The following is a 109,949-nucleotide window of genomic DNA, read 5'->3' on the forward strand; positions in this document are numbered from 1 at the left end:
GTTCGCGGTGTTAACCGTGACGGCGTCGAGCGTGGTCAGATCCTGTGCAAGCCGGGTTCGGTAAAGCCGCACAAGAAGTTCAAGGCAGAAGCCTACATCCTGACGAAGGAAGAAGGCGGCCGTCATACGCCGTTCTTCACGAACTACCGTCCGCAGTTCTACTTCCGTACGACTGACGTGACCGGCATCGTTACGCTTCCGGAAGGCACGGAAATGGTTATGCCTGGCGACAACGTCACGGTTGACGTCGAGCTGATCGTTCCGATCGCGATGGAAGAAAAGCTGCGCTTCGCTATCCGCGAAGGCGGCCGTACCGTCGGCGCCGGCATCGTCGCCTCGATCGTCGAGTAATCTCGACCGTTGAAATTCAGGCTGGCGGCGGTGTGAACAGCACCGCCGCCGGACTTTTGGTAAAAAGCCTGGCGGCGTTGCATTTTTAGTGCTTGAAAAATTCGGTGAAAGCGCGTAAACGCGCACTCACATTCACCGCTGGATTCGCAAGCGATTGCGGAACGCGGTGTTTTTAGCAATACAGACTACTGAAATGATTGGGGTGCGACGCGCATTCCTCTCGATTTTTGAAAATCTGCGGCGCCACGATCAATAGAAGTTCATGTGTTTCCGCGTGCGGAAACGAATAACAAAGAACAAGGACAAGACGAATGAACGGCCAGAATATCCGTATCCGCCTCAAGGCGTTCGATCACCGGATCCTCGATGCCTCTACCCGTGAAATCGTGTCGACCGCAAAGCGCACCGGCGCCAGCGTTCGCGGCCCGGTTCCGCTCCCCACCCGCATCGAAAAGTTTACTGTCAACCGCTCTCCCCACGTTGACAAGAAGAGCCGTGAACAGTTCGAAATGCGGACGCACAAGCGTCTTCTCGATATCGTTGACCCCACCCCGCAGACTGTCGATGCCCTTATGAAGCTCGACCTCGCTGCTGGCGTTGACGTGGAAATCAAGCTCTAAGACCCGGCCCGAACCATTCAAGGTAAGGGCTGAAATAACAAGGAAGGTACGTGGAGCAATCCAACGACTTCCAAACCGGAGACCGGAAACATCGTGAGATGTCGAAGGGCACTCCTTAACAAAGGCCAGAGAGGGTTTTCCCTTCAAGGCTCGCAAGAGGATGAACCAATGCGTTCAGGTGTGATTGCACAGAAAGTGGGTATGACACGCGTCTATAACGACGCAGGTGAACATATCCCTGTAACAGTATTGCGACTGGATAACGTACAAGTCGTTGCCCAGCGCACGGAAGACAAGAATGGCTACACCGCAGTTCAGCTCGGTGCCGGCCAGTCCAAGGTCAAGAACACGACGAAGGCGCTTCGCGGTCACTTTGCCGCTGCCAATGTCGAACCGAAGGCAAAGCTCGTCGAGTTCCGGGTTTCCCCCGAGAACCTGATCGACATCGGTGCAACACTGACCGCAAATCATTTTCAGACCGGCCAGCTGGTCGATGTCACCGGAACCACGATCGGTAAGGGTTTCGCCGGTGCTATGAAGCGTCACAACTTCGGTGGTGGCCGCGCTTCGCACGGTAACTCGATCTCGCACCGTGCACACGGTTCGACTGGTTCCAACCAGGATCCGGGTCGCGTCTGGAAGGGCAAGCGCATGGCTGGTCATATGGGCCAGACCCGCGTTACGACCCAGAACCTCGAAGTCGTTTCGACTGATGAAGACCGTGGCCTCATCCTCGTGAAGGGTGCAGTTCCCGGCTCGAAGGGTTCCTGGATCATCGTCCGCGACGCCGTCAAGTCGGCTGCGAAGTAAGGGAGCCTTATCATGGAATTGAACGTCAAGACCCTCGAGGGAAAAGACGCCGGCAAGGTTTCTCTGTCGGATAAGATCTTCGGCCTCGACCCCCGCCAGGACATTCTGGCCCGCATGGTTCGCTGGCAGCTTGCAAAGAAGCAGCAGGGAACCCACAAGTCCAAGAACCGGTCGGAAGTTTCCCGCACCGGCGCGAAGATGTACAAGCAGAAGGGTACGGGCCGCGCTCGTCACCATTCGGCTCGCGCACCGCAGTTCCGCGGCGGCGGCAAGGCCCACGGCCCGGTCGTTCGCAGCCACGCCCATGACCTTCCCAAGAAGGTTCGTGCGCTCGCCCTGCGTCACGCCCTGTCTGCAAAGCTGAAGGCTGAGGAACTGATCATCGTCGATCAGCTCGTCGCGTCCGAAGCAAAGACCAAGGCTCTGCTGGGCAGCTTCGCTTCGCTTGGCCTGACCAACGCTCTCGTTATCGGCGGCGCCGAACTTGATGGCAACTTCAAGCTCGCTGCTCAGAACATCCCGAACGTGGACGTTCTGCCGGTACAGGGCATCAATGTTTACGACATCCTGCGCCGTGGCAAGCTGGTGCTTTCCAAGGCTGCTGTAGAGGCTCTGGAGGAGCGGTTCAAATGACGGATCTTCGCCACTACGACGTGATCGTATCTCCTTCGATCACGGAAAAGTCGACGCTGGTATCCGAACAGAACCAGGTCGTATTCAACGTCGCCAAGAATGCTTCCAAGCCTGAAATCAAGGCTGCCGTGGAAGCGCTCTTCGGCGTCAAAGTCACGGCTGTGAACACGCTTATCCGCAAGGGTAAGACCCGTCGTTTCCGTGGGTTCGCCGGTAAGCTGAAGGACGTCAAGAAAGCCGTCGTCACGCTCGCCGAAGGTCAATCCATCGACGTGTCCACCGGACTCTAAAGGTTAGGCCCAAGCGGGCAAAGACCCAAAAGGGAACAATAAAATGGCATTGAAAAGTTTCAATCCGACCACGCCGAGCCAGCGCCAGCTGGTTATCGTGGACCGCGCTTCGCTCTACAAGGGCAAGCCGGTAAAGGCTCTCACCCAGGGCCTCAGCTCCAAGGGTGGCCGTAACAACCAGGGCCGGATCACCGTCCGTTTCCAGGGTGGCGGTCACAAGCGGACCTACCGTCTGGTTGACTTCAAGCGTCGCAAGTTCGACGTTGAAGGCACCGTTGAACGTCTGGAATACGACCCCAACCGCACCGCGTTCATCGCGCTGGTTACGTATACCGACGGCGAACAGGCTTACATTCTCGCGCCACAGCGTCTCGCTGCTGGTGACAAGGTGATCGCCTCCGACAAGGCAGTGGACGTGAAGCCCGGCAACACCATGCCGCTTCAGTACATTCCGGTTGGTTCGATCATCCACAACGTCGAGATGAAGCCGGGCAAGGGCGGTCAGATCGCTCGCTCCGCCGGTACGTATGTCCAGCTCGTCGGCCGCGATGCCGGCATGGCCATCCTGCGTCTCAACTCGGGCGAACAGCGTCTGGTGCACGGCTCCTGCCTCGCATCGATCGGCGCTGTTTCGAACTCTGACCACGCCAACATCAACGACGGTAAGGCCGGTCGTTCCCGTTGGCGCGGCAAGCGTCCGCACGTTCGCGGCGTCGTCATGAACCCGGTCGACCACCCGCACGGTGGTGGTGAAGGTCGCACGTCGGGTGGTCGCCACCCGGTTACTCCGTGGGGCAAGCCCACGAAGGGCAAGCGCACCCGTTCGAACAAGTCGACCGACAAGTTCATCATGCGCTCGCGCCATCAGCGTAAGAAGTAAGAGAGGTAGTCACTAATGGCTCGTTCAGTATGGAAAGGTCCGTTTGTTGACGGCTATCTTCTCACCAAGGCTGAGAAGGTGCGCGAGAGCGGACGTAACGAAGTAATCAAGATTTGGAGCCGTCGCTCCACGATCCTGCCGCAGTTCGTTGGTCTGACCTTCGGCGTCTACAACGGCAGCAAGCATGTGCCCGTCTCCGTTAACGAAGACATGGTCGGACACAAGTTCGGTGAATTCTCTCCGACCCGTACCTATTACGGTCACGGCGCGGACAAGAAGGCAAAGAGGAAGTAATCATGGCGAAGGCTAAGACCGAACGCCGGCTGAAGGACAACGAGGCTCAGGCCGTTGCCCGTACGCTCCGCGTCAGCCCCCAGAAACTGAACCTGGTTGCCGCTCTTATCCGTGGCAAGAAGGTTGATCGCGCTCTCGCCGAGCTCGAATTCTCCCGCAAGCGCATTGCAGGCACCGTCAAGAAGACGCTGGAATCTGCAATTGCCAATGCGGAAAACAACCACGACCTCGACGTCGACGCTCTCGTCGTCGCCGAGGCCTATGTTGGCAAGTCCATCACCATGAAGCGTTTCCACGCTCGTGGCCGTGGTCGTGCTTCCCGCATTGAAAAGCCGTTCGCTCACCTCACGATCGTTGTTCGTGAAGTCGAGGAAAAAGGGGAGGCCGCATAATGGGTCAGAAAATCAATCCGATCGGCTTCCGCCTCGGCATCAACCGTACCTGGGATAGCCGCTGGTACGCTGACACCGCAGAATACGGCAAGCTGCTGCATGAAGACCTGAAGATCCGGGCTTACCTGATCAAGGAACTCAAGCAGGCAGGTATCGCAAAGGTCGTCATCGAGCGTCCGCACAAGAAGTGCCGCGTCACGATCCACTCGGCTCGTCCGGGTCTGATCATCGGCAAGAAGGGTGCAGACATCGAGAAGCTTCGCAAGAAGCTTTCCGAGATGACCAACTCCGAAACGCACCTCAACATCGTTGAAGTGCGCAAGCCGGAAATTGACGCGACGCTGGTTGCCCAGTCGATCGCTCAGCAGCTCGAGCGCCGCGTGGCTTTCCGCCGTGCGATGAAGCGTGCTGTTCAGTCCGCAATGCGTCTTGGCGCCGAAGGCATCAAGATCACCTGCGGCGGCCGTCTTGGCGGTGCTGAAATCGCTCGTACCGAATGGTACCGCGAAGGTCGCGTTCCGTTGCACACGCTGCGTGCGGACATCGACTACGGCACGGCTGAAGCTGAAACCGCATTCGGCATCTGCGGCATCAAGGTCTGGATCTTCAAGGGCGAAATCCTTGAGCACGATCCGATGGCTTCTGAGCGTCGCGGTCTCGAAGGCGACGCACAGGGCCCTGCAAGCCGTGAGCGTGGCGATCGTGGCGATCGTCGTCGCGAAAACGCTTGATTGACGCTGGCGAAAGATAAGCTCGGAGAAGTAAGAAAATGTTGCAGCCAAAGCGTACTAAGTACCGTAAGCAGTTCAAGGGACGCATCAAGGGCGTCGCCAAGGGCGGCTTTGACCTGGCATTCGGTGAATTCGGCTTGAAGTCGCAGGAACCGAACCGCGTGAATGCACGCGAGATCGAAGCGGCCCGCCGCGCGATCACGCGTTACATGAAGCGCGCAGGTCGCGTGTGGATCCGCGTATTCCCCGACGTTCCGGTTACGGCAAAGCCGACCGAAGTTCGTATGGGTAAGGGCAAGGGTTCGGTCGATTACTGGGCATGCAAGGTCAAGCCCGGTCGTATGATGTTCGAGATCGACGGTGTGTCCGAGGAGATCGCCCGTGAGGCGCTTCGTCTCGGCGCTGCCAAGCTCTCGGTCAAGACGCGCTTCGTACAGCGCATCGCAGAGTAAGGAGCAAGGCACATGAAAGCCGATGAAGTTCGCGGCCTCAGCGCCGACCAGCTCAAGGACAAGCTCGCCGATCTGAAGAAGGAGCAGTTCAACCTGCGCTTCCAGAAGGCAACTGGTCAGCTGGAGAAGTCCTCGCGCATCAACGAAGTCCGCAAGGATATCGCCCGCGTTAAAACCATTGCCCGCCAGAAGGCGGCAGAAGCCAAGGCCTAAGGAAGAATAATATGCCGAAACGCATTCTGCAGGGCGTCGTTGTGTCCGACAAGAACGAGAAGACTGTCGTAGTTCGTGTTGAGCGTCGATTCGCTCACCCGCTGCTTCAGAAGACCGTTCGTCGTTCGAAGAAGTACAAGGCACACGACGAAAACAATCAGTATAAGGTCGGCGATGTCGTTTCCATCGAGGAATGCGCACCGATCTCCAAGGACAAGCGCTGGACGGTCGTTTCCGCCCAGGCTTAATTTCATCAGAATCGCGCCAGGTGTCTTGCACTTGGCGCGAATTCCTGTATGAAGCAGCGCAAGGACGCTCGTGACCCGAGCGTCTTTTGCTTTGATGCGCACGGAAGGTCCTTCGGGAAACCACCCTGTCACGATTTTTCCGCGCAAAAAAAGAGATATTCATAAGCTGGAGCAGGGGGCTCGCTCGGGAGAGTTTGCCCAACCGTTCCGGTAACAACAAGAAGGCGACCTGACATGATTCAGATGCAAACAAACCTCGACGTGGCGGATAATTCCGGCGCACGTCGTGTCATGTGCATCAAGGTGCTGGGCGGCTCGAAGCGCAAATATGCTTCTGTTGGCGACATTATTGTCGTTTCCATCAAGGAAGCTATTCCGCGCGGCCGCGTCAAGAAGGGCGACGTGATGAAGGCGGTTGTCGTGCGCACCGCCAAGGACATCCGCCGCGCTGACGGCAGCGTCATCCGTTTCGATAACAACGCAGCCGTTCTTATCGACAACAAGAAAGAGCCCATCGGCACCCGTATCTTCGGACCGGTTCCGCGCGAACTTCGCGCCAAGAACCACATGAAGATCATCTCGCTGGCTCCGGAAGTACTGTAAGGAGCGTATGCGATGCAGAAAATTCGTAAAGGCGACAAGGTTGTCGTATTGACCGGTAAGGACAAGGGCCGTACCGGCGAAGTAATCCAGGTTTTGCCGAAGGAAGACCGGGCCGTTGTGCGTGGCGTAAACATGGTGAAGCGTCACCAGCGCCAGACCCAGGCCCAGGAAGCCGGCATCATCAACAAGGAAGCATCCTTGCACATCTCCAACATCGCCATCGTCGACAAGGATGGCAAGCCGACCCGCGTTGGCTTCTCGGTTGTGGATGGCAAGAAGGTCCGCGTGGCCAAGCGTTCGGGAGAAGTGATCGATGGCTGATAAGTACGAGCCGCGTCTCAAGACGGAATACGTTTCCCGTATCCGTGGCGCCATGCAGGAGAAGTTCTCCTACGCAAACGTCATGATGATCCCGAAGCTTGAAAAGATCGTGATCAACATGGGCGTTGGCGAAGCGACTGCCGACTCCAAGAAGCCCACGATCGCTGCCGGTGACCTGGCTGCGATTGCCGGCCAGAAGCCGGTCGTTACCCGCGCTCGCAACTCGATCGCTGGTTTCAAGGTTCGCGAAGGCATGCCGATCGGTGCGAAGGTTACCCTTCGTGGCGCCCGCATGTACGAATTCCTTGATCGTCTGGTCAACATCGCGCTGCCGCGCGTTCGCGACTTCCGGGGCCTGAACCCGAAGAGCTTTGACGGCCGTGGCAACTTCGCCATGGGCATCAAGGAACACATTGTGTTCCCTGAGATCAACTACGATAAGGTTGATCAGATGTGGGGCATGGACATCATCGTTTGCACGACGGCGACGTCGGACGACGAAGCTCGGGCTCTGCTGACAGAGTTCAACTTCCCGTTCCGTCACTAACCGTAACGACGAGCGTAGAAAAGGAACTCCGATATGGCGAAAACAAGCGCAGTTGAAAAGAACAAGCGCCGCCGCAAGTCGGTCGCCCAGCAGGCCAGCAAGCGCGCGGCCCTCAAGGCGATCGTGATGAACCAGTCCCTTCCGATCGAAGAGCGGTTCAAGGCCACCCTGAAGCTCGCTTCGCTGCCGCGTGACGGCTCGAAGACGCGTATCCGCAACCGCTGCGAAGTAACGGGCCGTCCGCGCGCGTTCTATCGCAAGCTCAAGATGTCGCGTATAGCGCTTCGTGAGCTGGGCAATTCCGGCAAGGTGCCGGGCATTGTCAAGTCGAGCTGGTAAGGAGACGGGCACATGACCATGACTGATCCTTTGGGTGATATGCTCACCCGCATCCGCAATGGTGCTGCTCGCCGTAAGTCTTCGGTAAGCACGCCTGCTTCCAGCCTCCGCGCACGCGTTCTCGACGTGCTGCAGTCTGAAGGCTACATTCGCGGTTATTCCAAGGTCGATTTCGAAAACGGCAAGTCCGAATTCACCATCGAGCTGAAGTACTACGAAGGCGCGTCCGTGATCCGTGAGATCGGCCGCGTTTCCAAGCCGGGCCGCCGAGTTTATGTCTCGGTAAAGTCCATTCCGCAGGTCGCGAACGGCCTCGGCATCACCATCCTTTCGACCCCGAAGGGCGTGATGGCCGATCACCAGGCTCGCGAACAGAACGTTGGTGGCGAGGTTCTTTGCTCGGTCTTCTAAGACCCGAGCAAGGATCTCCATAACGAACAGACAGGATTGAATAATGTCTCGTATCGGTAAAAAGCCCGTTCCGGTTCCCGCAGGTGTGACGGCCAATGTCGACGGCCAGAAGGTTACTGCTAAGGGCCCGAAGGGTGAACTGTTTTTCGTCGCTAACGACGACATTCAGCTGAAGCTCGAAGATAACGGCGTTTCCGTAACGCCGGCGAACGGCACCAAGGAAGCTCGTTCGAAGTGGGGCATGTCCCGCACGATGATCGAGAACATCTTCAAGGGTGTTAAGGACGGCTATGAGCGCAAGCTCGAAATCAACGGCGTTGGTTACCGTGCCGCCATGCAGGGCAAGAACCTGCAGCTGGCTCTCGGTTTCAGCCACGACGTTGTTTACGAGCCTCCGGTCGGCATCACCATTGCCGTTCCGAAGCCGACGGAAATCATCGTTTCCGGCATCAACAAGCAGCAGGTTGGCCAGGTTGCCGCGGAAATCCGCGAATACCGCGGTCCCGAGCCCTACAAGGGCAAGGGCGTAAAGTACGCTGAAGAGCGTATCGTACGCAAAGAAGGCAAGAAGAAGTAAGGATCACGCGAAATGGCTAGCAGGAAAGAAGCACTTGCACGTCGCGCGAGCCGTGTGCGCCGCCAGATCAAGGCGGTTGCCAACGGCCGCCCGCGCCTGTCGGTTCATCGCTCGTCGAAGAACATCTACGCCCAGATCATCGATGACGTTGCTGGCAAGACGCTTGCGTCTGCCTCCACGCTCGAAGCCGATCTGCGCGGCTCGCTCAAGACCGGCGCCGACGTTGCAGCAGCAGCTGTTGTCGGCAAGCTGGTTGCCGAGCGCGGCGTCAAGGCTGGCGTGAAGGATGTTGTATTCGACCGTGGCGCGTTCATCTATCACGGCCGTATCAAGGCTCTGGCAGATGCAGCCCGCGAAAGCGGCCTGAACTTCTGATTTTTTTCCGCCCGGACATCGATCCGGGCGGAATTTCACCGGACCATGCGGATCTCGTCTTCGGGGCCGCTGGTCTTTTCGTTTGCCGTTCCACCCGTAAAAGAAAAAGGACAAGGACAATGGCACAGGATAAAAGAGGTTCCCGCGAAGAGCGTCAGAACCGCGAAGAGCGCGATAGCGAATTCGTCGACAAGCTGGTCGCGATCAACCGCGTTGCAAAGGTTGTTAAGGGTGGCCGTCGTTTCGGTTTCGCCGCTCTCGTCGTCGTTGGCGACCAGAAGGGCCGCGTTGGTTTCGGTCACGGCAAGGCTCGTGAAGTTCCGGAAGCGATCCGCAAGGCAACTGAAAGCGCAAAGCGCGATCTGATCTTCGTTCCGCTGCGCGATGGTCGCACGCTGCATCACGACGTCAATGGCCGTCACGGCGCAGGCAAGGTTCTGCTGCGTTCGGCCAAGGCCGGTACCGGTATCATCGCCGGTGGTCCGATGCGCGCCGTTTTCGAAACGCTCGGCGTTCATGACGTTGTTGCAAAGTCGACCGGTTCTTCGAACCCGTACAACATGGTTCGCGCGACGTTCGACGCTCTGAAGCATCAGGTTCATCCGAAGGACATCGCTGCACAGCGCGGTCTGAAGTATGCGACCCTTCAGGCTCGTCGTGCCGCCTCCGGCAACGCTTCTGAAGAATAAGGAGCTGGATCATGGCCAAGAAAACTACTGAAGCCAAGAAGACTGTTACGGTCGAACAGATCGGCAGCCCTATTCGCCGCCCGGCAATCCAGCGTCAGACGCTGGTGGGTCTGGGTCTCAACAAGATGCATCGTCAGCGTACCCTGGAAGACACTCCGGCGGTTCGCGGCATGATCCGTGCGGTCCAGCATCTCGTTCGCGTCGTTGACGAGAAGTGAGACGGAGTAACCTATCATGAAACTCAATGAAATCAGAGACAACGAAGGCGCCTCCAAGGATCGTATCCGCGTAGGTCGCGGTATCGGTTCCGGCAAGGGCAAGACCGGTGGTCGCGGTGTGAAGGGTCAGAAGGCTCGTTCGGGCGTCGCCATCAACGGCTTCGAAGGCGGTCAGATGCCCATCTACCGTCGTCTGCCAAAGCGCGGTTTCAACAACATCTTCGCTTCCGAATATGTTGTCGTATCGCTCGGCCGCATTCAGACCGCCATCGACGCCAAGAAGCTTGACGCTTCCGCAACGATCGATGCTGCTGCTCTCAAGGCTGCCGGCGTTATCCGCCGCGCCAAGGACGGCGTTCGTATTCTCGCCGACGGCGAGCTGAAGGCTAAGGTCGCTTTCGAAGTGGCCGGTGCTTCCAAGCCCGCAATCGAAAAGATCGAAAAGGCTGGCGGCTCGATCAAGCTTCTCGCAGTTGCAGCAGAAGCCGCCGAGTAATATATAGACTTCAGGCGCCCGGGGCTTGTCGCTCCGGGCGTTTGCGCTCCCTGGCCACTGTTGCTTTCGATCTAAATCGATTTATAGAGCATCAGGGAAATCTCTTCGCGGTGTGCTTCCTTGGCCCCGCTTGCGGCAGAAAGTGCTGCAGGGAGAGCCTCACAGTTCTTGAACTTCCATAGGGGAGGGGATAGGACATAAAAAACAGGGTGAGGCATGATGGCGGCGCAGAGCCGCGTTTGTCCGAAGCCCGGTTTTGACCAGTATCTTTTAGACCTTTCCGCATCGGCCGGTTGCGCTGGCTGGCAAGGGTCATTCGGAGAAATTTATGGCTTCAGCAGCGGAACAACTGGCTTCGAACCTGAATTTTTCGACCTTCGCTAAGGCGGAGGATCTGAAAAAGCGTCTCTGGTTTACTCTTGCCGCACTTCTCGTCTACCGTCTCGGCACCCATATCCCGCTTCCGGGCCTGAACCCTGAAGCCTATGCGCAGGCCTTCCGTGGCCAGGCCAACGGTATTCTCGGTCTTTTCAACATGTTTGCGGGTGGCGCTGTCGAGCGCATGGCGATTTTCGCCCTCGGCATCATGCCTTACATCTCCGCTTCGATCATCGTGCAGCTCATGACCTCGGTCGTGCCTTCGCTCGAAGCGTTGAAGAAGGAAGGCGAAGCCGGCCGCAAGATCATCAACCAGTACACCCGTTACGGCACGGTGCTCCTCGGCACGCTGCAGGCCTATGGTATTGCGGTCGGCCTCGAAAGCGGTAACGGCCTTGTCGTTGATCCGGGCTGGTTCTTCCGCATTTCCACCGTCATCACGCTGCTTGGCGGCACGATGTTCCTGATGTGGCTCGGCGAACAGATCACCTCGCGCGGTATCGGCAACGGTATTTCGCTGATCATCTTCGCGGGCATTGCCGCCGGTCTGCCCAAGGCCCTGGCCGGCACGCTGGAACTCGGCCGCACCGGTGCGCTTTCGACCCCGCTCATCCTGACGGTCGTCGTCGTTGCAATCGGCGTCATTGCCCTTATCGTCTTCGTGGAGCGTGCGCAGCGCCGTCTGTTGATCCAATATCCGAAGCGACAGGTCGGGAACCGCATGTTCCAGGGCGATACCTCGCACCTGCCGCTGAAGCTTAACACGGCCGGCGTCATTCCTGCGATCTTCGCATCGTCGCTGCTGCTTCTGCCGGCAACGGCTGCAGGCTTTGCGGGTAACACTAACCTGCCAACCTGGGCGACCTCTATCATCGCCTCGCTGCAACACGGCCAGCCGCTGTTTATGGCGCTTTATGGCCTGCTGATTGCTTTCTTCGCCTTCTTCTACACGGCGATCGTATTCAATCCGAAGGATACGGCTGACAATCTCAAGAAGCATGGCGGCTTCATTCCGGGCATCCGTCCGGGCGAGCGCACTGCGGAGTACATTGATTACGTTCTGACCCGCATCACTGTGGTCGGCGCGATTTATCTGGTCTTTGTCTGTATCCTTCCTGAGACACTTATCGCACGTACGGGCATTCCATTAGCCCTTGGTGGTACTTCGCTTTTGATCGTTGTCAGTGTAACTCTGGATACGGTTGCGCAGATTCAGGGTCACCTGATCGCCCAGCAGTATGAAGGTCTGATCAAGAAGTCGAAGTTGCGTGGAGGAAAGAGGGGACGATGAGACTGATATTTTTGGGTCCGCCGGGTGCGGGCAAGGGAACCCAGGCCAAGCGGCTCACTGACAAGTACGGGATCCCCCAGCTTTCAACCGGTGACATGCTGCGCGCTGCGGTCAGCGCGGGCACCGAAATCGGCAAGCGCGCCAAGGCCGTCATGGACGCCGGCGGGCTGGTATCCGACGATATCGTCAATCAGATCGTTTCCGAGCGTATCGAAGCTCCCGACTGTGCCAAGGGCTTCATTCTCGACGGTTATCCGCGCACCGTTCCGCAGGCGAAGGCGCTTGCCGACAACATGCGCAAGAAGAACCTGGTGCTCGACGCCGTCATCGAACTCAAGGTGGACGAAGAGGCTCTGATTCGCCGAATCGAAAATCGCGTGGCTGAAACCATTGCCGCCGGCGGTACTGTTCGCTCTGACGATAATCCGGAAGCTTTCCGCAAGCGCCTGACGGAATATCGCGAAAAGACTGCGCCGCTGTCCGCTTATTACAGCGAGCAGGGCGAGCTGGTGACGCTGGATGGCATGGCAGATGTCGATGCCGTCACCGAGGCCATCGAGCGCGTTCTCGAGAAAGCCTCTGCCTGATCGAAGGAATGAATGGGTGAGGACTGCGTTCTTGCCCATCTTCCTTTTCGAAAGGCGGCTGATCCCTTGGATCGCAAAAGAATCTTGGCGGAGCCGGTTGCTTTTTTGCGCTGATTCCGTTAAACACCGCGCCAACTCGCGACATCCCAAGCGACTGGCGCGGATTTCCCTTAGGGAAGGGAGATCCGGGTTCGGTCGTTTTGACTTGTCACGGACATCAATTTGAACTGGCGGTCTTGTCGGCCGCTCGAATGGAATCACCACTTGCCGGATGGCAACTGGAACCAAGGAGAAAAGACGTGGCACGTATCGCTGGCGTCAACATCCCGACTGCGAAGCGCGTTGTTATTGCGCTGACCTACATTCACGGGATTGGTCCGAAATTCGCGCAGGAAATCATGGACAAGGTCGGTCTTCCGGCTGACAAGCGCGTTCATCAGCTGACGGATGCTGAAGTTCTTCAGATCCGCGAAGCCATCGACCGCGACTACCAGGTCGAAGGCGACCTGCGTCGCGAAACGTCGATGAACATCAAGCGTCTGATGGACCTCGGTTGCTACCGCGGCCTGCGTCACCGTCGTGGCCTTCCGGTCCGCGGTCAGCGCACACACACCAACGCCCGCACCCGCAAGGGTCCGGCGAAGGCTATCGCTGGTAAGAAGAAGTAATTTTCCGGTTCTCCGGAAAGGGGAGGCTGGTGCAGTCCGCGCCAGCCTTTCTGAGTTTGGCGAAAAGCTCGGTTACGGGCTGATTGCCGGTGTAGCCGCTGGTGTTACGGCGGTGAAGAGATCAATGAAAGGTATAAAATGGCCAAGGAAGCCGCACGCGTCCGTCGTCGCGAACGCAAAAATATCACGTCTGGCGTCGCGCACGTCAATTCGACCTTCAACAACACGATGATCACCATCACCGACGCGCAGGGCAATGCTATTGCCTGGTCGTCCGCTGGTGCCAAGGGCTTCAAGGGTTCGCGTAAGTCGACCCCGTTCGCTGCCCAGATCGCTGCTGAAGATTGCGCGAAGAAGGCTCAGGAACACGGCATGAAGTCGCTTGAAGTTGAAGTTTGCGGTCCGGGTTCCGGCCGTGAATCGGCACTTCGCGCCCTGCAGGCTGCCGGTTTCATGATCACTTCCATTCGCGACGTGACGCCGATCCCGCACAACGGTTGCCGTCCGCGCAAGAAGCGCCGCGTCTGACGCGACCGTGGTTCGGAAATTCCGCCTTACCTCAGGTCTGGCGGAATTTTCGTGTATCTGGCGTGTGCGCGTCGATTTCGATCGGCGGACTTGCGCTCAAGAACCCACCGATGAACCGCTGAATTTGGTTCCTCTCGGTGTTTTCATGCTCGGTCCGTCACGATTGGATGGTGGCGGCGAACGGAAGGTTTAAAGATGATTCAGAAGAACTGGCAGGAACTTATCAAGCCGAACAAGGTCGAGTTCACCTCGTCCAGCCGCACCAAGGCAACGCTCGTTGCCGAGCCGCTGGAGCGTGGTTTCGGTCTTACCCTCGGCAACGCGCTGCGTCGCGTTCTGTTGTCTTCTCTGCGCGGCGCCGCTGTTACGGCCGTGCAGATCGACGGTGTCCTGCACGAATTCTCCTCCATCCCCGGCGTTCGGGAAGATGTGACGGATATCGTGCTCAACATCAAGGAAATCGCCATCAAGATGGATGGCGACGATTCCAAGCGCATGGTCGTGCGCAAGCAGGGCCCGGGTGCCGTGACCGCTGGTGACATCCAGACGGTTGGTGACATCGAGATCCTGAACCCCGACCACGTGATCTGCACGCTCGACGATGGCGCTGAAATCCGCATGGAATTCACCGTCAACAACGGCAAGGGTTACGTACCGGCTGAGCGCAACCGCGCGGAAGATGCCCCGATTGGCCTCATTCCGGTGGACAGCCTCTATTCTCCGGTCAAGAAAGTGTCCTACAAGGTTGAAAACACCCGTGAAGGCCAGGTTCTCGACTATGACAAGCTGATCATGACGATCGAGACCAACGGTTCGGTTTCCGGCGAAGACGCCGTTGCCTTCGCCGCTCGCATTCTTCAGGACCAGCTGGGCGTCTTCGTCAACTTCGACGAGCCGCAGAAGGAAGCAGAAGAAGAATCGGTTACGGAACTCGCGTTCAACCCGGCGCTTCTCAAGAAGGTCGACGAGCTCGAGCTGTCGGTTCGTTCGGCAAACTGCCTGAAGAACGACAACATCGTTTACATCGGCGACCTGATCCAGAAGACCGAAGCCGAAATGCTCCGCACGCCGAACTTTGGTCGCAAGTCGCTGAACGAAATCAAGGAAGTTCTCGCTTCCATGGGTCTGCACCTCGGCATGGAAGTGCCGGCATGGCCGCCTGAGAACATCGAAGATCTCGCAAAGCGTTACGAAGACCAGTACTAACAAACAAGAAGGCAGACCTCAAAGACTGCCTTTCCCCGTCAAACAGCAGGTAAGTCACCTGCATGTGCCAGGAAACGGCAGGCCTTAAAGAAGGAACCTGCGTAGAAGGAGAATAGCAATGCGCCACGGTAATTCAGGCCGCAAGCTCAATAGAACCGCCAGCCACCGCAAGGCAATGTTTGCCAACATGGCTGCTTCGCTCATCACCCATGAGCAGATCGTCACCACGCTTCCGAAGGCGAAGGAAATTCGCCCGATCGTTGAGAAGCTCGTCACTCTCGGCAAGCGCGGCGACCTGCACGCTCGTCGTCAGGCGATTTCGCAGATCAAGGATCAGGACGCTGTTCGCAAGCTGTTCGACGCGATCGCAGCACGTTACGCAAACCGTAACGGCGGCTACCTGCGTATCATGAAGGCCGGCTTCCGCCAGGGCGACAATGCCGCTCTCGCCGTCATCGAATTCGTCGAGCGCGACGTTGACGCCAAGGGCGCAGCCGACAAGGCTCGCGTTGCTGCAGAAGCTGCTGCTGCCGAAGCTGCATAAGGTTTGACGCCGTTCAGGCGTCGAGAGTTGAAAAGCCGGGTGAGAGATCACCCGGCTTTTTTGCGTTCTTTTGTTGGAAGTCGAGGAAGCGAGGGCGTTACCTCTTCAGATTTTTGTCGTGCCCGCCAGATGCCTCGTCCGAAGATATACCTCGCTCACTCCGGAACGTGGATGCGGGCCTTGATGTGCTTGAGATGCGCGACAATGGTGAAGGTCATGATCACCAGAAGCGACCACGAACTCCATTTGCCGATATGAACGACGGACCATGCGCCGATCTGATCGGGATATTTCCAGATGCCGAAGAAGGTGGAGATGTTCTCCGCCAGCCAGACGAAAAAGCCGATCAGGATGAAGGAGAGGAGAAGCGGCATCTTTCGATCCCGATCATAGGGGCGATAGACCACCGTCGACCGGGAATAGAGGCCGATGGCGCAGGCGGCGATGTACCAGCGATAGTCGCCGATGAAGTGATGGGTGAAGAAGTTGGCGTAGATGGCGATACCGATCAGTGTCGCCATCCAGTAGGTGGGATAGTGGCGAATGCGCACATCCAGCAGGCGCCATGCCTGAATGATGTAGCTGCCGACGGCGGCGTACATGAAGCCGGAGAAGAGCGGCACGCCGAGAACCTTGCTATAGGCGAAGTCGGGATAGGACCAGGACTGTATGGCGCTTGACGTCTTGAATACCTCCAGCGCGAAACCGACGATATGGAACAGCAGGATGGCCTTGGCTTCGTCAAGCGTTTCCAGCCTGCTCCAGATCATGAAGAACTGAATGCCGAGCGCAATGATCAGTAGCACGTCATAACGGGGGATGCCCAGCACTCCGCCATGCGGTACCACGAAGATGGAGACGAAAAACAATCCCGCAAACAGGCAGGCGCGGGCCTCCTTGATGCCGAAATACAGAAACTCGACGATAAAACGCCTGATGCCCTTGAGTTCGCCCCAGGGACAGGTATCGCAGAGCAGATTGTCCAAGACGGAGAGGCGGCTTGCGGCCGGGCTGGTTGCTGTGCTCATTTCCGTCCCCGATCTCAGTTCGTCACCTTTCATACGAAAACCCGAAGGAACCCGTATGGGCATGCCGCACGTATCCCCATCTTATTTCGCCCGCATCCGACTTCTGGCGGGGGCGATGGCGGTGATCGTGTGCGGCCTTTGCCTGCGGACCTTTGGTTACGATGTGGGACTACCGTTCGTGGTGGTAAAATATGGCGGATCCGTGCTCTGGGGTGCGATGATCTATCTGTTGCTGGCGGCCTTCTTTCCATCCCGCTGGCATGGCTATGAGGGTCACATCGCCATTGTTGCCGTCGTTCTCGTGGAACTCATCCGGCTTGTTCATTTTCCGGCACTGGACGCGTTTCGCGCTACGACGGCCGGCACTTTGCTGCTCGGCCGCATTTTTTCGCTGTGGAATATAGCCTGTTATATCGCCGGCATTGGGGCCGCTGCCATCATGGCCGGACGGGTCGGGCGCGTTTGGCTCTCTTCATCGACATGATCGAGGGCCGCACCAGCCGATAACCCAGCAGCACAATCATAGTGCTGATATAAAACACCGGTTCCAGCGTGATCGACTTCCGTGCCAGCACGAAATGCAGCACGCCGACGATGAGCACGAGGTAGACGAGTTTGTGCAGCGTGTTCCAGCGGCTGCCGAGTTTGCGGATCGACCAGCGGTTCGAGGTAAACGCCAGCGGCAGGAGCATGATGAGCCCCGCCATGCCGAACATGATATAGGGGCGCTTCAGGATGTCGCCGGCAATGGAACTGAAGACGAGGCCACGGTCCAGCACCAGATAGACGGTAAAGTGCGCCAATACGTAATAAAAGGCAATCAGGCCCAGCGCCCGACGATAGGCGATGAGGTTGATGTTGAAGAGATCGCGTAGCGGCGTCACCAGCAGGCCTAGACAGAGGAAGCGAAGCGCCCAGATGCCAAGGAGGTGTTCGAAATCCTTGACCGGGTTGAAGCCGAGGCCTCCGGTTGCGGCGAGGTAGAAATACCAGACGCCGGGAGCAAGGCCGATGACATACAGCGACCAGATGGCCGCCGGTTGGTAACGCTTCGGCAGAGAGGGTAAGGTGAAGGCGAAAGCCATGGTCAATAATTCGCCTTCAGGTCCATGCCGGCGTAGAGGCTCGCTACTTCATCGTAGCCATTGAACATCAGGGTAGGGCGGTTCTGGGTGCCAAAGAAGCCGCCTTCGCCGATGCGCTGCTCCGTCGCCTGGCTCCAGCGGGGATGGTCCACATGTGGATTGACGTTGGAATAGAAGCCGTATTCGCGGGCGTTGGAATTTTTCCAGGTCGTTTCCGGCTGTTTCTCGACAAGCGAAATGCGGACGATGGATTTGATGCCCTTGAAGCCGTACTTCCACGGCACGACAAGCCGGATCGGTGCGCCGTTCTGGTTCGGCAACGTCTCGCCATAAAGGCCGACGGCAAGGATGGTCAGGGGATGGCGGGCTTCATCGAGGCGCAAACCTTCGACATAGGGCCATGACAGGGGCTGGAACAGGCCGCTCTGTCCGGGCATTTCCTCTGGCCGCACCACGGTCTCGAAGGAAACATATTTCGCGCTGCCCAGCGGTTCGACCTTGTCGAGCAGGCTTGTAAGTGGGAAGCCGATCCATGGAATGACCATCGACCAGCCTTCGACGCAGCGCATGCGGTAGGTGCGTTCCTCAAGCTGATATTTCATCAGCTCTTCGATGCCGAATTCCTGTGGCTTGGAAACGAGGCCATCCACTTTCACGGTCCAGGGTGTGGGTTTGAACTTGCCGGAATTTTCCTTGGGGTCGGATTTGCCGACGCCGAATTCGTAGAAGTTGTTGTAGCTGGTGACGGCATCAAGCGGCGTGAGTTTTTCATCCAGCTTGTAAGCGCCGGGTTTCGCCGCGAGCGGAGCGGCAACCGCCTCACGGCCCGCAAGCCCTATTGCCGCAAGGCCCGCCGCTGTGCCGAGGAAGCCGCGTCTGGAAAGGTAGATGTTTTTCGGCGTGATTTCGCTTGCCGAAATATGGGGCGGACGATAGGCGGGCATTGGAACCTCCACAAAAGCCGGGTGCATCGGCGATAAATCGATTATGATAGCCAATACGGCCGCTGCACAGATATGTTTCAGTCTGCTGCGGAAAAACAGCGCCGGGCAGACGGAAATCGCGCATTTGTGATAGGCCGTCGTCCGCTCGCCCGCGTTAAGGGAAAGGCGTACCGTACCGAACCGTACTGTTTTGCCCTAAGGTGACAGTGACAGCGCTTGCGGTTTGCGTTAGAAACACCGCAAAATAGGGCAGAGGCAGCTTCCACCGCGTTGCGGGCAGGCGCGCTTCGCCCCGAGATTGAGGAAAACACCATGCCAGCCTATCGCTCAAGAACGACAACCCACGGCCGCAACATGGCGGGCGCGCGCGGCCTTTGGCGCGCCACCGGCATGAAGGATAGCGATTTCGGCAAGCCGATCATCGCTGTCGTCAATTCCTTCACGCAGTTCGTGCCCGGCCACGTCCACCTCAAGGATCTCGGCCAGCTGGTTGCCCGGGAAATCGAGGCGGCCGGCGGTGTTGCCAAGGAATTCAACACCATCGCGGTCGATGACGGCATCGCCATGGGCCATGACGGCATGCTTTATTCGCTGCCCTCGCGCGAGATCATCGCTGACTCGGTCGAATATATGGTCAATGCCCATTGCGCCGATGCCATGGTGTGCATTTCCAACTGCGACAAGATCACCCCCGGCATGTTGAATGCTGCCATGCGCCTCAACATCCCCGCCGTCTTCGTGTCCGGTGGTCCGATGGAAGCGGGCAAGGTTGTCCTGCATGGCAAAACCGTCGCGCTCGATCTGGTCGACGCCATGGTGGCTGCCGCCGATGACAAGATTTCTGACGAGGACGTCAAGGTTATCGAGCGATCTGCCTGCCCGACCTGCGGTTCCTGTTCCGGCATGTTCACCGCCAATTCAATGAACTGTCTGACCGAGGCGCTGGGCCTGTCTCTGCCCGGTAACGGCTCGACGCTTGCCACCCATTCGGATCGCAAGCGACTGTTCGTCGAGGCCGGTCACCTCATCGTCGATCTTGCCCGCCGTTATTACGAGCAGGAAGACGAAACCGTTCTGCCGCGGACCATCGCCAACAAGGCGGCGTTTGAAAACGCCATGTCGCTGGATATCGCCATGGGCGGCTCCACCAATACGGTGCTGCATATTCTGGCTGCCGCGCACGAGGGCGGGGTGGATTTCACCATGGAAGACATCGACCGTCTTTCCCGCAAGGTTCCGTGCCTTTCGAAGGTCGCGCCCGCCAAGCAGGACGTTCACATGGAAGACGTTCACCGCGCGGGTGGCATCATGCGCATTCTTGGCGAGTTGGAGCGCGGCGGTCTGATCAACCGCGATACCTATACGGTGCATGAAGCGACGCTGGGTGACGCCATCGACCGTTGGGACATCACCCGCACCAACAGCGAGACGGTGCGTGAATTCTTCAAGGCGGCCCCCGGCGGCGTGCCGACGCAGGTTGCCTTCAGCCAGTCCTCGCGCTGGGACGACCTGGATACCGACAGCGACAATGGCGTCATTCGCTCGGTCGAGAAACCATTCTCCAAGGATGGTGGTCTTGCCGTGCTTTACGGCAACATCGCGCTCGACGGCTGTATCGTGAAGACGGCAGGTGTTGATGAGTCCATCCTGAAATTCAACGGCCCGGCGGTCGTTTACGAAAGCCAGGACGCGGCGGTTAAGGGCATTCTCGGCAACGAGGTCAAGGCGGGCGACGTCGTCGTCATCCGTTATGAAGGTCCTAAGGGCGGCCCGGGCATGCAGGAAATGCTCTATCCGACCAGCTACCTGAAATCCAAGGGCCTCGGCAAAGCCTGCGCGCTGATCACCGACGGTCGCTTTTCTGGTGGCACGTCAGGCCTTTCCATCGGCCACGCCTCGCCGGAAGCGGCACAGGGCGGCGCCATCGGCCTCGTGCGTCAGGGTGACCTGATCGAGATCGACATTCCGAACCGCACGATCAACCTGAAGGTTTCCGACGCGGAACTGGCCTCGCGCCGGGCCGAGCAGGAAGAGAAGGGCTGGAAGCCGGAAGCACCGCGCAAGCGCAATGTCACGACGGCGCTGAAGGCCTATGCGGCCTTTGCGTCGAGCGCAGACAAGGGTGCTGTGCGGATATTGCCGGAGTAATCCTGTCGCAGAGTGGGTTGGAAGGTTACGCCTGATGCGTCGCTTTCTTCCCGGAGTGCTCGAAGAGCAATACAAGCACGCTTCGTCACCCCGGAACCGATCCGGGGTCCAGCGCGATCAAGTCCTCGATCGCAAGAGACTCTTCTTACGGCGCAGACGCGCCGTGCCTGATGCCGGATCAAGTCCGGCAGGACGGAGGAGAAAGCTCTCCACCTCCATTTAAATTGAGCCGCTCTCTGAGCGGCTTTTTGCTGTCTGAATTTGGAGTGAATTCGGCTCACAAACAGATTCAATTACTTCGCGGGATGATTCCTGGTATCCTTTCAACGTTTTGTTTTTCCATCGTAAATGTGGAGCTGACTGCAGATTGTTTCTGGCGTGGCAGTCACATTGGAGTGCTGTTCGTCCAGCGACCCTTTTCCAGAAAGCAGCGATGCCTAACTTCATTACCATGAAAAGACGAACCGCACTCGCCCTCATGGCATCGCTACCCTTCGCCTCATTTGCCCGTGCCCAGAGCGCCGGGAACAACGTCCGTTTCGGTCCGTTGCTGCGGGAGGCGGATGGGCTTTCCAGTCTCAAGACCGTCATCGTGAGCATCGATGGCGAGGAGATCGCTAGCCGTGCCTATCATGGTGCCGGTTTGAACGGCTCCACCAATATCAAATCGGCCTCAAAATCGATCATCTCCGCGTTGGTCGGCATGGCGATCGACCGCAAGATTCTCCAAGGTGCGGACCAGCCGATCGCGACCATTCTGCGCGGTGAATTTCCTCAAAATCCTGATCCCCGGCTGGAGCGGATCACCGTTGGTAACCTCCTGTCAATGCAATCCGGTCTGGAGCGCATGTCCGGGCCGAATTACGGCCGTTGGGTCGCCAGCCGCAACTGGGTGCGGATGGCCTTGGGGTCGGGTTTCGCCGGAGAGCCGGGTGGCGGCATGCTTTATTCCACGGCGTCGACACATCTGCTGTCGGCGATATTGACGAAGGCATCCGGCCGTTCGACGCTTTCTCTCGCCCGAGACTGGTTTCGGCCCCTGGAAGGGTTTTCCATCGGCGGCTGGGAGCGCGATCCGCAGGGCATCTATCTCGGCGGCAACCAGATGGCGATGACCGCGCGGTCGCTGCTGGTCTTCGGTGAGCTTTACCGCAGAGGCGGCGTGACACCCGGTGGTGAGCGGTTGATTTCGCAGGACTGGATCGAGCAATCATGGCGACAGCGCACCAATTCGGTCTTCAACGGCGACGGTTACGGTTATTGCTGGTTCATCAGGGAGATGGCGGGCGAGACGGTCTATTATGCCTGGGGTTATGGCGGGCAGATGCTGTACATCGCGCCGGCAAAACGACTGTCCGTCGTGATGACCTCCCGTGAAGACGCGCCATCGGCCCAAACCGGTTATCGCGACCAGCTGCATGGCCTCATGGAGAACGTCATCCGCGCGGTGTGATCGGGTCAGAGCGGCCGGTTGATGCTCTGAAACGCCTCTCCGAGACGTTTCATGCGCTCCTCATAGGCGCCGGTAAGGCAGGCAACGTCGGCTGCACATTCCTGGCGCTTCTTCAGCCACTGGCTCTGCTCGTCGCGCAACGTGTCGCGGGCACCCATGGCCATCAGCTGGGTTAGGATATCGAAGGTGGTGGCCATCTTCACGTCCTGATCGTTCAGGGCGCGGTTGTCGCAGATGGCCTTTTCATCCGCTGCGAGATCGGATTTCGTGCAGTCGAAACTTGCAGCACCGGCCGTTGAGAGGAGCGAGGAAGCAAAAAGGATGCCGCAGGCGAGAAGGGGCTTTTTCAAATGCATGGCTTGTCTCTGTTGAGGACTGCTGGTGCGGATGAAACCAAAATACGCCTTTGCTGGTTCCATCAGCGGAAGCCGCCGTGCCTGAAACCCACGGTCATCATCTTGCCGCTCTTTGCTTTACAGGCTTTGACGTTATAACTCCATCATACTGATGACGATGAGGAATCACATGCGAAGCGTGTTGAAGTATCTGTCCACCGGCTTTCTCGCCGCGCTCATTCTCCTGCCAGCGGGTGCCCGGGCGCAGGACAACAGGACCGTGCCGTCCAGCCACACGGAAATGCAGCTTTCCTTCGCGCCGCTGGTCAAGCGCACCGCCGGCGCGGTGGTGAATGTCTATGCCGAACGCATCGTGCAGCGGCGGTTGTCGCCCTTCGCCGGTGATCCCTTCTTCGAACAGTTTTTCGGGCAGCAAATGCCGAACCGCACGGAAAAGCAGTCGTCGCTCGGTTCAGGCGTCATCGTCACAGCCGGCGGTCTCGTGGTGACCAACAATCATGTCATTGACGGTGCTGACGACATCAAGGTGGCGCTTGCGGATGGGCGCGAATTTTCCTCCAAGGTTCTCATGAAAGATGACCGGGTCGATCTTGCCGTGCTGCAGATCGATGCCAAGGAGCAGTTCCCGGTGCTGCCGCTCGGCAATTCGGACAAGATCGAAGTCGGCGATCTGGTGCTGGCGATCGGTAACCCCTTCGGCGTCGGTCAGACGGTGACGAGCGGCATCGTCTCGGGCCTTGCCCGCAACCAGGTGACGCAGGGCGATTTCGGCTTCTTCATCCAGACCGACGCCTCCATCAACCCGGGCAACTCCGGCGGCGCGCTGATGAATATGGCTGGCGAGCTGATCGGCATCAACACTGCCATCTTCTCCAAGGGCGGCGGCTCGAACGGCATCGGTTTCGCTATTCCGGCCAATCTGGTCCGGGTTTTTGTGGCTGCTGCTGAACGGGGCGATGCGAACTTCCAGCGGCCCTACATTGGCGCGACCTTCGATCCCGTCACTTCGGATGTCGCGGAGGCCCTTGGCCTGCATCGCGCCCGGGGAGCGCTGGTCGTCAGCGTTGTCAAAGGCAGCCCCGCGGAAAAGGCCGGCATAGAGCCGGGCCAGGTGGTGACTGCGGTCAACGGATTGGAGGTGGAGCATCCCGATGCGCTCGGTTACCGCCTGACCACGGCCGGCATAGGCAAATCTGCTGAACTGACCGTCATGGACAAGGGCAAGGAAAAGAAGCTGACGATTGCACTTGATATCGCGCCCGAAACCGCTCCCCGCGACGAACGGCTGATCGAAGGCCGCAATCCCTTCGCCGGCGCGACCGTCGCCAATCTTTCGCCGAAGCTTGCTGACGAATTGCGCATGCCCTCGCAGGTCACGGGTGTCGTCATCACGGATGTGAAGCGTGGCTCGCCGGCTTATCGTGTCGGTTTTCTGCCGAAAGATGTGATCCTTTCATTGAACGGCGCAGATATCGGCTCCACGGCCGCTGTCGAAAAGGCGCTGGATGACAATCCTGGTTTCTGGCGGGTGGAAATCCTGCGTGACGGGCAGCGTATCCGGCAGTTCCTCCGATGAGTGACGATCTCTTCGCCCCGCAAGTGCCGGTGGAGGTCGCCAACCGGCGGCCTCTCGCCGATCGCCTGCGCCCGAAGACGCTGGCGGAAGTAAGCGGGCAGCCGCATCTGACGGGCGAGGAGGGCGTTCTGCGCCGCATGATCGATAGCGGCTCGCTGGGGTCGATGATCTTCTGGGGGCCGCCCGGCACCGGCAAGACGACGGTCGCCCGCCTGCTTTCCGGCGAGGCGGGGCTGGCTTTCGAACAGATATCAGCGATCTTTTCCGGCGTCGCCGATCTCAAGAAGGTTTTCGAAGCGGCGCGTGCAAGGCGCATGAACGGTCGCCAGACCCTGCTTTTCGTCGACGAAATTCACCGTTTCAACCGTGCGCAACAGGACAGTTTTCTGCCTGTCATGGAGGACGGCACCATTATTCTGGTGGGGGCGACCACCGAAAATCCCTCGTTTGAACTGAATGCCGCTCTGTTGTCGCGGGCCCGTGTCCTGACATTTCGGTCGCATGACGAGGACAGTCTCAGCGAGCTTCTGAAGCGCGCGGAGGAGGCGGAGCAGAAGCCCCTGCCACTGACGGAGGATGCACGCGCAAGCCTGATCCGCATGGCCGATGGCGACGGTCGCGCGGTGTTGACGCTTGCCGAAGAAGTCTGGCGCGCGGCGCGGAAAGATGAAACCTTCGACACGGAAGGGCTCACGCGCATCGTGCAGCGCCGTGCGCCCGTCTACGACAAGAGCCAGGACGGCCACTACAATCTCATTTCCGCGCTGCATAAGTCGGTGCGTGGATCGGACCCGGATGCCGCACTTTATTATCTCGCCCGCATGTTCGATGCCGGCGAGGACCCGCTCTATATCGGCCGGCGGCTAGTGCGCATGGCGGTGGAAGATATCGGACTTGCAGATCCGCAGGCGCTCGCCGTCTGCAATGCTGCCAAGGATGCCTATGATTATCTTGGTTCGCCGGAGGGTGAACTTGCGCTGGCACAGGCCTGCGTCTACCTCGCCACCGCTCCGAAATCGAATGCCGTCTATACGGCCTTCAAGGCTGCGATGCGCGCCGCGAAGGAAAATGGCTCGCTTGTTCCTCCCAAACACATCCTGAATGCACCGACCAAGCTGATGAAGGGCGAGGGATATGGTGACGGCTATCGTTACGATCATGACGAGCCGGACGCTTTTTCGGGGCAAGATTACTTCCCGGAAAAAATGGGGCGGACCACCTTTTACGATCCACCGGACAGAGGTTTCGAACGCGAAATCCGCAAACGTCTCGACTGGTGGGCGAAACTGCGTCGCGAGCGGGAATCGCGTTAGCCCTCATCTTCACAAAATGATTCAGGCGCTTGCCAAAAAGAGTCGCGAAACTGCGCTATCGCATTGTTTTTTCAAATAAGTCAGGATGCCTTGCGCTGAGGCGCGGCCTGCGGCTGCGCCGGCAGCATTTTGACCGATGATTCCGCCAGGCCGTTATGCCCGTCGGCATCGATCACCAGATGCCAGTGCATCGTTTCGGGGATGGCGATCCGGATTGGCGACTTTTTCGCGACGCCGCCAAGATATTTGAAATCGAGCAGTTCGGTGAAGCGCTGGAAATTCGCGCCCGTCATCAACCGGACATTGTTGATGGCCGAGAGAGATACTTCAATGATCGTGCCCGCCCGCAATTCCTTCAGGTCATAATGCGTGTAGCGGAAATTCGGCCGTGCCATCGCGCGCCTCCAAGTACCGGTATTGTGGCAAAAGAGGATAGGGAGGCAGGGTTAACGCTGCCTTTAAATTCGTGCGGTTTTCATCGAATTACTGGCTGTCCCGCCGGCGGCCAATGGCGATGGTGAGTATTTCAGGCCGTGTTCGACGCCCGTGAAGATAATACCAACGTATAATGGGCGTATTTAATCATAATAAATTTTTTCCCCTTAGCATCGGCTGGTCGAAGTGCACTCATCGGCGTTGGGGGGAATATGAAAAACGTCACTATATCTATGCGCCTATATGCGCTCGTCGCATTGTTTCTGGCAATCCTGACCGCAGCGCTGACATTCAGCCTGTTCGAAACCTTTGGCGAGATGGAACGCGAGCGCAAAGCCGGGCTTGCGGCGATGAACGAAACGGCCGTCGCTATTCTCGATCAATATTATCGCCTGGAACAAAGCGGCAGCTTGACGCGGGAGGCGGCACAGCAGCAGGCCAAGGTCACAATCGCGGCCATGCGGTATGGCAACGGCAGCGGTTATTTCTGGATCAACGATATGCACCCCAAAATGGTGATGCATCCGATCAAGCCGGAAATGAACGGAACCGATCTCACCGCCAACAAGGACCCGAACGGCAAGGCGCTGTTCGTTGAGTTCGTGAATACGGTCAAGGCGGGCGGTCAGGGTTTTGTCGATTATTACTGGCCGAAACCGGGTGCCCCGGAGCCGGTGGAGAAATTCTCCCATGTCGCCGGTTTCGCACCCTGGGGCTGGATCGTGGGTACGGGCGTTTACGTCGACGACCTCGAAGCGGTGTTCTGGAGCGACGCGTATTTCAACATCGGCCTGTGCATCTTGTCCGGCCTTGTCGTCATTGCCGTGGCCGCCGCCGTCGTGCGTGGCGTCACTCGACCGATCGATCTCATCCGGCAGAGCATGAAGCAGATCGCCGACGGCGACGGCACGGCCGAAATCCGCTTCGCCGATCGCCGGAACGAAATCGGCGCGATTGCCAAGACGTTGCTGGTGCTGCGTGACAGCGTCAATGAGCGCAGCGCCCTGCAGGCGCGTGAGGCCGACCAGCAGCGGGCGCTGGAGGAAGCGCGTCGCGGCAACGAGATGGTCCTTCGTTCCGCATCCGAGCGGCAGGCCCATGCCATGGAGCGTCTGGGGGAGGCGCTCGAGGCGCTTGCCAATGGGGATCTGACTGTTTCGCTGACAGATATCGGCGACGACTACGAAAAGCTGCGCACGGACTTCAATCGGGCCGTGGGTGCGCTCCATGGCGCCATCGAAGCGATTTCCCGGACCGGTCATGTCGTCAATGACAGCGCTGCGGATATCAGCGGCGCGACCGGCAATCTCTCGCGCCGGACCGAACAGCAGGCGGCGGCGCTGGAGGAAACGGCCGCAGCGCTTGACGAGATTACCGCCACGGTGCGCACCGCATCCGAACGGGCCAATGAGGCGCGGCAGATGGTGCAGGACACGAAAAGCAGCGCCGGCCGCTCAGGCGAGATCGTGCGCAACGCGGTCGATGCCATGGGCCGCATCGAGGAATCGTCAAAGCGGATCGGACAGATCATTTCCGTCATCGACGAGATCGCCTTCCAGACCAACCTGCTGGCGCTGAATGCCGGCGTGGAAGCGGCGCGGGCCGGCGAGGCCGGACGTGGTTTCGCCGTGGTGGCGCAGGAGGTGCGCGAACTGGCGCAACGCTCCGCCAATGCCGCCAAGGAGATCAAGACCCTTATCAATCGCTCGGCGGAGGAGGTCGGCGGCGGCGTCGCACTCGTCCGCTCCACGGGCGATGCACTGGAAGAAATCGTGGCGCTCGTAAACCGGGTCGAAGGTCACGTGAATTCCATCGCCACTGCGGCGCGGGAGCAGGCCACCGGCCTCCAGGAGATCAACACCTCCGTTAATCACATGGACCAGATGACACAGCAAAACGCGGCCATGGTGGAAGAAACGACCGCCGCCAGCCAGACGCTCGCCGAGGAAAGCCGCCAGTTGCGCTCGCTTCTGTCGCGCTTCGAACTTGGACATGATGCCGAGCGCGAGGTTTCGCGGGCGGCCTGACTTCAGGCGTCTCGATCTGATGAAGGGCGCGGTTCCGGCTGCGCCCTTTGTCTTGGGCTATCAGAACCAGCCATTCGTTATTTCCCGCAACCAATAAGGTTTCGTTTACCTCATTTCTTTAAAATTTGACCTGTATTGCCGCGGATTGCGGCCGCTGAAGGTACAGGTTCTCGTATGGCGTATGTTTCCCTTCCGCGTCGTCTTGTGACGTTGCTGATGATTTCCACGGTCATGGTGTCGTGTTCGGCGGAGGGCCTCGTGCCACCGGCGGAGGTGGACGGCACCACACGCGTGAGCGCAATCCGTTCCTCGCGGCAACAGGGCTACAGCGCGCCGGCAGGTGCCTTCCATCAGGTTGAGCGGGCCGGACAGAGCAACGATTATCCCACGGCAATATCGCAGCCGATGCCGGAGCCTTATGCTTCGCAGGATCCGCTGCTGCAATCGCGCCAGGCAGGCCAGGGTTATTCCACCCTCGACGCACAGCATCAGGCACGCATGGCGGCTGGCGGTCATGGCAATCTGCCGGTGCAGGCGACGCAAAGCCAGGAGATGCCCCCGCAGCAAATGGCCAGCAGCCAGATTGCCGAGGGCGAAGGCGGCGTGAACATGGATTCCATGCTCGGCGTGGAGCCGGTGCGGGGACTGGCAGAGGAGCAGGATGCCGAGATTGCCGAAGGGGCTTCGGCCCAGCCGGTGGTGGACGGCATCGGCACCGACAATCCGGTTGCGGTTTCTCCGGCGCGGCGCCAGTCCGGGCTCATTCCGCCGCCGCCACCCGGATCGTCCTCCCGCCGCCAGCCGGTGGAAGAGGTGGCCATGCTCATGCCGAATGATCCGACCGTTCGCGGCGGACTTCAGAGCGACCGGTCCATGCCGCCCGGCATCATGCCGTCTTCGGAGGTTGCCTGCCGCGCCGAGCTTCGCCGTCTGGGTGTCGCTTTTCGCGATGTCGCCCGTATTGCCGACGGGCCGACCTGCGGCATCGATTACCCGATCGAACTCAGCGGTCTCGCCAGCGGCGTCGCAGTTCGTCCGGCGGTGAAGCTCAATTGCCAGGTTACGCTTGCCTTTGCGAAATGGGTGAAGTTCGAACTCGTACCGTCCTCGCGTTTCCGCTATCTCTCCGGCGTCGGCCGCATAACGCCGATGGGTGGTTATTCCTGCCGCAAGATGAATTCCCGTTCCAGCAATCCGTGGTCGGAACATGCGCGGGGCAACGCCATCGATATCGGCACCATCACGCTGAAGAACGGCAAGGAAATCGATGTCCGCAAGAAGAGTTTCTTCGCTTTCCGCGAAAAGGCACTGCTGAAGGCGGTCAGATCGGATAGCTGCAAATATTTCTCCACCGTTCTCGGGCCGGGCAGTGATCCCAACCACTGGAACCATTTTCACTTCGACCTGCGTACCCGCAAGTCAGGTTACAGGCATTGCGATTAAGTCGCGCCGTTGGAGGTTGGCGGCTGAGTTTGAAAGCGTCTCCTCCGTCATGCTCGGGCCTGTCCCGAGCATCTGCAACGCCGCTATTGGCGATACGTCGGCAGATCCTTGGCACAAGGCCGAGGATGACGTCGAACACGGAGTGTGGCTTGTCATAGGGCTGCCGCCGATGACATAGGCGACGGATCTTTGGATATGGTCGGAATGACGAAGCTTGAGGATGTTTCGCTGCCGCTAGCTCGATAATCGCCCGCCACATTCCCACAAAAAAAGACCGGCCCGAAGGCCGGTTGAAGAAGACAGCCTTATCGGGGGGATATCGGCGTCTTTGCAAGGGCATGAAATGGGAAGCGATCCCACAGAACGGTCCATCCGGCGCGGATTTGCGGCAAAAGGCGTCGCGCCGTACTGACCTGCGGCCAACATGGCTTGCCGCCCTTTTCTGATACGCTATGAGCGTCACATGTTTGTGACAACGGCCTTCGGGAGCCTGCCTTCATGCCCCCAGTTTCAGAGATAATGATCTTCGCTGCGGCACTTGCTGCTGCGGGTGTGGTTGCGGGCCTTCTGGCCGGCCTGTTCGGTATCGGCGGCGGTGCGGTGCTGGTGCCGGTTTTTTACCAGGTCTTCGGACTTCTGGATGTCCCTGAGGCCGTGCGCATGCATCTTTCTCTCGGAACGTCTCTCGCCATTATCGTGCCGACGTCCATCCGCTCGTTCCTGACGCATCGCCAGAAGGGCGCCGTCGATATCGAGCTTCTGAAAGGCTGGGTCGTCGCCGTGCCGCTTGGCACCGTTCTCGCCTCTATCGTTGCAGCCTATGCCTCGAGTGTGGCGCTGCGCCTGATCTTTGCCTTCATCGCGCTCGCGCTTGCCTTCCGGATGATCTTCAACCGGGCGAGCTGGCATCTCGGTTCCGATCTGCCGCCAAACCCGGCCCGTTTTCTGGTGGGCACCGGCATCGGGCTGTTTTCCGGGCTGATGGGCGTGGGCGGCGGGGTGATGAACAACACCTTCATGACGCTTTACGGACGCAGCATTCATCAGGCGGTTGCCACCTCTTCCGGTGTCGGCGTGTTGATTTCGCTGCCGGGGCTTGCGGGTTACATCTGGGCCGGCTGGGGCGATGCGGGGCTGCCGCCATTTTCCACCGGCTTCATCAACTGGATCGCCGTGGTGCTCCTGATCCCCATTACCCTTGTCGTCGCGCCCTATGGTGCACGGCTGGCGCATGCGCTCAGCAAGAAGCAGCTGGAGCGGGCCTTCGGCGTGTTTCTGGTTTTCGTCGCAGCGCAGTTTTTCTATAGCGTCTACGGCTGATTTTCCGCTCCCGCCGAACGCAGTGTTCAGTCCGCCGGGCTGGCATTTGCAACCTCTGCGGTCTATATGGCGTTCATCTTACTCGGTTTTTCGAAAGAATTCGCCATGAATGCCATTGTTTCGATACGGAATCTGACCAAATCCTACGCAAATGGCTTCCAGGCGCTCAAAGGTGTCAGCCTCGATATCCGGGAGGGGGAGATACTCGCTCTTCTCGGTCCCAATGGCGCCGGCAAGACGACACTGATCTCGATCATCTGCGGTCTCGTCAATCCGGGTGACGGTTCGGTGCTGGTTGGCGGGCACGATGTGGTGAAGGATTTTCGCCAGACCCGCGCCCTCATCGGCCTCGTGCCGCAGGAACTGACGACCGACCAGTTCGAGACGGTTTGGAACACCGTCAGCTTTTCGCGCGGACTACACGGACAGAAGAAGAATCCGGAGCTGATCGAAAGCATCCTCAAATCCCTGTCGCTCTGGAACAAGAAGGACAACATGCTGCGGGAGCTTTCCGGCGGCATGAAGCGGCGTGTGCTGATTGCCAAGGCGCTGGCGCACGAGCCGAAGGTCCTGTTTCTCGATGAGCCGACGGCGGGCGTGGATGTGACCCTGCGCCGCGACATGTGGAATGTGGTCTCCGAGCTGCGCGCCAAGGGTGTCACCATCATTCTCACCACGCATTACATTGAGGAGGCGGAAGAAATCGCCGACCGGGTGGGTGTCATCAATGGTGGCGAATTGCTGCTGGTGGAAGAAAAGACGGCATTGATGAAGAAACTCGGCCGCAAGCAGCTTTTTCTTGAGCTTTCCCAGCCGGTGGAGACTTTGCCGGAAAGTCTCGCGCCCTTCGGCCTCACGCTTTCCGAAGATGGCTGCACCATCACCTATGAAATCGAGGATAATGGCGAGCAGGGCCGCATTGCCGATGTCCTGAGCGCGCTTTTCGCCGCCAACATCCATTTTAAGGATATTTCCACGCGGCAGAGTTCGCTCGAAGATATCTTCGTTTCGCTGGTGGGAGGCCAGAAATGAATTTCGAAGCCATCAAGTCCATCTACCTGTTCGAAATGGCGCGCACCCGCCGCACACTGCTGCAAAGCGTGGTCTCTCCGGTCATTTCCACCTCGCTCTATTTTATCGTGTTCGGCACAGCGATCGGTTCGCGGATTCAGGAGGTTGGTGGGGTTTCCTATGGCGCTTTCATAACGCCCGGCCTCATCATGCTGACGCTTCTGACGCAGTGCATCGGCAACGGCTCCTTCGGCATCTACTTCCCGAAATTCACCGGCACGATCTATGAAATCCTCTCCGCACCGGTGGCGATGACGGAAATCCTTGTCGGCTATGTCGGAGCGGCGGCGACAAAGGGGCTGATGATCGGTACGATCATCCTGATAACCGCGTCGTTCTTCGTGGATATCAGCATCGCCCATCCGTTCATGATGATCCTGTTTTTTGTGCTGACGGCTGTGAGTTTCAGCCTGTTCGGCTTCATCATCGGCATCTGGGCAACGAATTTCGAGCAGTTGAACCTCATTCCCATGCTGGTGGTGCCGCCGCTGACCTTCCTCGGCGGCAGCTTTTATTCCATCGACATGCTGCCGCCCTTCTGGCAGACGGTCAGCCACTTCAATCCCGTGCTTTATCTCATCAGCGGCTTCCGCTGGAGTTTCTACGAGATCGCTGACGTCAATCCCGTCATCAGTCTGGCTATGATCACGCTGTTTCTGGCGCTATGCCTCGGTGTTGTCGGCTGGATGTTCAAGACAGGGTATCGGTTGCGCAACTGATCAGAAACGTTTTCCCGAAAATTCGACGCCCGGTCTGCGCCGGGCGTTCTCGTATTCAAAGCACAACGCGAGCGCAGGTCAGGCGACCTGCTTCTGCGCCACTTCCTCGACAACCTCACCCTCGAGATAGGAAACGAGGTCCTTGATCGTCACGACCAGCAGGCCGTGGCGCTCGGCGAAGACCTCGAGCTGGGGCAGGCGGGCCATGGTGCCGTCGTCATTGGCGATTTCGCATATCGTGCCGGAGGGGAACTTCCCGGCGAGACGGCAGAGATCAACGGCAGCTTCGGTATGGCCCGTGCGTCCGAGAACGCCCTGCGGGTTGGCGCGCAGCGGGAAGATATGGCCCGGGCGAGCGAAATCTTCGGGGCGCGAGCCTTCCGATACCAGCGCGCGCACGGTCTTTGCGCGGTCGGCGGCGGAAATGCCCGTCGTGGTGCCGGGAATGTAATCCACCGACACGGTGAAGGCCGTCTTGAGGGATTCGGTATTTCGCGACACCATCAGCGGAATGTCTAGCGCGTCGAGGCGCTCTCCGGGCATGGCCACGCAGATCAGCCCGCGTGCATGGTTCATCATGAAGGCGATCTGCTGGGGGGTGATGCTGTCGGAGGCGGCGATGATATCGCCTTCGTTTTCGCGGTCTTCGTCGTCAACCACAATCACCATCTCGCCGCGGGAAATGGCGTTAATGGCGTCTTCAATTCTGGCAACTGTCATTCTATTTCAAGCCTTTCAAGGGTTATGCCGTTTTGCGGCATTTTCGCGCTTCGAGAAGCGCCAAATATCCCTTGGGCGAACAATGCAATACGAAGCCCGCTAACGCGCAGGCGTCCCATGCCTTGTCCTCTTCCATCCGGACTATACCGTCGGCTCCGGCCTCTCACCGGATCTGCTGACCTTCCGGCTTTGGAAACCGGAAGCGCTCGCGGGCTCCGGGAAAGTCCCGATACCGCCGGTGGGGAATTGCGCCCCGCCCTGAGAACAGCAACAACTTAAATTATCAAATGCGAGGGAATCAAGGGGCAATGGCCCGCCGCAGCCCTTGCGCGTGAAAAGAATATCCCGATTGCAGACGCGACGAGGAATTTCCTTTCCGGTACCAAGACGTGAGAAAACTCCCCGAAATGAATCTCGAGGCGGCAGTGCTCACCGATCCCGCAACCGCAATTCGTCGGTCTGCATCTGCAGCGAACCAAGCGTCGACAAAAAGCTCATGCCAAGCAGGCTCTGGCCCAATTGGCCATCCTGGGCGATGAGGGCGGGGATGTTGCGCCGCACGATCGGGCCAATGCTGATTTCCGACAGCGTGACGGGTGCTGCTGCCGTGCGGCCATTGGCGGTCATTACCGGTACGGTATAGCGAAGATTTGTGGTGTCGATGCCGATTGCGGTCGCATCCGCATTTGCGAGCACCACGGAGCTGGCGCCTGTATCGACCAGCATGTGGATCGTCCTGCCCTCAATCCCGACATTCGCTTCGAAGTGGCCGCTCATGGATTTGTGCAGCACGATTTCCTGCTCGCCTGCCGATGTTGTCACCACGACGGCGCGGCTGGGCATCAGACCGCCGAGCAGCCGGTCGCCGAAGGATTGCAGGTCATAGCGATAGAGATAGAGCGAGACGAGGCCGAGGATGATGACGAGCCAGACGGCGAGCTGCCGGATGACGGTGCCGAAGTTGCCGCGTCTTCCCGCCAGAATGCCGGCCGACAGCAGCCCTGCGATGGGCAGAAGATAAAGGACCTGGGCAAACTGATCATTATCGATGCCGAGCGTTCGGCCACCATTATGATTAACGACGAGCAGGCCAAGGCCGACGGCCAGCAGAAGGAGAACGATGGTCAGTCTGTTCATGCGGTATGTGTCTCCTTGGCGGACTCGGACAGATTTGCCAATCTTTGCGGCAGCGCGCGCATGATCAAGCGGCGCGTCTCGTCGCTATAACCCGTCCAGCCGCCGATTTCATCCAGCGTGCGGCCGCAGCCGATGCAGAGAGTGTGGGTCGTGTCGAGGCGACAGATCTGGACGCAGGGTGTTTCCATGGTGATCTATATCAGGCCCTCATGCCGCAAGGGCAAGTGCGACGAGAATCACGATCTCCGTGATCTGCTGGCAAGCCCCAATGGTATCCCCGGTATGGCCGCCGATCTTCCTCTCGCACAGCCTGCCGAACAGCATGGCCGCGATGACCGCCACCGCCAACACAAGCACGATCTCAAACAGTGGCAGCGCGTGCAGCGTGAACAATATGAAGAGAAAAAGCCCGGCGGCCAGCGCGATGTTGCGTTCGCTTTCTCCGGGCTGGCCGGCATTGACGGCGATGCCGGAGGTCTTGGCGGCGGGCAGGGACTGCCAGTGCCACACCATCAGCGCGCGGCTCGTGACAAGCGCTGCAATCAGACAGGCGGCAGCGGTTTTGCCCGGCAGGGTTTCGATCAGCGAGGCGAGTGCAGTGGCGCGGAGCGCGAAGGAAAGAACCATGGCAATGGTGCCATAACTGCCGATACGGCTGTCCTTCATGATTTCAAGCATACGAGACTTGTCCCTGCCGCTGCCGAAGCCATCGGCCATGTCGGCAAGCCCGTCCTCATGCAGCGCGCCTGTCATGAGCGCCGTCAGGCCGATGGCGAGCCACCCGGTGAGCTGCGGAGAGGCATCGAAGCGAGCAAACACGACAACCAGGAAAGCGGCGGGCAGGGCGATCAGCAGTCCCGCGGCGGGGAAGGCACGGGCGGCCCGGCCCATCGGCACGCCCGAGTAGCCTTCGAAGAATCGCGAAGGGACGGGCAGGCGGCTCAGAAAGGCGAGGGAATGCATGACATCTGTTATAAAATCCCGGGCCTTCATGCTCTCTCCGTTGCAGTCGCTGCATTTCCGGTTGTTCCGCGGCGCATCCGCTATTATGAGAGGCGCAACAAAGACCGATTTGCCGGAAAACACAAGTTTCCGGACGCATGAGCCGATGCGAAAGCCAAACCGGCTATGAGAGAGACTGATATCATGAGCATGAGCGGATTGCCCTTCGATGATTTCCGCGCGCTGCTGCGCGATCTTCCCGGCCCGGACACGCACGCGCTTGTTGCGGCGAAGGAGCGCAATGCGCAGCTGACGAAACCTGCCGGTTCGCTCGGCCGTCTCGAAGAAATCGCCATGTGGCTTGCCGCCTGGTCCGGCCGTTCGCCTGCCGTCAACCGTCCGCTGGTGGCAATCTTCGCCGGCAATCACGGCGTGACCCGCCACGGCATCACGCCCTATCCGACGTCTGTGACCCAGCAGATGGTGGAAAATTTTGCCGCCGGTGGCGCGGCGATCAACCAGATCTGCGTGGCCAATGATCTCGGCCTGAAGATTTTCGATCTGGCGCTGGATTACCCGACCGGCGATATCACCTGTGAACCGGCGCTTTCGGAGCGTGACTGCGCCGCCACCATGGCCTTCGGCATGGAGGCGATTGCCGGCGGCACCGATCTTCTCTGCGTCGGTGAAATGGGCATCGGCAATACCACGATAGCGGCTGCGATCAATCTTGCGCTTTATGGCGGTACGGCGGAAGAGTGGACCGGTCCGGGCACCGGTTCGGAAGGTGACGTCATGGCCCGCAAGATTGCGGCGGTGAAGGCGGCGGTAGAGTTCCACAAGGACCACCTGTCCGATCCGCTGGAAATCATGCGCCGTCTCGGCGGACGCGAAATCGCGGCGATTGCAGGTGCCATTCTTGCTGCGCGCGTGCAGCGCATTCCCGTGCTGATAGATGGTTATGTGGCAACGGCCGCCGCAGCGCTGCTGAAGGCTGCCAATTCCTTTGCGCTCGATCATTGCCTTATCGGCCATGTCTCGGGTGAGCCCGGCCATCTGGCAGCCATCGAAAAGCTTGGCAAGACGCCGCTTCTGGCGCTTGGAATGCGTCTTGGCGAAGGCACCGGTGCGGCCCTTGCCGCCGGCATCGTCAAGGCCGCCGCCGCCTGCCATTCCGGCATGGCGACGTTTGAGGCAGCGGGTGTCGACACACGCATCACCGCGCCCACCAATCATTGAGGCTGAAGATGGACGCGACGCCGCACATGCCACCGCCAGAACCGGTCTTTCGTAAAGAAAAGGGCTGGCGGCATCTGTTCGCTGCCGCGCGCTATTCCCTGCAGGGGCTCGGCCGGCTCTGGCAGGAAGCTGCCTTTCGTCACGAAGTTCTTGCCTTCTGCGTCGGGCTTGGCCTGCTTCTGGTCGTGGGCGCGCCGTTTGCGCATCTTCTCGTTTTCACGGTGTTGATGCTGCTTTTATTCTCGGTGGAAGCGCTCAATACCGCCATCGAGGAACTGGTGGACCGCATTTCGCCGGAAATTTCCTCCGTGGGCCGGCACGCCAAGGATCTCGGCTCCTTTGCCGTCTTCTGCCTGCTGATGGCGAACGGGTTTTTCGTGCTGTATTCGCTGGTGACGACGCTGTTCTTCTGAGGTTGCCAGCTTCAAGGCATTTCCAGGTGGAAAGCCGGGCGACGCCTTCCTGTGGGCGCCTTAAGCGAAGGACCGTCGGCGTGGCTGGATGGCATGGGTTTCTTCGACCGCGGGCAGGCTCTGGAGCACGCGTTTCGCGGGCAGGATGGCGATGCCTTCCGTGCCCTCACGCAGTTTGGATTTCAGAATGAACTGGCCGTCATGCTTGGCGAGGATGGCCTGAACGATGGGCAGGCCAAGGCCGGTTCCCTGCTCGGCGCTCTTGATCGCGATTGATCCCTGGCCGAAGGCTGACAGCACCACCGGAATTTCGTCCTCGGGAATGCCTGGGCCATTGTCCCTGATCGACACATATTGGCCGCCGCCGGCCGTCCAGCCCGCCTTTACGAGAATTTCTCCACCCTGCGGGGTGAACTTGACGGCGTTGGACAGCAGGTTGAGGACGACCTGGCGGATCGATTTTTCGTCCGCCCAGACCTGCGGCAGGCTGTTTTCAAACTGCTGGGAGATCCTGATGTTCTTGGCGCGGGCACGAAGCTGGATCATGCCGATGCAATCTTCGGCGATTTCCAGCATCGAGATCGCTTCTTCGTTCAGGTCATAACGGCCCGCCTCGATGCGCGACAGGTCGAGGATTTCGTTGATGAGATCGAGCAGATGCTGGCCGGAGCGGTGGATATCGCCGGAATATTCCTTGTAGAGCGGATTGTTGAGCGGCCCCAGCACCTCCGAGGACATGACCTCGGAGAAGCCGAGAATGGCGTTGAGGGGCGTGCGCAGCTCGTGCGACATGGAGGCGAGAAAGCGCGACTTGGCCAGATTGGCCTCTTCCGCGCGTCGCCGCGCCTCGTCGGAAACCGAATTGGCGACTTCGAGCTCGGCGATCAGGTCGTCCTTTTCCGTCTGCGAGGAGAGGAGCTTGATGCTGGTCTGGTAAAGCCGGCTGGTGATGCGGTGGCAGAACAGGATCGCCATGCCGAACATCAGCGCAAGACCGACATCGAATGGATCGCGCGAGAAGACAGAGGTGACGCAGAGAGCCGCCAGCACCGGCAGGAAAGTCATGAAGGTTGCCCGCCGCAGCATGAAATTGGCCGTGGCGGTGAGCGAGAGCGCGATCAGCAGCGTCGAGCCCTTGAAGAAAAGCACGAGCGTCGGGTCATTACGCGTTGGCTCCGCCAGCGCGAACATCGCCCAGATGCAGCCGATGACGATCTGCATTCCGAGAAAAAGATTTTTCCAGTGCAGGAGGTTTTCGGCGGTGATCTCTTGTTTTGCAGCCCGTTTGGCGAGCATCAGCGAAATGGCGTGGAAACTCAATGCAGCCAGCGACCAGATGATGAGGCTGATATCGCGGGTTATGTAAACGCCGATGATGGAGGCAAGCACGATGAAAAGCGGCATGATCATCGCGCCCTGCAGGGTCTCGGCGATGTGCATGGTCAGCATCTCGCGTTCATAGGCGTCGCTTGCGCCTGCACCTTGCTGCAAGCGTTCACGCGTCGTCTTCACCGCGTCGAAAACCGCCTTGTTGCGATGTTTTTTCGAGCGGTCGACGATGATCTTGTCGGTGGACGTGCTGACGCTTTTACTCATTGTTACAACGCAGGGTGACATGAACCCTTGCAGACTACGCCCAAAATCTTAAGAAGATGCTGCCGTGAAAGGATTTGTTTGCCATCTCTGACAAGGGTTTGTTGTTACATGAGACGAAATGGAGGCAGGCGCGGGGGTTTTTCCGCAGTCCGCGACGGCGGCCTGTTCCTTGCTACGGTTTTTCTAGGGGTTCTGATTGCCGCCAAGCTCGATCATATCAACAGCGAAACCTATGGCGGCCGCTTCTTCGTGATTGATGGCGACACGCTCTCCAAGGGCAAGGAACGTTTCCGGCTGCTGGGCATCGATGCGCCGGAGCTTGCGCAGACATGTCTGCGCGGGGGCGAAAGCTGGCCATGTGGCGAGGAGGCGCGCCGTGTGCTGCAACGGCTGGCCGCCGCGGATTTCTCCTGCTCCGGCAGTTCCAGAGATCGATACGGGCGACTGCTCGTCTATTGTTCCGCCGGCGGCAGGGATGTTTCGTCAGACATGGTGTCGGCCGGTTTTGCCGTCGCGTCGGGATATTTCCAGTTTTCAGGCGAGCAGGAAGCCGCGCGCAGGCAGGCGCTCGGCATCTGGGCGGGAGAATTCGAAAAGCCCTCGCAGTGGCGGAGGGATCACCGTGCCGCGGATATGGAAACGCCGGCGGCGGGTTTCCTCACCATCGTCCGCCATCTTCTGGGGTGGGATCATGGCTGAAGGAGAGAGGGTTGGGCCAGTGCATGATGATGGGCTGGACGGGCTGCGCGGTGAGATTGCCCGCTGTCGTCTCTGTCGCGACATGCCGCTCAAGGGAATGGCTGACCGCCTGCCGCATGAACCCCGGCCGGTGGTCGTCATGTCGGCAAGACCACGCATTCTGATTGCCGGGCAGGCGCCAGGGCTGCGCGTGCATGAAACGGGCCTGCCATTCAACGATGCTTCCGGCGACAGGCTGCGCCAGTGGCTGAATGTCGACCGGGAGACATTTTACGATCCGGATCGTTTCGCCATCGTTCCCATGGGGTTCTGTTTTCCCGGTTATGATGACAAGGGAAGCGACCTGCCGCCACGGCGGGAATGCGCCCCGCACTGGCGCACGCGGGTCATGGCGGCGATGCCGCAGGTGGAGCTGATCCTCGCGATCGGCCAATATGCCCAGGCTTTTCACCTGGGTGAAAGACGATGCAAAACCATGACCGAAACGGTGCAAAACTGGCGCAGCTATCTTCACGCCAATTCCGGCCCCGGCATTCTTCCTTTGCCGCATCCGAGCTGGCGCAACACGGGGTGGCTGAAAAAGAACCCATGGTTTACGGAGGAGCTGTTGCCGGTTCTGCGAGAATATGTGGAAATGCGGCTTTGGTGAAACAATTTTCTGTTTTTCCGCAAAAATTAGTGTATTGAAAGGAAATTAATTCAGGAGGGTAGACGCATTGGATCGCCTAGACCGTAAGATTTTGCGCATTCTGCAAGAGGATTCCACGCTGGCTGTTGCCGATCTGGCGAAGAAGGTCGGCCTTTCCACGACGCCCTGTTGGCGGCGTATCCAGAAGATGGAAGAAGACGGCGTCATCCGCCGGCGTGTGGCCCTGCTCGATCCGGTCAAGGTCAATACCAAGGTCACGGTTTTCGTCTCCATCCGCACCGCCTCCCATTCCATCGAATGGCTGAAGCGCTTCTCCGAAGTGGTTTCCGAATTCCCGGAGGTTGTCGAATTCTACCGTATGAGCGGTGATGTCGACTATCTGCTGCGCGTGGTCGTGCCCGATATCGCCGCCTATGACGCTTTCTACAAGCGGATGATCGCCAAGATCGAAATCCGCGACGTCTCCTCCGCCTTTGCGATGGAGCAGATCAAATATACGACGGAACTGCCGCTCGATTACATGCTGCTGGATAATCCTAAATCCGGCGAAGAGTGATCCGTCGCTGGTCAGTTTTTGATCAACGCCCTTTCCGGCCGCCGGGGAGGGCGTTTTAATTCGTGGGTGGTTTTTTGGGCGCCGGTCGGGCCTGCCTGGGCTGATACTGTCGGAAGGTCCGTCCGGTAGCTGCCGCAGAGGCACGACAATTCTATTTCGCCGGTAACGGCAAATTCGCACATTCAATTCTCTCAACGCCGTCTGCGCGCAAACCAGGATTTTGATAAAATCGCTCGAATATCTACGCTTTTACTGTCGAAGGATGGAATAGCGAGGAATATCCATATGCTGACACGACGCGGAACATTGGGACTGATTGCAGGTGCGACCGGGGCGGTGTTTCTGCCGCATATCCGGCGCGCGAGCGCCGCAACCACGACGTTGCGGATTGGCTGGCAGAAGAATGGCGTGATAGCGCTCGCGAAGAGCCAGGGCGCGCTCGAAGCGCTGCTGAAGGATCGCGGCATCGAGGTCAAGTGGTCTGAATTTTCCTCCGGGCCGCCGCTTCTTGAAGCGCTGGGTGCCGGTGCGCTGGATATCGGCCCGACCGGCGATGTGCCGCCGCTTTTCGCGCAGGCCGCCGGCGGCAATCTGCGTTATGTCGGCACCTACAAGGCGGCGGCAGGCGGATCAGCAATCCTCGTGCAGAAGGATTCGCCGCTGAAGACGCTCCAAGACCTAAAGGGCAAAAAGGTCGCCTTCAAGCGCGGCTCCAGCGCCCATAACGTCACTGTGAAGGCGTTGCGAAAGGCGGGGCTGACCTTGGCAGACATCACGCCCGTCGATCTTGCCCCGCCGGATGCGGCGGCCGCCTTTCGAAGCGGCAGCATCGATGCCTGGTCGATCTGGGATCCCTATTTCGCCGTGGCAGAGAAAGAGCCGACGACGAGGGTACTCTCGACAGCCGAAGGCATCGTCGATCCGTGGAGTTACTTCCTCGCCAATGGCGATTTTGTTGAAAGTAACCCCGATCTCGTGCCGCTGATTCTGAAGGAACTGGCGAATGTGGGTGCGAAAGCGCAGACCAACATCGACGCGACAGCCAAGTCGCTGTCGGCCATCACCGGTGTCCCCGAGGATGTCACGAAGGTTTCGCTGACGCGCCCCGGTGCCGACCTTGGACGGGTCTCGCTGGTTCCGGATGAAGCCATCGCCTATCAACAGGCGCTTGCGGACGAGTTCTACGATCTTAAGATCGTGCCGAAGAAGCTCAAGGTGGCGGATATCGTCTGGCGTCCCAAGGCGAGTTGATGGGCGGAAAGTGGAGTCTCTTCAACCGGCTGGCGGATGTTGCTCAGAGGTTGATTCAGGCCGTTGGTGTTAAATGTGAGGCGATTGGATGCCGCTTGTTTCTTCTCCCCGTGGGGGAGAAGTCCGCGGCAGCGGGATGAGGGGGCGAGGGTAGAGATAGACTGAGAGCCAGCCCCCTCATCCGACCCTTCGGGCCACCTTCTCCCCGGCGGGGAGAAGAAAATTGCCTCAAGGTCACCGCATCAGCCCTTGAACTTCGCAATCACCAGATGACCGGGCGTCGGATTGCCGCCCTGCATGCGCACATTGATGTCGGTCACTTCAATCACCTCGAAACCGGTCGCCGCCAGTCGTTCGCGGACATAGGTTTCGGCATGGGCGAAACGCTGGTGCGGGCCGACCATGTAGGGGCGCCCGGCCATGATTTTTTCGGGCAGGGTCTCCGACGAGAAGATCAGCAGGCCGCCGGCATTGAGGTTTTCGGCGGCGCCGAAAAACAGCGGTTCCAGCGCGCCGAGATAGGGCAGCACATCGGTGGCGGTGATGATGTCAAAGGGCTCGTCGTCATTGTCCTCAAGGAAATCCTCAACTTCGGCGACATAGAGCGTCTCGTAGAGGTCCTTCTCATGAGCGATCTCGACCATGTTTTCGGAAATATCGATGCCGGTGATGTCGTCAGCCATATCGCGCAGCGCTTCACCGGTGAGGCCGGTGCCGCAGCCGAGATCGAGCAGGCGTTTGAAAGGGCCGAGATTGAGCGTCTGCAGCCGCTGGCGCACCATCATGGGGACGGCGTAACCCAGCTGCTCGACAAGAATATCCTCGAAGGCTTCGGCATGCTGGTCGAACAGGGTTTCGACATAGGCGTCGGGCGCTTTGGAAGGCTGTTCGCCCCGGCCCATGGCGGCAATGCGTACGGCTGCGCCACCGTGGTCTTCCGGATCGATGGCGAGGACCTCCTCATAGGCCTTCACCGCCGCGTCCACATCACCGGCCTTTTCAAGCGCGAGTGCGCGGTTATAGGCCTCGGCGAGCGCCTCTTCGTCGATCTTCTGGTTCTTGGTCATCGTGCCTTATCCGTCAGCGTCTTCAATTGACGTTTGCTGTAAGCCGCATCGGGGACCGGCGCAATGTTTATGTGGCGTGAGGGCTTAGTGGAGGATGAACTCCCCTTTGAGCGCGCGCCATTCCTGCGCCGAGATAACCTGCCGGTGCACATAGCGGACGGAGTGCAGGGGGCCGTCGAGCTTTTCCTGCCAGAACTTGAGGAAGCCGTGCATTTCGGGGAAATCAGGGGCCAGATCGTAATTCTGCCAGACGTAGGTCTGGAGAACCAGAGGATGGTCCGGCAGGCGGTAGAATATCTGGGCGGTGGTGAGGCCGTAGCCTCGCAGCATCATTTCCATGTCCTTGTTCATGGTGGCGGTTCCCATATCGATGATGACCGATCACAGCGTTGCCGCTGTATCTTAGATGGGAACACGGCAGGGTTAACCCAACCTTGCCAAAAGAATGGATGTGTCACAAATTTGTTATATTTTTCAAAGTGTTGGCAGTACTCATTGATGAGTGCTGCCAACGTTGGGCTCAGCGCTTGAGGTGACGGGTCAAGCGGGCCTCCAGCCAGGCCCAGACATGGCGCAGCGTCTCGACGATCGCAAGGTAAAAGATCGCAGCCCAGAGATAGGCCTGATAATCGAAGGTGCGGGAAAAGGCGTAACGGGTCTGGCCCATCAGGTCGAAGACGGTGACGATGGAGACCACCGCCGAACCCTTGATCATCAGGATGATCTCGTTGCCATAGGGGCGCAAAGCGACGATTAGCGCCTGCGGCAGTATGATCTTTCGGAAGGTGATGAACTTGGAAATACCGAGCGACGCCGCCCCTTCGTGCTGGCCGCGCGGCACGCTCTGGATCGCCCCGCGCAGGATCTCCGCCTGATAGGCGGCGGTGTTGAGCGTCAGCGACAGGAGGCCGCAATACCAGGCTTCGCGGAAGAACCACCAGAGATCAACGGCTTCCAGCGCCGGGCGGAAGCTGCCGAGACCGTAATAGATCAGGAAAAGCTGCGCCAGGAGCGGCGTGCTGCGGAAGACATAGACGTAGGCATAAGCGAGCGCGCCAATGACGCGATTTTCAGACATGCGGGCGAAAGCGATCGGCACGGACAGGATGGCGCCGAGAATGATCGAGCTGCCGACCAGCGTGATTGTGGTGATGAGGCCATCGATATAACGGGGCCCATACCGTTCAAATTTGTCCCAATCCCAACCCTCGATCATCGCAAATAACAGCCCGGCGGCGAGAAGCAGCCAGAGCGTAATGACAGCGATGCCGACGACACGGGAGATGTTCAGCGGTTTGTCCGCAACGATGGGCGCTGGGCGTGGCGGAATGAGTTCCTTGATATGGCTCATCGTCTGGCCTCCGACTTGCGCGACCAGCGATCTATGAAACCGATGCCGATGGATGAGAGGAGCGCGAGAATGAGGTAAAGCAGGCAGGCGATGCCGTAGAAAAAGAAGGCTTCCTTGCTGACGCGGGCGGCGATGCCGGTCTGGCGGATGATATCTGCAAGGCCGATGATCGATACGTAGGACGTGTCTTTCAGCAGGATGACCCACAGGTTGGTCATGCCGGGAAGGGCGATCCGCACCAGCTGCGGAATGATGATGAGCACCATGGTGCGGCTGCGGGAAAGTCCGAGTGCGTCACCCGCCTCATATTGCCCCTTCGGTATGGCCTTGAAGGCCGAGAGAAGCACCTCAGACGCATAGGATGAAAACACCACCGAAAGCGCCACCATGCCGGCAACGAAGGCGTTGATTTCGATGGGGCCGGTAATGCCGATGTAACCTGCCACGGATTGCAGCAGCATCTGGATGCCGTAATAGACGATGAAGAGCGTCAGCAGTTCGGGTAGGCCACGAAAGATGGTGGTATAGATTCCGGCGGCCAGCCGAAGCGATTTTTCTTCCGATTGCGCGGCGAGCGCGATCAGGAAGCCGATCAATAGCCCGACTGGCAGGGTGGCAAGCGCCAGCGAGATCGTGACCTTGACGCCGAAAGCGATTTCATCGCCCCAGCCCGCATCGCCGCAGGCGACGAGAGTGCCGTTTCCGAAAAGCGAGAAGAGACCGACCGGCCCGCAGAAGGGATCGAGAAGTGTCGAGACATAGGTCCAGAACGCACCTATGGCGGAAAATGCTCCGCTCATGCCAATTTTCCCCTGCGGTCTTAAGCCGCCGTGATTGTTATGGTGACGTTTTCAAACAAAAATGGCGGAAGGGCAAGCCTTCCGCCACGAGATTTCAACAGATCGAACCGGCTTACTCGCCGTAAACGTCGAAATCGAAGTATTTTTTGTTGATCTCCTGGTACTTGCCGCTGGCGCGGATGCCGGCAATGGCAGCCGTGAACTTGTCGGCCAGCGCCGTGTCGCCCTTGCGAACGGCAATGCCTGCGCCGTTGCCGTTGATGTCGACGTCGACCTTGAGCGGTGTCAGGATCTTGCAGCACTTGCCGGCATCGGTCTTCAGCCATTCCGACAGCACGACGATATCGTCGATGACGGCGTCGATACGGCCATTGGCGATGTCCAGCTTATATTCGTCTGCGGTCGGATACATCTTCACGTCGGAATCCGGGAAGTGTTTTTCAGCGTAGTTGGAGTGGGTGGTGGAGCCCTGTGCGCCGAGCGACTTGCCCTTGAGATCGTCGAGGGACTTGATCGGCGAATCCTTCGGCACGGCGATCGCCGGCGGCGTGTTGTAATATTTCTTGGAGAAGTCGACCTTCTGGAGACGTTCCGGGGTGATCGACATGGACGCGATGATGGCGTCGAACTTCTTGGCCTGAAGGGCGGGGATGATGCCGTCCCAGTCATTGGTGACGAAGGTGCACTCGGCCTTCATTTGTTCGCACAGCGCCTTGGCGATGTCGATATCGAAGCCGGTCAGCGTGCCGTCGGCTTCGAGATTGTTGAAGGGCGGGTAGGCGCCTTCGGTGCCGATGACGATCTTGTCCTGCGCGAGAGCCGCGCCGGAAAAGAGCGAGATGGCGGCAATCGATACGGCTGCGAGCAGACGGGTGGAAATAGGCATTTCGATCCTCTCTTTTGGTCGTTCATCCGCGGTCTGTTGTTGTTTTCAGTGCGGACGCCATGGGCGCCAAGGCGCGGCAGGACGGAGGATACCGCCTGTGGCCTTCAGCGCGGATGTGATTATTCATCCGCTTGGTCAAAAAATGCAACTGCAATATTAGCGACCTTCTTTGTGCCGCAGAGCCTCCACGAAAAGGCCTTGATCTGTTCATTTCCGGTACAGAAGGCTTTGGTCATCATGGGAACCGGAGCGTGTGTAAGGCGTTGAACAGCGCCTGCGTGCCAAGCCGGGCCCACGACGTCGCGTATCTTGCGACATAGAAAATGACGGCAGATGAGGAAGCACTGATGCTGAAAAAGAAAAACACATTGCTGACCGGGGTGGTTTTTCCGCTCATGTCTCTCGTGATTGCGGTTGAGCCAGCAGCGGCGGGCTTTGCCGGCGCGGCCCGCGCCCAGGCGCCGGTGTCGCAAACCGCGCCCGGCCAGATAATCCTGGCCCAGGCAGAGCCCGCGCAGGAAAACCCGGAAGAAGAACTCAAGAAGAAGCGTCAGCGCGCCGAAGAGGCGCAACCCGCCGAACCGAAGCGTGAAGAGCGCGCACCGGAGCCCCAGCGCGAGCCGGAGCCCAAGCGCGAGGCGGCCCCGGCTGAACCTCGCCCCGAGCCCAAGCGCGAAGCGCCGCCGGAACCACAGCAGCGTGAGGCCCGCCCGGAGCCTGCGCCGGCCGAGCAGCCGCAGGAGCGTCCCCGCAAGCCTGAACGGGCGCAGGAGCCGCAGGGCGAGGGTGAACAGCGCCCGGCTCGTCAGCGTGAGGCCGCGCCTGAAGCTGCGCCTGAAGCTGCGCCTGCCGAACAGCAGCCGAAGGAACGTCCGCGCAACCCGGAACGGGCCGAGCAGCCTGCAGGCGACGGCGAACAGCGTCCCGAGCGTCCCCGTAAGGAGCGTGCGAAGGAGCCTGCGGCCGAACAGGAGCCAGCAGTTCGCCCTGAAAATGCCGAGCAGCCGGCCAAGCCCCGTGAGCCGGCACCCGCCAAAAAACCGGCAGTAGAGGAAAAGGCCCCGGAACAGAAAGCCGAACCGGCCGAAAAAGCCGTTCCCGAGAAAAAGCCTGCCGCTCCCGAGCCCGCCGCGAAGGAAGCACCTGTTCCGACAGAAGCGCCGACGCCCGCGCGCCCGCCGGCACCCGAAACCCAGCCAAACCCTGCACCTGGCCGCCAGCCTTCCGAACAGCCGCCGGTAGAAGGTCAGGGTAGAACGGAACCCGCAGCCCCGCTGCCAGGCGCGCCGACCCCGCCGCCGAGCGGTGCGACGACCGGGCAGGCGCCTGCCGGCGAACCGGTGCCGAACCAGGTTGCCGTTCCGCAGACGGAAGCCCCGCCGATGACGAAGGAGGAGCTGGACAAGGCCAAGGCGATCGCCAAGGACCCGTCCAAGACGGCTGACACCGTCATCCTGCCGGTCGACAAGGGTGCTGCCGTTCTCGACAGCGACAAGGAAGTGGAGCGCTCCGGCAACCGCCAGACCCGCGAGGAACGCCGTCGTGAACGCGAACAGGCCGGCGACTTCAAGGTCCCGACCTCCGACGCCGAGGCGCAGCGCGCCGGTGCTGCTGAAGGCAAGGCTCCGCCGCCACCCGTAAAGCTGGAAGCCATCACTTCCCAGCAGGGCGAGCGCATCGACCGCCGCCCGCAATATGAGCGGCCGGACGGTGTACGCGAATGGCAGCCGCGCGAGGGTCGCCCGCGTGATCGCGATGGCGATGCGCCGATCATCCTGCAGTTCGGTGACCGCGTCGTCGTTCGTGGCGATGACAACCAGCGCTTCATCCGCGATGGCGGCGAGCCCTATTACGAGCGCCTGCAGGGCGGCCGTGTCCGCGAAACCGTGGAGCGCCGGGATGGCACGCAGGTCGTGACGATCCGCAACCGTTATGGCGACGTGATCCAGCGTTCGCGCATTGACGATCGCGGCCGCGAATATGTGCTGTTCTACGCACCGGAGCTGATGGACGACCCGGACCGCGATTACGTTTATCGCGACCCCGGTCTCGATCTTCCGCCCATGCGTCTGCGTATTCCCGTGACGGACTACATCATCGACACGTCGAGCGATCCGGATCGCGATTATTACCGCTTCCTGGAACAGCCGCCTGTCGAGCCGGTGGAACGTGTCTATTCGCTGGATGAAGTGCGCTATTCGGCCCGTATCCGTGACAAGGTGCGCCGTATCGACCTCGATACGATCACCTTCGCGACCGGCAGCGCTGAAATCCCGATGGCGCAGGCTCGCTCCTTGCGCAAGGTGGCCGACGCAATCAACAAGGCGCTGGAAAAGAACCCGGCGGAAACCTTCCTCATCGAAGGCCATACCGATGCCGTCGGTTCGGATGAAAGCAACCTGGTACTGTCTGACGAGCGCGCTGCCTCCGTCGCCAACGTGCTGACCGACGTCTACGGCATCCCGCCGGAAAACCTCGCGACGCAGGGTTATGGCGAGCGTTACCTGAAGGTCCAGACACTCGGCCCGGAACAGCAGAACCGCCGCGTCACCATCCGCCGCGTGACGCCGCTGGTGAAGCCGGTCGCTCAGAACTGATCGGGTTCAAATAGAAAAACAAGGCCCGGAAGCGAAAGCTCTCCGGGCCTTTTTTATTGCTTACGATGTCCCCAGCGCCGAGGCGTTTGGCAGAACTTGATCATCCGCAATCCGTCACCCCGGACCAGATCCGGGGTCCAGCGTGATCAAGTCCTTGATCACTAAAGACTCTTTCACGGCGCAGACGCGCCGTGGCTGGATGCCGGATCTAGTCCGGCATGACGGAGGTGAGGTTTTCGAACCCTGGCGTCACCCGCAAGCTTGAGGATGATCCCAACCCCGACGGTTAGCTTAGCGCCACCGCAATCTCAGCCGCTAATTGCGCGTTGTTGCGAACCAGCGCGATATTGGTTTCGAGGCTGCGACCATCCGTCAGGCGGAAAATGTCACCCAGCAGATACGGCGTGACCGCCTTGCCGGTCACTTCATCCCGCTCGGCATGCGAGATGGCGCGATTGATGTAGATTTCCATTTCCTCGCGCGGAATTTCGTCAGCTTCCGGCACGGGATTGGCCACCAGCATGCCGCCATCGATACCGAGCTGTTCGCGGGTTACCTGGAAGTTGGCGATTGCGGCCGGGCTGTTGAGCGAAAGCGGGCTTGGCAGGCCGGAGGAGCGAGACCAGAAGGCCGGGAATTCTTCCGAACCGAAAGTGACGACGGGTACGCCGTTGGTTTCGAGGACTTCAAGCGTCTTTGGAATATCGAGAATGGCTTTCGCGCCAGCGCAGACGACGATGACGCCCGTCTTGGCAAGCTCGGTCAGATCTGCGGAGATGTCGAAAGTCTCTTCAGCACCCTTGTGCACGCCGCCGATGCCGCCGGTCGCGAAAACGCGGATACCGGCGCGGGCAGCGGCAATCATGGTGGCGGCAACCGTCGTCGCGCCCGTGCGGCGCTCGGCGATCGCAAAGGCGATATCGGCGCGTGAGACCTTCATGGCGTCGGTAGTCTGGGCAAGCGCCTCTAGCTGGTCTTTCTCGAGGCCAATATGCAGGGTGCCATGAATGACGGCGATGGTGGCCGGAACCGCGCCCTGATCACGGATGATCTGCTCGACGCTTTCCGCCATCTCGATATTGCCGGGGTAGGGCATGCCATGGGTGATGATGGTCGATTCAAGCGCGACGATCGGCGCACCGCGCTGCTTGGCGGCGGCGACTTCCTGAGAATAGACGATGGGCAGGAGAGGGGAGATGGGGCGGGTCATTTACATTGTTCCAGTTCTTAAAAGCGGTTCATGCCAGTATTTCAGCCTGGGGAACAAGCCCCAACATGGCTTCGACACTGTCTTTTGATAGGTCGTGCGCGGTGGCAAAGGGCGATTGCACGGTGATTGCAGCTGCCGCAGCGCCCCGTCTCAGGGCTTCGGCAATCGTCTTTCCTTCGGCAATGGCGGCGAGGTAGCCAGACGCCATGGCGTCGCCCGCACCGGTTACATCCTTCACCTCACGGATGAGGGGCGGGTGGAGGATTGCTTTTTCAGTTCGGTTGAAGGCCACGACTTCGCTTGCGCCGCGGGTGACGACGCCGCCGGACAGCCCGGCCTTGCGCAGGATATCCGGCCAGTCACGAACGTCAGCGGCCGTCTCGCCGGTGAGCGCGCGCGCTTCCGCCTCGTTCATGAAGAGGATGTTGATATCGCCGAGCGCCGCTTTCAGCTTCACCGCCTTGGCCGGCGAAATCGCGATGGCCGCCAGCGGTTTTTCGCAGGCGCGGGCAACGAGGCCAAGTGCAGCCAGCGTGTCCTCGGGCAGGTTGGCGTCGCAGACCAGGATATCGCTTGCGATGATGGCCTCCCGGACGGCGCGGACCTTGAGCCGGCGCGGCGTGAAGAGCTTGTAGAGATCCATATCGGCGAGCGCGATGACGAGGTTGCCGTCACGCTCCAGAATGGCGGTATAGCTCGGTGTGCGTCGGTCGAGGAAGGTGAACGGCGTGTCCTCCACGCCAGCCTGTCGTGCAGCCTCCGCAACGGCTTCTCCCGTCACGTCGCCGCCCCGCGGGGCGATGATCCTGACTTGAAAGCCGAGCCGGGAGAGATTGCGTGCAGCATTGAAACCGCCGCCGCCCGCCTCTTCCATCCAGGAGCCGGGGTTGCTGGCGCCCGGCGCCGTTTCAGTCTCGATCATGCCGCGCCTGTCGATATGCGCGCCGCCCAGAACGAGTATTTTCTTCACGCTTGCATTTCCCTCTCTGGCGGATGGTAAGGCCGGACGATTCGGCCTAAACTGACGTCTTCCTGACCTCGCCTCCGGTTTGCGGCAAGGGGCCGCGCACAGAAAAACGAAAGCAGAACAAACGACTTATCACTATTTGTTTTCAATATGCTGGCTCAGCCTTGTTAAATGAGAACAAATAGAGTACATACCGTTCCCATACTGCTACATTGCCTGTGCGGCTTCAATAACCTAAAGGTGGTTCGGATGGCACAAAATTCTTTGCGTCTCGTAGAGGATAAATCGGTGGATAAAAGCAAGGCACTGGAAGCGGCGCTCTCCCAGATCGAACGGTCGTTCGGCAAGGGATCGATCATGAAGCTCGGTTCCAATGAAAATGTGGTTGAGGTGGAGACCGTTTCGACGGGTTCGCTCAGCCTGGATATCGCGCTCGGCATCGGCGGACTGCCGAAGGGGCGCATCATTGAAATTTACGGTCCGGAAAGCTCGGGTAAAACGACGCTGGCGCTGCAGACCATTGCGGAAGCCCAGAAGAAGGGCGGCATCTGCGCCTTCGTTGACGCCGAACATGCGCTTGATCCGGTCTATGCGCGCAAGCTTGGCGTGGATCTGCAGAGCCTGCTGATCTCGCAGCCGGATACGGGCGAACAGGCGCTTGAGATCACCGATACGCTGGTGCGCTCCGGCGCGGTCGACGTTCTCGTGGTCGACTCCGTTGCGGCGCTGACGCCGCGGGCGGAAATTGAAGGTGAGATGGGCGACAGCCTGCCGGGTCTTCAGGCCCGCCTGATGAGCCAGGCGCTGCGCAAGCTGACCGCTTCGATCTCCAAGTCGAAGTGCATGGTCATCTTCATCAACCAGATCCGCATGAAGATCGGCGTCATGTTCGGTTCGCCGGAAACGACGACCGGCGGTAATGCGCTGAAGTTCTACGCTTCCGTTCGCCTCGACATCCGCCGTATCGGCGCTGTCAAGGAACGCGAAGAGGTTGTCGGCAACCAGACCCGCGTCAAGGTCGTCAAGAACAAGATGGCGCCGCCTTTCAAGCAGGTGGAATTCGACATCATGTATGGCGAAGGCGTTTCCAAGACCGGTGAGCTTGTCGACCTCGGCGTAAAAGCCGGTATCGTTGAAAAGTCGGGTGCCTGGTTCTCCTATAACAGCCAGCGTCTGGGGCAGGGGCGTGAAAACGCCAAGACCTTCCTGCGCGATAACCCCGATACGGCAAACGAGATCGAGCTGGCGCTGCGCCAGAACGCCGGCCTGATTGCGGATCGTTTCCTGCAGAATGGCGGTCCTGATTCCGGCGATGACGGCGACGGTGACGAAGGCTGATCCTGCCGTCGAGCTTCAGGCATCCGTTGCCGGATCGCCTGTCTCGATGTGAATCGAATTGAACAAAATGGGCCGTGCGATTTCTGTCGTATGGCCCTTTTTCTTTGTCGGTACGCCTTCGCCGGTCTCCATGGCTGGACAGGGCAGGATGCGGACGATAAAAGCCATTGATTTTGCAATATAGCCATCATTTCCGATGGCGGTGATGGACTCCAGCTGTGAGCGGTGTGTGGGCATGAGCGGTGTAAATGAAATTCGGTCGACCTTCCTCGACTACTTCAAGAAGAACGGACACGAGATTGTGCCCTCCAGCCCGCTGGTGCCGCGCAACGATCCGACGCTGATGTTCACCAATGCCGGCATGGTACAGTTCAAGAACGTCTTCACCGGTCTGGAAAGCCGTCCTTATTCTACTGCGGCATCTGCGCAGAAATGCGTGCGCGCTGGTGGCAAGCATAACGACCTCGACAATGTCGGTTACACCGCCCGTCACCACACCTTCTTCGAAATGCTTGGCAACTTCTCCTTTGGCGATTATTTCAAGGAAGAGGCGATCACCCACGCCTGGAACCTGATCACCAGGGAATTCGGCATCGACCGCAATCGCCTGCTGGTCACGGTTTATCACACCGACGACGAGGCCTTTAACCTCTGGAAGAAGATCGCCGGTTTCTCCGACGACCGCATCATCCGCATCCCGACCAGCGACAATTTCTGGGCGATGGGCGATACTGGACCCTGCGGCCCCTGTTCCGAAATCTTCTACGACCATGGCGATCATATCTGGGGCGGCCCGCCCGGCTCGCCGGAAGAGGATGGCGACCGCTTTATCGAAATCTGGAACCTCGTCTTCATGCAATATGAGCAGGTGACGAAGGAAGAGCGCATCGACCTGCCGCGCCCGTCGATCGATACCGGCATGGGTCTGGAGCGTATCTCCGCTCTGCTGCAGGGCAAGCATGACAATTACGATACGGACCTGTTCCGCGCACTGATCGCCGCTTCCGTCGAAGCGACGGGTGTTCCGGCTGAAGGCGAAAAGCGCGCCAGCCACCGCGTCATCGCCGACCACCTGCGGTCGTCTGCGTTCCTGATCGCCGATGGCGTGCTGCCGTCCAATGAAGGCCGCGGTTATGTTCTGCGCCGCATCATGCGTCGCGCCATGCGCCATGCCGAACTGCTCGGCGCGCGCGAGCCGCTGATCTACAAGCTGCTGCCGTCGCTGGTGCAGCAGATGGGTCGCGCCTATCCGGAACTGGTCCGCGCCGAAGCGCTGATCTCCGAAACCCTGAAGCTTGAGGAAACCCGTTTCCGCAAGACGCTGGAACGCGGCCTGTCGCTGCTGTCGGATGCCACCTCGACCCTGCACAAGGGCGACATGCTGGATGGCGAGACCGCTTTCAAGCTTTACGACACCTATGGTTTCCCGCTCGACCTGACGCAGGACGCACTGCGCGCCCGCGAAATCGGCGTCGATATTTCCGGCTTCACGGATGCCATGGAGCGCCAGAAGGCGGAAGCCCGCTCGCATTGGGCCGGTTCCGGCGACAAGGCCACCGAAACGATCTGGTTCGAACTCAAGGAAAAACTCGGCGCCACCGAGTTCCTCGGTTATGACACGGAAACCGCCGAGGGCGTCGTGCAGGCCATCGTCAAGGATGGTAAGGCCGTCGAAAGCGCTGTGGATGGTGAGACCGTGCAGGTCGTCGTCAACCAGACGCCGTTTTATGGCGAGTCCGGCGGCCAGATGGGCGATACCGGCGTAATCTCCGGCGATAACGGCGCTTTTGCCGTTTCCGACACCCAGAAGCGCGGCGAAGGCCTCTTCGTTCATATGGGCACCGTCTCCAAGGGCGGCATCAAAGTGGGCGATGCCGTTCAGTTGACGGTCGATCATGACCGCCGCTCGCGTCTGCGCGCCAATCACTCCGCCACCCATTTGCTGCATGAGGCGCTGCGCGAAGTGCTGGGCACCCATGTCGCGCAGAAGGGTTCGCTGGTCGCGCCCGAGCGCCTGCGCTTTGACGTTTCACATCCGAAGCCGATGTCTGCCGAGGAGCTGAAGGTCGTTGAAGACATGGCCAACGAAATCGTGTTGCAGAACTCGCCTGTCGTCACCCGCCTGATGAGCGTCGATGACGCCATTGCCGAGGGCGCGATGGCGCTGTTCGGCGAGAAATACGGTGACGAGGTTCGTGTCGTCTCCATGGGCACCGGCCTGCATGGCTCGAAAGCCAACCGTCCTTATTCCGTCGAGCTTTGCGGCGGCACGCATGTGGCTGCGACCGGCCAGATCGGTCTCATCCGCATCCTCGGTGAAAGCGCCGTCGGTGCCGGTGTGCGCCGTCTCGAGGCCGTAACCGGCCAGGGCGCGCTTGCCTATCTCGCCGAACAGGACGAGCGGGTAAAGGCGCTCGCCTCGTCGCTGAAGGTTCAGCCGGGCGATGTTCTGTCGCGCGTTGAAGGCCTGCTGGACGAGCGCAAGAAGCTGGAGCGTGAGCTCGCCGATGCCCGCCGGAAGCTCGCCATGGGCGGCGGTTCAACGGATGCCGGGGCAAGCGACGTCAAGCAGGTCGCGGGCGTCAACTTCCTCGCAAAATCCCTTGCTGGTATCGATGCCAAGGATCTGAAGGGGCTCGCCGACGAGGCCAAGGCCAACCTTGGCTCTGGCGTCGTGCTGCTGATCGCCGTTTCCGAGGATGGCAAGGCAAGCGCTGTCGCCGCCGTGACGGAAGATCTGACGTCCCGTTTCAGCGCCGTCGATATCGTCCGCACTGCTTCCGCCGCACTTGGCGGCAAGGGCGGCGGCGGCCGACCGGACATGGCGCAGGCGGGTGGTCCTGATGGCGCCAAGGCGCAGGAGGCTATCGAAGCGGTGGCAGCGGCTCTGGCGGCCTGATCGACAGAAAATGAGAAGGCGGGATTTTGGCCCGCCTTTTTCTTGTGAATTTCCGTTTGTGGATCGTTCAGGGACTATTGTGCGCTCGGCAGCGCCAAGCCTGCTGAAGCATTTCCAGCCGAAGCGTGTTCGCTTCGGCGTCGGACAATGCGGTAAAAACAAACACTAGAGCATTTCCGGTGATCCCGTGATCACCGGAAATACTCTAGTCCGTCGCTTTCATATCCTTCGCCGCTTCCTCATCGAGCTGCGCGGCTCGCTTGAAGGCCGGGCGCTCGGTCAGATGCGCCAAGTAGTCGATGAAGGCCGGGCGTTTTTCAATCGTGCCGAATTGCAGGCCCCAGCCAACATGGGCGCCGACATAGACATCGGCGGCGGTAAAGAGATCGCCGGCGATGAAGCGGTTTTCGCTGACGGCCCGTTCCAGCGTGTTCATCACATCCGCATAGCTGCCGCAGCCGGCCATACGCAATTTTTCCTTCGGCACTTCAAAACCCATTGCCTTCATGCTCGCCGCCATTTCCAGCGGGCCTGCGGCAAAGAACATCCAGCGGTAATAGAGCCCGCGTGACTTGGGTGTGGGCGCTAGGTTCGCACCGGGAAAGGCGTCAGCCAGATAGGCGCAGATCGCGGCGGCCTCGGTGACGATAGTATCGCCATGTTTGATGGCGGGCACCTTGGCCATCGGATTGATCAGCCGATAGGCGGGCGATTTCATCGAGGTTTCGAAACGAAGTATCTCGGTTCGATAGGGAACGCCCACTTCCTCGAGCATCCACCGCGCGATACGCCCGCGCGACATGGGGTTGGTGTAAAAGATCAGTTCACTCATGCTCTTTTGCCTCCCCAAGCAAAATCGTCGAAACATCAGGCGAACCCAAAGGGCTTTCGGCCTGCGTTTCATATTTTTAAAGTCCGCAACATCCCTAGCGTCTTTCCAAGATCGCGTGGATGCTACGATGAACGTTTGACTGTGTCGGGCAAGTTGTGTGCAAGTAGATGCTGTTTAATCTTAGTCTTATTGTCCTGCTGGCCCTGGACACGCAGAATCAAATTCTGCGCCTAGTGCAACCGCTAATCAAGATGCCGTGAACAAAAAGAAATCTGCGTTGTGTCAGAGTTTTTTCTCTTGGCTCAACCAGCCGGCACGTAACGATATTTGTTCGCTATCTGGTTGTCCATTTCGTTTCTATTGAACGAATGCCTCGTCTATACCGTGCAAATAAAAAACCCGGCACTGAGGCCGGGTTTTGACGTCTTGGCAAAGCAGGCTTAGGCAGCCATCGCCTTCTTGAGGTTTTCGTCGATCTTGTCGAGGAAGGCGGTGGTGGAGAGCCAGGGCTGATCCGGTCCGATGAGGAGCGCCAGGTCCTTGGTCATGAAGCCGCTTTCGACGGTGTCGACGCAGACGGTTTCGAGCGTTGCCGCGAACTTTGCGAGTTCCGCATTGTCGTCCAGCTTGGCGCGGTGGGCGAGGCCACGGGTCCAGGCGAAGATGGAGGCGATCGAGTTGGTCGAGGTTTCCTGACCCTTCTGGTGCTGGCGGTAGTGGCGCGTGACCGTGCCGTGCGCCGCTTCGGCTTCGACCGTACGGCCATCGGGGGACAAAAGAACCGAGGTCATCAGGCCGAGCGAGCCGAAGCCCTGAGCAACTGTATCCGACTGTACGTCGCCGTCATAGTTCTTGCAGGCCCAGATGTAGCCGCCGGACCACTTCAGCGCGGAAGCGACCATGTCGTCGATGAGGCGGTGCTCATAGGTGATGCCGATTTCGTCGAACTGCTTCTTGAATTCGGTCTGGTAGACTTCTTCGAAGATATCCTTGAAGCGGCCGTCATAGGCCTTGAGGATGGTGTTCTTCGTGGAGAGGTAAACCGGCCACTTGCGCATCAGGCCATAGTTCATGGAGGCGCGGGCGAATTCGCGGATGGATTCGTCAAGGTTATACATGGCAAGAGCCACGCCGGCGCTCGGAGCGTCGAAAACGTCCTTTTCGATAACCTGGCCGTCTTCACCGACGAACTTGATCGTCAGCTTGCCCTTGCCGGGGAATTTGAAATCGGTTGCCTTGTACTGGTCACCGAAAGCGTGGCGGCCGACAACGATCGGCTTCGTCCAGCCCGGAACGAGGCGCGGAACGTTCTTGCAGATGATCGGCTCGCGGAAGATGACGCCGCCCAGAATGTTGCGGATGGTGCCGTTCGGGCTCTTCCACATCTGCTTCAGGCCGAATTCCTCGACGCGCTGCTCATCCGGGGTGATGGTGGCGCACTTGATGCCGACGCCGTGCTTCTTGATGGCGTGGGCCGCGTCAACCGTGACCTGATCGTTGGTGGCGTCGCGGTTTTCAACTGAGAGGTCGTAATATTCGATGTCGAGATCGAGGTATGGCAGGATCAGCTTGTCCTTGATGAGCTGCCAGATGATACGGGTCATTTCGTCGCCGTCGAGATCGACGACTGGATTGGCTACCTTGATCTTTGCCATGAATTCCTCACCTTCGAAGCTGTGGCGCCTGTTGACGCCCATAGTCGGAAAAATATCCGGTGGGGCTATAGCATCGCACGCGCCTGAGGCAAAGCCATGGGGGGCGCTTTTTTGGCGCAGCGCAATAACGCTTTGCGCATTGCCAAACCATAATGCCGGAATACAGTCAGGCGAATCGCTTCGCCCGTCTCAGGGCCTCTACCGGGATCATATCATGCGGAAAATTCTGCTTCTGTCTGCCGCCGCCCTCTTTTCCCACGCCGCCCTCGCCGCCGGTCCCACCGATCCCGTCCAGAAGGTGATGGACATCACCGTCAAGAACTGGTCCGGCGATGCGGAAAACTGGAAATACATATTCGACGAGGACATGCTGACGAGCCTCTTCAGCAAGGAGTTCGTCGCGCAATACCGTGAAGCCTCCAAGAAGCCGGCTTACGAGGCCGAAAGCGGCGAGAAGGGCGATCCATTCGGTTATGATGTCGTGACCAACTCGCAGGATGGCTGCCCGCTGCAGGATGTGTCCGTGACGGCGGGCGCGGTGAAGGATGGCGTGACTGACGTGACGGCCAAATTCAAGCTCTGGGCCTGCATGGATGAGGCGGAGATGAAGGCGACCGTGGACGAGGTGCATTTCGATGTGATCGAGGAGGAGGGGCGGCCTGTCATCAGCGACATTCACCGGGTTGGCGACGAAGGCCGGGACTCGCTGCGTGAGGAGATGGCGAACATCATCAAGGGGGAGTAATGGGTCCCGTTTGAGCCGGTGAAGAGTGATACGAGGTTTTCGCCACACTCCCCGTCATCCTCGGGCTTGGCCAGAGGATCCATTGATTTCAACGGGTTGTGGATCCTCGGTTCAAGCCCGAGGATGACGGGAGAGCGGTGTTGCTCTCATCTCCAGCAAAGCCGAGCGGGTGTGCGCTCTCTCCGACTTTGATTTTAACGGCAATCTGTGCCAGTGAAGCGCGCTTTACGGTATCGGCGTCAAAGTCTATGCCGCGCTTTTAAAAACAACGGACAAACAACGATGGCAGGCACAAACAGCGAGCTTGAACTTCTGGCGGAAGGCCCGGCGATCATTCTGGTCGAACCGCAGCTCGGCGAAAATATCGGCATGGTGGCGCGGGCGATGGCCAATTTCGGGCTCGCCGAGCTGCGCCTCGTCAACCCGCGTGATGGCTGGCCAAGCGAAAAGGCGCGCTCCGCCGCTTCCAAGGCCGATCACGTCATCGACGCGACGACGGTGTTCGATACGCTGGAAGAGGCGATCAAGGATCTCAATTTCGTTTATGCCACGACCGCGCGCGAGCGTTATGGGTTCAAGCCGGTACGATCGCCAGTCACTGCGGCCGATACGCTCAGGGCAAAATTCAAGGCGGGCGAAAAGACAGGCATCCTGTTTGGTCGTGAACGCTGGGGCCTCACCAATGAGGAAGTGGCGTTGGCCGATGAGATCGTGACATTTCCGGTCAACCCCGCCTTTGCATCGCTCAATATTGCGCAGGCCGTGCTCCTGATGTCCTATGAGTGGATGAAGTCAGGCATGGACGATCTGGGCGAGACGCTTTTCCAGTCCGTCGAGCAGCGGCCTTCGACCAAGGAGCAGGTTTTTGGCCTGTTCGAACATCTCGAGGAAGCGCTGGATGCGCGCGGTTATTTCCATCCCGCTGAAAAAAAGCCGAAAATGGTCGACAATCTGCGTGCCGTGCTGTCGAGACGCGGTTTTTCCGAGCAGGAAATCAGTGTTTTCCGCGGCGTGATCAATTCGCTCGACCGTTTTCCCCGGCAGTGGCCGAAGCAGGCCGGTCGGGCAACGGGGCCATCGGCCGAGGGAGCAGGGGAGAATGCTGAAGACGAGTGAGGCGGCCACCGACGTGCTGAAGCCGGTGCTGGTGTTCGATTCCGGCATTGGCGGGCTGACTGTGCTGCGCGAAGCGCGCGTGCTGATGCCCGAGCGCGGTTTCATCTATGTGGCCGACGACGCCGGTTTTCCCTATGGAGGCTGGGAGGAGGAGGCGCTTAGGGCGCGCATTCTCTCGCTTTTTGAAAAACTGCTGCAGGATTTCAGCCCGGAAGTCTGCGTCGTCGCCTGCAATACCGCCTTCACGCTTGCCGGCGCCGATCTGCGTGCCCGGTTTCCGCAGATGACCTTTGTCGGAACAGTACCCGCCATCAAACCGGCGGCGGAGCGCACCCGTTCCGGCCTCGTCTCCGTTCTGGCGACGCCCGGCACCGTCAAGCGTGCCTATACGCGCGATCTCATCCAGTCCTTCGCGACGCAATGCCATGTCCGCCTTGTCGGCTCGGAAAACCTTGCGCGCATGGCCGAAAGCTGGATCAGGGGGGAGCCGGTGTCGGAGGAGGCGGTGCTTGCCGAAATCGAACCCTGTTTTATCGAAAGCGATGGAAAACGCACCGATATCGTCGTTCTCGCCTGCACCCACTATCCTTTCATGGCCAACGTGTTTCGCCGTCTGGCCCCCTGGCCGGTAGACTGGCTCGATCCCGCCGAGGCAATTGCAAGACGTGCCCGTCATCTGGTGCCGATGCCCCAGGATGCCGAACACCCCGATGGATTCGACTTCGCCGTCTTCACATCAGGCAAGCCGGACTTTGCCACGCGGCGGCTGATGCAGGGTTTTGGCCTCAGCGTCTCCGTGTCCTGATTTCCCTTCCGTGAGTCTGTTGCATTTTTGCATCTTTTTTGCGACTCTTTACAATTCGAGATTGCGACCTCTTGTCGCGCCGGATTTCCTGTGTAAGGTGTTTCTCGTCTGTAACCGCTATAAATGGAGGCGTGGAATGACCAATGACATGAATATGCGCCTTAACGGCATGTCTGGCCTTTCCGGCATGAATATCGGCGGTTATGGGATGCGAGGCATCTCCCGCCGATAAGGCTTAGGCCTGATTTCCCTGCCGTTTGGCGTTTTCATTTCGTTCGACATGTGACCTGCGCGTTTGTGCGGCATCTTTGCTGCGCCCGTCGTTTCGTCCTGTCGTTTTTCATCGATAAAGGACCTGGCCGCTTTGCCGCGCCGGGATGGATTTCCCATGCAAAAAAATCAACCACTGGTAGCATATGCGCTCCCGGATGCGGTGGACCGTCTGTTCGTCACATTCGGCGTCTGGAAAACTCTCAAAGCGGTTCTCATTGCCGCTGTCGTGCCCCGCGCGCCACCAACTGACCCTGCCGACCTGCCAGAGCGCCTTCTGGTCGATATCGGCCTCGACCCTTCGCGCGTGAAGCGGCGGCGAGACTGGGAAACGCCCTACTGGGCGCCGCGGTTTTGACAATGGTGGCCTCTTCCGCACGCACATGCGGGAGAGGCCGGTCCCAGTTTGACCGCGGATTACGGAGAAACTCGTACCGGGACGTTTCCCGGGGGGCATTAGGAGAGAGCTGCACAGCTCGTACAATCCGGCTTGAAGCAAAACATTTTCCGTGGCTTGCTCAAGACTCGGGATAGAGGAGATTCATCATGCCATTGGAAAACTGGCTGGCCTTCGTGGCCGCGTCCGCCATCATGCTTGCCATTCCAGGACCGACGATCCTGCTGGTCATTTCTTATGCGCTGGGCCATGGCCGCAAGGCGAGCACGGCAACGGTGACAGGCGTGGCGCTCGGCGATTTCACCGCCATGACGGCCTCGATGTTGGGGCTTGGGGCGCTGCTCGCCACATCCGCAGCGCTTTTTACCGGGCTGAAATGGATCGGTGCGGCTTACCTCATCTATCTCGGCATCAAGCTGTGGCGTTCGCCGGTTGGTGGCGAAAGTACTGATGGAACCGGCGTGACGGGCCGGGAAAGACCGCTCAAAATCTTCCTGCATGCCTATATCGTTACCGCGCTTAACCCGAAGAGCATCGTGTTCTTCGTGGCCTTTTTGCCGCAGTTTCTGGTGCCGACATTGCCGTTCTGGCCGCAGGTGCTGATTTTCGAGGCGACGTTCCTTGTGCTTGCCACTGTCAACGCGGCGCTTTATGGACTTCTGGCAAGTGCCGCCCGTAATACGATCCGCAAGCCGAAGGTTCAGCGGATTGTCAACCGCACGGGCGGTGGCCTCCTGATCGGCGCTGGTCTCGTTGCCTTTGGCTGGAAGAGGGCGGCCAGCGTATGACGCCCTCCATCGACTGACATTCGGACATAATAAAATGGCATTGCCGCATATACTTCTGGCCCTGGTTACCGTGTTTTTGTGGGGCTTCAACTTCGTTGTCATCAAGATCGGCGTCAACGATATGCCGCCGCTGTTTTTGACGGGGGTTCGTTATCTCTTTGCGGCAGTGCCACTGGTGTTTTTCCTGCCCAGGCCCAATGTGCCCTGGCGGCATATGATCGTTTACGGCATGGCCATGGGTTTTGTGCAGTTCGGCCTGCTTTATCCGGCCATCAAGCTCGGGCTGCCAGCGGGGCTTGCTTCGCTCGTCATGCAGTCGCAGGCCTTTTTCACGCTGGCGCTTGCCGTGGTGTTCCTCGGGGAACGGCCGTTGCCGTCGCAAATCCTCGGTGCAATCATCGCTTTTGGCGGGCTTGCGGTCATCGGCGTCGAGCGCATGACGGCGGCGGCGCTGGTGCCGCTTCTGATGGGCGTCGGTTCCGCCATTGCCTGGGCCTGCGGTAACATCGTCAATCGCCGCATCGGCCAGGTCAATGCGGTCTCCTTCGTTGCCTGGACGAGCCTTGTGCCTGTTCTGCCGTTGATCCTGCTTTCGCTCGTGGTGGAGGGTCCTCGGGCGATAGTCGATGGGGTGGTCAATGCGACGCCGACCATGGCGTTCGTGGTGATCTATATGGCCTATGGTGCGACAATTGTCGGCGCTGGTATCTGGAGTTATCTGCTTCTGCGGTATCCGGCTGGAACGGTGGCGCCGTTTTCTCTGCTGGTGCCCGTCGTTGGCTTCATAAGCGCCTATCTCGCTTTTGCGGAACATATCACAGTCTTCGAAGTGGCCGGCGCAGCGCTCGTGATTCTCGGGCTGGCGCTCAATGTCTTCGGGCGGCGTATTGCCTTTGCCCGCGCCTGGCGCCGTCCTGCTTAGGCCGGAACGCAAATGCCTGTGCATTACCGGCATAGGCGAGACGCAATCGACGATTTTTTGGTAAAGAGCATGTTCGGCCGCCGCGAGGGGAATCGGCCGGATCTGAGGCAGTACGAGGAACGGAACATTGCAGGTCGGCATCGACATGGGAACTCTATCGGGCGGGCAGCAGGCCAAGCTCGATATTGAAGAATTGCTTGCGACGCGTTTGCTGGTGCAGGGCAATTCCGGTTCCGGCAAGTCGCATCTGCTGCGCCGGCTGCTCGAGCAATCGGCGCCATGGGTGCAGCAGGTCATCATCGATCCCGAGGGTGATTTCGTTACGCTGTCCGATAAATTCGGCCATGTGGTCGTGGATGGCGAGCGCACGGAAGCCGAGCTCGCGGGCATCGCCAACCGCATTCGCCAGCATCGTGTTTCCTGCGTGCTGACGCTGGAAGGTCTCGATATCGAACAGCAGATGCGGGCGGCCGCTGCTTTCCTCAATGGCCTGTTCGATGCCGATCGTGAATTCTGGTATCCGGTGCTTGTGGTGGTGGATGAAGCGCAGATGTTTGCGCCCTCCGTTGCCGGTGAAGTCACGGAAGATGCACGCAAGGCCTCGCTTGGCGCCATGACCAATCTGATGTGCCGTGGCCGTAAACGTGGTCTTGCCGGCGTCATCGCCACGCAGCGACTGGCCAAGCTTGCCAAGAACGTGGCCGCGGAAGCGTCCAACTTCCTGATGGGCCGCACTTTCCTCGATATCGACATGGCGCGCGCGGCCGATCTGCTCGGCATGGACCGGCGGCAGGCGGAAATGTTCCGCGATCTCCAGCGCGGCAATTTCGTGGCGCTCGGCCCGGCGCTTTCGCGCCGTCCGCTGCCAATCGTCATCGGGGCGGTGGAAACCTCGGCGCGCTCTTCTTCACCGAAGCTGATGCCGCTGCCGGATGCGCCGCAGGACGTCGAAGACCTGATCTTTACGCCGGACCCGGAAGAATTCACGCGTCCCGCAGTTCGTCGCACACCGCCGGCTCCGCGTCCAACAACGGATATTCTGGCTGAATTGTCCCGGTCTACTCCCGCGGCCGTCGGTCCAGCGCCGGAGCAGTCGCCACGTGCGGGCCAGCTGGAAATAACGCCGGAAGAGCGCGAGGAAAAGATTTCAGCGGTTCTCGTCGAAATTCTCGATGATCCTCAATCCGCCTATCGTACCGATGCCGTGCTTTATCAGGATTTCCTGGTGCGCGCCCGCATGCGCCGCATTCCCGGCACGCCGATGACGCTGGCGGAGTTCCGCCGGCAGGTGGCGATTGCCCGTTCAGGCGTTGATGCGGCAATGGCGGCTAGCGAAGGCTGGGAGAAGGCGCTGGAATTGTCGATGTCGGTTTCCGATGACCTGCAGGGCGTTTTTCTGCTGCTCGTCAAGGCAGCGCTCGGCGAGGAACCTTGCCCGTCCGATGCCCGAATTGCCCGCGCCTACGGCACCCATTCCGCCCGCCGCGCACGGCGTCTCCTTAGTTATTTCGAGGAGAAGGAGCTTGTGGTGGTGCATGCCGATTTCTCCGGCAAGCGTATCGTGGCCTTTCCCGATCTCGACGCAAAAACCGCGCCCGGCGATGCGGATGCGGCTGAGGATGATGCAAGGCTGGCGGCGGAGTGAGGGTGCGGCGGGTTTGTTTGCGTCATTTATTCCCCCGTCATGCCGGACTTGATCCGGCATCCAGCCACGGCGCGTCTGCGTCGTGAGAAGAGTCTATTGCGATCAAGGACTTGACCGCACTGGACCCCGGATCAAGTCCGGGGTGACGGCGTGTGAGGAGGCATTTCCGCCTCCTCATTGCTTGACCTTACTCGATAGCCTTCGCTTCCTTGCGTGTCGCGATCAGCGAACCGACGACGCCGGTGACGAGAATGGCGACGGTGACACCCAGCGAAACGGCCGGCGGGATCTTGGCGATGCCGAGCATGTCGGCCACGAAAATCTTGGAACCGACAAAGACCAGAACCGCAGCCAATGCATATTTCAGGTAGGCGAAGCGGTGGATCAGGGCGGCAAGCGCAAAATAGAGGGCGCGCAGGCCGAGGATCGCGAAGATGTTCGAGGTATAGACGATAAACGGATCGGTGGTGATCGCGAAGATTGCCGGGATCGAATCGACGGCAAAGATGAGGTCGGCGATTTCGACCATGATGAGCGCCAGGAAGAGCGGCGTCACGAAGGTTTTCAGTTTTCCGGTTGTCTCATCGGTTTCCTTGACGAAGAACTTTTCGCCATGCAGCCTGTTTGCCACCGGCAGGTGACTGCGCAGGAATTTCAGGATGCGGTTGTTGCCGATGTCGTTCTCGTCATGGTCGGAGGAAAACAGCATCTTGAGGCCGGTAAAGACGAGGAAGGCCGCAAAGAGGTAAAGCACCCAGTGGAAGTTTTCGACGATGGCCGCGCCGCCGGCGATCATGATGCCGCGCAGGACGATAACGCCGAGGATACCCCAGAGCAGCACGCGGTGCTGGTATTGGCGCGGAATGGCAAAATAGGAGAAGATCATGGCGATGATGAAGATATTGTCCATCGCCAGGCTTTTTTCGACCACGAAGCCCGTGACATATTCCATGGCGGACTGCTGGCCGGACTGATACCAGATCCAGCCGCCAAAGGCGAGGCCGATGGCAATATAGAAGCCTGACATCAGCAGGCTTTCACGAACGCCGATTTCCTTGGAATTCTTATGAAGTACGCCGAGATCGAGCGCGAGCAGGCCAAGGACAAGAGAAATGAAGACACCCCACATCCAAGTGGGTGTGCCGAGAAAATCCGATAGAAGAAAGTCCATCAGTCAACCTTTAGCCGGACGAGGTTGGCTTTGCGGATGGGGAACGCGTGTCAAGAATATACGTGGGCCCCAACCTTAACAAACTCGACATCACGTGTTGTCCGGTAACACGCCAGAGGGGCCCGAGTTCTGATCACGATGGAGAGATGGGTGGGCGCTTTTGCTTTTCAAGGGCAGACTTTAGAAAAAAGCGAAAGGCCTTGTTTGACAAAACCGTGAAAGCTCTGTAGAAGCCGCCCCAACGCCGGGCAGTGATGTCCGGTGTGTTTTGTTGACTGCCCTGCAGTTTAAGAACTGACGTTCGGCGGTCAATATCACCGACATGTCCCGTGGTTTCTCCATTCGCATGTGAGAAGCCTGTCAGAGGCCCTGCAACGGGCCTCAGAGGAGGGCGTGTTTCCTTAACCCGGTTTGGCAACAAGCCGGTATAAACCTTTGAGAAGGAAATACGATGAGCAAGCGCGAATCGGCTAAGTACAAAATCGACCGCCGCATGGGCGAAAACATCTGGGGCCGTCCGAAGTCCCCGGTTAACCGCCGCGAATACGGCCCGGGCCAGCACGGCCAGCGCCGCAAGGGCAAGATGAGCGACTTCGGCACGCAGCTGCGCGCCAAGCAGAAGCTCAAGGGCTACTACGGCGAACTGCGCGAAAAGCAGTTCCGCGCTACCTTCGACGAAGCAAACCGTCGCAAGGGCGATACCTCTGAAAACCTGATCGGCCTGCTCGAGTCGCGTCTGGACGCCATCGTCTACCGCGCCAAGTTCGTTCCGACCGTTTTCGCGTCGCGCCAGTTCATCAACCATGGCCACGTCACGGTTAACGGCGTTCGCGTCAACATCGGTTCTTACCGCTGCAAGCCGGGCGACGTTATCGAAGTTCGCCAGAAGTCCAAGCAGCTCGTAACCGTTCTGGAAGCCGTTCAGCTCGCTGAACGCGACGTTCCTGACTACATCGAAGTTGACCACAACAAGATGGTTGCGACCTACGCTCGCGTTCCGTCGCTCTCCGACGTTCCTTACCCGGTCGTCATGGAACCGCATCTGGTCGTCGAATTCTACTCGCGTTAATCGACGCGTTTCAGTATTCAGGAAGCCGCCCTTCGGGGCGGCTTTTTTGTTTGCTGGGGAAGGCTTTGCATGCAGGACATTCAGGGTATCGTCGATTCCATCCATGACAGCATGCTGCCGAGGCTGGGCGAGGGGAAGGTTGCGGATTACATTCCCGAACTCGCCAAGGTCGATCCCAACCAGTTCGGCATCGCCATCACCACGGTCGATGGAACGACTTATACGGCTGGCAATGCGCTGACGCCGTTTTCGATCCAGAGCATTTCCAAGGTCTTCATGCTGACGCTGGCGCTCGGCAAGGCCGGTGAGACGGTATGGAACCGGGTGGGTCGCGAACCGTCGGGATCGTCCTTCAACTCCATAGTCCAGCTGGAGCACGAGCACGGAATTCCCCGCAACCCCTTCGTGAATGCCGGGGCGATCGTGGTGACCGATATCGTTTTGTCCGGCCATCAGCCGCGCGAGGCGATCGGCGAGCTCCTGCGGTTCGTGCGGTATCTCGCTGATGATGACACGATCAGCATCGACGATACGGTGGCGAAATCCGAGCAGGCGACGGGTTTCCGTAATTTCGCGCTCGCCAATTTCATGCGCTCCTTCGGCAATCTGCATCACCCCGTGGAATATACGCTCGGGGTCTATTTCCATCAGTGCGCGCTTTCCATGACCTGCGCGCAGCTATCCCGGGCTGGCCTGTTTCTGGCCAATCGCGGCCGCAACCCGCTGACGGGGCATACCGTCGTATCGGACCGCCGCGCAAGGCGCATCAATGCGCTGATGCTGACCTGCGGTCATTATGACGGGTCGGGCGATTTCGCCTATCATGTCGGCCTGCCGGGCAAGAGCGGCGTCGGCGGCGGCATCATGGCGGTGGCACCCGGCAAGGCATCGATCGCGGTCTGGTCGCCGGGCCTCAACAAGGTCGGCAACTCGGCGCTCGGGTCACATGCGCTGGAAATGCTGGCAACGAAAACAGGTTGGTCGGTATTCGGGGCTTGATCTTCCGGGCGGATGGGAGCATTGCCTGCATGGATAACGGCAGTCGTGCCGGAGCGAGCGGATGATGAATATTCTCACCAGGGTCGATGACATCGCGGAAAAGATCGTGGCAGATCAGGAATCGCCGGAAGAAGCTGGCAGTTCGCATCCGCTATTTGACAATGCACCGCGCTCCGTCTCCTTCAACAAGCTGCGCAAGCGGCTGCTGCGCAATGTGCGTCAGGCCTTTGAAGATTTCGACATGCTGAAAGGCCAGAAGCGCTGGCTGGTCGGCCTTTCCGGTGGCAAGGACAGCTACGGGCTTTTGGCGCTGCTGCTCGATCTCAAATGGCGCGGCCTGCTGCCCGTTGAACTGATCGCCTGCAATCTGGATCAGGGCCAGCCTAATTTCCCCAAGCATGTCTTACCGGAGTATCTGGCGAAGATCGGCGTTGCCCATCGCATCGAATATCGCGACACCTATTCGGTGGTGAAGGAGAAGGTGCCCGCCGGCGGCACTTACTGTTCGCTCTGTTCGCGGCTCAGGCGCGGCAATCTTTACCGCATCGCGCGGGAGGAGGGCTGCGACGCGCTGCTGCTCGGCCATCACCGTGAGGATATTCTCGAGACCTTCTTCATGAACTTCTTCCATGGCGGACGTCTGGCCGGCATGCCGGCAAAGCTTTTGAATGACGAGGGTGACCTGATGGTCATGCGCCCGCTTGCCTATTGCGCCGAAGAAGACATGGCGAAATTTGCGGCCGCAATGGAGTTTCCGATCATCCCCTGCGACCTTTGCGGCTCGCAGGACGGACTTCAGCGCAACGCCATGAAGGAAATGCTGGCGGATATCGAGCGGCGTATGCCCGGTCGGAAGGATGTGATGCTGCGGGCGCTGGCGCATGTGAACCCTTCCCATCTCCTCGACCCCAGACTTTTTGATTTTTCGGCGCTTTCTGTCACGGGGGCGTCATCTGAAGAGCCTAGGGAGGCCCACCCTCCCTTATGAAGAAGTGCCCCGCGCGATGACCCTTTCCGATAAAGATATCGATTTCCTCGTTGCCACCGTTGCCGCTGCCGGTACGGATGAGATCATGCCCCGCTTCAGGAACCTGAGCGCTGGCGCCATCTCCGAAAAGACATCCGCCGTCGATCTCGTCACCGAGGCGGATGTTCTGGCCGAAAAGCTGATAACCGCAGCGCTGCTCGAGCGGTTTCCAAAGGCGCATATTGTTGGCGAAGAGGCCTATGACGCGGATCATTCCGTCATTCCCGCCCTTGCCGACGCGCCGCTTGCCTTCGTGATCGATCCCATCGACGGCACCTTCAATTACGCTTCCGGCTTTCCCGCCTTCGGTACGCTGCTCGCGGTCACCGTCAAGGGTGAGACCGTGGCTGGACTTATCCACGATCCCGTCATGGGGGACACCGTCATTGGTCTGAAAGGCGAGGGCGCTTATCTCAACCGCAAGAACGGATCGCAGGCAAAGCTGAAGGTTGCCGATCCCGCGCCACTGTCCGACATGGTCGGCCTCTTTTCTTGGGGTCACAGCCATCCGGATCGCCGGCCGGTGATCGCCGCCAATATGGCGAAGATAAAGATGGCATTGTCGCTTAACTGCTCCGCACATGAATATTGGCTCGCTTCCGCCGGCAATCTTCATTTCATCGGCCATGAAAAGCTGATGCCATGGGATCACCTTGCAGGCGTGCTCATCCATCAGGAAGCGGGTGGCTACACGGCGCGTTTCGACAACACGCCCTATCGGCCCGGCCAGACGACCGGGGGCATACTTTCTGCTCCCGACAAGGAAAGCTGGAAGATGCTGCGGCGGGAAATCGTCGCCTTATAAGATTTATGCTCAAATGGAAGGATCTCGCCCATGGCTTTCGAACTCGACATCGCCTCTCTTGCCAATGCGCTTCAGGAGGCTGCTGCGGTTGAAATCCTGCCGAGGTTCCGCAATCTGGGCGATGGCGACGTCAGGATCAAGACCGAAGCGATCGACCTGGTTACCGAGGCTGACGAGGCCGCAGAGCGGTTGATCCGCGCCCGCGTGCAGGAGATCATGCCGGATGCTCTGTTCATCGGCGAGGAGGCGGTGGCGGCCGATGCTTCGCTGCTTGGCAAGCTTGCCGATGCCGATCTGGCTGTCGTGGTCGATCCGATCGATGGCACCTATAATTTTGCGTCCGGCCTGCCGCTTTTCGGCGTGATGATGAGCATCATCTCCAAGGGCGAGACTGTCGCTGGCCTGATCTTCGATCCCATGGGCAATGACTGGGCCATTGCCGAAAAGGGCTCCGGCGCATGGCTGTGCAGCGCGGATGGCGCGCAGACGCAGATGTCGGTCGTGCCGGCGCCGGAACTGTCGCAGATGGTGGGTATCGCCAATACCGGCTATTTCGACGTGGAGACGCGCCGCAAGATTCTGGTGAACCTGGCCGATGTGCGGCTCTTCACCAGCTATCGCTGCGCCGCACATGAATACCGCCTGTTCTGCGGCGGTCACATGCATTTCCTGATGTACAACAAGCTGATGCCCTGGGACCACCTGGCCGGCACATTGATCTCGCAGGAATCGGGCGCCTATGCCGCCCGCCTTGATGGCTCGCCTTATCTGCCACGCCATGTGGATGGCGGGCTGCTGCTGGCGCCTAATCAGGAGACGTGGGAATTGCTGCGCGAGAAGATTTTCACGGTCTGAGGCTCCGGATTCGTGGGGTGTGCACAACCTTCACCGTCATGCCGGACTTGATCCGGCATCCAGCTGCGGCGCGTCTGCGCGGCGGAAGGACCTTTTTCAGCCCAAGGACTTGGGCTGGCTGAACCCCGGATCAGCTCCGGGGTAACGGCCGTCGGCGAGACCCACCAGCAAACAAAAAAGGGCGCGGAACAGAATTCCGCGCCCTTTTATTTTTCCACGTCCCTTAGCGGATCGGCTTGTTGTGGGCATGAAATAACACACCCTTTTCGCCGATCAGTACAAAGATCAGGCCGATGATGGAGACGACGAAGAAACCCGCCACCATTGGCAGCGCGGTACCGTCGAAAGCCTGGCCGATGGCGGCGCCGATCAGCGAACCGCCAATGGTTCCCATGAAGCCGATCACCGAGGAGGCCGTGCCGGCGACATGGCCAAGCGGTTCCATGGCCAGCGAGTTGAAGTTCGAGCCGATCCAGCCGAACTGGAACATGGCAAGTGCGAAGAACACGATGAAGATGGCGAAAGGCATCGGATCCGGTCCCAGCACCTGCACCACAAGCCAGATGAAGGTGATGGCGATGAAGCCGAGCAGCGACCCGTGCGACAGCTTGCGCATGCCGAACCTTCCGACAAGCCTCGCATTGATGAAGGACGAAAAGGCCATGAACAGGGCGACGCCGGCAAATGCCGCCGCGAACCATGGACCAAGGCCGTAAATGCCCTTGTAGACCTGTTCAGCGGAATTGATGAAGCCGAACAGCGCACCGAAGATGAAGGTGCTGGAGAGTGTGTAGCAAAGCGCAATGCGGTTGGTGAGCACGATCTTGAAACCGCCGAGCACCGAACGGGCGGTGAAAGGGCGGACATCGTCCGGATGCAGGGTTTCAGGCAGGCGGAAATACATCCAGGCCGTTACCACCGCAGCGATGCCGGCCATGAAGGCAAAGATAAGGTGCCAGTTTCCGAAGAAGAGCACGATCTGGCCAGTGCCGGGCGCGATAACCGGAACGACCATGAAAACCATCATGATCAGCGACATGACTTCAGCCATCTGGCGGCCGCCATAGATGTCGCGGACGATCGAGATGGTGATGACACGTGTTGCCGCAGAACCGATGCCCTGAATGAAACGCAGGAGCAGCAGGCCGGAGAAGGACGGCACGAAAACGACTGCAAGCGCTGAAACGATGTAGATCGCGAGACCAAAGAGCATTGGCTTGCGGCGACCGAAACGGTCCGAGATCGGCCCATAGAGAAGCTGGGCGACGCCGAAACCGAGAAGGTAGGCCGAAATGACATATTGGCGATGGTTTTCATTCTCGACGCCCAGCGAGGCGCCGATTTCCTGAAGCCCGGGCAGCATGATATCGATGGCGAGCGCGTTCAACGCCATCAGCATTGCGGCCAGCGCAATGAATTCCGTACGCCCCATCGAGCCTGCGCGCGAAGCGGTGGATTGTGAAAGATTTGTCACAGGATTGCCCCAAAAAGAACGGCAAAGGCGTTGCATGAAGCAACGCCTGGCATAAATTTCTGACAATCAGGGTGGGCCGGATGAACCGGCCGAAATCAGGCCGCGCCGCGGACGCTGATACCCTGTTCTTGGAAGTGGCTTTGCAGTTCGCCTGACTGGAACATCTCTCTCACGATGTCACAGCCGCCGACGAATTCGCCCTTGACGTAGAGCTGCGGGATCGTCGGCCAATTGGAATAGTCCTTGATGCCCTGACGGATGTCGCCGTCGGCAAGAACGTTGATGCCTTTGTACTCGACGCCGAGATAATCGAGGATCTGTACCACCTGGCCGGAAAAACCGCACTGCGGAAATTGCGGGGTGCCCTTCATGAAAAGAACGATGTCGTTGCTCTTCACTTCGCTGTCGATCATGTCGTGAATGCCGCTCATAGGCCCAATCCTTTCACATGCGGTTCAAGGCCGCTGCTTTCTGTTAGCCTCTAAATAACATGTCGCGGCGCGATTTCCACCCGGGAAGCGTAAAAAATGCGTCCTTGTTGCAATGCCTGACATGCCAAAAAAGTAGCTGGGGACGCCTCAGCGATATCTCTGCCGGCTGCGGGCGGCTGCGGTGCGTCTCTTGCTCACCTGCTTCTTTGCCGGCTTCGGTTTGACGGCGGCGTTGATTGCGGCTTTCAGAACGGAGCCGACGATGCCGCCGGCGAGAGAACCGGTGCTTTTCGTCCGGCGGGCGCGGCGTGTCTTGCGGATGCCGGTCTTGGTCAGCACCTCAGCCAGAGCGCCTTTCACGACGCCGTTGAGCAGTTGATCGACGATGCCAGACAAATTTCCCTCACCGATAAATAAATCACATTTCCGTCGCGATTTTTACTATACGTGCATCGCCCACTGTATCAAGCGATCCTTTCGGGTGTCTCCAGCCTGAAGGTTTATGCATGCCGCGCGTCAAGTCACGACTTGTTCTTTATTTCCCCGGTTTCGATCCGCTCGATGCGGCGGCCCATCATCTGCGTTATCAGCGGGCGGCGGCACTGGCGGGAAAGACTTGGGATGTCGACTACGCGGTGGGGCCGCTGGAGAATGCGCCTGCGGGCGAAACATTCGCGGTCGAAGCTTCGGTGAATGACTGGCGGACACGCTCCGACATTTTCGTTTATGATCATAATGCGGTGATATCGCAGCTGCGGGATGCACCGGTCTGGCGGCAGATCTGGCTCGGTTTCAAGGCCGGTGCTGGCATCATCGGTGAGGGTGCTGCGGCGCGTTATTTCCGCCATGCCTGGCGTTTTGGTCTGTTCTTCATCTTCCCGTTCCTCCTGATGCTTGTTGGTGGTGCGCTTGCGGCGACGATTGCACTTTCGCCCTGGCTTTTCGCTTTGCCGCTCTGGCTGTTCGCGATCAGCCTTCCCGCCGCCGCCCTGTTTTTCGTCAACGCGTTCCTGCCGTTTGCGGAGCGGTTTCACACCCTGCATCTGTACGCCGACTGGCGGTTTGCGCTCGCGGTCGGTCGTGATGTGCCGATTGCCCGTGACTGGATCGAGGAGAAGGCGGCGCTCGTCCTGACGGCGCTAGAGCAGCCTTCGGACGAGGTTCTGGTCGTGTCCCACAGCATGGGCGCAAGCCTTGCGCTGGCGGTCATCGGTCGCGTGCTGGAAGTGAAGCCGGATGCGCTTGATGGTCGAAAACTGTCTTTCGCGACTTTGGGTGGCGCAGCGCTGCAATGTGCGTTCCTGTCGAGTGCCGACAGGCTTCGCCAAAGTATTGGTGCTATCGCACGTCACCCTGAGGTGACATGGTTTGATATTCAGTGCCTGACCGATCCCATCCACCTCTACAGGTGCAACACAGTTGCCTTGACCGGCCATAAAGAGGCGCCGCAGCCAAAGATCGTGCCAATCCGTTTCAAGCATTCGCTTTCGCCGGAGCGGTACAAAAAGAACAAGCGCAATTTCCTGCGCATGCACCGGCAATATGTTCTGGGGCCGGATCGCAAATCCGGTTACGATTTTACCCTGCTGACGGCGGGGCCTTTGCCGGCTGCGTCCTTCGCGAACCTGGAGTCGCAGAGCCCGCCTGCCTTGTAAACGGCGTTCGCATCTTGCCTGATATGAAAAGGCCCGCGTGAGACTGTCACGCGGGCCTTTGATTTAGTCTGGAGCCTGTATGCGGTTAGGCAGGACAGTGAGACTGCCTTGCCGTAACCGCTTTCACGGCCACAATCATTCGGGCGCCGAGGTCTGCAGGGCAAGGGCATGCAGGACGCCGCCCATATTGCCCTTCAGCGCGTCATAGACCATCTGGTGCTGCTGCACGCGGGTCTTGCCCTTGAATGCATCTGCCACGACTTCCGCCGCGTAATGATCGCCATCACCGGCCAGATCGCGGATCGTGACCTTTGCCCCGGGAATTCCCGCCTTAATCATGTCTTCAATGTCGCCGGGTTTCATGGGCATGGTGTTTCTCCTTAATTCATTCTGCGGCGACTAGAGTTTCGCCGTCCATGAACTGAGGGAACCACGATTCATAGGCCGAGTGCAATTCTTTAATCTCGACGGCGCGCGCCGTGCCCAGCTTTACGGTGGAACCACCGGTAACGCCGATGTTGGCGCAGGAAACGCCGGCTGCCTTCGCAGCCGCCAGCACCTTGTCGAGATCACTCTTCTTCACGGTCAGGACGTAACGACCCTGATCTTCGCCATAGAAGGTGAGGACCGGGTTGTGGCCTTCGACCGCGTCGATGGTCGCGCCGATTCCGGAGGAAATCGCCATTTCGGCAACCGCGAGCGCCAGACCTCCCGAGGAGCAATCGTGAACGGCGGTGGCGAGGCCATCCGTGATGATGCCACGCACGAAATCGCCGTTCTTCTTTTCGGCGGCCAGATCGACATGCGGGGCAGGGCCGTCGATACGGCCATGGATATCACGCATGTACACCGACTGCGCGATGTGGGTGCCGAGGCCGGCAGGTGCGCCGACAAGCAGCACCGCTTCGTCAGCGGCGGCGAAGCGAATGCGCGCCATGCGGCCCCAATCCTTCAGCAAGCCGACGCCGCCAATGGTGGGGGTTGGCAGGATCGCCTGCCCATTGGTCTCGTTGTAGAGCGAGACGTTGCCGGAAACGATCGGGAATTCCAGCACGCGGCAGGCTTCGCCGATGCCCTTGATGGCATGAACCAGCTGGCTCATGATTTCGGGCTTTTCCGGGTTGCCGAAATTCAGGTTGTCGGTGGCCGCGAGCGGCAGGGCGCCGGTTGCGGTAATGTTGCGCCAGCATTCGGCCACGGCCTGCTTGCCGCCTTCGAAGGGGTCGGCCTCGACGTAGCGCGGAGTAACGTCGGAGGAGAAGGCTAGCGCCTTCTTGTCATGGCCTTCGACGCGAACCACACCGGCGTCGCCGCCCGGCAGCTGCAGGGAATTGCCCTGGATCAGCGTGTCATACTGCTCGTAGACCCAGCGGCGCGAGGAATTGTTGGCCGAACCGACGAGCGATACCAGCGCATCGGCGATATCGGCAGCGGGGACGTCGTTTTCCGCAAGCGGGGCGGGCACCTTCGCGGCCGTCCACGGGCGGTCATATTCCGGAGCCTGATCGCCCAGTTCCTTGATCGGCAGGTTGGCGACTTCCTCGCCATTGTGAATGACGCGGAAGCGCAGGTCGTCGGTGGTCTTGCCGACGATCGCGAAGTCCAAGCCCCATTTCACGAAAATCGCCTTGGCGACTTCTTCCTTGGAGGGCTCGAGAACCATGAGCATGCGCTCCTGGCTTTCGGACAGCATCATTTCATAGGCAGTCATGCGCTCTTCGCGCACCGGCACGGCATTGAGGTCAAGCTCGATGCCGAGGTCGCCCTTGGCGCCCATTTCGACGGCCGAGCAGGTGAGGCCGGCGGCACCCATGTCCTGAATGGCGATGACCGCGCCGGTCTTCATCAGCTCAAGGCAGGCTTCCAGCAGGCACTTTTCAGTGAAGGGGTCGCCGACCTGAACGGTGGGGCGCTTTTCTTCGATGGATTCGTCGAATTCAGCCGAGGCCATGGTCGCGCCGCCGACGCCGTCGCGACCGGTCTTTGCGCCGAGATAAACCACCGGCAGGCCGACGCCCTTGGCTTCCGAAAGGAAGATTGCGTCGGACTTGGCAAGACCGGCGGCAAAGGCATTAACGAGGATGTTGCCGTTATAACGCGGATCGAATTCCACTTCGCCGCCAACCGTTGGCACGCCGAAGGAGTTGCCGTAGCCGCCAACACCGGCAACGACACCGGCCACGAGATGGCGGGTCTTCGGGTGGTCGGGCGCGCCGAAGCGCAGGGCGTTCATGGCGGCAATCGGGCGTGCGCCCATGGTGAAGACGTCACGCAGGATACCGCCGACGCCGGTCGCCGCGCCCTGATAGGGCTCGATATAGGAGGGGTGGTTGTGGCTCTCCATCTTGAAGACGACGCAATCGCCATCGTCGATATCCACAACGCCGGCATTTTCACCGGGGCCCTGGATGACGCGTGGTCCCTTGGTGGGCAGGGTCTTCAGCCACTTCTTGGACGACTTGTAGGAGCAGTGCTCGTTCCACATGGCCGAGAAGATGCCGAGCTCGGTAAAGCTGGGCTCCCGTCCGATCAGGTCGAGGATACGCTGGTATTCGTCGGGCTTCAGCCCGTGGGATGCAACGAGTTCCGGGGTGATCTTGATGGAGTTTGGAATCGACATAGGTCTCACGCGGTTCGAGCCGAGGGAAGTTTCCGGTTCTTTAGCGCAAGAGGCTCAAAGGTGCGACAGGAAAATGCGCGGTTTTACCCGCAAAACGCTGCTTTCTTGGCTTCTTCAGAACCTGTAGCCGACCATGAGGCCGACGCGGGTCAGTCCGTCATTGGGCCCATCGCACAGATTGGCATGTGATGCATGCTCGATCTGGGTCGAAATATTCCAGTTATTATCGAAACGATAGCCGATCGCCGCATATTCGTGGAAAAGCACCCGGCAGCCGAATTCCGCACCGGTTTCGCCGGCACTGTTTCTCAGCTTGCCATCGTGCCAGAGGCCGCCAAAACCGAAATCGAGAAAGATCTTCGGGTTGAGATCGAAGGTCCAGTTGACGCCGCCGTAAATGGTATTCGCCGAGCCCTCAGTGCCGATCTCGCCACCGATATGCAGCCGTGGGCGGGAGAGTTTTTGGCCGAGCGTTACCGCAGATGCACTGGCGAAGGGATCAAAATAGGCGGTGAAGGCCGGAAAGACGCCATCCTCACCGCCATTGTCGTGATTGGAGATTGAGGTGGTTGCGCCGAAGCGCAATTCGTCGAAGACGGTGCCTTCCGCAGCAGTGGCGGGCATGGTGCCGATCAAGACACACGCCGCAAGAAGGATTGCCAGCGCGAAACACGCCCTCACACCTGTGGAACCGAATGCTGCCATCGAATCATTCCCCACCTCGAATTGCGGAAAGGATGGCAGGTTTGTCGGTTTGGTAAATGATAAGTTACTGAATTAGGCCGGGTGTTGCAGGAAAGACTCTCCGCCCTCTAGGCAACGCTTTCGTAACCGGCCGAGCCGTTGTCGAGCAGGTGGCGCAGGATGCCAAGGGCATGGGTCAACTCTTGCTGGTTCGATGGACCAGAAAGGCTGACACGCACCCGATGGAAAACCTTGTCGGTGCGGCCGGCCTTGAACTCATCCTCGTCATCTATCAGCACGCCTTCCTTCATCGCCGCGTTTCGGAACGTGCCGGAAAGCCAGGGTTCGGGCAGTCTCAGCCACAGGAAGGCGATATCGGGCAGCGAATTGAAATCCAGCCCGGCAAAGGCCCGCCGGGCAATCGCCTCGCGCTGATTGATCTCGGCGATACAATCCTTGCGAATGTCGTCGGCGTCACCGCTGTTGACGAGGCGGGCATTCACTTCGGCCAGCATGAAGGGCAGACCGCCTGTCAGCATCGAGTGGGAAATGCGGATGCGCGACGAATATTGCGCCGGGCAGGCGACCCAGCCGCCACGAACGCCAGCGGCAACGGATTTCGACAGGCCGCCGACGACGAAGGTAATGTCGGGCGCAAATTCTGCGATCAGCGGGATCGCCTCACGCGTCATCGCGCCATAAAGATTGTCCTCTACGACCCAGACACCATACCGGCGGGCAATATCGGCTATCGCACGGCGACGCTCTTCTGGCAGCGTGGCGCAGGTCGGGTTCTGGCCGGCGGACATCAGGAAGATCATCTTGGGATGCTGCTGGGCGCAGACGCGCTCAAAATCGTCAGGGACAATGCCCTTTTCATCCGCTTCAACCAGCGTCACCCGCCGTCCGGCAAGTGTGGCGCTGCGGCTGATATGGGAATAGGTCACGGGTTCGAAGACGATACGGTCTCCCGGGGCGGTCATGGCCGTCACCACACTCATCACCGCCGCATGGGCGCCAAGCGTCGAGACGATGTTTTCCGGTTTTGGCGACCAGCCGTTCTGGGAAAGCCAGCGAGCGCCCGCCATGCACCAGTTGTCAGGAAAGGAACGGGCGTAATTGGTGACGTCGTAAGCATGTTCGCGGGCGACAGCCTCGATATGTCTGGCGATCAGCACGCTCTGGCCGACATCGGGTGCCGCCGTGGTGTTGAGCCGGAATTCGGCGCTGCTATCGACAGCGTGGCGTGTGCTGCCGAACGCTGCCGCCACCGTCTCCATGGGCGCTGAGGGGGCCGGGGTCTTGCGCTCATTGACATAGGTGCCGCGGCCGACCTCACCGCTGACCAGGCCGCGCTCGTGGATAAGCGCGTAGGCCCGGCTGATTGTACCTATTGTCACGCCGAGGTCATAAGCGAGGTTGCGCTGCGGCGGCAATTTCGAGCCCGCCTGCAGGGTGCCATCGGAAATTGCGCCCTCGATACTGTCGGCGAGGCGCAGATATATCGGGCCATCGCCCACAGTGAGATCAGGAAGCCAATTTGTCATGGTGACAATTTATGCATTGTATCTCTTCGCAAGTCAATTGTATTTATTGTCTGCATTCAATGAAGACAAACGCACGGAGACAATAGGTGCAATATGCGCAAGATGGATCAATACCTTTCGACAGCGGATACGCTCTATCCTGATGGCTACGAACGGGAACGCGTGTTCCGCGATGCCGGCGACATGGTCGCACCGGCGCCTTTTCCGGCCAAGATCGCCAGCACGCCAATTGGTCGCCTGATTGCGGGCATGTTCAACTGGCACCGGAAGCGGCAGGGACGGCTCGCTTTGCGGGAACTGTCTGATGATCTTCTGGAAGATATCGGCGTAACGCGCGATGAAGCCCTGAAGGAAGCGGCGAAATCCCAGCTTTTTTCATGGCCGACACGGCCGCTTTAATTTTTTGCCGGAGAGCGGCGCCTTCTTTCCCCGGCGCCATCAAGCCGTGCGGCAGCCCGCCACGCCATTCCCAACCGGCGTTGGCGGGTTTTTTTATTTAGGCCCCTTAGAGCAGCTTCGGCAATAAATGGTACGTGGCAAGAGCTTCTTGTGCCGGCGTCTGCCTTTTGCCGAGCGTTCCCCTTTCCTCATTCCTGCGACAAGCACAGGAATGAGCGACGTGGATACGTCTCGCCCGATATGCAGGGCTAGAATACTACGATGAGATCAGCAGCCCTTGCCGCCACTCGCCCAGCGCTTGACGTCGGTTGCGATGCGGCTGGAAATGGCCTCGTTCATCACCGGGCCAAAAGCGTCGAGCTTTGCCGGGTTGCCTTCGGCCTGAACGACCAGCATGGGCCGCGATTCCGGACTGTTGCGCGGCACGAGCAGGATGCGCGGACGGCCTGAGAAGGAATTGAGTTCAGGGGCCAGACGATAGGCCTTGAAAGCCGCATCCCCCGATTTGAACCAGCAGGCATTCGCGCCAAGCGCTATCCGTTCCATTGTGGGGAGAGCGGCGCGGGAGACCGAGGCTGTCGGCTGTGGTTTCGGCTGACAAGCAGCGAGGGTCGCCGCAGCTAGAAACAATCCGGTCGCCTTGAGGGTATTCGATCGACGGGCAAAAGACATCAGGTCATCCAGAAGAGAGGGCCAAAACGACGCCGTCAGCCGGCATCAAAAAAGGCGGGCTCAAAGCCCGCCCGTCTGTCAGGCTGCGATGACGCCAAGCGCCGAAGCGAAGAGGCCGCGGCCGTCATTGCCGCCATGGGCGGCTTCGATCAGGTTTTCCGGATGCGGCATCATGCCGAGAACGTTGCCCTTGGCATTGATGACGCCGGCAATGTCGTTCAGCGAGCCGTTCGGGTTGGTGCCTTCGGCATAACGGAACACGACCTGGCCGTTGCCCTCGACCGATTTCAACTCATCCGCATCGAGGAAGTAGTTGCCATCGTGATGGGCGACGGGGCAACGCAGGATCTGGCCCTTGTCGTAAGCACGGGTGAAATCGGTGTCGTTATTGGCGACTTCGAGCTTCACTTCGCGGCAGACGAATTTCAGCGAGGCGTTGCGCATCAGGGCGCCCGGCAGCATGCCGGCTTCGACCAGAATCTGGAAGCCGTTGCAGACGCCGAGAACCTTCACGCCCTTTTCGGCCTTCTCGCGGATGGCCTGCATGACAGGCATGCGGGCGGCAATCGCGCCGCAGCGCAGATAGTCGCCATAAGAGAAGCCGCCGGGAATGACGATCAGATCGACATCGGGAATATCCGTCTCCGTCTGCCAGATGGTGACAGGCGCCTGACCGGAGATTTTCGTCAGAGCCGCGATCATGTCGCGGTCGCGGTTGAGGCCGGGAAGTTGGACGACAGCGGATTTCATGGACGGCGGCTCCTGGAGCTTAGAGAATGGCGATGGCGTAGTTTTCGATGACCGTGTTGGCCAAGAGCTTTTCGCACATTGCCTTCAGATCGGTTTCGGCCTTCGCCTTGTCGGCGCCTTCCAGTTCCAGATCGAAAACCTTGCCCTGACGGACATGGCCGACGCCACCAAAACCGAGGCTGCCAAGCGCGCCTTCGATTGCCTTGCCCTGCGGATCGAGAACGCCGTTCTTCAGCGTAACAGTCACCCGTGCCTTGATCACCTGATCTTCTCCTGATTTTACCCTACGAGGCCAATATTATTTCACGAGCCGATATTACTTTACCAGAACAGGACCGGTGCCGCGGATCGGTTCGTTTTCATTGATGATGCCGAGACGGCGCGCCACTTCGGAATAAGCTTCCAGAAGACCGCCCAGATCGCGTCGGAAGAGGTCCTTGTCCATCTTCTTCTGGGTCTCGATGTCCCAGAGGCGGCAGCTGTCGGGCGAAATCTCGTCGGCGAGGATGATGCGCATCATATCGCCTTCGAAGAGGCGGCCACATTCGATCTTGAAATCGACGAGCTGAATGCCGACGCCGAGGAACAGGCCGGAGAGGAAGTCGTTGACGCGGATGGCGAGCGCCATGATGTCGTCAAGCTCGGCGGGGTTGGCCCAGCCGAAAGCCGTGATGTGCTCTTCGGAGACCATCGGGTCTTCGAGCTCATCCGACTTGTAATAAAACTCGATGATCGAGCGTGGCAGCACCACGCCTTCCTCGATGCCGAGGCGCTTGGAAAGCGAGCCGGCGGCGACATTGCGCACGACGACCTCGAGCGGGATCATCTCCACTTCCTTGATCAGCTGCTCGCGCATGTTGAGGCGGCGGATGAAGTGGGTGGGAATGCCGATCTTGTTCAGATGCGTGAAGACGTATTCGCAGATACGGTTGTTCAGCACGCCCTTGCCGTCGATGACTTCATGCTTCTTCTTGTTGAAGGCGGTCGCATCGTCCTTGAAGAACTGGATAAGCGTGCCTGGCTCCGGACCCTCGTAAAGGATCTTGGCCTTGCCTTCGTAAATACGGCGGCGACGGTTCATAATTGCAGGTCTCTTGGTTGACGCCGATTCTGGTGGCGTTGCGTTTGGTCTTTGAAGCGGTCCCATAAAGGAAAAGAGTGCATTCTACAATGCGGCTGGCATATTTCCCTTCAATTCTTGTGACAGGGCCGCCGAACTGTTTCATCCGCAAAACCGGGCCGCGGCAGGGGCGGGCGGCGATGCGGATTTCAGTTGGCGGCTCTCGTCATGGCTCGACGCCTTTGAGGCGGCTCAGGAATTGCGCGAAGACCATGCCGCCCTCCGGCCACGGGCCGTGCCCGGACTCGGCATTGATGTGGCCGGACATGCCGGCATCGATCAAAAGCGAACCCCAGGCAGCAGCGATGTCGTCGGCGTGTTCATAAGAGCCGAAGGGATCGTTGCGGCTGGCGATGGTGATCGCCGGAAAGGGCAGCGGATCGCGCGGGTAAGGCCCGAAGGTCATGAGATGCTTCGGCCTGATTTCGGGATTGGCGACATCAGGCGGCGCAACGAGAAGCGCGCCGGATACCTTCTTGCCGATTTCAGGCAATGCGTGGATCACCGTTGGAACGCCAAGCGAATGGGCAACGAGGACGACGGGCCTGGTGGAGGCGTTGACCTCCTCTACCAGCCTGGCGACCCAATCTTCCTTCACCGGTTTCGACCATTCCGCCTGCTCGACACGGCGGGCGGTGGAGAGCTTGCGCTCCCAGCGGCTCTGCCAGTGGTCCGGGCCGGAATTGGTATAACCGGGGACGATCAGGATATCTGCTTCTGAAACTTTCATGCGCCATATCTGTGTTGTGATGCCGCCGCGATCAAGGTCGCGGCGGTATTAACGTCAAGGTCTCGGGTTCAGCTCAAGTCTCAGGCGTTGCCGAAGACGCGGGCGAAGATCGTATCGACATGCTTGGTGTGGTAACCGAGGTCGAATTTTTCGCGGATGACCTCTTCGGGGAGCGCAGCGCGCACTTCCTCGTCGCCCAGCAGTTCCTCAAGGAAGTCCGCACCCTGTTCCCAGACCTTCATGGCATTGCGCTGGACCAGACGATAGGCGTCTTCGCGCGATACGCCGGCCTGCGTCAGCGCCAGGAGAACGCGCTGCGAATGCACGAGACCACGGAACTTGTTCATGTTCTTCAGCATGTTGTCCGGGTAGATCACCAGCTTTTCGATGACGCCTGCCAGACGGTTCAATGCGAAGTCCAGAGTGACGGTCGTGTCGGGGCCGATGGCGCGCTCCACGGAGGAGTGGCTGATGTCGCGCTCGTGCCAGAGGGCAACGTTTTCCATGGCCGGGACGACCGACATGCGGACCAGACGGGCGAGGCCGGTGAGGTTTTCAGTGAGAACCGGGTTACGCTTGTGCGGCATGGCCGACGAGCCCTTCTGGCCGGGAGAGAAGAACTCTTCCGCTTCCAGAACTTCGGTGCGCTGCATGTGGCGGATTTCGATGGCGACGTTTTCAATCGACGAGGCGATGACGCCAAGGGTGGCGAAGAACATGGCGTGACGGTCACGCGGGATAACCTGCGTGGAAACCGGCTCGGGGATGAGCCCGAGCTTTTCGCAGACATGTTCCTCGACGCGGGGGTCGATATTGGCGAAGGTGCCGACAGCGCCGGAGATTGCGCCGGTGGCGATTTCCGCACGGGCATTCACGAGGCGCTCACGGTTGCGGTGCATCTCGGCGTAGAAGCGGGCGAAGGTGAGGCCCATCGTCGTCGGTTCGGCATGGATGCCGTGGCTACGGCCGATGCGCACCGTGTTCTTGTGTTCGAAGGCCCGGGTCTTGAGAGCCGCGAGCACCCGGTCCATGTCGGCGAGCAGCAGATCGGCGGCCCGCACGAGCTGGATGTTGAGCGTGGTATCGAGCACGTCCGACGAGGTCATGCCCTGATGCACGAAGCGGCTGTCGGGACCGACGAATTCTGCGAGATGGGTGAGGAAGGCGATGACATCATGCTTGGTGACGGCCTCGATCTCATCAATGCGGGCGACGTCGAAGGTGGCGCTGCCGCCCTTTTCCCAGATGGTCTGGGCTGCTGACTTCGGGATGACGCCGAGCTCGGCCAGCGCGTCACAGGCATGCGCCTCGATCTCGAACCAGATGCGGAATTTTGTTTCCGGCGACCAGATGGCGACCATTTCCGGCCGGGAGTAACGAGGGATCATGGCAATGACTTTCTTAGTAGAGGAAATTTGCTGCCCGTTTAGCAAAGTGTTCCGCTAATCTCAATCTATCAAGCTGCATGCCTACGCCGCTTGCGGTGCACGCCGGCAGAGCATTGCCCCTGCGGGCACGAGCGGAAGTGCGGCGAAGGGAAAATAAAGACCAAGTCCCAGAACGACGAACTGGTAGACTGCACCGAGCGACGTGAAAAGCTGCTGAAAAAACCAGATGCGGGAAAAGGTTGGCGCATGCCATTGCGCATAAAAGATGCGGTACTCGAACGCGAACAATGCTGCCGCCACGGCGAGCGTGAAGAAAGCGATTGCGAGACATGCTGTCGCAAGACGCAATTGTTGGGATTTTAAGGCAGGGAGAACGCGCAATGCTGCCAGCGCCAGCAGCCAGCCGAAAAATCCGCCCGTGAAGAAAAGCGTGATGATATCGGCGACGTGATCGGTTTCCAGCCTGTTACGGGCATAGAGGCCGATGGCGGCCGACGCCGCTGAACAAACGCTCCAGCCAAGCGCGCCAAGCAGAATGAACAATGCTGGAAGAGCCCTGTCGCGGAAATTCCGCCTGCTGCTTTCCATGACATTCCCCCGACGCCTCGTTGTGCCGCATCCGGCTTTCCGCATTCGGCGGTGACGGATTACGCCCGTCCGGCTTCCGCGGCCGTGCGCAGGAGGGCGATCGTCTTGCGATAATCCTCCACGCCATCGCCTTTGAAGACTGCGGAGCCCGCTACCAGTGCATTGGCGCCGGCGGCGATGATATCGCCTGCGGTCTGCGCCGTCACGCCGCCATCCACTTCCAGTTCGATCGGCCGCTGACCGATCATCGCCTTGGCTGCGCGGATCTTGTCGAGCATGGCGGGAATGAATTTCTGGCCGCCGAAGCCGGGATTGACGCTCATGATCAGCACGAGGTCGACATCATCGAGCACGTTTTCGATAACGGAAAGCGGCGTTGCCGGGTTGAGCGTGACGCCAGCCTTCAGGCCCAGTCCGCGAATGGTCTGGAGAGAGCGGTGCAGGTGGGGGCCGGCCTCCGCATGCACCGTGATGCTGTCACAGCCGGCCTTGGCAAAGGCTTCGAGATAGGGATCGACGGGGGCGATCATCAAATGGCAATCGAAGAAGGCATTGCTGTGCGGCCGAAGCGCCTTGATGACATCAGGCCCGAAGGAAATGTTCGGCACGAAATGCCCGTCCATGACATCGAGATGAATCCAGTCCGCGCCGGCCTCGGTGACATCGGCGACTTCCTGTCCGAGCTTGGCGAAATTGGAAGCCAGGATCGACGGTGCTATCCGGATGGGCAGGGACATGGGCAAACTCCTCTCGACGCGTTGCGTAAGTTTGCCTTTAACACCATGCATCGGGGTTTGAAACGGTCAGCGGTGAGGTTGCTGATGGTTTTCCGCTGCCGCTCCGCGAATTTGTCCCGGTGCTGGCTGCAGCTACTGCCTTTCGGCTTTGTCCGCCGGTTCGAAGCGCTGGCCGTTCCAGCGCTGCAGGCGGTAGGGATTGTCCGAAAGCTCATGCGACGGGTTGAATGTGAGATCGCCAATCACGGTTTTGAAGGCCGTGCCGGACGCCAGTATCTCCGGCGCCGGTTTCGACTGCGCCTGGGCCGCTTCCGCCAGCGCCGCCGTCAGTTCGGTGGCGGCATAGGCTGGAAGGACGTAACCTTCGGGTTCGATGCCTGCGGCGCGCAGTTCGCCGGCCGCCCCCTGCGCCGAAGGCAGTGTGTCATAGGCCGGGCGCGTGATGGCCATCACGTTCGCAGCCAGTGCGAGGGGGGTGTTGGCGGCGTTCAGCGTATCGCCGCCCAGAATGGTGAGCGGAAAATTCTCTGAAGCGGCGTCCCGTGCCACGACGGCGATATCGTTTCGTTCCGCGCCGATGAAGACATGGGTAATGCCTGTGCGCGCCAGCCGGCGCACAAGCGCCACCTGCTGTTCCTGATTGGGGCGCATCGTATCGGCAAAGGTGGGCTTCAGCCCGTTTTCCTCCAGCGTAGAGCGGATACGGTCGACCAATTCGCGGCTGTAGATCGTGCCGTCATCCACGAGCCCGATCGGGTGGCCTTTCCAGTCGCGAAGAATGACTTCCGCAGCCCTTGCCGATTCGGCCCGATCCGATGGGGCGAGGCGAAAAAGCGGCCAGCCATATTTCAGCGCGTCCTCCATCAGGATGGGTGCGCGGCTGGAAAGCGTGATGGCCGGAATGGCCGCGGCCTTGAGCGGTGGCAGAACGTCCTGAAGCGTTTCCGTGCACAGGAAGCCGATTGCGGCGCTTACTTTCGCCGCCACGAGGCCATCGGCAATCGCGCCGCCACTGCCGTCTTCGCAGCTCTCGTGAATCTCCACGACATCCAGGCCGAGTTTTGCGGCTGCCGCCTTGGCGCCCTGCCGGACCTGTTGCCCGAGAAGCTCGTAGGGGCCGCTCTGCGGGGCAACGATCCCGATCGATGCCGCGCTTGCTGAACCCGCAAAGGCAAAACCGGCGATGATCGTTAGCAGGCGAAGTGAAAGCATGACGTGATCGAAATCCTGTTGTCCCGATCTGATGTTTATCGGCACCAATCGGTTTTCCAAAGGAAAAATCGCCGGTCGTCCATCATAATCGCACGCCGGCGCCTGGACTGCGGCAGCTTGGCTTCGATGTCGGGCGATCCGAATGCCGAGATGGACGCGGCATCTTGTGGTTGTTGCCGTCGGCCGATAATGGTGCCTCGCGGCATACCGCAGCGCTGCTCTTTTTCGCCCCGCTATCTTCTTTCTGTACCGCTTTACTGAAGAAGTATTTCATAAATCCGCCACGTGCCGTTTTACTTCATAAAACTATTACAAGTGGCGCGTATAAGCACACTCCAGCGAAGGCCTTGTTGCTGATTATGCCTTTTGCAGTGCACGTTATAAATCTGCACGTTTTATTTTCATATCTGTAATTTATTGATATCTAAGTTTAATATAGAAACCTTCTAATTCCCCACCTCTTTTTCGCCATGTTTTTTTCGCATTTGCGAGAAGATTTGCTTGACGGAAAGTAAATGATTAGCTTAGATGGAATTGTTTCAGGGGACGACTGAAATTGGCTGTAAAAAGCCTCGGAAAGTGTTCCGATTATAAGCACTGCCAGACTATATTCGCTTCTATATTCTATTTTTTTTATTACGTATAAACCGCTTCAGGAAACTGGGGCGGTTTTTTACATAGCTCTAATTTAAGCAATTTAAAATTGAATTTGGAGAACTTTACGCAAAGCCGTTCTCTCGCGATAAGCGTTCCAGAAATGAAATGGCGTGGATTAAGCGTGCCGTTGTCCGAAGTTCTGGCTTCGACCCAATCTGATCCGCCGTTTTCGATTTTGAAAATTCCGCATCCGACGTCATTATTCGACGCCCGGGGCTGCCCCAGCATTATTTCAGGGCGGCCAGAGCGTCCTTTGCAAAGGCGGAGATCGGCTCAGGAAGTTTGTCGAGATCGAACCAGTCGATGGCGGAGAGCTTATCCGGCTCCGTAAGCGAAGGCTGACCCGTTGTGTCGCGGGTGACGAAGATCAGGGAGACCCAGTGATGGCGGTCCACTGCGTCGATAAATTCGCTATGGCAGAGAAATTCGACGTGGCCGATCGTCAGCCCGGTCTCTTCTTCGGCTTCGCGCCGCGCCGCGGCTAGCGACATTTCGAGATGATCGACTTTGCCGCCAGGGATGCTCCAATACCCGGCTTCCGGCGCTTTCATGCGCCGGCATAAAAGGAGGCGGCCTTCACGCAAAATGACAAGGCCCACGCCGACGCCCGGAAAATCGAGGCCCGGCTTGATGGTCGACGTCATCGTGTCCATTGCTGTGGTCAGGCCTTGGCGTTGGCCACGATCAGCATGAAGGCGGGAATGTCATCGCCGAAGCCAACCGGTGTGGGGCCATCGTCATGGTCGCGATAGTGGCGGCGACGGTCGCGGTTGTCGTCATTGGCGTGCAGCGGATTGCGACTGTTGCGGTCGGAATTGCGCGGGGCCTTTTCCTGCTTGCGTTCTGCTTTCACCTTGTCGTCTCCATGAGCCGCGATATCTGCGTCCGCAGCGGATTGTGCGCCCTGATTGATGTTTTCGACCGGTGCGGCGTCCCGGCGGTTACGGTCGCGGCCTCTGCCGCCCCGTTCCTTGCCCCGACGGCCGGAATTGCTTTCGAAGCTTTCCATCGGCGCGGGGAGGGTGGAGAGATCACCGTTCAGCCACTCGATCTTTTCGCCGATCAGCTTTTCGATGGCGTCGAGATATTTGGTGTCGCTTCTGGTGACGATGGTGAAAGCCTTGCCCGAGCGGCCGGCACGGCCGGTGCGGCCGATGCGGTGAACATAGTCTTCCGAATGAATGGGAATATCGAAGTTGAAGACGTGGCTGACATCGGGGATATCAAGCCCGCGTGCGGCGACGTCCGAGGCGACGAGCAGCTTCAGATTGCCGTCCTTGAAGTTCTGCAGCATCGTCGTGCGCGAACGCTGGTCCATGTCGCCATGCAGCGCGCCGACGGAAAAGCCGTGGCGGTCGAGCGAACGGAAAAGATCGGCCACATCCTTCTTGCGGTTGCAGAAGATGATGGCGTTCTTGAGTTCAGCCTCTTCGGCACGGACGAGATCGCGCAGGACGGCGCGCTTTTCGTAGTCCTTGTTATGGGCGGCGACGATGCGCTGAGCAACGGTCTTTGCAGTAGAGGAGGGCTTGGCGACCTCGACACGGACGGGGTTCTGCAGGAAGCGATCAGCCAGCTTCTGGATTTCCGGCGGCATGGTGGCCGAGAAGAACAGCGTCTGGCGGGTGAAGGGGATCATCTTGGCGATGCGCTCGATGTCAGGAATGAAGCCCATGTCGAGCATGCGGTCGGCTTCGTCGATGACAAGGATTTCCACGCCGGTCATAAGCAGCTTGCCGCGTTCGCAATGGTCAAGAAGGCGGCCGGGGGTGCAGATCAGCACATCGGCGCCACGTTCCAGCTTGCGGTCCTGGTCTTCGAAGGAAACACCGCCGATCAGGAGGGCGACGTTCAGCTTGTGATTCTTGCCGTATTTCTCGAAGTTCTCCGCCACCTGTGCCGCAAGCTCGCGCGTCGGCTCGAGGATCAGCGTGCGCGGCATTCTGGCGCGTGCGCGGCCCTTCTCAAGCAGGGTCAGCATCGGCAGAACGAATGACGCGGTTTTGCCCGTGCCGGTCTGTGCGATACCGCAGATATCACGCTTTTCCAGTGCCGGCGGAATGGCGCCAGCCTGAATGGGTGTCGGCGTCGTGTAGCCGGCATCTGCAATAGCGGAAAGAACTTTTTGGCTCAGGCCAAGATCAGAGAATGTTGTCAAAGGAAGAACTTTTTCCGTTCTGGTTCGGTAAGAACACCTGCGTGCCGCGACGGCACTTGCAAAGACTTGGCGCGGGGATAGGCCCAAATTGCCGGAAAGTCAAGGAAACAACGGGAAAAGCGCGTTAAACGTGCCGCTCGCGGCTGGGCTTTTAAGCCTCAGGCGTGGTTTTTCGGGATTTATCGTTAAAAGAGCAAAAAAAGCGTTAAAACCGGGACGCTATTTCAAATAGGTTTTAAGCTCTGCCCCGGCGATCAGAAACCGCATCGGATCCACGGGCGTATCGTTGCGGCGCACTTCATAATGCACGTGCGGACCGGTGGAGCGGCCGGTGCTGCCGGCGCGGCCGATTACGTCGCCGGCTTCGACCCGGTCGCCGGCCTTGACCAGAATGGCGGAGAGATGGCCGAATCGGGTGGACACGCCCTGGCCGTGATCGATCTCGACCATATTGCCGTAACCGCCGGAATTTTCCGCTACCGTCACCTTTCCAGCGCCGGTGGATTTGACGTCTGCGCCGGTCTCGGCACGAAAATCGATGCCGGTATGTAGCGCCGGGCGGCCGAGAAACGGATCCATCCGATTGCCGAATCGACTGGTGATCGCCCTGCCGGGTGCCGGGTTGCCGAAGGGCAGGGTCGTTGCTGTTTCCCTGACGACGTCCAGCCGGTTGAGAGCGGTGTCGAGATTGGTCAGCGACAGGCTGAAGGGATCGGTTTCGCCGCGCTCTGGCTCCGCATAGGGTCCGCCCATGTCGGCGGTGCCGCTCTCATCGATCTTGAGCCCGGCCTGACGGATAATGTCCTGCATCGCGCTCGCCTTGTCTTCGGCGTCGCTCGTCAGTTGTGCTATCCGCGATATCTGCTGGCGCTCGATGTCCTTCAGCGACAGAGTTACCTTCGAAAATACGCGATCGGCGCGGTCCGAGGGCGTCTCGCCGCCTTCCGGCTGGTAAGCAGCCCGTCTGTCGTTCGCGGTGGGTTGTTCCGGCTGTGGTGCGCGCGGTGTCATCAGCTTTTCGATCGCCGAGAGACCGCCCGACAGATCGGCGCGTTTTTCCGGCGCCATCGCGTTTGAAAGGGACGAGGGTGCTGTCGGCGACGTCGCGACGCCGGAGTTTTCCGCGCGTTCCAGCAGTTCGCTCATGCGGCCGTGCCGCGAGGTCAGCGCCGCCTGCTGTTGCAGAAGCTTTTCCACTTTCTTTTCAACGACCTGCTGATCCAGCAACTGCCTGGAGGTGACGCGGTCCACCTGGGCTCTCAGGGCTGCGATGCGGTCTTCGTAATCGTTCTGAATGCGGGTCTGGCGCGCGATTGTCGCGCCGATCAGGTCGTCCCGCAGGATAAGGTAGCCGGTGGCGCCAAGATAACCGAGCGAAAAAAGGCCGATCGTGCAGCCGGCAAGCGCCGCCATCCACGGCCGGATGGTCATGTGCCGCACCTTGTCGCCGCGCGCGAGAATGAGCACGTGCGGCTCACGCTTTTTGCCAAATACCCGGTTTTCCGCCGTATCAGTCACAATCTCTCTCCGGACTGGCCGATTTCTTGAAGGAAATCATAATTCGTTAAGGTTAACGAAGTTTTGCCGGAGTGGCGTTTCGGCAGCGTCGGCTACTGGCTGACGGATGTGAGCGAGCGGTAAAAGGATGGCGTCAGGCCGGCCTCGGCGCGGGCAAGGTCATTAAAGGGCGGTTTCAAAGGGCCGCGGAAATTGGCGCGCACCAGTTGCCTGAAGGTTGCGGCCGGATCCTTTTTCTCACGGGCACAGAGGAACCGGAACCATTTTGCACCGATGGCGACGTGGCCCTTTTCGTCATTATAGATGACGTCCAGAACGGCGGCGCTTTCGAGATCGCCGGTTTCGCGCATCTTCGCCTGCAGGGAAGGGGTGACGTCCAGTCCGCGCGCTTCGAGGATGAGCGGCACGACGGCAAGCCGTGCGGTGAGATCGTTGCGGGTGGAATGCGCCGCCTGCCACAGCCCGTCATGGGCGGGCAGATCGCCATAGTCGGCACCGAGGCTTCTCAGCCGGTCGCGCACCAGCCGGAAATGTTTTGCCTCCTCGAAGGCGACCTGCATCCAGCCATCGAAAAAGGAGTGCGGCACCGGCTCGCTGGCATAACGGGCGACAATGTCGAGCGCGAGATCGACGGCGTTGAGTTCGATATGGGCAATGGCGTGCAGCAGCGCGATACGGCCCTTGACGCTGTGAAGCGAGCGGCGTTCTACTGCGGTCGGCGGAACGAGTTCCGGCTTTTCCGGCCTGCCCGGGCGCTCTGGCAGGGGCGGGTCCAGCGGAGAGCGCAGCGACAGGCGGCGCTCGAACCACCGTGTCGCCGTCTCCTGTGCGAGCGCGGTCTTCCTGTCGAGATCGGCGCTTGCGATAGCATCCGTCGCACCACCGCGCAGCGACATGATTTTGAACGGGGGCATCACAACGGGTTGGCCCGTCAGAGTTTCTTCGCTGCGTCGAGAACGGCCTGGGCATGGCCGGCGACCTTCACCTTGTTCCAGATCTCCGCGATCTTGCCGTCCGGTCCAACGAGGAATGTAGTGCGTTCGACACCCATGTATTTTTTCCCATACATGCTTTTTTCCTTCCAGACGCCATAGGCTTCCAGAACCTTCCTCTCCTCGTCAGACGCGAGCATGACGGAAAGCGAATGTTTTGCCGCAAACTTGTCGTGGCTTTTGACGCTGTCGGGCGAAATGCCGATGACAACCGTGTTGGCCGCTTCGAATTCGCCGCCCAGCGCGCTGAAATCGATCGCTTCGGCGGTGCAGCCGGACGTGTCGTCCTTGGGGTAGAAATAAAGAACGACGGCCTTGCCTTGGAGTTTGGACAATGTCACCGTCCCTTCACCGTTGCGGGGCAAAGTGAAATCGGGAGCCGAGCCGCCAATCGTCAAGTCTGTCATAATCTACCTTTCTTTCGCCGGGATGTTGAGTGAAAGTTGCCACATTCGATATATAGCGAAACCGCGCGTCGTCCAGATCACGATTGGGATTTCAGATCGTTTCGACCTCAAATCCCAACCGTGATCCGGGTTAAGGAATTTGAGCGGGATTCCAGACGAGGACCGCTTACACTTTTCGCCATCCCGCTCCGGTGTTGCGGCGAAACAAAAGCTATTCAGGGGCAAATACGGGCGTATGGCTGAAGTCAGGGGTGAAAAGGTCAAGTTCGGCAGGCGCGATATCGTTGCGCTGCACGATCTGCCTTCGGCTCAGGCCGAGGATCCCATCATCGTTCATTGCCCGCCGCCGCGTTCCATGGCGCGTGCTTTCCTCAAGGTTTTCGCGGCTCTTTTCGTACTCGCCTTCCTCTCCATCGGCGGCATCATTCTTTCCGTCGAGACCGGTTCGATTGACAATGCGCTGTCCAGCCAGGCGCAGCAGGCGCTGGAACGGGCGCTCGGACCGCATTACAGCGCGCGAATCGGATCATCGGCGATCAGGTTCTCCACCGGACTGCGCCTTGCGCTGGTGGCGGAGGATGTGGATATCGTCGAGAAGGAATCCGGCCAGCATCTGAGCAGGGCGCGGGCGATCGGCATGGCGCTCGATCCCCTCGCGCTTCTGGCGGGTCGCGTGTCGGTGGAGAGCCTAGAAGCCGACGGGATGGAGCTGGATACGGCGCTTTTGCCCAAGGGCAACGGGTTCGATCTTGCCAGCGTCAAGCTCGACGCCGTGCCGCTGCAATTGCAGGAAGCCTTCGGGCAGCTCGACAAGCTGGCACAGGCCTTCCTGAGCAGCGGAACCGAGGAAATCGATATTTCCAGCGTTTCCGTTCATCTGCCGCCGGGCGAACTGGGCAAGCCGCGCACCATCGAGGTGCGGGAACTGTCGCTGACGCCAGACCAGCAGGGCGGCTATTCACTTGACGGGGAAACGCTGTTCAACGGCGAAATCGCCAGCGTGTCACTCAAGACCTCAGGTGCGGGCGGCGTGATCGACGGTTTCCAGGCCCGTATCGATGGCTTCGACATTGGCCCGTTTCTGGAAAAATACGATCCGGACGGAAACCTCCATGAGGGGCTGAATGTCAAGACGGGCATCAACATCGTTGCCCGCCGGGCCAAGGAGGGGCAGGAGCCGCGTCTCGACATCTCTCTCGGCCTCGGTAACGGCACGCTTCGGATCGGCGGCGAGGCCCAGCCCTTCACGGCCGGCACTGTGAACGCGCGCTACGATTTCGCAAAAAGCACGCTTGTCATCGACAACTCGCGGGTGGAACTCGGACGTACGATCATTCCGGTCGCCGGCGTAATCAGCGATACGGAGGAGGGTTTTGGTCTGTCCCTCCGCGTCGACGATGCGGTTGCTTCGTCCGAAGCCTCGGGCGAGGCCCCGGTTCCTTTCAGCCTGAAGGCGGACGGTCACTTCACGGCTGCGACGAAGCAACTCGACGTTTCATCGCTTTATGTCACAAGCCCACTCGGAGACATGGCGGGATCGCTGAAAATGCGGTTCGGCGAAGGGTCGCCCGAAATTAGCTTCGGCGGACAGATACCGAAGATGGAGGCCACGGCAGTCAAGCAGCTCTGGCCTTTCTGGATGGCGCACAAGCCGCGCGACTGGGTGGTTTCCAATCTTTATGGCGGCACGGTCACCAATGGCTCCATCGCAATCTTCATCCCGCAGGGCCGGATGTGCGGTCCCGGTTGCCCGCTGGTGCTCGGCGAGAGCGAAATGCAGATTCGTTTCGACATTGACGATACGCGCCTCAACACCACCGGCGACATTCCGCCCCTGCGTGATGTCGATGCGCATTTCGATCTCGTAGGCGGGAAGATGGCCGTCGAAATCAAGCGGGCGACGTCCTATTTCCCGTCCAACCGTTCGCTGGCGCTTGAGAACAGCCGGTTCGTGATTTCCTCGGTTTATGACAAGCCTCTGCTTGGAAATCTCGAACTCAGCGTATCGGGCTCCGCAGACGCCGTAGCAGAGCTTGCGACACTGAAGCCGATCAACGCGCTCAAGGACACGCAGTTCAAGCCGGAGGATTTCGCCGGCGATGTGCAAGCCAATGCGAAACTGACCATCGGCCTGCTTTCCAGCCAGAACCCGCCTCCGCCGGTGTGGACGGCCGATCTCGATCTGAAAAACCTGTCGCTGACGAAACCCTTCGCCGGCCACAAGGTCACGGCGCTGGACGGCTTTATGACGTTGAACGACCGTCAGCTCCTGCTTCAGGGCAAAGGCCGCGTCGATGACGTGCCGATGGATATCGAGATGACGGAGCCCGTGCGCAAGAACAGCGGTGTGGCTCCCACCCTGTCCCTAAAGGCCACGTTGACCGAAACACAGGTCGCCAAACTCGCGCCGGAGCTGTCCTCGGTTCTCGGCGGCACAACCGTTTTGGAGATCGACGGTGCCGATCCCAAACGCCAGGACGTACGGCTCGATCTGACCAAGGCGTCGATCATTCTTCCGGGGCTTGGCTGGAGCAAGGGCATCGGCATTCCGGCAAAAGCCGCCTTTACCATGGAAGTGGCGGACGGTCGCACCGCAATCACGGATTTTTCCCTCGATGGCGATGGTTTCGGCGCCGCCGGCGACATTGTCTTCAACAAGAGCGGTCTGATCTCGGCCGATCTCAGCCGCGTGCAGCTGTCGCCCTCCGATAATTATGCAGTTTCGTTGGCTGCTTCGAAAAACGGCTATATTATCAATGCTTCCGGAAAATCCGCGGATCTAAGGCCTTTCCTGTCGAAGCTGCGCAGTCCCGCCGGCGGTGGCGATGGTACGTCTCGTTCGCAGCCATCTCTTTCCATCAAGGCGCAGTTTGACAAGGTCTACGGGTTCAACGATGAGATCCTTGCCAACGTCAATTCCGATGTCAGCGTGCGTGACGGCAAGGTGCGCTCGATCGATTTTCGCGGCGTGACCGGCAACGGACAGGCGGTGGTCGCGCAGACCACCAATCGCGGCGCGACTGGGACTGTGACATTGACCAGCAGCGATGCGGGTTCGCTCGCGCGGTTTGCCAATATCTACAGCCGCATTCGTGGCGGTCTTCTCAACCTAGCACTGACGACCGCCAATGGCAGCGACTGGAGCGGCTCGCTGGATCTGCGCAATTTCTCCGTGGTCAATGAGGCCAAGTTGCAGGACATCGTCGCAACGCCGACGGGCGAGGATGGCAGGAGCCTCAACAACGCGGTCCGCCGCAATATCGATGTCAGTTCGGAGAAATTCCAGCGGGGTTTTGCCCGCGTCGTTTATGTAAACGGTTCGATCGCGGTGGAAAACGGGGTTGTGCGCGGTGAACAGATCGGCGCAACGTTTCAGGGGCTGCTGAAGGATCAGAATGGCCGCATGGACATGACCGGCACCTTCATGCCCGCCTACGGGCTGAACCGGCTGTTCGGCGAGTTGCCCTTTATCGGCATCTTCCTCGGCAACGGCCGCGACCGCGGCCTGCTCGGCATTACCTTCAAGCTTTCCGGCCAGACGGACCAGCCGAAGCTGACGATCAACCCGCTGTCGCTGATTGCGCCCGGTGTTTTCAGGCAGATTTTCGAGTTCCAATAAAAAGGGCCGCTTTCGCGGCCCTTGATGCGGGTTTGGCGCTGGTTTACGCCGGGCGAACCAGCACGTGCTTCTTCTTGCCTACCGACAGCTTGATGATGCCATCACTCGTCACTTCGCCGGTGCCGATCATCTGGCGCTCGTCGGAAACGCCCTGATCATTGATCTTCACCGCACCGCCCTGAACGTGGCGGCGGGCCTCGCCATTCGAACCGGCGAGACCTGCGCGGACGATGAGCGAGAGGACGCCGACGCCAGCTTCAAGTTCGGAGGCCGGAACCTCGATGGAAGGCAGGTTTTCGGCCAGCGCGCCTTCCTCGAAGGTCTTGCGCGCCGTTTCCGCGGCTTCTTCAGCAGCGGCACGGCCGTGCAGGATCGCGGTTACCTCGGTCGCCAGGATTTTCTTGGCCTCGTTGATTTCCGATCCACCGAGCGTAGCCAGACGGGCGATCTCTTCCATCGGCAGGGTCGTGAAGAGCTTGGCGAAGCGAACGACGTCGGCATCTTCGGTGTTGCGCCAGTATTGCCAGAAATCATAGACCGGCAGCAGGTCCTTGTTCAGCCACACGGCGCCCGAGGCCGACTTGCCCATCTTCGCACCCGAGGAGGTGGTCAGAAGCGGCGAGGTCAGCGCGTAAAGCTGCGGTGTCCCCATGCGGTGACCGAGGTCGATGCCGTTGATGATGTTGCCCCACTGGTCAGAGCCGCCCATCTGCAGGCGGCACCCCGTGCGCTGGTTCAGTTCCACGAAATCGTAGGCCTGCAGGATCATGTAGTTGAATTCGAGGAAGGACAGCGACTGCTCGCGGTCGAGTCGTGTCTTCACGCTGTCGAAGGAGAGCATGCGGTTGACCGAGAAGTGGCGGCCGACGTCACGCAGGAATTCGAGATAGTTCAATCCGCGCAGCCAGTCGGCATTGTTGATCATCAGCGCCGGGTTGCCGGGGCGGTCGTAATCGAGGTAGTTGGCGAAGACGTGCTTGAGCGAGGTGATGTTGTCCTCGATCATGTCGATCGTCATCAGCTTGCGGGCTTCTTCCTTGAAGGAGGGGTCGCCTACCATGCCGGTGCCGCCACCCATCAGCGAGATCGGCTGGTGGCCGGTCTGCTGCAGCCAGTGCAGCATCATGATCTGGGTGAGGTGGCCGACATGCAAACTCGAGGCCGTCGGGTCATAGCCGATATAGGCGGTCACGGTTTCCTTGGCGAACAATTCGTCGAGACCTGCCTCGTCGGAGATCTGGTGAATGAAGCCGCGCTCATCGAGCGTGCGGAGGAAATCGGACTTGAACCTGGACATAACCTTTTACTTTCTGGTTTGATCTTTACGGCCATCGAAAACCGGTGACCGTCGCGGCTTTATCATTGTTTTTTGAAATGTGCACCCGTTTCGGCCATGAATGTCGGGATTCAAGGTCAGCATGATTCGAGATTGCGGGAGAGCGGCAGGTGGGCGAGGTGAAAACGGCAATCGGACTGATGAGCGGCACGTCGATGGACGGCATCGATATCGCGCTTCTGCGTACCGATGGCGAGAGCGTGGTGCGGCATGGGCCAAGCGGCTATTTTCTCTATGATCCCGGCCTGCGGGCCATCTGGCAGAAGGCGCTGGTCACGGCCAAATCCATCCGTGAACGGCGCGAACGCCCCGGAGATCTTGATGAGGCCGAGCGCAAGCTGACGCTTGCCCATGCGGCGGCGGTGAAATCCTTTCTCCATCGTCACCGGCTTCTGCCCGGTGAAATCGATGTCATCGGTTTTCATGGCCAGACGGTGCTGCACCGGCCGGATGAGGCGCTGACGGTGCAGATCGGTGACGGACCTTTGCTGGCTGAAGAAACCGGTATCGACGTGGTCTACGATATGCGCGCCAATGACATGGTGCATGGCGGGCAGGGCGCGCCGCTCATTCCGGCCTATCACATGGCGCTGTCCGCCAACCTACCTGGCGGGTTTGAGACGCCTGCGGTCTTCGTCAATATCGGCGGTATCTCCAACCTCACCTTCATCGGTGAAGCTGGCCAGCTTGCCGCTTTCGATAGCGGCCCCGGCAATATGCTGATCGACCAGTGGATCGAGGCGCATACCGGCAAGGCTTTCGACAAAGGCGGCAGGACGGCGGCGGGTGGCAGCGTCATTGCCTCGCTGGTGGCGAGTTATATGGAAAGCCCGTTCTTTTCCGGTAATATTCGCCGTTCGCTGGATCGCAGCGATTTTGCGCCCCCGGAAAAGGGTGAGGTCTCGCTGGCCGATGGTGCACGGACTTTGGCGCATCTAACGGGGGCCGCCATCCTGAAGTCGGCAAGCTATCTGCCGGAGGCGGCGAAGACCTATGTGGTCTGTGGTGGCGGTCGGCTCAATCCGGTGATCATGGCGGAGTTTGCAGACCTTGCCGCCAAGGTCGGTGCGCGGGTGATTGCGGCGGAAGAGGCGGGGTTCGATGGCGGCGCGATGGAGGCGGAGGCCTGGGCCTATCTGGCCGTTCGGTCGCTGAAGGGGCTGCCGCTGACCTATCCCGGTACGACGGGGGTGAAGGAGCCGGTGACGGGTGGGGTTTTGGTGCGATGCTGATGACGTTGGCGGGTGGGGCTTACCCCCCTCTGCCCTGCCGGGCATCTCCCCCTCAAGGGGGGAGATCAGCAGGAGGCTTACTCTTCGCCTCAGCTGGGACGTTCAAGATGGCCGAAAGGTTGTGCTACGATTCGATCTCCCCCCTTGAGGGGGAGATGCCCGGCAGGGCAGAGGGGGGTAAGCCAAGCCCGCCGGGATCATAATAGGTCGATCAAGGCCTGCTTTAAATACGCCCCAAATCACCGAATACGCTTGGCAGCCGGTTCCGGCACAAGCTCGCCGTTCAGGCGACGGTCGAGATAGTCCTCGCACTCGCCCATCAGCTCATCCACCTTGCCGTTGAAGAAGTGGTTGGCGCCGGGGACGGTGCGGTGGGTGATGAGGATGCCCTTCTGCGTCTTCAGCTTTTCGACCAGGCCGTTGACATCCTTTTCGGGCGCGACCTTGTCGGAATCGCCGTTGATGATGAGGCCAGAAGACGGGCAGGGAGCAAGGAAGGAGAAGTCGTAGGTGTTCGGCTGCGGGGCAATCGACATGAAACCTTCGATTTCCGGGCGGCGCATCAGAAGCTGCATGCCGATCCAGGCGCCGAAGGAGTAACCCGCCACCCAACAGCTCTTGGAATCCGGATGCAGGCTCTGCACCCAGTCGAGCGCCGAGGCGGCATCGGACAGCTCGCCCGCACCGTGATCGAACTCGCCCTGGCTGCGGCCAATCGAACGGAAGTTGAACCGGAGCGTCGTGAAGCCGCGCTTCTGGAAAAGATAGAAGAGCTGATAGACGATCTGGTTGTTCATCGTGCCGCCGAACTGCGGGTGCGGATGAAGGATGATCGCGATCGGCGCGCTCTTTTCCTTGGAGGGTTGATAACGGCCTTCGAGGCGACCCGCAGGGCCGTTAAAGATGACTTCGGGCATTGGTACTCCGGTCGTGTTTTTTCATTCTCCAACCGCATTCTTCCGATGAGAAGACTTGACGAACTCTGTCATCTTTTCTAGAACGCAGTTTAGAATAATTCGAAACTTTGCGTGTGCTAAAGCACTCGGGTGGTGTCATAAGGCAAGCGCAACTGTAATTTCAAGAAAAATGCGTTTTCGCGCATTGAAGATTGGATGAAGCCTTTCGGCGATGACGGTTTTGACGCGCACATATATGGACTGGAACGCCACGGCGCCGCTTCTGCCGACCGTGCGGGAGGTGCTTGTGTCTGCGCTTGATCTTGCCGGCAATCCGTCTTCCGTCCACCGCGAAGGGCGTGCCGCCCGCGCCGCCGTCGAGACGGCTCGCCGTGAGGTTGCGGCGCTTGGCGGCGCTGAGCCGGCGCATGTGACTTTCACCAGCGGTGCGACGGAAGCGGCCAATCTGGTGCTTGCGCCGGAATTCAGGATGGGACGCAGCCCGGTTCGGGTAAGCCGGCTCTATGTTTCCGCCATCGAGCATCCCGCATTCCGCGAAGGTGGCCGTTTCGAAAAGAGTGACGTAACGGAAGTTCCCGTTACGTCAGCGGGTGTCCTTGATCTTGCCGCGCTTGAAGCGTTGCTGTCTTCGCATGACTGGTCGTCCGGGCTGCCGATGGTCGCCTGCATGCTCGTGAATAATGAAACCGGCGTCCTTCAGCCTGTGGCGGAAGCGGCGCGGCTGGTTCATGCGGCGGGCGGTCTGATGGTTGTCGACGCTGTTCAGGCTGCCGGCCGCGTGCCGCTCGATATCAACGCGCTCGATGCGGATTTCCTTGTGATTTCGTCTCACAAGCTCGGTGGCCCGAAGGGTGCCGGCGCTCTTCTCTCGCGCGGCGAGGTGATGATGCCGAAGCCGCTGATCCATGGTGGCGGCCAGGAAAAGGGCCATCGTTCGGGTACGGAAAATACCCTGTCCGTTATCGGTTTTGGTGCTGCCGCCGCTGTTGCTGCTCGGAATGTCGAGGCGGAGGCGGCGCGTCTTTCCGCGCTGCGGGCGCGGCTGGAAAACGGTATGCGCGTGAACGCGCCCGATGTGATCATCCACGGTGACGATGTCACGCGCGTCGCCAATACCACGTTTTTCACGCTTCCGGGCCTGAAGGCCGAGACCGGGCAGATCGCCTTCGATATAGAAGGTATCGCACTGTCGGCAGGGTCGGCCTGCTCATCGGGCAAGGTGGGCGAAAGCCATGTCTTGACCGCGATGGGGCGCGATCCCAAGCTCGGCGCGCTCCGGATTTCGATTGGCCACGCGACTGACGAGGCGGACATTGAACGGACGCTCGCTGCGTTTGCGAAAATTGCCGGACGGCGCAAGCTTTCCGGTCAGGCCGCGTAAAATGCGGCAAAGAATTGCGGATTAGCAATTTTCCGCTTGCCGGGATGTGTGAAAAGCGCCATCCCGCACCTACATGGGTATAAGCTCTGCCCCGGCCGACGGCTCGGAGCGATTTGCCCGAAGATGAATAAGGCGGCTTTCCGCCTTGATACGTTGACAAGCCACCGGACCTTGGCTCCGGCGAGATTGGAGAACGACATGGCAGCGGTTCAGGAAACGATCGATCAGGTCCGCCAGATCGATGTGGACCAGTATAAATACGGCTTCGAAACCAATATCGAAGTCGACAAGGCCCCGAAGGGTCTTTCGGAAGAGGTGATCCGTTTCATCTCGGCCAAGAAGCAGGAGCCGGAATGGATGCTGGAATGGCGTCTTGAGGCTTACAAGCGCTGGCTGACGATGGAAGAGCCGACCTGGGCGCGCGTCAGCTACCCCAAGATCGACTTCAACGATCTCTATTATTATGCCGCGCCGAAAAGCACCCCCGGCCCGAAGTCGCTCGATGAAGTCGACCCGGAGCTGCTGAAGGTCTATGAAAAGCTCGGCATTCCGCTGAAAGAACAGGAAATCCTCGCCGGCGTCGAAAAGCGTCAGGTCGCTGTTGATGCCGTGTTCGACAGCGTCTCCGTCGTCACCACCTTCAAGGCGGAACTGGCGAAGGCCGGCGTGATCTTCATGTCGATCTCGGAAGCCGTGCGCGAGCATCCGGAGCTGGTGAAGAAATATCTCGGCTCGGTCGTTCCGACGACGGACAATTTTTATGCGACGCTGAACTCCGCCGTCTTCACCGACGGTTCCTTCGTGTTCGTGCCGAAGGGCGTTCGTTGCCCGATGGAGCTTTCCACCTATTTCCGCATCAACGAGAAGAATACCGGCCAGTTCGAGCGCACGTTGATCATCGCCGAAGAGGGTGCCTACGTCTCCTATCTGGAAGGCTGCACCGCTCCCCAGCGCGACGAGAACCAGCTTCACGCCGCCGTTGTTGAACTCGTGGCGCTCGATGATGCCGAAATCAAATATTCCACCGTCCAGAACTGGTATCCGGGCGACAAGGAAGGCAAGGGCGGCATCTACAACTTCGTGACCAAGCGCGGCGATTGCCGTGGCAACCGCTCGAAGATCTCGTGGACGCAGGTGGAGACCGGTTCGGCCATCACCTGGAAATACCCGTCCTGCATCCTGCGCGGCGATGACAGCCGTGGCGAGTTCTATTCGATCGCGGTTTCCAATGGTCACCAGCAGATCGACAGCGGCACCAAGATGATCCATCTCGGCAAGAACACGTCGAGCCGCATCATCGCCAAGGGCATTGCCGCCGGTTTTTCGGAAAACGTCTATCGCGGCCAGGTCTCGGCCCACCGCAAGGCGACCAACACGCGTAACTTCACGCAGTGCGACTCGCTGCTGATCGGCGACAAGTGCGGCGCTCATACCGTGCCTTACATCGAGGCGAAGAACTCTTCCGCTCACTTCGAGCACGAGGCGACGACGTCGAAGATTTCCGAAGACCAGCTGTTCTATTGCCTGCAGCGCGGCATTCCCGAGGAAGCGGCGATCGCGCTGATCGTCAACGGCTTCGTGAAGGAAGTCATTCAGGAACTGCCGATGGAATTTGCCGTGGAAGCGCAGAAGCTGATCGGCATTTCGCTGGAAGGCTCGGTCGGTTAACTCCTTGCTCGACATCATCCTCGGGCCTAACCCGAGGATCTACGGCCCATGGCCTGAGCAGAGACAACCCACTTCCCGGATCCTCGGGTCAAGCCCGAGGATGACAGATGAGAGATTTGAGACAGGCCCTGATGGGGCGCACGAGGCGGTCCTTGAAACCGCACCATGAACAGGAACAATACCATGCTTGAAATCATCGACCTGCACGCGAAGATCGCCGATACCGAAACCGAGATCATCAAGGGTCTCAACCTGAAGGTTGCCGCTGGTGAAGTTGCGGCCATCATGGGCCCGAACGGTTCCGGCAAGTCGACGCTGTCCTACATCCTGTCGGGCCGTGAGGACTACGAAGTCACCTCCGGTGACATTCTCTATAACGGCGAAAGCATTCTGGAACTGGACGCTGCCGAGCGTGCGGCCAAGGGCATTTTCCTTGCCTTCCAGTATCCGGTCGAAATTCCGGGCGTCGCTACCATGCAGTTCCTGAAGGTTGCGATGAACGAGCAGCGCAAGGCGCGCGGCGAGTCCGAGCTGACGACGCCTGATTTCATCCGCCGCGTCAAGGAAGCGGCCGGCGATCTGAAGATCGACATGGAGATGCTGAAGCGTCCGCTCAACGTCGGTTTCTCCGGTGGTGAGAAGAAGCGTGCCGAAATCCTGCAGATGGCGCTTCTGGAGCCGAAGCTCTGCGTTCTCGACGAAACCGATAGCGGTCTCGACATCGACGCGCTGAAGATCGTGGCTGACGGCGTCAATGCGCTGAAGTCGCCGGATCGCGCCACCGTTGTCATCACCCACTATCAGCGCCTGCTCGATTACATCGTGCCTGACAGCGTTCACGTTCTCTACAAGGGCAAGATCATCCGCTCGGGTGACAAGGCTCTCGCGCTGGAACTGGAAAACAACGGTTACGCCGACATCATCGGTGAAGCGGCCTGATCGAAGGCCAGGAGGTGATGTCCATGAACATTCAAGCTACCAACCGGCTGACGCCAGCGGAAACCGCGCTGGTCGATGCCTACACCGCCAAGTTCAGCGAGCTGCCCGGCGACGGCGCCGTGGTTGCCGCGCGTGACGTGCTGTTCGACGATCTGAAGACCGGTGGTCTTCCGACACGCCGCATCGAGGCCTGGCACTATACCGATCTGAAGAGCCTGCTGCGCACGGTTCCGGAAGACCGGCCCGCGCCTGTCATCGAGAAGGCTGCGTCGATTATTGCCGGTTCGCCTGTGGCTTACATGCTGCATGGCACGGCCGATATCGGCAAGGTCGATGGTGTCAGCGTATCGCGCTTTGCCGACAGCCTGCTCGACGGCTCTGCCGCGACTGGCCTTGCGGAAGCCAGCAAGGATGACACGATTGGCCGCATCAATGGCAGCTTTGTGCGTGACGGCCTCGTGGTCGAAATTCCCGCCGATGCTGAGCTCGACAAGCCGATCGAACTGCAGGCTATCCATGGCGCAGGCCAGGTTCACAGCCGCTTCCCGGTGCGCTTCGGCAAGGGTTCGAAAGCGACCGTCATTGAACGTCACCTTTCGGTGACGCCCGATGCGGCGCTTGTCTCCTCGGTCAGCGATATCGTCGTTGAGGATGGCGCGGAAGCAACCTGGATTCTTCTGCAACAGCAGCGTGCTGCCGATATTCACCTTGGCCAGCTGCGCATCAAGCTCGGCGCGGAAGCCAAGCTGCGTCTCTTCGTGATCAATGCCGGCGGCAAGCTGGTGCGTCAGGAACTGCGCATCGATGTGGAAGGTGAGGGCACCGATCTCATCGTTCGCGGCGTCAACCTTCTGGGTGGCGAAACCCATACGGACGTGACGATGGTTCTTGGCCACAACGTGCCGAACACGACCTCGACGGAAGTTTTCCGCAACGTGGTGTTCGACCGTGCGAAGGGCATTTTCCAGGGCATGATCCGGGTCGCACCGGATGCCCAGAAGACCGACGCGAAGATGGCGTGCAACACGCTGCTGATGTCTGACGATGGCGAGTTCTCGGCAAAGCCGGAACTGGAAATCTTCGCCGATGACGTTCAGTGCGGCCATGGTGCAACGGTTGCCGATATCAGCGACAATCATCTCTACTACCTGATGGCGCGCGGCGTCCCACGGGCAAAGGCACGGGCGATGCTCGTCAACGCCTTCGTTGCCGAGATCGTCGAGGAACTGGAAGAAGAAAATCTGGTAGAGGCGCTGGAGACGATCATTTCCGGCTGGCTGGAGCATCACGCTTAGCAACCTCTCCGTCGTCATCCTCGGGCTTGTCCCGAGGATGAGGTGAAGCAGCGGTAACGCTGTGCAAACCCCGGAGCTCTCCAGAAGAGCACCATGAAAGGGCCCGAGAAATGGACCAGACCGCAATGGCGGCCCCTTATGACATCGAAGCCGTGCGCAAGGATTTCCCGATCCTGTCGCGCGAAGTCTATGGCAAGCCGCTGGTCTATCTCGACAACGGCGCGTCCGCTCAAAAGCCGCAGGTGGTGATCGACGCCGTTTCGCATGCTTATGCAAATGAGTACGCAAACGTGCATCGCGGCCTGCATTTCCTCTCCAATGCCGCAACCGACGCCTATGAGGCGGCGCGCGAAAAAGTGCGCCGGTTCCTCAATGCCGGTTCGGTGGACGAGATCGTCTTCACCAAATCCTCCACCGAGGCGATCAATACGGTCGCTTACGGTTATGGCATGCCCAAGATCGGCGAGGGCGACGAGATCGTCATCTCGATCATGGAGCATCACTCCAATATCGTGCCATGGCATTTCATCCGCGAACGGCAGGGCGCCAAGCTCGTCTGGGTGCCGGTTGATGATGACGGCGCATTTCATATCGAGGCTTTCGAAAAGAGCCTGACGGAGCGCACCAAGCTTGTCGCGATCACCCATATGTCGAATGCGCTCGGCACCATCGTGCCGGTCAAGGAAATCTGCCGTATCGCGCATGAGCGTGGCATTCCGGTGCTGATCGATGGATCGCAGGGCGCTGTTCATATGCCTGTTGATGTGCGCGATATCGATTGCGACTGGTATGTGATGACGGGCCACAAGCTTTATGGTCCCTCGGGCATCGGCGTGCTCTATGGCAAGGCGGACCGGCTGCGCGAGATGCGGCCGTTCCAGGGCGGCGGCGAGATGATCCTCGACGTCTCCGAAGACAACGTGACCTATAACGAGCCGCCGCATCGTTTCGAAGCGGGTACGCCGCCCATCGTGCAGGCGATCGGCCTCGGTTATGCGCTCGATTACATGGACAATCTCGGCCGTGCCGCGATTGCAGCACACGAGGCCGATCTTGCCGCTTATGCCGCCGAGCGGCTGCGCGAGATCAATTCGCTGCGCATCATCGGCAACGCGCCGGAAAAGGGCGGCATTTTCTCCTTCGAGCTTGAGGGCATTCACGCCCATGACGTCTCGATGGTGATCGACCGGCGCGGCGTTGCCGTGCGGGCCGGCACCCATTGCGCCATGCCGCTCTTGAAACGCTTCGGCGTCACCTCCACATGCCGGGCATCGTTCGGCCTTTACAATACCCGCGCCGAAGTAGACTCTCTTGTCGAGGCGCTGGAATATGCGCGCAAATTTTTCGCCTGATATCGCAGCTTGAAATCAGGATTGAGGTTTAAGACCATGACTGCCGATGCCACTGCAAAGACCCAGGATGCGACCGAAGCTCAGGAAAAGGTATCCACCATTCCGCCGGATGAGCTTGCACGCCTCAGCGACGATGTGATCGCGGCGCTGAAGACCGTTTATGACCCGGAAATTCCGGCCGACATCTTCGAACTCGGGCTGGTCTACAAGATCGATATCGAAGATGACCGGATGGTCAAGATCGTCATGACGCTGACTGCCCCCGGTTGCCCCGTCGCTGGCGAAATGCCGGGCTGGGTGGAGAACGCCGTTGGCGCCGTCGAGGGTGTTTCCGGTGTCACCGTCGAAATGACCTTCGATCCGCCGTGGACGCCGGACCGCATGTCGGAAGAGGCGCAGGTCGCCGTCGGCTGGTACTGATTTGATTTTGACTGGTGTCATCCCTTGATGACATTGTCAGGCGCACTTAAATTGAATTCCATAAGCATCGAGCCTTGAACTCGATTGTCGAAGGAGAATGGGCCCATGGGCTTTGCAATCATGACCATGACCGGGGCTGCGGCCTCGCGCGTTAAAGCGATCGTCGAAAATTCCGGACCGGACGCCAAGGGCGTGCGCGTCGGCATCAAGAAGGGCGGTTGCGCGGGCATGGAATATACCATCGACCTCGTGACCGAGCCGGATGCGAAGGACGATCTGGTGGAATTCGAAGGGGCGAAGGTCTGGGTTCAGCCTTCCGCCGTGCTTTATCTGCTCGGCACGCAGATGGATTTCGAAGTGACCAAGATGCGCTCCGGTTTCACCTTCAACAATCCGAACCAGACCTCTGCCTGCGGCTGCGGTGAATCTGTTGAGCTGAAGCCTGCGGATCTCGCCGCGCTTGCGAAGCAGCGTGAGGCAGAAGCCAGCGTCTGATTGGCTGCACTATCTCTGCGATGGATAGTTAGATATTCTTTTGCACCCAGCGCTCCTACAAACGCGACGTCATCCTTGGGCTTGACCCGAGGATCCATCCCCGTCAAATCGCTTGGGACGTTTGTAGATCCTCGGGTCAAGCCCGAGGATGACGGACGAAAAGTTTCAGGTTTTTTTTCCGCAGACTGCGTATCACGCAAAGTCAACTTCCGAAGGATCATGACTGCTGTTTGAAGGCTTCGATGAAATCGGCCAGCGGATGGATTGATGGCGTGGTCATCAACAGCGGTTCGAGAGCCGCGGCGATCTCCCGGCGATCTTCTGCAGAGAGTGGCCGCAGGCTTGACGTGATCCTGTTATAGTCAGGCGTCCCGCGCGATGCGAGCGAGCGATGGATCACAAACACTTCCGTCTGCCCGTCCTGTCGCTCCACAAAAAGGGCAAGCGATCCGCCGTCTGCAGCCGCAGCGCTATCGGATACGGATTTGAACATCGAGACTCCATGCGGTAGATTTCCGGAGAGCCTATCCGATTGACGTCATGGAGCAAGATTGAATGCGGATGGTTTCAGTGAGGGGGGTAGCGTGGGGAATAGCAGCAGCTCGATTGATGTCTGGACACTTAGCCTCGTTGCTGCCGGCATTCTGGTCGGCCTGACGTTGGACGGGGGCGGAGGGGGCCATCATTGAACGGGCGGTTCACGTGTTGAGACCGGCAGGGGAGAGCACGGCCACGGCAAGGGCGGCGGTAAAAGCTGCTTTCGCGCACGTCACCCTAGGCGCCGGTGTGGGTCTTCGCGAGGCCGCCGCGATTGATAATTACGCGAGCCATGATGTGCTTGCCGCCCGCCGCGCCGAGGACGAAAAGGACGACTGGTCTGCGATCACGGTGGAAGACGTGAACCTACACTCCGCCAGTCCTGCGTTTTTTGATGCCGAAGCAATGCGGTTTCATCTACCCGCCTACATGATCGCCGATCTCGACGGTTGTTACCGGCACGAGTTCGTGCCCCATCTGCGCGGCCGCCCGGAGAAATTTGCGCTGTTGAACGACGCTCAAAGGCGGGCCGTTGAATTATATTTGCACGCCCTCCTGCGGCGAAACAACCCGCCGTCTTACCAGACCGATGTAGAACAGGCGCTTGGGGAATGGCGGCAAGCCGCGGATCGTTAGGCCGGATTGATCACTCGTGTCTCAGGGCTTCGATCGGGCTGAGACTCGCCGCACGCCGCGCGGGAAAATAGCCGAAAATCACGCCGATGGCGGCTGAAAAGGCGAAGGCGAGGAAGATGATCGATGGGCTGGTGACGAAAGGCACGTTGAGGAAGCTGACGACCGCGTAGGCGAGGCCGAGGCCGGTGAGGATGCCGACGATGCCGCCGAAGGCCGAGAGCATCACCGCTTCCACCAGAAACTGTGTCAGCACCTGTTTTTCCAATGCGCCGATGGCAAGCCGAATGCCGATCTCACGCGTGCGTTCTGTTACCGAGACCAGCATGATGTTCATGATGCCGATGCCGCCCACGAGAAGGCTGACGGCGGCGACCGCGCCGAGAAGTCCGGTGAGAAGCGTCGTCGTGCCGGTCATGGCGGAAGCGATCTGCGTCATGTCGTTGACAGTAAAATCATCCTCGCGGCCGATGTTGATGCGGCGGCGCTCGCGCAGCAGGTTTTGCAGGTCGCTCTGCACCTTGGCGGTGGAAACGCCATCCTGCGCCGAAACCATGATCGAGGAAATGGTGGTGGTGCCGCCAATGCGCCGCTGGTGGATTTTGAGCGGCATGATGATCGTGTCGTCCTGATCGTCGCCGAGGCCGGACTGGCCTTTGCGGGCGAGAACGCCGATGACGGGGCAGGAGATGTTGCTGACGCGGATCGTCTGTCCCACAGGGTTTTCCGCACCGAACAGTTCCTGACGCACGGTTTCGCCGATGATGCAGCCGATCTGGCCGCCGCGATCTTCGGCGGGCTGGAAATCTCGACCAAGTGCGATGGTCCAGTCCTGCGCGATCAGATAGTCGTTCGTGGTGCCGATGACGCTCGTCTGGTGGTTCTTGCCGCCGAAAATGACGGTTGCGGCGGAACTGCGGTTCTGCGGTGCGACGGCGCGTATGCCCGATATCTGGTTGCGGATCGCCTCGACATCGCGGTCATCGAAGCGCTTGGCTTCGGTGCTGGCGCGGCCGGGGCCAAACTGGCCGGGGCGCACGAACAGCATGTTGGTGCCGAGCCGTGACAGTTCCGATTTTACCTGCTCGGTCGTACCGTTGCCGATGGTGACCATGGCAATGACGGCGGCCACACCAATGACGACGCCGAGCACCGTGAGAAATGAGCGCAACAGGTTGCGGCTGATGGCGCGCAACGCAAGACGCGATGTTTCAAAGAACATCCAATGTCTCCTTATGATCCGCGGCGCTATCGGAGGCGAGGTGGCCGTCGACAAAACGCAGCAGGCGCCCGGCATAAGCGGCGATATCCTCCTCATGGGTTACCATGACGACGGTAATGCCCTTGTCGCGATTGAGCGAGGTTATCAGTTCCATGATTTCGACGCTGGTCTTCGTATCGAGATTGCCGGTCGGCTCGTCGGCCAGAAGCAGCGCGGGGCGGGTGACGATGGCGCGGGCAATGGCCACACGCTGCTGCTGGCCGCCGGAAAGCTCCTGCGTGGTGTGATCTTCGCGACCTTTCAGTCCCACCTGTGCCAGCGCCTCCATGGCGCGCTCCCGACGCTCTGAAGCTTTCATGCCCCGATAGATAAGCGGTAGTTCGACATTTTCCACCGCAGAGGTGCGGGAGAGAAGGTTGAAGCCCTGAAACACGAAACCGAGCATGTGCCGGCGCAAGAGCGTCAGATGTTCGTTATCGAAGCCGCTGGTCGGCACGCCCTGGAAGAGATATTCGCCAGCCGATGGGACGTCCAGACAGCCGATGATGTTCATCGAGGTGGATTTGCCCGATCCCGACGGTCCCATGATGGCGACGAATTCCTTCTCGCGGATCGACAGGCTGACGCCGTCGAGCGCGCGGATCGTCGCTTCGCCGCGACCATATTGCTTCACGACATCACGGAACTCGATGAGCGGCGGCTGTTGCATGCGCTTGTCCTCCGTCAGCCGGCGTTACGGGCCGTTGCGTCGGTAATTACCTGGTCATCGGCTTTTAATTCGCCAGATTTCACCACGGTATGCTGGCCGTCGGTGGAGCCAGTTTCGATTGCGACGGAAACCGGATTGTTGTTGCGCAGCACCCAGACCGTCCTTTTACCCTGGGCGGCCTGGCCGGCATCGCGGTTTTGCGAGCGGCCCATGCGGGGCGGTCGGAACAGGCTCATCAACCCGCCCCCACGCGAAGCGGATTCGCGCGGCGGTGTATAACGAAGCGCGGAATTGGGTACCAGCAGGGCGTCCTTGATCTCTTCAACGATGATATTGGCGGTTGCCGTCATGCCGGGGCGAAGCAGCAGTTCTGCATTGTCGACCGTCAATATGCCCTTGTAGGTCACCACGTTGGATACGGTTTCCG

117 protein-coding genes, 2 pseudogenes and 1 riboswitch are annotated in these 109,949 nt (G+C 59.5%); of the genes and pseudogenes, 71 read left to right on the top strand and 48 right to left on the bottom strand.

Annotated elements, in window-relative coordinates:
• The 28 genes and pseudogenes from tuf to rplQ form a co-directional block, all read left to right on the top strand.
• Nucleotides 1-351 (top strand): annotated as a pseudogene (tuf, locus tag WA845_RS07770) (elongation factor Tu); the annotation flags it as partial.
• A 311-nt stretch (nucleotides 352-662) separates the two neighbouring features.
• Nucleotides 663-971 carry a 30S ribosomal protein S10 gene (gene rpsJ / locus WA845_RS07775; RefSeq protein ID WP_003507767.1) on the top strand — a complete coding sequence of 103 codons (309 nt, stop codon included), beginning with the start codon at nucleotides 663-665 and terminating at the stop codon, nucleotides 969-971.
• Between the two features lie 168 nt (nucleotides 972-1,139).
• A complete protein-coding gene (gene rplC, locus WA845_RS07780; protein ID WP_004442604.1) occupies nucleotides 1,140-1,781 on the top strand; it encodes a 50S ribosomal protein L3 in 642 nt (213 codons plus the stop codon).
• A gap of 12 nt (nucleotides 1,782-1,793) precedes the next feature.
• Nucleotides 1,794-2,414, top strand: a complete 621-nt coding sequence (rplD, locus tag WA845_RS07785) for a 50S ribosomal protein L4 (protein WP_112554638.1) — start codon at nucleotides 1,794-1,796, stop codon at nucleotides 2,412-2,414.
• Entirely contained in the window at nucleotides 2,411-2,704 is a 294-nt protein-coding gene (locus WA845_RS07790) for a 50S ribosomal protein L23 (protein ID WP_003521003.1), read from the top strand. The genes rplD and WA845_RS07790 overlap by 4 nt, the downstream gene beginning before the upstream one ends.
• 43 nt (nucleotides 2,705-2,747) lie before the next feature.
• Nucleotides 2,748-3,584 carry a 50S ribosomal protein L2 gene (gene rplB, locus WA845_RS07795; RefSeq protein WP_003521004.1) on the top strand — a complete coding sequence of 279 codons (837 nt, stop codon included), beginning with the start codon at nucleotides 2,748-2,750 and terminating at the stop codon, nucleotides 3,582-3,584.
• Nucleotides 3,585-3,599: 15 nt separating this feature from the next.
• Nucleotides 3,600-3,878 (top strand): 30S ribosomal protein S19, encoded by a 279-nt coding sequence (rpsS, locus tag WA845_RS07800; RefSeq protein ID WP_003507772.1) that lies wholly within the window; start codon nucleotides 3,600-3,602, stop codon nucleotides 3,876-3,878.
• A gap of 2 nt (nucleotides 3,879-3,880) precedes the next feature.
• Complete coding sequence (gene rplV / locus WA845_RS07805) at nucleotides 3,881-4,270, top strand: 50S ribosomal protein L22 (protein ID WP_003521005.1); 390 nt, start codon at nucleotides 3,881-3,883, stop codon at nucleotides 4,268-4,270.
• Nucleotides 4,270-5,001 (top strand): 30S ribosomal protein S3, encoded by a 732-nt coding sequence (gene rpsC, locus WA845_RS07810; protein WP_004442600.1) that lies wholly within the window; start codon nucleotides 4,270-4,272, stop codon nucleotides 4,999-5,001. Before rplV ends, rpsC begins: the two co-directional genes overlap by 1 nt.
• Nucleotides 5,002-5,039: 38 nt before the next feature.
• Nucleotides 5,040-5,453: a 50S ribosomal protein L16 gene (rplP, locus tag WA845_RS07815; protein ID WP_003495190.1), complete on the top strand. Its 414-nt coding sequence runs from the start codon at nucleotides 5,040-5,042 to the stop codon at nucleotides 5,451-5,453.
• 12 nt (nucleotides 5,454-5,465) lie between these two features.
• A complete protein-coding gene (gene rpmC / locus WA845_RS07820) occupies nucleotides 5,466-5,666 on the top strand; it encodes a 50S ribosomal protein L29 (protein ID WP_003495193.1) in 201 nt (66 codons plus the stop codon).
• An 11-nt stretch (nucleotides 5,667-5,677) separates the two neighbouring features.
• Nucleotides 5,678-5,914: a 30S ribosomal protein S17 gene (gene rpsQ / locus WA845_RS07825; protein ID WP_003495195.1), complete on the top strand. Its 237-nt coding sequence runs from the start codon at nucleotides 5,678-5,680 to the stop codon at nucleotides 5,912-5,914.
• Nucleotides 5,915-6,148: 234 nt separating this feature from the next.
• Nucleotides 6,149-6,517, top strand: a complete 369-nt coding sequence (gene rplN / locus WA845_RS07830; RefSeq protein WP_003495199.1) for a 50S ribosomal protein L14 — start codon at nucleotides 6,149-6,151, stop codon at nucleotides 6,515-6,517.
• Between the two features lie 12 nt (nucleotides 6,518-6,529).
• Nucleotides 6,530-6,838 carry a 50S ribosomal protein L24 gene (gene rplX, locus WA845_RS07835; protein ID WP_003521006.1) on the top strand — a complete coding sequence of 103 codons (309 nt, stop codon included), beginning with the start codon at nucleotides 6,530-6,532 and terminating at the stop codon, nucleotides 6,836-6,838.
• Nucleotides 6,831-7,385: a 50S ribosomal protein L5 gene (gene rplE / locus WA845_RS07840; RefSeq protein WP_003495201.1), complete on the top strand. Its 555-nt coding sequence runs from the start codon at nucleotides 6,831-6,833 to the stop codon at nucleotides 7,383-7,385. Before rplX ends, rplE begins: the two co-directional genes overlap by 8 nt.
• A gap of 33 nt (nucleotides 7,386-7,418) precedes the next feature.
• Nucleotides 7,419-7,724 (top strand): 30S ribosomal protein S14, encoded by a 306-nt coding sequence (gene rpsN / locus WA845_RS07845; protein WP_004442591.1) that lies wholly within the window; start codon nucleotides 7,419-7,421, stop codon nucleotides 7,722-7,724.
• Between the two features lie 12 nt (nucleotides 7,725-7,736).
• Nucleotides 7,737-8,135 (top strand): 30S ribosomal protein S8, encoded by a 399-nt coding sequence (rpsH, locus tag WA845_RS07850; protein WP_004442588.1) that lies wholly within the window; start codon nucleotides 7,737-7,739, stop codon nucleotides 8,133-8,135.
• Between the two features lie 43 nt (nucleotides 8,136-8,178).
• The gene (gene rplF / locus WA845_RS07855) at nucleotides 8,179-8,712 is read left to right on the top strand and encodes a 50S ribosomal protein L6 (protein ID WP_003495204.1); all 534 of its coding nucleotides are present in this window, start codon (nucleotides 8,179-8,181) and stop codon (nucleotides 8,710-8,712) included.
• Nucleotides 8,713-8,724: 12 nt separating this feature from the next.
• On the top strand, nucleotides 8,725-9,087 hold the full coding sequence (gene rplR, locus WA845_RS07860) for a 50S ribosomal protein L18 (protein ID WP_003507787.1): 363 nt from the start codon (nucleotides 8,725-8,727) through the stop codon (nucleotides 9,085-9,087).
• 119 nt (nucleotides 9,088-9,206) lie between these two features.
• Complete coding sequence (gene rpsE, locus WA845_RS07865) at nucleotides 9,207-9,776, top strand: 30S ribosomal protein S5 (protein WP_004442585.1); 570 nt, start codon at nucleotides 9,207-9,209, stop codon at nucleotides 9,774-9,776.
• Nucleotides 9,777-9,787: 11 nt separating this feature from the next.
• Complete coding sequence (gene rpmD / locus WA845_RS07870) at nucleotides 9,788-9,994, top strand: 50S ribosomal protein L30 (RefSeq protein WP_003495212.1); 207 nt, start codon at nucleotides 9,788-9,790, stop codon at nucleotides 9,992-9,994.
• Between the two features lie 16 nt (nucleotides 9,995-10,010).
• Nucleotides 10,011-10,490, top strand: coding sequence for a 50S ribosomal protein L15 (rplO, locus tag WA845_RS07875; RefSeq protein ID WP_003521009.1), 480 nt, complete (start codon nucleotides 10,011-10,013; stop codon nucleotides 10,488-10,490).
• Nucleotides 10,491-10,818: 328 nt separating this feature from the next.
• Nucleotides 10,819-12,159 carry a preprotein translocase subunit SecY gene (secY, locus tag WA845_RS07880; RefSeq protein WP_004442582.1) on the top strand — a complete coding sequence of 447 codons (1,341 nt, stop codon included), beginning with the start codon at nucleotides 10,819-10,821 and terminating at the stop codon, nucleotides 12,157-12,159.
• Nucleotides 12,156-12,746, top strand: coding sequence for an adenylate kinase (locus WA845_RS07885; RefSeq protein ID WP_003507790.1), 591 nt, complete (start codon nucleotides 12,156-12,158; stop codon nucleotides 12,744-12,746). Before secY ends, WA845_RS07885 begins: the two co-directional genes overlap by 4 nt.
• Before the next feature lie 299 nt (nucleotides 12,747-13,045).
• The gene (gene rpsM / locus WA845_RS07890; RefSeq protein WP_003516122.1) at nucleotides 13,046-13,414 is read left to right on the top strand and encodes a 30S ribosomal protein S13; all 369 of its coding nucleotides are present in this window, start codon (nucleotides 13,046-13,048) and stop codon (nucleotides 13,412-13,414) included.
• A 138-nt stretch (nucleotides 13,415-13,552) separates the two neighbouring features.
• The gene (rpsK, locus tag WA845_RS07895; RefSeq protein WP_003495225.1) at nucleotides 13,553-13,942 is read left to right on the top strand and encodes a 30S ribosomal protein S11; all 390 of its coding nucleotides are present in this window, start codon (nucleotides 13,553-13,555) and stop codon (nucleotides 13,940-13,942) included.
• Between the two features lie 195 nt (nucleotides 13,943-14,137).
• A complete protein-coding gene (locus WA845_RS07900) occupies nucleotides 14,138-15,148 on the top strand; it encodes a DNA-directed RNA polymerase subunit alpha (protein WP_003495228.1) in 1,011 nt (336 codons plus the stop codon).
• 118 nt (nucleotides 15,149-15,266) lie between these two features.
• Nucleotides 15,267-15,692: a 50S ribosomal protein L17 gene (gene rplQ, locus WA845_RS07905; RefSeq protein WP_003521014.1), complete on the top strand. Its 426-nt coding sequence runs from the start codon at nucleotides 15,267-15,269 to the stop codon at nucleotides 15,690-15,692.
• A 155-nt stretch (nucleotides 15,693-15,847) separates the two neighbouring features.
• On the opposite strand, the gene WA845_RS07910 is transcribed toward rplQ, so the two are convergent.
• The gene (locus tag WA845_RS07910; RefSeq protein ID WP_112554636.1) at nucleotides 15,848-16,720 is read right to left on the bottom strand and encodes a DUF817 family protein; all 873 of its coding nucleotides are present in this window, start codon (nucleotides 16,718-16,720) and stop codon (nucleotides 15,848-15,850) included.
• Between the two features lie 55 nt (nucleotides 16,721-16,775).
• Between WA845_RS07910 and WA845_RS07915 the strand changes: the two genes are divergently transcribed.
• Complete coding sequence (locus tag WA845_RS07915) at nucleotides 16,776-17,204, top strand: ribosomal maturation YjgA family protein (RefSeq protein WP_112554634.1); 429 nt, start codon at nucleotides 16,776-16,778, stop codon at nucleotides 17,202-17,204.
• Here WA845_RS07915 and msrQ read toward each other — a convergent pair.
• Together msrQ and msrP are read right to left on the bottom strand one after the other, a co-directional pair.
• Nucleotides 17,158-17,805 (bottom strand): protein-methionine-sulfoxide reductase heme-binding subunit MsrQ, encoded by a 648-nt coding sequence (gene msrQ, locus WA845_RS07920; protein ID WP_112554633.1) that lies wholly within the window; start codon nucleotides 17,803-17,805, stop codon nucleotides 17,158-17,160. The genes WA845_RS07915 and msrQ overlap by 47 nt on opposite strands.
• Nucleotides 17,806-17,807: 2 nt before the next feature.
• Nucleotides 17,808-18,749, bottom strand: coding sequence for a protein-methionine-sulfoxide reductase catalytic subunit MsrP (gene msrP / locus WA845_RS07925; protein WP_037092978.1), 942 nt, complete (start codon nucleotides 18,747-18,749; stop codon nucleotides 17,808-17,810).
• 312 nt (nucleotides 18,750-19,061) lie between these two features.
• On the opposite strand from msrP, the gene ilvD reads away from it, so the two are divergent.
• Both ilvD and WA845_RS07935 read left to right on the top strand, forming a co-directional pair.
• Complete coding sequence (gene ilvD / locus WA845_RS07930; protein ID WP_006697627.1) at nucleotides 19,062-20,897, top strand: dihydroxy-acid dehydratase; 1,836 nt, start codon at nucleotides 19,062-19,064, stop codon at nucleotides 20,895-20,897.
• 451 nt (nucleotides 20,898-21,348) lie between these two features.
• On the top strand, nucleotides 21,349-22,350 hold the full coding sequence (locus WA845_RS07935; protein WP_112554631.1) for a serine hydrolase: 1,002 nt from the start codon (nucleotides 21,349-21,351) through the stop codon (nucleotides 22,348-22,350).
• 5 nt (nucleotides 22,351-22,355) lie between these two features.
• Here the strand turns inward: WA845_RS07935 and WA845_RS07940 are convergent, their stop codons facing one another.
• Nucleotides 22,356-22,706: a lysozyme inhibitor LprI family protein gene (locus WA845_RS07940; protein ID WP_004442563.1), complete on the bottom strand. Its 351-nt coding sequence runs from the start codon at nucleotides 22,704-22,706 to the stop codon at nucleotides 22,356-22,358.
• 169 nt (nucleotides 22,707-22,875) lie between these two features.
• Between WA845_RS07940 and WA845_RS07945 the strand changes: the two genes are divergently transcribed.
• Together WA845_RS07945 and WA845_RS07950 are read left to right on the top strand one after the other, a co-directional pair.
• Nucleotides 22,876-24,282: a DegQ family serine endoprotease gene (locus WA845_RS07945; RefSeq protein WP_022556525.1), complete on the top strand. Its 1,407-nt coding sequence runs from the start codon at nucleotides 22,876-22,878 to the stop codon at nucleotides 24,280-24,282.
• Complete coding sequence (locus tag WA845_RS07950) at nucleotides 24,279-25,595, top strand: replication-associated recombination protein A (protein WP_035211375.1); 1,317 nt, start codon at nucleotides 24,279-24,281, stop codon at nucleotides 25,593-25,595. The genes WA845_RS07945 and WA845_RS07950 overlap by 4 nt, the downstream gene beginning before the upstream one ends.
• Nucleotides 25,596-25,675: 80 nt before the next feature.
• Here the strand turns inward: WA845_RS07950 and WA845_RS07955 are convergent, their stop codons facing one another.
• Complete coding sequence (locus WA845_RS07955; protein ID WP_004442557.1) at nucleotides 25,676-25,990, bottom strand: DUF1883 domain-containing protein; 315 nt, start codon at nucleotides 25,988-25,990, stop codon at nucleotides 25,676-25,678.
• A gap of 252 nt (nucleotides 25,991-26,242) precedes the next feature.
• Between WA845_RS07955 and WA845_RS07960 the strand changes: the two genes are divergently transcribed.
• From WA845_RS07960 to WA845_RS07980, 5 genes are all read left to right on the top strand, one after another.
• Entirely contained in the window at nucleotides 26,243-28,057 is a 1,815-nt protein-coding gene (locus WA845_RS07960; protein WP_112554629.1) for a methyl-accepting chemotaxis protein, read from the top strand.
• Nucleotides 28,058-28,231: 174 nt separating this feature from the next.
• Nucleotides 28,232-29,500: an extensin-like domain-containing protein gene (locus WA845_RS07965; RefSeq protein ID WP_112554627.1), complete on the top strand. Its 1,269-nt coding sequence runs from the start codon at nucleotides 28,232-28,234 to the stop codon at nucleotides 29,498-29,500.
• Between the two features lie 498 nt (nucleotides 29,501-29,998).
• Nucleotides 29,999-30,820, top strand: a complete 822-nt coding sequence (locus tag WA845_RS07970) for a sulfite exporter TauE/SafE family protein (RefSeq protein WP_037092974.1) — start codon at nucleotides 29,999-30,001, stop codon at nucleotides 30,818-30,820.
• Between the two features lie 105 nt (nucleotides 30,821-30,925).
• Nucleotides 30,926-31,852, top strand: coding sequence for an ABC transporter ATP-binding protein (locus WA845_RS07975; RefSeq protein WP_006697634.1), 927 nt, complete (start codon nucleotides 30,926-30,928; stop codon nucleotides 31,850-31,852).
• Complete coding sequence (locus WA845_RS07980; protein ID WP_004442548.1) at nucleotides 31,849-32,610, top strand: ABC transporter permease; 762 nt, start codon at nucleotides 31,849-31,851, stop codon at nucleotides 32,608-32,610. Before WA845_RS07975 ends, WA845_RS07980 begins: the two co-directional genes overlap by 4 nt.
• A gap of 78 nt (nucleotides 32,611-32,688) precedes the next feature.
• Here the strand turns inward: WA845_RS07980 and ribB are convergent, their stop codons facing one another.
• The 4 genes from ribB to WA845_RS08000 form a co-directional block, all read right to left on the bottom strand.
• On the bottom strand, nucleotides 32,689-33,330 hold the full coding sequence (gene ribB, locus WA845_RS07985) for a 3,4-dihydroxy-2-butanone-4-phosphate synthase (RefSeq protein WP_004442547.1): 642 nt from the start codon (nucleotides 33,328-33,330) through the stop codon (nucleotides 32,689-32,691).
• Between the two features lie 120 nt (nucleotides 33,331-33,450).
• Nucleotides 33,451-33,600: riboswitch (FMN riboswitch) on the bottom strand.
• A gap of 159 nt (nucleotides 33,601-33,759) precedes the next feature.
• Nucleotides 33,760-34,467 carry a TIGR02281 family clan AA aspartic protease gene (locus tag WA845_RS07990; RefSeq protein ID WP_112554623.1) on the bottom strand — a complete coding sequence of 236 codons (708 nt, stop codon included), beginning with the start codon at nucleotides 34,465-34,467 and terminating at the stop codon, nucleotides 33,760-33,762.
• Nucleotides 34,464-34,655 carry a DUF1289 domain-containing protein gene (locus WA845_RS07995; RefSeq protein WP_006697635.1) on the bottom strand — a complete coding sequence of 64 codons (192 nt, stop codon included), beginning with the start codon at nucleotides 34,653-34,655 and terminating at the stop codon, nucleotides 34,464-34,466. The genes WA845_RS07990 and WA845_RS07995 overlap by 4 nt, the downstream gene beginning before the upstream one ends.
• Nucleotides 34,656-34,674: 19 nt before the next feature.
• On the bottom strand, nucleotides 34,675-35,460 hold the full coding sequence (locus WA845_RS08000) for an adenosylcobinamide-GDP ribazoletransferase (RefSeq protein ID WP_112554621.1): 786 nt from the start codon (nucleotides 35,458-35,460) through the stop codon (nucleotides 34,675-34,677).
• A gap of 153 nt (nucleotides 35,461-35,613) precedes the next feature.
• Between WA845_RS08000 and cobT the strand changes: the two genes are divergently transcribed.
• Nucleotides 35,614-36,648: a nicotinate-nucleotide--dimethylbenzimidazole phosphoribosyltransferase gene (gene cobT, locus WA845_RS08005; RefSeq protein ID WP_337322249.1), complete on the top strand. Its 1,035-nt coding sequence runs from the start codon at nucleotides 35,614-35,616 to the stop codon at nucleotides 36,646-36,648.
• A gap of 8 nt (nucleotides 36,649-36,656) precedes the next feature.
• Entirely contained in the window at nucleotides 36,657-37,061 is a 405-nt protein-coding gene (locus tag WA845_RS08010) for a diacylglycerol kinase (RefSeq protein WP_004442540.1), read from the top strand.
• 60 nt (nucleotides 37,062-37,121) lie between these two features.
• Here the strand turns inward: WA845_RS08010 and pdhS2 are convergent, their stop codons facing one another.
• A complete protein-coding gene (gene pdhS2 / locus WA845_RS08015; RefSeq protein ID WP_004442536.1) occupies nucleotides 37,122-38,657 on the bottom strand; it encodes a two-component system sensor histidine kinase PdhS2 in 1,536 nt (511 codons plus the stop codon).
• A 108-nt stretch (nucleotides 38,658-38,765) separates the two neighbouring features.
• On the opposite strand from pdhS2, the gene WA845_RS08020 reads away from it, so the two are divergent.
• The 4 genes from WA845_RS08020 (at nucleotide 38,766) to WA845_RS08035 (ending at nucleotide 41,812) form a co-directional block, all read left to right on the top strand.
• Nucleotides 38,766-39,356, top strand: coding sequence for a thermonuclease family protein (locus tag WA845_RS08020; RefSeq protein WP_112554617.1), 591 nt, complete (start codon nucleotides 38,766-38,768; stop codon nucleotides 39,354-39,356).
• Nucleotides 39,349-40,005, top strand: a complete 657-nt coding sequence (locus tag WA845_RS08025) for a uracil-DNA glycosylase family protein (RefSeq protein WP_162749613.1) — start codon at nucleotides 39,349-39,351, stop codon at nucleotides 40,003-40,005. Before WA845_RS08020 ends, WA845_RS08025 begins: the two co-directional genes overlap by 8 nt.
• Before the next feature lie 67 nt (nucleotides 40,006-40,072).
• Nucleotides 40,073-40,561: an Lrp/AsnC family transcriptional regulator gene (locus WA845_RS08030; RefSeq protein WP_003507846.1), complete on the top strand. Its 489-nt coding sequence runs from the start codon at nucleotides 40,073-40,075 to the stop codon at nucleotides 40,559-40,561.
• Between the two features lie 285 nt (nucleotides 40,562-40,846).
• Complete coding sequence (locus WA845_RS08035; protein WP_004442522.1) at nucleotides 40,847-41,812, top strand: aliphatic sulfonate ABC transporter substrate-binding protein; 966 nt, start codon at nucleotides 40,847-40,849, stop codon at nucleotides 41,810-41,812.
• 242 nt (nucleotides 41,813-42,054) lie between these two features.
• Here the strand turns inward: WA845_RS08035 and WA845_RS08040 are convergent, their stop codons facing one another.
• The 5 genes from WA845_RS08040 to WA845_RS08060 form a co-directional block, all read right to left on the bottom strand.
• Entirely contained in the window at nucleotides 42,055-42,879 is an 825-nt protein-coding gene (locus WA845_RS08040) for a methyltransferase domain-containing protein (protein WP_112554614.1), read from the bottom strand.
• A gap of 84 nt (nucleotides 42,880-42,963) precedes the next feature.
• Nucleotides 42,964-43,230, bottom strand: a complete 267-nt coding sequence (locus WA845_RS08045) for an usg protein (RefSeq protein WP_004442513.1) — start codon at nucleotides 43,228-43,230, stop codon at nucleotides 42,964-42,966.
• A gap of 169 nt (nucleotides 43,231-43,399) precedes the next feature.
• Nucleotides 43,400-44,230: an ABC transporter permease gene (locus WA845_RS08050; RefSeq protein WP_004442510.1), complete on the bottom strand. Its 831-nt coding sequence runs from the start codon at nucleotides 44,228-44,230 to the stop codon at nucleotides 43,400-43,402.
• A complete protein-coding gene (locus WA845_RS08055; RefSeq protein WP_022556506.1) occupies nucleotides 44,227-45,030 on the bottom strand; it encodes an ABC transporter permease in 804 nt (267 codons plus the stop codon). Before WA845_RS08055 ends, WA845_RS08050 begins: the two co-directional genes overlap by 4 nt.
• 112 nt (nucleotides 45,031-45,142) lie before the next feature.
• On the bottom strand, nucleotides 45,143-45,916 hold the full coding sequence (locus WA845_RS08060) for an ABC transporter substrate-binding protein (RefSeq protein ID WP_004442506.1): 774 nt from the start codon (nucleotides 45,914-45,916) through the stop codon (nucleotides 45,143-45,145).
• 347 nt (nucleotides 45,917-46,263) lie between these two features.
• On the opposite strand from WA845_RS08060, the gene WA845_RS08065 reads away from it, so the two are divergent.
• Nucleotides 46,264-48,513, top strand: a complete 2,250-nt coding sequence (locus tag WA845_RS08065) for an OmpA family protein (protein ID WP_112554672.1) — start codon at nucleotides 46,264-46,266, stop codon at nucleotides 48,511-48,513.
• Between the two features lie 286 nt (nucleotides 48,514-48,799).
• On the opposite strand, the gene WA845_RS08070 is transcribed toward WA845_RS08065, so the two are convergent.
• Nucleotides 48,800-49,723 (bottom strand): pseudouridine-5'-phosphate glycosidase, encoded by a 924-nt coding sequence (locus WA845_RS08070; RefSeq protein WP_004442502.1) that lies wholly within the window; start codon nucleotides 49,721-49,723, stop codon nucleotides 48,800-48,802.
• A 28-nt stretch (nucleotides 49,724-49,751) separates the two neighbouring features.
• Entirely contained in the window at nucleotides 49,752-50,693 is a 942-nt protein-coding gene (locus WA845_RS08075; RefSeq protein ID WP_112554612.1) for a PfkB family carbohydrate kinase, read from the bottom strand.
• 246 nt (nucleotides 50,694-50,939) lie between these two features.
• Between WA845_RS08075 and recA the strand changes: the two genes are divergently transcribed.
• On the top strand, nucleotides 50,940-52,028 hold the full coding sequence (recA, locus tag WA845_RS08080) for a recombinase RecA (protein WP_004442498.1): 1,089 nt from the start codon (nucleotides 50,940-50,942) through the stop codon (nucleotides 52,026-52,028).
• Between the two features lie 15 nt (nucleotides 52,029-52,043).
• On the opposite strand, the gene WA845_RS08085 is transcribed toward recA, so the two are convergent.
• On the bottom strand, nucleotides 52,044-52,265 hold the full coding sequence (locus WA845_RS08085; protein ID WP_006698766.1) for a hypothetical protein: 222 nt from the start codon (nucleotides 52,263-52,265) through the stop codon (nucleotides 52,044-52,046).
• On the opposite strand from WA845_RS08085, the gene alaS reads away from it, so the two are divergent.
• Nucleotides 52,264-54,927: an alanine--tRNA ligase gene (gene alaS / locus WA845_RS08090; protein WP_112554610.1), complete on the top strand. Its 2,664-nt coding sequence runs from the start codon at nucleotides 52,264-52,266 to the stop codon at nucleotides 54,925-54,927. The two genes, WA845_RS08085 and alaS, sit on opposite strands and share 2 nt — an antisense overlap.
• 205 nt (nucleotides 54,928-55,132) lie before the next feature.
• Here alaS and WA845_RS08095 read toward each other — a convergent pair whose 3' ends face one another.
• Together WA845_RS08095 and WA845_RS08100 are read right to left on the bottom strand one after the other, a co-directional pair.
• A complete protein-coding gene (locus tag WA845_RS08095; RefSeq protein WP_004442494.1) occupies nucleotides 55,133-55,759 on the bottom strand; it encodes a glutathione S-transferase family protein in 627 nt (208 codons plus the stop codon).
• 440 nt (nucleotides 55,760-56,199) lie between these two features.
• A complete protein-coding gene (locus WA845_RS08100; protein WP_004442491.1) occupies nucleotides 56,200-57,414 on the bottom strand; it encodes an NADP-dependent isocitrate dehydrogenase in 1,215 nt (404 codons plus the stop codon).
• A gap of 214 nt (nucleotides 57,415-57,628) precedes the next feature.
• Here WA845_RS08100 and WA845_RS08105 point away from each other — a divergent pair, with 214 nt between their 5' ends.
• From WA845_RS08105 to WA845_RS08135, 7 genes are all read left to right on the top strand, one after another.
• Nucleotides 57,629-58,159 (top strand): hypothetical protein, encoded by a 531-nt coding sequence (locus tag WA845_RS08105; RefSeq protein WP_004442489.1) that lies wholly within the window; start codon nucleotides 57,629-57,631, stop codon nucleotides 58,157-58,159.
• Nucleotides 58,160-58,441: 282 nt separating this feature from the next.
• Entirely contained in the window at nucleotides 58,442-59,275 is an 834-nt protein-coding gene (locus WA845_RS08110) for an RNA methyltransferase (RefSeq protein ID WP_004442488.1), read from the top strand.
• Nucleotides 59,259-60,080, top strand: a complete 822-nt coding sequence (gene murI / locus WA845_RS08115) for a glutamate racemase (RefSeq protein WP_112554608.1) — start codon at nucleotides 59,259-59,261, stop codon at nucleotides 60,078-60,080. Before WA845_RS08110 ends, murI begins: the two co-directional genes overlap by 17 nt.
• Nucleotides 60,081-60,468: 388 nt before the next feature.
• Entirely contained in the window at nucleotides 60,469-60,708 is a 240-nt protein-coding gene (locus WA845_RS08120; protein WP_006698773.1) for a hypothetical protein, read from the top strand.
• Between the two features lie 188 nt (nucleotides 60,709-60,896).
• Complete coding sequence (locus WA845_RS08125; protein WP_112554606.1) at nucleotides 60,897-61,535, top strand: LysE family translocator; 639 nt, start codon at nucleotides 60,897-60,899, stop codon at nucleotides 61,533-61,535.
• 34 nt (nucleotides 61,536-61,569) lie between these two features.
• Nucleotides 61,570-62,457, top strand: coding sequence for an EamA family transporter (locus WA845_RS08130; RefSeq protein WP_004442477.1), 888 nt, complete (start codon nucleotides 61,570-61,572; stop codon nucleotides 62,455-62,457).
• Nucleotides 62,458-62,584: 127 nt separating this feature from the next.
• Nucleotides 62,585-64,102 (top strand): helicase HerA domain-containing protein, encoded by a 1,518-nt coding sequence (locus WA845_RS08135; protein WP_112554604.1) that lies wholly within the window; start codon nucleotides 62,585-62,587, stop codon nucleotides 64,100-64,102.
• 187 nt (nucleotides 64,103-64,289) lie between these two features.
• Here WA845_RS08135 and WA845_RS08140 read toward each other — a convergent pair whose 3' ends face one another.
• Entirely contained in the window at nucleotides 64,290-65,273 is a 984-nt protein-coding gene (locus WA845_RS08140; RefSeq protein ID WP_112554602.1) for a TerC/Alx family metal homeostasis membrane protein, read from the bottom strand.
• 451 nt (nucleotides 65,274-65,724) lie between these two features.
• Between WA845_RS08140 and rpsD the strand changes: the two genes are divergently transcribed.
• The 5 genes from rpsD (at nucleotide 65,725) to WA845_RS08165 (ending at nucleotide 70,028) form a co-directional block, all read left to right on the top strand.
• Complete coding sequence (rpsD, locus tag WA845_RS08145; protein WP_004442465.1) at nucleotides 65,725-66,342, top strand: 30S ribosomal protein S4; 618 nt, start codon at nucleotides 65,725-65,727, stop codon at nucleotides 66,340-66,342.
• A 69-nt stretch (nucleotides 66,343-66,411) separates the two neighbouring features.
• Nucleotides 66,412-67,341, top strand: a complete 930-nt coding sequence (locus WA845_RS08150; RefSeq protein ID WP_037092452.1) for a glutaminase — start codon at nucleotides 66,412-66,414, stop codon at nucleotides 67,339-67,341.
• A gap of 61 nt (nucleotides 67,342-67,402) precedes the next feature.
• Nucleotides 67,403-68,329 (top strand): tRNA 2-thiocytidine(32) synthetase TtcA, encoded by a 927-nt coding sequence (ttcA, locus tag WA845_RS08155; RefSeq protein WP_162699432.1) that lies wholly within the window; start codon nucleotides 67,403-67,405, stop codon nucleotides 68,327-68,329.
• Between the two features lie 16 nt (nucleotides 68,330-68,345).
• A complete protein-coding gene (locus tag WA845_RS08160) occupies nucleotides 68,346-69,173 on the top strand; it encodes an inositol monophosphatase family protein (protein WP_112554600.1) in 828 nt (275 codons plus the stop codon).
• 30 nt (nucleotides 69,174-69,203) lie between these two features.
• Nucleotides 69,204-70,028 (top strand): inositol monophosphatase family protein, encoded by an 825-nt coding sequence (locus WA845_RS08165; protein ID WP_112554598.1) that lies wholly within the window; start codon nucleotides 69,204-69,206, stop codon nucleotides 70,026-70,028.
• A 223-nt stretch (nucleotides 70,029-70,251) separates the two neighbouring features.
• Here the strand turns inward: WA845_RS08165 and WA845_RS08170 are convergent, their stop codons facing one another.
• From WA845_RS08170 to WA845_RS08180, 3 genes are all read right to left on the bottom strand, one after another.
• Nucleotides 70,252-71,460: a multidrug effflux MFS transporter gene (locus WA845_RS08170; protein WP_006698780.1), complete on the bottom strand. Its 1,209-nt coding sequence runs from the start codon at nucleotides 71,458-71,460 to the stop codon at nucleotides 70,252-70,254.
• A gap of 137 nt (nucleotides 71,461-71,597) precedes the next feature.
• The gene (grxD, locus tag WA845_RS08175; RefSeq protein ID WP_080790446.1) at nucleotides 71,598-71,933 is read right to left on the bottom strand and encodes a Grx4 family monothiol glutaredoxin; all 336 of its coding nucleotides are present in this window, start codon (nucleotides 71,931-71,933) and stop codon (nucleotides 71,598-71,600) included.
• 147 nt (nucleotides 71,934-72,080) lie between these two features.
• A complete protein-coding gene (locus tag WA845_RS08180; protein WP_112554596.1) occupies nucleotides 72,081-72,329 on the bottom strand; it encodes a hypothetical protein in 249 nt (82 codons plus the stop codon).
• A gap of 110 nt (nucleotides 72,330-72,439) precedes the next feature.
• On the opposite strand from WA845_RS08180, the gene WA845_RS08185 reads away from it, so the two are divergent.
• Nucleotides 72,440-73,588: a hypothetical protein gene (locus WA845_RS08185; protein WP_112554595.1), complete on the top strand. Its 1,149-nt coding sequence runs from the start codon at nucleotides 72,440-72,442 to the stop codon at nucleotides 73,586-73,588.
• A gap of 135 nt (nucleotides 73,589-73,723) precedes the next feature.
• On the opposite strand, the gene WA845_RS08190 is transcribed toward WA845_RS08185, so the two are convergent.
• From WA845_RS08190 to WA845_RS08205, 4 genes are all read right to left on the bottom strand, one after another.
• Entirely contained in the window at nucleotides 73,724-73,957 is a 234-nt protein-coding gene (locus WA845_RS08190) for a BolA family protein (protein ID WP_003516012.1), read from the bottom strand.
• Between the two features lie 16 nt (nucleotides 73,958-73,973).
• The gene (purL, locus tag WA845_RS08195) at nucleotides 73,974-76,208 is read right to left on the bottom strand and encodes a phosphoribosylformylglycinamidine synthase subunit PurL (protein WP_112554593.1); all 2,235 of its coding nucleotides are present in this window, start codon (nucleotides 76,206-76,208) and stop codon (nucleotides 73,974-73,976) included.
• A gap of 114 nt (nucleotides 76,209-76,322) precedes the next feature.
• On the bottom strand, nucleotides 76,323-76,913 hold the full coding sequence (locus WA845_RS08200) for an acyloxyacyl hydrolase (protein WP_112554591.1): 591 nt from the start codon (nucleotides 76,911-76,913) through the stop codon (nucleotides 76,323-76,325).
• Nucleotides 76,914-77,020: 107 nt separating this feature from the next.
• On the bottom strand, nucleotides 77,021-78,439 hold the full coding sequence (locus WA845_RS08205) for an aminotransferase-like domain-containing protein (RefSeq protein ID WP_004442438.1): 1,419 nt from the start codon (nucleotides 78,437-78,439) through the stop codon (nucleotides 77,021-77,023).
• Between the two features lie 93 nt (nucleotides 78,440-78,532).
• On the opposite strand from WA845_RS08205, the gene WA845_RS08210 reads away from it, so the two are divergent.
• The gene (locus WA845_RS08210) at nucleotides 78,533-78,838 is read left to right on the top strand and encodes a DUF1127 domain-containing protein (protein WP_004442436.1); all 306 of its coding nucleotides are present in this window, start codon (nucleotides 78,533-78,535) and stop codon (nucleotides 78,836-78,838) included.
• Between the two features lie 267 nt (nucleotides 78,839-79,105).
• Here WA845_RS08210 and WA845_RS08215 read toward each other — a convergent pair whose 3' ends face one another.
• The 14 genes from WA845_RS08215 to bcp form a co-directional block, all read right to left on the bottom strand.
• Entirely contained in the window at nucleotides 79,106-79,510 is a 405-nt protein-coding gene (locus WA845_RS08215) for a hypothetical protein (RefSeq protein ID WP_112554587.1), read from the bottom strand.
• A gap of 78 nt (nucleotides 79,511-79,588) precedes the next feature.
• Nucleotides 79,589-80,260, bottom strand: a complete 672-nt coding sequence (purQ, locus tag WA845_RS08220) for a phosphoribosylformylglycinamidine synthase subunit PurQ (protein WP_004442432.1) — start codon at nucleotides 80,258-80,260, stop codon at nucleotides 79,589-79,591.
• A 19-nt stretch (nucleotides 80,261-80,279) separates the two neighbouring features.
• Complete coding sequence (purS, locus tag WA845_RS08225; protein WP_003507918.1) at nucleotides 80,280-80,522, bottom strand: phosphoribosylformylglycinamidine synthase subunit PurS; 243 nt, start codon at nucleotides 80,520-80,522, stop codon at nucleotides 80,280-80,282.
• Between the two features lie 54 nt (nucleotides 80,523-80,576).
• Nucleotides 80,577-81,341 (bottom strand): phosphoribosylaminoimidazolesuccinocarboxamide synthase, encoded by a 765-nt coding sequence (gene purC / locus WA845_RS08230; RefSeq protein ID WP_004442430.1) that lies wholly within the window; start codon nucleotides 81,339-81,341, stop codon nucleotides 80,577-80,579.
• Nucleotides 81,342-81,546: 205 nt separating this feature from the next.
• On the bottom strand, nucleotides 81,547-82,110 hold the full coding sequence (locus tag WA845_RS08235) for an alpha/beta hydrolase (protein ID WP_004442428.1): 564 nt from the start codon (nucleotides 82,108-82,110) through the stop codon (nucleotides 81,547-81,549).
• An 80-nt stretch (nucleotides 82,111-82,190) separates the two neighbouring features.
• Nucleotides 82,191-83,498 (bottom strand): adenylosuccinate lyase, encoded by a 1,308-nt coding sequence (gene purB / locus WA845_RS08240; RefSeq protein WP_004442427.1) that lies wholly within the window; start codon nucleotides 83,496-83,498, stop codon nucleotides 82,191-82,193.
• A gap of 81 nt (nucleotides 83,499-83,579) precedes the next feature.
• Entirely contained in the window at nucleotides 83,580-84,086 is a 507-nt protein-coding gene (locus WA845_RS08245) for a hypothetical protein (RefSeq protein WP_112554586.1), read from the bottom strand.
• 59 nt (nucleotides 84,087-84,145) lie between these two features.
• Nucleotides 84,146-84,823: a ribulose-phosphate 3-epimerase gene (gene rpe / locus WA845_RS08250; protein WP_004442425.1), complete on the bottom strand. Its 678-nt coding sequence runs from the start codon at nucleotides 84,821-84,823 to the stop codon at nucleotides 84,146-84,148.
• Nucleotides 84,824-84,955: 132 nt separating this feature from the next.
• Nucleotides 84,956-86,035, bottom strand: a complete 1,080-nt coding sequence (locus WA845_RS08255) for an ABC transporter substrate-binding protein (protein ID WP_337322250.1) — start codon at nucleotides 86,033-86,035, stop codon at nucleotides 84,956-84,958.
• Between the two features lie 884 nt (nucleotides 86,036-86,919).
• Entirely contained in the window at nucleotides 86,920-87,345 is a 426-nt protein-coding gene (locus tag WA845_RS08260) for an NUDIX domain-containing protein (protein WP_077986215.1), read from the bottom strand.
• Between the two features lie 8 nt (nucleotides 87,346-87,353).
• Nucleotides 87,354-88,850, bottom strand: coding sequence for a DEAD/DEAH box helicase (locus WA845_RS08265; RefSeq protein WP_006698787.1), 1,497 nt, complete (start codon nucleotides 88,848-88,850; stop codon nucleotides 87,354-87,356).
• A gap of 219 nt (nucleotides 88,851-89,069) precedes the next feature.
• The gene (locus WA845_RS08270) at nucleotides 89,070-90,368 is read right to left on the bottom strand and encodes a peptidoglycan DD-metalloendopeptidase family protein (protein WP_112554581.1); all 1,299 of its coding nucleotides are present in this window, start codon (nucleotides 90,366-90,368) and stop codon (nucleotides 89,070-89,072) included.
• Between the two features lie 92 nt (nucleotides 90,369-90,460).
• Nucleotides 90,461-91,282 (bottom strand): ferritin-like domain-containing protein, encoded by an 822-nt coding sequence (locus tag WA845_RS08275; protein ID WP_022556474.1) that lies wholly within the window; start codon nucleotides 91,280-91,282, stop codon nucleotides 90,461-90,463.
• A gap of 17 nt (nucleotides 91,283-91,299) precedes the next feature.
• Nucleotides 91,300-91,767, bottom strand: coding sequence for a thioredoxin-dependent thiol peroxidase (gene bcp / locus WA845_RS08280; protein ID WP_022556473.1), 468 nt, complete (start codon nucleotides 91,765-91,767; stop codon nucleotides 91,300-91,302).
• Nucleotides 91,768-92,002: 235 nt separating this feature from the next.
• Between bcp and WA845_RS08285 the strand changes: the two genes are divergently transcribed.
• Nucleotides 92,003-95,386, top strand: coding sequence for a YhdP family protein (locus WA845_RS08285; RefSeq protein ID WP_112554579.1), 3,384 nt, complete (start codon nucleotides 92,003-92,005; stop codon nucleotides 95,384-95,386).
• Nucleotides 95,387-95,429: 43 nt separating this feature from the next.
• Here WA845_RS08285 and tyrS read toward each other — a convergent pair whose 3' ends face one another.
• Nucleotides 95,430-96,683 (bottom strand): tyrosine--tRNA ligase, encoded by a 1,254-nt coding sequence (gene tyrS, locus WA845_RS08290; RefSeq protein ID WP_004442404.1) that lies wholly within the window; start codon nucleotides 96,681-96,683, stop codon nucleotides 95,430-95,432.
• A 149-nt stretch (nucleotides 96,684-96,832) separates the two neighbouring features.
• Here tyrS and WA845_RS08295 point away from each other — a divergent pair, with 149 nt between their 5' ends.
• Nucleotides 96,833-97,954: an anhydro-N-acetylmuramic acid kinase gene (locus WA845_RS08295; RefSeq protein ID WP_112554577.1), complete on the top strand. Its 1,122-nt coding sequence runs from the start codon at nucleotides 96,833-96,835 to the stop codon at nucleotides 97,952-97,954.
• 239 nt (nucleotides 97,955-98,193) lie between these two features.
• Here WA845_RS08295 and WA845_RS08300 read toward each other — a convergent pair whose 3' ends face one another.
• Nucleotides 98,194-98,871 carry an alpha/beta hydrolase gene (locus WA845_RS08300; RefSeq protein WP_003522662.1) on the bottom strand — a complete coding sequence of 226 codons (678 nt, stop codon included), beginning with the start codon at nucleotides 98,869-98,871 and terminating at the stop codon, nucleotides 98,194-98,196.
• A 211-nt stretch (nucleotides 98,872-99,082) separates the two neighbouring features.
• Here WA845_RS08300 and WA845_RS08305 point away from each other — a divergent pair, with 211 nt between their 5' ends.
• From WA845_RS08305 to sufA, 7 genes are all read left to right on the top strand, one after another.
• A complete protein-coding gene (locus tag WA845_RS08305; protein ID WP_112554575.1) occupies nucleotides 99,083-100,252 on the top strand; it encodes an aminotransferase class V-fold PLP-dependent enzyme in 1,170 nt (389 codons plus the stop codon).
• 198 nt (nucleotides 100,253-100,450) lie between these two features.
• Nucleotides 100,451-101,920 (top strand): Fe-S cluster assembly protein SufB, encoded by a 1,470-nt coding sequence (sufB, locus tag WA845_RS08310; RefSeq protein ID WP_006698793.1) that lies wholly within the window; start codon nucleotides 100,451-100,453, stop codon nucleotides 101,918-101,920.
• Nucleotides 101,921-102,103: 183 nt separating this feature from the next.
• Nucleotides 102,104-102,859 (top strand): Fe-S cluster assembly ATPase SufC, encoded by a 756-nt coding sequence (gene sufC / locus WA845_RS08315; protein ID WP_003522658.1) that lies wholly within the window; start codon nucleotides 102,104-102,106, stop codon nucleotides 102,857-102,859.
• A 23-nt stretch (nucleotides 102,860-102,882) separates the two neighbouring features.
• The gene (sufD, locus tag WA845_RS08320) at nucleotides 102,883-104,154 is read left to right on the top strand and encodes a Fe-S cluster assembly protein SufD (protein WP_337322251.1); all 1,272 of its coding nucleotides are present in this window, start codon (nucleotides 102,883-102,885) and stop codon (nucleotides 104,152-104,154) included.
• A gap of 110 nt (nucleotides 104,155-104,264) precedes the next feature.
• Nucleotides 104,265-105,506: a cysteine desulfurase gene (locus WA845_RS08325; protein ID WP_162719177.1), complete on the top strand. Its 1,242-nt coding sequence runs from the start codon at nucleotides 104,265-104,267 to the stop codon at nucleotides 105,504-105,506.
• A gap of 36 nt (nucleotides 105,507-105,542) precedes the next feature.
• A complete protein-coding gene (locus tag WA845_RS08330; RefSeq protein WP_004442386.1) occupies nucleotides 105,543-105,926 on the top strand; it encodes an SUF system Fe-S cluster assembly protein in 384 nt (127 codons plus the stop codon).
• Nucleotides 105,927-106,031: 105 nt separating this feature from the next.
• Entirely contained in the window at nucleotides 106,032-106,421 is a 390-nt protein-coding gene (sufA, locus tag WA845_RS08335; protein WP_004442383.1) for a Fe-S cluster assembly scaffold SufA, read from the top strand.
• 217 nt (nucleotides 106,422-106,638) lie between these two features.
• Here sufA and WA845_RS08340 read toward each other — a convergent pair whose 3' ends face one another.
• Nucleotides 106,639-106,914: a hypothetical protein gene (locus WA845_RS08340; RefSeq protein ID WP_035209999.1), complete on the bottom strand. Its 276-nt coding sequence runs from the start codon at nucleotides 106,912-106,914 to the stop codon at nucleotides 106,639-106,641.
• Between the two features lie 209 nt (nucleotides 106,915-107,123).
• On the opposite strand from WA845_RS08340, the gene WA845_RS08345 reads away from it, so the two are divergent.
• Entirely contained in the window at nucleotides 107,124-107,594 is a 471-nt protein-coding gene (locus WA845_RS08345; protein WP_337322252.1) for a DUF6714 family protein, read from the top strand.
• A 10-nt stretch (nucleotides 107,595-107,604) separates the two neighbouring features.
• Here the strand turns inward: WA845_RS08345 and WA845_RS08350 are convergent, their stop codons facing one another.
• The 3 genes and pseudogenes from WA845_RS08350 to WA845_RS08360 all read right to left on the bottom strand — a co-directional run.
• On the bottom strand, nucleotides 107,605-108,813 hold the full coding sequence (locus WA845_RS08350; protein ID WP_004442376.1) for an ABC transporter permease: 1,209 nt from the start codon (nucleotides 108,811-108,813) through the stop codon (nucleotides 107,605-107,607).
• Nucleotides 108,803-109,522, bottom strand: a complete 720-nt coding sequence (locus WA845_RS08355; protein WP_004442374.1) for an ABC transporter ATP-binding protein — start codon at nucleotides 109,520-109,522, stop codon at nucleotides 108,803-108,805. The genes WA845_RS08350 and WA845_RS08355 overlap by 11 nt, the downstream gene beginning before the upstream one ends.
• A gap of 14 nt (nucleotides 109,523-109,536) precedes the next feature.
• Nucleotides 109,537-109,949 (bottom strand): annotated as a pseudogene (locus WA845_RS08360) (efflux RND transporter periplasmic adaptor subunit); the annotation flags it as partial.

It is taken from the genome of Agrobacterium sp. CMT1, from assembly GCF_037203725.1.
GTDB classification, from domain to species: domain Bacteria; phylum Pseudomonadota; class Alphaproteobacteria; order Rhizobiales; family Rhizobiaceae; genus Agrobacterium; species Agrobacterium pusense.

Coding starts and splice junctions, on each gene's coding strand:
- rpsJ (WP_003507767.1), top strand. CDS start 663: ATGAACGGCCAGAATATCCGTATCCGCCTCAAGGCGTTCGATCACCGG.
- rplC (WP_004442604.1), top strand. CDS start 1,140: ATGCGTTCAGGTGTGATTGCACAGAAAGTGGGTATGACACGCGTCTAT.
- rplD (WP_112554638.1), top strand. CDS start 1,794: ATGGAATTGAACGTCAAGACCCTCGAGGGAAAAGACGCCGGCAAGGTT.
- WA845_RS07790 (WP_003521003.1), top strand. CDS start 2,411: ATGACGGATCTTCGCCACTACGACGTGATCGTATCTCCTTCGATCACG.
- rplB (WP_003521004.1), top strand. CDS start 2,748: ATGGCATTGAAAAGTTTCAATCCGACCACGCCGAGCCAGCGCCAGCTG.
- rpsS (WP_003507772.1), top strand. CDS start 3,600: ATGGCTCGTTCAGTATGGAAAGGTCCGTTTGTTGACGGCTATCTTCTC.
- rplV (WP_003521005.1), top strand. CDS start 3,881: ATGGCGAAGGCTAAGACCGAACGCCGGCTGAAGGACAACGAGGCTCAG.
- rpsC (WP_004442600.1), top strand. CDS start 4,270: ATGGGTCAGAAAATCAATCCGATCGGCTTCCGCCTCGGCATCAACCGT.
- rplP (WP_003495190.1), top strand. CDS start 5,040: ATGTTGCAGCCAAAGCGTACTAAGTACCGTAAGCAGTTCAAGGGACGC.
- rpmC (WP_003495193.1), top strand. CDS start 5,466: ATGAAAGCCGATGAAGTTCGCGGCCTCAGCGCCGACCAGCTCAAGGAC.
- rpsQ (WP_003495195.1), top strand. CDS start 5,678: ATGCCGAAACGCATTCTGCAGGGCGTCGTTGTGTCCGACAAGAACGAG.
- rplN (WP_003495199.1), top strand. CDS start 6,149: ATGATTCAGATGCAAACAAACCTCGACGTGGCGGATAATTCCGGCGCA.
- rplX (WP_003521006.1), top strand. CDS start 6,530: ATGCAGAAAATTCGTAAAGGCGACAAGGTTGTCGTATTGACCGGTAAG.
- rplE (WP_003495201.1), top strand. CDS start 6,831: ATGGCTGATAAGTACGAGCCGCGTCTCAAGACGGAATACGTTTCCCGT.
- rpsN (WP_004442591.1), top strand. CDS start 7,419: ATGGCGAAAACAAGCGCAGTTGAAAAGAACAAGCGCCGCCGCAAGTCG.
- rpsH (WP_004442588.1), top strand. CDS start 7,737: ATGACCATGACTGATCCTTTGGGTGATATGCTCACCCGCATCCGCAAT.
- rplF (WP_003495204.1), top strand. CDS start 8,179: ATGTCTCGTATCGGTAAAAAGCCCGTTCCGGTTCCCGCAGGTGTGACG.
- rplR (WP_003507787.1), top strand. CDS start 8,725: ATGGCTAGCAGGAAAGAAGCACTTGCACGTCGCGCGAGCCGTGTGCGC.
- rpsE (WP_004442585.1), top strand. CDS start 9,207: ATGGCACAGGATAAAAGAGGTTCCCGCGAAGAGCGTCAGAACCGCGAA.
- rpmD (WP_003495212.1), top strand. CDS start 9,788: ATGGCCAAGAAAACTACTGAAGCCAAGAAGACTGTTACGGTCGAACAG.
- rplO (WP_003521009.1), top strand. CDS start 10,011: ATGAAACTCAATGAAATCAGAGACAACGAAGGCGCCTCCAAGGATCGT.
- secY (WP_004442582.1), top strand. CDS start 10,819: ATGGCTTCAGCAGCGGAACAACTGGCTTCGAACCTGAATTTTTCGACC.
- WA845_RS07885 (WP_003507790.1), top strand. CDS start 12,156: ATGAGACTGATATTTTTGGGTCCGCCGGGTGCGGGCAAGGGAACCCAG.
- rpsK (WP_003495225.1), top strand. CDS start 13,553: ATGGCCAAGGAAGCCGCACGCGTCCGTCGTCGCGAACGCAAAAATATC.
- WA845_RS07900 (WP_003495228.1), top strand. CDS start 14,138: ATGATTCAGAAGAACTGGCAGGAACTTATCAAGCCGAACAAGGTCGAG.
- rplQ (WP_003521014.1), top strand. CDS start 15,267: ATGCGCCACGGTAATTCAGGCCGCAAGCTCAATAGAACCGCCAGCCAC.
- WA845_RS07910 (WP_112554636.1), bottom strand. CDS start 16,720: ATGAGCACAGCAACCAGCCCGGCCGCAAGCCGCCTCTCCGTCTTGGAC.
- WA845_RS07915 (WP_112554634.1), top strand. CDS start 16,776: ATGGGCATGCCGCACGTATCCCCATCTTATTTCGCCCGCATCCGACTT.
- msrQ (WP_112554633.1), bottom strand. CDS start 17,805: ATGGCTTTCGCCTTCACCTTACCCTCTCTGCCGAAGCGTTACCAACCG.
- msrP (WP_037092978.1), bottom strand. CDS start 18,749: ATGCCCGCCTATCGTCCGCCCCATATTTCGGCAAGCGAAATCACGCCG.
- ilvD (WP_006697627.1), top strand. CDS start 19,062: ATGCCAGCCTATCGCTCAAGAACGACAACCCACGGCCGCAACATGGCG.
- WA845_RS07935 (WP_112554631.1), top strand. CDS start 21,349: ATGAAAAGACGAACCGCACTCGCCCTCATGGCATCGCTACCCTTCGCC.
- WA845_RS07940 (WP_004442563.1), bottom strand. CDS start 22,706: ATGCATTTGAAAAAGCCCCTTCTCGCCTGCGGCATCCTTTTTGCTTCC.
- WA845_RS07945 (WP_022556525.1), top strand. CDS start 22,876: ATGCGAAGCGTGTTGAAGTATCTGTCCACCGGCTTTCTCGCCGCGCTC.
- WA845_RS07950 (WP_035211375.1), top strand. CDS start 24,279: ATGAGTGACGATCTCTTCGCCCCGCAAGTGCCGGTGGAGGTCGCCAAC.
- WA845_RS07955 (WP_004442557.1), bottom strand. CDS start 25,990: ATGGCACGGCCGAATTTCCGCTACACGCATTATGACCTGAAGGAATTG.
- WA845_RS07960 (WP_112554629.1), top strand. CDS start 26,243: ATGAAAAACGTCACTATATCTATGCGCCTATATGCGCTCGTCGCATTG.
- WA845_RS07965 (WP_112554627.1), top strand. CDS start 28,232: ATGGCGTATGTTTCCCTTCCGCGTCGTCTTGTGACGTTGCTGATGATT.
- WA845_RS07970 (WP_037092974.1), top strand. CDS start 29,999: ATGCCCCCAGTTTCAGAGATAATGATCTTCGCTGCGGCACTTGCTGCT.
- WA845_RS07975 (WP_006697634.1), top strand. CDS start 30,926: ATGAATGCCATTGTTTCGATACGGAATCTGACCAAATCCTACGCAAAT.
- WA845_RS07980 (WP_004442548.1), top strand. CDS start 31,849: ATGAATTTCGAAGCCATCAAGTCCATCTACCTGTTCGAAATGGCGCGC.
- ribB (WP_004442547.1), bottom strand. CDS start 33,330: ATGACAGTTGCCAGAATTGAAGACGCCATTAACGCCATTTCCCGCGGC.
- WA845_RS07990 (WP_112554623.1), bottom strand. CDS start 34,467: ATGAACAGACTGACCATCGTTCTCCTTCTGCTGGCCGTCGGCCTTGGC.
- WA845_RS07995 (WP_006697635.1), bottom strand. CDS start 34,655: ATGGAAACACCCTGCGTCCAGATCTGTCGCCTCGACACGACCCACACT.
- WA845_RS08000 (WP_112554621.1), bottom strand. CDS start 35,460: ATGAAGGCCCGGGATTTTATAACAGATGTCATGCATTCCCTCGCCTTT.
- cobT (WP_337322249.1), top strand. CDS start 35,614: ATGAGCATGAGCGGATTGCCCTTCGATGATTTCCGCGCGCTGCTGCGC.
- WA845_RS08010 (WP_004442540.1), top strand. CDS start 36,657: ATGGACGCGACGCCGCACATGCCACCGCCAGAACCGGTCTTTCGTAAA.
- pdhS2 (WP_004442536.1), bottom strand. CDS start 38,657: ATGAGTAAAAGCGTCAGCACGTCCACCGACAAGATCATCGTCGACCGC.
- WA845_RS08020 (WP_112554617.1), top strand. CDS start 38,766: ATGAGACGAAATGGAGGCAGGCGCGGGGGTTTTTCCGCAGTCCGCGAC.
- WA845_RS08025 (WP_162749613.1), top strand. CDS start 39,349: ATGGCTGAAGGAGAGAGGGTTGGGCCAGTGCATGATGATGGGCTGGAC.
- WA845_RS08035 (WP_004442522.1), top strand. CDS start 40,847: ATGCTGACACGACGCGGAACATTGGGACTGATTGCAGGTGCGACCGGG.
- WA845_RS08040 (WP_112554614.1), bottom strand. CDS start 42,879: ATGACCAAGAACCAGAAGATCGACGAAGAGGCGCTCGCCGAGGCCTAT.
- WA845_RS08045 (WP_004442513.1), bottom strand. CDS start 43,230: ATGAACAAGGACATGGAAATGATGCTGCGAGGCTACGGCCTCACCACC.
- WA845_RS08050 (WP_004442510.1), bottom strand. CDS start 44,230: ATGAGCCATATCAAGGAACTCATTCCGCCACGCCCAGCGCCCATCGTT.
- WA845_RS08055 (WP_022556506.1), bottom strand. CDS start 45,030: ATGAGCGGAGCATTTTCCGCCATAGGTGCGTTCTGGACCTATGTCTCG.
- WA845_RS08060 (WP_004442506.1), bottom strand. CDS start 45,916: ATGCCTATTTCCACCCGTCTGCTCGCAGCCGTATCGATTGCCGCCATC.
- WA845_RS08065 (WP_112554672.1), top strand. CDS start 46,264: ATGCTGAAAAAGAAAAACACATTGCTGACCGGGGTGGTTTTTCCGCTC.
- WA845_RS08070 (WP_004442502.1), bottom strand. CDS start 49,723: ATGACCCGCCCCATCTCCCCTCTCCTGCCCATCGTCTATTCTCAGGAA.
- recA (WP_004442498.1), top strand. CDS start 50,940: ATGGCACAAAATTCTTTGCGTCTCGTAGAGGATAAATCGGTGGATAAA.
- alaS (WP_112554610.1), top strand. CDS start 52,264: ATGAGCGGTGTAAATGAAATTCGGTCGACCTTCCTCGACTACTTCAAG.
- WA845_RS08085 (WP_006698766.1), bottom strand. CDS start 52,265: ATGCCCACACACCGCTCACAGCTGGAGTCCATCACCGCCATCGGAAAT.
- WA845_RS08095 (WP_004442494.1), bottom strand. CDS start 55,759: ATGAGTGAACTGATCTTTTACACCAACCCCATGTCGCGCGGGCGTATC.
- WA845_RS08100 (WP_004442491.1), bottom strand. CDS start 57,414: ATGGCAAAGATCAAGGTAGCCAATCCAGTCGTCGATCTCGACGGCGAC.
- WA845_RS08105 (WP_004442489.1), top strand. CDS start 57,629: ATGCGGAAAATTCTGCTTCTGTCTGCCGCCGCCCTCTTTTCCCACGCC.
- WA845_RS08110 (WP_004442488.1), top strand. CDS start 58,442: ATGGCAGGCACAAACAGCGAGCTTGAACTTCTGGCGGAAGGCCCGGCG.
- murI (WP_112554608.1), top strand. CDS start 59,259: ATGCTGAAGACGAGTGAGGCGGCCACCGACGTGCTGAAGCCGGTGCTG.
- WA845_RS08120 (WP_006698773.1), top strand. CDS start 60,469: ATGCAAAAAAATCAACCACTGGTAGCATATGCGCTCCCGGATGCGGTG.
- WA845_RS08125 (WP_112554606.1), top strand. CDS start 60,897: ATGCCATTGGAAAACTGGCTGGCCTTCGTGGCCGCGTCCGCCATCATG.
- WA845_RS08130 (WP_004442477.1), top strand. CDS start 61,570: ATGGCATTGCCGCATATACTTCTGGCCCTGGTTACCGTGTTTTTGTGG.
- WA845_RS08140 (WP_112554602.1), bottom strand. CDS start 65,273: ATGGACTTTCTTCTATCGGATTTTCTCGGCACACCCACTTGGATGTGG.
- rpsD (WP_004442465.1), top strand. CDS start 65,725: ATGAGCAAGCGCGAATCGGCTAAGTACAAAATCGACCGCCGCATGGGC.
- WA845_RS08150 (WP_037092452.1), top strand. CDS start 66,412: ATGCAGGACATTCAGGGTATCGTCGATTCCATCCATGACAGCATGCTG.
- ttcA (WP_162699432.1), top strand. CDS start 67,403: ATGATGAATATTCTCACCAGGGTCGATGACATCGCGGAAAAGATCGTG.
- WA845_RS08160 (WP_112554600.1), top strand. CDS start 68,346: ATGACCCTTTCCGATAAAGATATCGATTTCCTCGTTGCCACCGTTGCC.
- WA845_RS08165 (WP_112554598.1), top strand. CDS start 69,204: ATGGCTTTCGAACTCGACATCGCCTCTCTTGCCAATGCGCTTCAGGAG.
- WA845_RS08170 (WP_006698780.1), bottom strand. CDS start 71,460: ATGGGGCGTACGGAATTCATTGCGCTGGCCGCAATGCTGATGGCGTTG.
- grxD (WP_080790446.1), bottom strand. CDS start 71,933: ATGAGCGGCATTCACGACATGATCGACAGCGAAGTGAAGAGCAACGAC.
- WA845_RS08185 (WP_112554595.1), top strand. CDS start 72,440: ATGCCGCGCGTCAAGTCACGACTTGTTCTTTATTTCCCCGGTTTCGAT.
- WA845_RS08190 (WP_003516012.1), bottom strand. CDS start 73,957: ATGCCCATGAAACCCGGCGACATTGAAGACATGATTAAGGCGGGAATT.
- purL (WP_112554593.1), bottom strand. CDS start 76,208: ATGTCGATTCCAAACTCCATCAAGATCACCCCGGAACTCGTTGCATCC.
- WA845_RS08200 (WP_112554591.1), bottom strand. CDS start 76,913: ATGGCAGCATTCGGTTCCACAGGTGTGAGGGCGTGTTTCGCGCTGGCA.
- WA845_RS08205 (WP_004442438.1), bottom strand. CDS start 78,439: ATGACAAATTGGCTTCCTGATCTCACTGTGGGCGATGGCCCGATATAT.
- WA845_RS08210 (WP_004442436.1), top strand. CDS start 78,533: ATGCGCAAGATGGATCAATACCTTTCGACAGCGGATACGCTCTATCCT.
- WA845_RS08215 (WP_112554587.1), bottom strand. CDS start 79,510: ATGTCTTTTGCCCGTCGATCGAATACCCTCAAGGCGACCGGATTGTTT.
- purQ (WP_004442432.1), bottom strand. CDS start 80,260: ATGAAATCCGCTGTCGTCCAACTTCCCGGCCTCAACCGCGACCGCGAC.
- purC (WP_004442430.1), bottom strand. CDS start 81,341: ATGAACCGTCGCCGCCGTATTTACGAAGGCAAGGCCAAGATCCTTTAC.
- WA845_RS08235 (WP_004442428.1), bottom strand. CDS start 82,110: ATGAAAGTTTCAGAAGCAGATATCCTGATCGTCCCCGGTTATACCAAT.
- purB (WP_004442427.1), bottom strand. CDS start 83,498: ATGATCCCTCGTTACTCCCGGCCGGAAATGGTCGCCATCTGGTCGCCG.
- WA845_RS08245 (WP_112554586.1), bottom strand. CDS start 84,086: ATGGAAAGCAGCAGGCGGAATTTCCGCGACAGGGCTCTTCCAGCATTG.
- rpe (WP_004442425.1), bottom strand. CDS start 84,823: ATGTCCCTGCCCATCCGGATAGCACCGTCGATCCTGGCTTCCAATTTC.
- WA845_RS08255 (WP_337322250.1), bottom strand. CDS start 86,035: ATGCTTTCACTTCGCCTGCTAACGATCATCGCCGGTTTTGCCTTTGCG.
- WA845_RS08260 (WP_077986215.1), bottom strand. CDS start 87,345: ATGGACACGATGACGTCGACCATCAAGCCGGGCCTCGATTTTCCGGGC.
- WA845_RS08275 (WP_022556474.1), bottom strand. CDS start 91,282: ATGCCCCCGTTCAAAATCATGTCGCTGCGCGGTGGTGCGACGGATGCT.
- bcp (WP_022556473.1), bottom strand. CDS start 91,767: ATGACAGACTTGACGATTGGCGGCTCGGCTCCCGATTTCACTTTGCCC.
- WA845_RS08285 (WP_112554579.1), top strand. CDS start 92,003: ATGGCTGAAGTCAGGGGTGAAAAGGTCAAGTTCGGCAGGCGCGATATC.
- tyrS (WP_004442404.1), bottom strand. CDS start 96,683: ATGTCCAGGTTCAAGTCCGATTTCCTCCGCACGCTCGATGAGCGCGGC.
- WA845_RS08300 (WP_003522662.1), bottom strand. CDS start 98,871: ATGCCCGAAGTCATCTTTAACGGCCCTGCGGGTCGCCTCGAAGGCCGT.
- WA845_RS08305 (WP_112554575.1), top strand. CDS start 99,083: ATGACGGTTTTGACGCGCACATATATGGACTGGAACGCCACGGCGCCG.
- sufB (WP_006698793.1), top strand. CDS start 100,451: ATGGCAGCGGTTCAGGAAACGATCGATCAGGTCCGCCAGATCGATGTG.
- sufC (WP_003522658.1), top strand. CDS start 102,104: ATGCTTGAAATCATCGACCTGCACGCGAAGATCGCCGATACCGAAACC.
- sufD (WP_337322251.1), top strand. CDS start 102,883: ATGAACATTCAAGCTACCAACCGGCTGACGCCAGCGGAAACCGCGCTG.
- WA845_RS08325 (WP_162719177.1), top strand. CDS start 104,265: ATGGACCAGACCGCAATGGCGGCCCCTTATGACATCGAAGCCGTGCGC.
- WA845_RS08330 (WP_004442386.1), top strand. CDS start 105,543: ATGACTGCCGATGCCACTGCAAAGACCCAGGATGCGACCGAAGCTCAG.
- sufA (WP_004442383.1), top strand. CDS start 106,032: ATGGGCTTTGCAATCATGACCATGACCGGGGCTGCGGCCTCGCGCGTT.
- WA845_RS08340 (WP_035209999.1), bottom strand. CDS start 106,914: ATGTTCAAATCCGTATCCGATAGCGCTGCGGCTGCAGACGGCGGATCG.
- WA845_RS08350 (WP_004442376.1), bottom strand. CDS start 108,813: ATGTTCTTTGAAACATCGCGTCTTGCGTTGCGCGCCATCAGCCGCAAC.
- WA845_RS08355 (WP_004442374.1), bottom strand. CDS start 109,522: ATGCAACAGCCGCCGCTCATCGAGTTCCGTGATGTCGTGAAGCAATAT.